Source organism: Thalassobacter sp. HA4-2, from assembly GCF_055693705.1.
Map to the genome: position 1 here is coordinate 2,201,053 of NZ_JBVFUK010000001.1, position 114,673 is coordinate 2,315,725.

Annotated in this window: 102 protein-coding genes, 10 pseudogenes and 1 riboswitch (2 of these 113 running past the window's edge); of the genes and pseudogenes, 49 read left to right on the forward strand and 63 right to left on the reverse strand. The window is 61.5% G+C overall.

From position 1 onward, the window contains the following. The 9 genes and pseudogenes from ACZ1G0_RS10970 to ACZ1G0_RS11010 form a co-directional block, all read left to right on the forward strand. Positions 1-126 carry the 3' end of a MerR family transcriptional regulator gene (locus ACZ1G0_RS10970; protein WP_472736973.1) on the forward strand. It extends 246 nt beyond the left edge of the window, so 126 of the gene's 372 nt are visible here — the last part of the coding sequence; its start codon lies beyond the left edge, outside the window; the stop codon is at positions 124-126. 195 nt (positions 127-321) lie between these two features. After that, a complete protein-coding gene (locus ACZ1G0_RS10975) occupies positions 322-726 on the forward strand; it encodes a MerR family transcriptional regulator (RefSeq protein WP_472736974.1) in 405 nt (134 codons plus the stop codon). Positions 727-743: 17 nt separating this feature from the next. Further along, positions 744-2,515, forward strand: a pseudogene (locus tag ACZ1G0_RS10980) (acyl-CoA dehydrogenase C-terminal domain-containing protein). Between the two features lies 1 nt (position 2,516). Then, positions 2,517-2,738: a hypothetical protein gene (locus ACZ1G0_RS10985; protein WP_472736975.1), complete on the forward strand. Its 222-nt coding sequence runs from the start codon at positions 2,517-2,519 to the stop codon at positions 2,736-2,738. Positions 2,739-2,925: 187 nt separating this feature from the next. Continuing rightward, positions 2,926-3,569: pseudogene (locus tag ACZ1G0_RS10990) on the forward strand (glutathione S-transferase family protein). A gap of 76 nt (positions 3,570-3,645) precedes the next feature. After that, positions 3,646-3,975, forward strand: coding sequence for a hypothetical protein (locus ACZ1G0_RS10995; RefSeq protein WP_472736976.1), 330 nt, complete (start codon positions 3,646-3,648; stop codon positions 3,973-3,975). Then, complete coding sequence (locus ACZ1G0_RS11000) at positions 3,972-5,183, forward strand: acetyl-CoA C-acetyltransferase (protein ID WP_472736977.1); 1,212 nt, start codon at positions 3,972-3,974, stop codon at positions 5,181-5,183. Before ACZ1G0_RS10995 ends, ACZ1G0_RS11000 begins: the two co-directional genes overlap by 4 nt. 12 nt (positions 5,184-5,195) lie before the next feature. Then, positions 5,196-7,394 (forward strand): 3-hydroxyacyl-CoA dehydrogenase NAD-binding domain-containing protein, encoded by a 2,199-nt coding sequence (locus tag ACZ1G0_RS11005; protein ID WP_472736978.1) that lies wholly within the window; start codon positions 5,196-5,198, stop codon positions 7,392-7,394. A 123-nt stretch (positions 7,395-7,517) separates the two neighbouring features. After that, on the forward strand, positions 7,518-7,880 hold the full coding sequence (locus tag ACZ1G0_RS11010; protein ID WP_472736979.1) for a hypothetical protein: 363 nt from the start codon (positions 7,518-7,520) through the stop codon (positions 7,878-7,880). Positions 7,881-7,888: 8 nt separating this feature from the next. Here ACZ1G0_RS11010 and ACZ1G0_RS11015 read toward each other — a convergent pair whose 3' ends face one another. Continuing rightward, the gene (locus ACZ1G0_RS11015) at positions 7,889-8,539 is read right to left on the reverse strand and encodes a sulfotransferase family protein (RefSeq protein ID WP_472736980.1); all 651 of its coding nucleotides are present in this window, start codon (positions 8,537-8,539) and stop codon (positions 7,889-7,891) included. Further along, positions 8,536-9,411 carry a DMT family transporter gene (locus tag ACZ1G0_RS11020; protein ID WP_472736981.1) on the reverse strand — a complete coding sequence of 292 codons (876 nt, stop codon included), beginning with the start codon at positions 9,409-9,411 and terminating at the stop codon, positions 8,536-8,538. The genes ACZ1G0_RS11015 and ACZ1G0_RS11020 overlap by 4 nt, the downstream gene beginning before the upstream one ends. Positions 9,412-9,496: 85 nt before the next feature. On the opposite strand from ACZ1G0_RS11020, the pseudogene ACZ1G0_RS11025 reads away from it, so the two are divergent. Both ACZ1G0_RS11025 and ACZ1G0_RS11030 read left to right on the forward strand, forming a co-directional pair. Next, a pseudogene (locus ACZ1G0_RS11025) lies at positions 9,497-11,115 on the forward strand (AMP-binding protein). A gap of 155 nt (positions 11,116-11,270) precedes the next feature. After that, positions 11,271-12,287, forward strand: a complete 1,017-nt coding sequence (locus ACZ1G0_RS11030) for a hypothetical protein (RefSeq protein ID WP_472736982.1) — start codon at positions 11,271-11,273, stop codon at positions 12,285-12,287. 5 nt (positions 12,288-12,292) lie between these two features. Here the strand turns inward: ACZ1G0_RS11030 and ACZ1G0_RS11035 are convergent, their stop codons facing one another. From ACZ1G0_RS11035 to ACZ1G0_RS11085, 11 genes and pseudogenes are all read right to left on the reverse strand, one after another. Next, a complete protein-coding gene (locus ACZ1G0_RS11035; protein WP_472736983.1) occupies positions 12,293-13,333 on the reverse strand; it encodes a hypothetical protein in 1,041 nt (346 codons plus the stop codon). A 67-nt stretch (positions 13,334-13,400) separates the two neighbouring features. Continuing rightward, entirely contained in the window at positions 13,401-14,033 is a 633-nt protein-coding gene (gene upp, locus ACZ1G0_RS11040; RefSeq protein ID WP_472736984.1) for a uracil phosphoribosyltransferase, read from the reverse strand. A gap of 3 nt (positions 14,034-14,036) precedes the next feature. Continuing rightward, entirely contained in the window at positions 14,037-15,014 is a 978-nt protein-coding gene (locus ACZ1G0_RS11045; protein ID WP_472736985.1) for an adenosine deaminase, read from the reverse strand. Then, positions 15,011-16,203 (reverse strand): annotated as a pseudogene (locus ACZ1G0_RS11050) (phosphopentomutase). Before ACZ1G0_RS11050 ends, ACZ1G0_RS11045 begins: the two are co-directional and overlap by 4 nt. Beyond that, the gene (locus ACZ1G0_RS11055; RefSeq protein WP_472736986.1) at positions 16,200-17,504 is read right to left on the reverse strand and encodes a thymidine phosphorylase; all 1,305 of its coding nucleotides are present in this window, start codon (positions 17,502-17,504) and stop codon (positions 16,200-16,202) included. The pseudogene ACZ1G0_RS11050 and the gene ACZ1G0_RS11055 overlap by 4 nt, the downstream one beginning before the upstream one ends. Positions 17,505-17,506: 2 nt before the next feature. Beyond that, positions 17,507-17,908, reverse strand: a complete 402-nt coding sequence (locus ACZ1G0_RS11060; RefSeq protein ID WP_472736987.1) for a cytidine deaminase — start codon at positions 17,906-17,908, stop codon at positions 17,507-17,509. 61 nt (positions 17,909-17,969) lie between these two features. Then, complete coding sequence (locus tag ACZ1G0_RS11065; RefSeq protein ID WP_472736988.1) at positions 17,970-19,274, reverse strand: sigma-54-dependent transcriptional regulator; 1,305 nt, start codon at positions 19,272-19,274, stop codon at positions 17,970-17,972. Further along, on the reverse strand, positions 19,271-20,797 hold the full coding sequence (locus ACZ1G0_RS11070; protein ID WP_472736989.1) for an ATP-binding response regulator: 1,527 nt from the start codon (positions 20,795-20,797) through the stop codon (positions 19,271-19,273). The genes ACZ1G0_RS11065 and ACZ1G0_RS11070 overlap by 4 nt, the downstream gene beginning before the upstream one ends. A 169-nt stretch (positions 20,798-20,966) precedes the next feature. After that, entirely contained in the window at positions 20,967-22,856 is a 1,890-nt protein-coding gene (prpE, locus tag ACZ1G0_RS11075; RefSeq protein ID WP_472736990.1) for a propionate-CoA ligase PrpE, read from the reverse strand. 92 nt (positions 22,857-22,948) lie between these two features. Next, the gene (trmB, locus tag ACZ1G0_RS11080) at positions 22,949-23,653 is read right to left on the reverse strand and encodes a tRNA (guanine(46)-N(7))-methyltransferase TrmB (RefSeq protein WP_472736991.1); all 705 of its coding nucleotides are present in this window, start codon (positions 23,651-23,653) and stop codon (positions 22,949-22,951) included. 37 nt (positions 23,654-23,690) lie between these two features. Then, positions 23,691-23,906, reverse strand: a complete 216-nt coding sequence (locus tag ACZ1G0_RS11085; protein ID WP_472736992.1) for a DUF6356 family protein — start codon at positions 23,904-23,906, stop codon at positions 23,691-23,693. A 108-nt stretch (positions 23,907-24,014) separates the two neighbouring features. Between ACZ1G0_RS11085 and ACZ1G0_RS11090 the strand changes: the two genes are divergently transcribed. Then, positions 24,015-24,476, forward strand: a complete 462-nt coding sequence (locus tag ACZ1G0_RS11090; RefSeq protein WP_472736993.1) for an Lrp/AsnC family transcriptional regulator — start codon at positions 24,015-24,017, stop codon at positions 24,474-24,476. Positions 24,477-24,622: 146 nt separating this feature from the next. On the opposite strand, the gene metK is transcribed toward ACZ1G0_RS11090, so the two are convergent. The 9 genes and pseudogenes from metK to miaB form a co-directional block, all read right to left on the reverse strand. After that, complete coding sequence (gene metK / locus ACZ1G0_RS11095; RefSeq protein ID WP_472736994.1) at positions 24,623-25,804, reverse strand: methionine adenosyltransferase; 1,182 nt, start codon at positions 25,802-25,804, stop codon at positions 24,623-24,625. A 5-nt stretch (positions 25,805-25,809) separates the two neighbouring features. After that, a riboswitch (SAM-SAH riboswitch) is annotated at positions 25,810-25,858 on the reverse strand. Between the two features lie 10 nt (positions 25,859-25,868). Continuing rightward, positions 25,869-26,756, reverse strand: coding sequence for an apolipoprotein N-acyltransferase (lnt, locus tag ACZ1G0_RS11100; protein WP_472737799.1), 888 nt, complete (start codon positions 26,754-26,756; stop codon positions 25,869-25,871). A gap of 142 nt (positions 26,757-26,898) precedes the next feature. Beyond that, a pseudogene (locus ACZ1G0_RS11105) lies at positions 26,899-27,339 on the reverse strand (apolipoprotein N-acyltransferase); the annotation flags it as partial. After that, positions 27,336-28,238 carry a hemolysin family protein gene (locus tag ACZ1G0_RS11110; protein ID WP_472736995.1) on the reverse strand — a complete coding sequence of 301 codons (903 nt, stop codon included), beginning with the start codon at positions 28,236-28,238 and terminating at the stop codon, positions 27,336-27,338. The gene ACZ1G0_RS11110 and the pseudogene ACZ1G0_RS11105, both read right to left, overlap by 4 nt. A gap of 13 nt (positions 28,239-28,251) precedes the next feature. Continuing rightward, positions 28,252-28,773 (reverse strand): rRNA maturation RNase YbeY, encoded by a 522-nt coding sequence (gene ybeY / locus ACZ1G0_RS11115; RefSeq protein WP_472736996.1) that lies wholly within the window; start codon positions 28,771-28,773, stop codon positions 28,252-28,254. Beyond that, the gene (locus ACZ1G0_RS11120) at positions 28,770-29,756 is read right to left on the reverse strand and encodes a PhoH family protein (RefSeq protein WP_472736997.1); all 987 of its coding nucleotides are present in this window, start codon (positions 29,754-29,756) and stop codon (positions 28,770-28,772) included. The genes ybeY and ACZ1G0_RS11120 overlap by 4 nt, the downstream gene beginning before the upstream one ends. Positions 29,757-29,875: 119 nt before the next feature. Continuing rightward, positions 29,876-30,184: a hypothetical protein gene (locus tag ACZ1G0_RS11125; RefSeq protein ID WP_472736998.1), complete on the reverse strand. Its 309-nt coding sequence runs from the start codon at positions 30,182-30,184 to the stop codon at positions 29,876-29,878. Between the two features lie 21 nt (positions 30,185-30,205). After that, positions 30,206-30,874: an OmpA family protein gene (locus ACZ1G0_RS11130; RefSeq protein WP_472736999.1), complete on the reverse strand. Its 669-nt coding sequence runs from the start codon at positions 30,872-30,874 to the stop codon at positions 30,206-30,208. 290 nt (positions 30,875-31,164) lie between these two features. Further along, positions 31,165-32,493: a tRNA (N6-isopentenyl adenosine(37)-C2)-methylthiotransferase MiaB gene (miaB, locus tag ACZ1G0_RS11135; protein WP_472737000.1), complete on the reverse strand. Its 1,329-nt coding sequence runs from the start codon at positions 32,491-32,493 to the stop codon at positions 31,165-31,167. Positions 32,494-32,613: 120 nt separating this feature from the next. Here miaB and ACZ1G0_RS11140 point away from each other — a divergent pair, with 120 nt between their 5' ends. After that, on the forward strand, positions 32,614-33,471 hold the full coding sequence (locus ACZ1G0_RS11140; protein ID WP_472737001.1) for a hypothetical protein: 858 nt from the start codon (positions 32,614-32,616) through the stop codon (positions 33,469-33,471). 205 nt (positions 33,472-33,676) lie between these two features. Here the strand turns inward: ACZ1G0_RS11140 and ACZ1G0_RS11145 are convergent, their stop codons facing one another. The 6 genes from ACZ1G0_RS11145 to ACZ1G0_RS11170 form a co-directional block, all read right to left on the reverse strand. Further along, positions 33,677-34,141, reverse strand: a complete 465-nt coding sequence (locus tag ACZ1G0_RS11145; RefSeq protein WP_472737002.1) for an Hsp20 family protein — start codon at positions 34,139-34,141, stop codon at positions 33,677-33,679. Positions 34,142-34,285: 144 nt separating this feature from the next. Then, complete coding sequence (locus ACZ1G0_RS11150; RefSeq protein ID WP_472737003.1) at positions 34,286-35,095, reverse strand: trypsin-like serine peptidase; 810 nt, start codon at positions 35,093-35,095, stop codon at positions 34,286-34,288. Positions 35,096-35,434: 339 nt separating this feature from the next. Continuing rightward, positions 35,435-36,796, reverse strand: a complete 1,362-nt coding sequence (gene glcF / locus ACZ1G0_RS11155; RefSeq protein ID WP_472737004.1) for a glycolate oxidase subunit GlcF — start codon at positions 36,794-36,796, stop codon at positions 35,435-35,437. Between the two features lie 3 nt (positions 36,797-36,799). Continuing rightward, positions 36,800-37,114, reverse strand: coding sequence for a hypothetical protein (locus tag ACZ1G0_RS11160; protein ID WP_472737005.1), 315 nt, complete (start codon positions 37,112-37,114; stop codon positions 36,800-36,802). After that, positions 37,114-38,205, reverse strand: coding sequence for an FAD-binding protein (locus ACZ1G0_RS11165; protein WP_472737006.1), 1,092 nt, complete (start codon positions 38,203-38,205; stop codon positions 37,114-37,116). Before ACZ1G0_RS11165 ends, ACZ1G0_RS11160 begins: the two co-directional genes overlap by 1 nt. 96 nt (positions 38,206-38,301) lie before the next feature. Continuing rightward, positions 38,302-39,735 (reverse strand): FAD-linked oxidase C-terminal domain-containing protein, encoded by a 1,434-nt coding sequence (locus ACZ1G0_RS11170; RefSeq protein WP_472737007.1) that lies wholly within the window; start codon positions 39,733-39,735, stop codon positions 38,302-38,304. 150 nt (positions 39,736-39,885) lie between these two features. On the opposite strand from ACZ1G0_RS11170, the gene ACZ1G0_RS11175 reads away from it, so the two are divergent. Continuing rightward, positions 39,886-40,533, forward strand: coding sequence for a DUF599 domain-containing protein (locus ACZ1G0_RS11175; protein ID WP_472737008.1), 648 nt, complete (start codon positions 39,886-39,888; stop codon positions 40,531-40,533). Positions 40,534-40,619: 86 nt separating this feature from the next. Here ACZ1G0_RS11175 and trpA read toward each other — a convergent pair whose 3' ends face one another. After that, on the reverse strand, positions 40,620-41,411 hold the full coding sequence (gene trpA / locus ACZ1G0_RS11180) for a tryptophan synthase subunit alpha (RefSeq protein ID WP_472737009.1): 792 nt from the start codon (positions 41,409-41,411) through the stop codon (positions 40,620-40,622). A gap of 127 nt (positions 41,412-41,538) precedes the next feature. On the opposite strand from trpA, the gene ychF reads away from it, so the two are divergent. The 3 genes from ychF (at position 41,539) to hisH (ending at position 43,948) form a co-directional block, all read left to right on the forward strand. Continuing rightward, entirely contained in the window at positions 41,539-42,636 is a 1,098-nt protein-coding gene (gene ychF, locus ACZ1G0_RS11185) for a redox-regulated ATPase YchF (protein WP_472737010.1), read from the forward strand. A gap of 88 nt (positions 42,637-42,724) precedes the next feature. Continuing rightward, the gene (gene hisB / locus ACZ1G0_RS11190; protein WP_472737011.1) at positions 42,725-43,312 is read left to right on the forward strand and encodes an imidazoleglycerol-phosphate dehydratase HisB; all 588 of its coding nucleotides are present in this window, start codon (positions 42,725-42,727) and stop codon (positions 43,310-43,312) included. After that, positions 43,313-43,948 carry an imidazole glycerol phosphate synthase subunit HisH gene (gene hisH, locus ACZ1G0_RS11195; RefSeq protein WP_472737012.1) on the forward strand — a complete coding sequence of 212 codons (636 nt, stop codon included), beginning with the start codon at positions 43,313-43,315 and terminating at the stop codon, positions 43,946-43,948. It abuts the gene before it with no gap. A gap of 1 nt (position 43,949) precedes the next feature. On the opposite strand, the gene ACZ1G0_RS11200 is transcribed toward hisH, so the two are convergent. After that, positions 43,950-44,342: a DUF2147 domain-containing protein gene (locus ACZ1G0_RS11200; RefSeq protein ID WP_472737013.1), complete on the reverse strand. Its 393-nt coding sequence runs from the start codon at positions 44,340-44,342 to the stop codon at positions 43,950-43,952. Positions 44,343-44,446: 104 nt separating this feature from the next. Next, a complete protein-coding gene (locus ACZ1G0_RS11205; protein ID WP_472737014.1) occupies positions 44,447-44,836 on the reverse strand; it encodes a DUF2147 domain-containing protein in 390 nt (129 codons plus the stop codon). 123 nt (positions 44,837-44,959) lie between these two features. Here ACZ1G0_RS11205 and hisA point away from each other — a divergent pair, with 123 nt between their 5' ends. Genes hisA through ACZ1G0_RS11220 form a run of 3 tightly spaced genes read left to right on the forward strand, consistent with a single transcriptional unit; the run spans position 44,960 to position 46,809 of the window. Further along, on the forward strand, positions 44,960-45,676 hold the full coding sequence (hisA, locus tag ACZ1G0_RS11210; protein ID WP_472737015.1) for a 1-(5-phosphoribosyl)-5-[(5-phosphoribosylamino)methylideneamino]imidazole-4-carboxamide isomerase: 717 nt from the start codon (positions 44,960-44,962) through the stop codon (positions 45,674-45,676). A 57-nt stretch (positions 45,677-45,733) separates the two neighbouring features. Further along, positions 45,734-46,495 (forward strand): imidazole glycerol phosphate synthase subunit HisF, encoded by a 762-nt coding sequence (gene hisF / locus ACZ1G0_RS11215; RefSeq protein WP_472737016.1) that lies wholly within the window; start codon positions 45,734-45,736, stop codon positions 46,493-46,495. Further along, positions 46,495-46,809 (forward strand): phosphoribosyl-ATP diphosphatase, encoded by a 315-nt coding sequence (locus tag ACZ1G0_RS11220; RefSeq protein ID WP_472737017.1) that lies wholly within the window; start codon positions 46,495-46,497, stop codon positions 46,807-46,809. Before hisF ends, ACZ1G0_RS11220 begins: the two co-directional genes overlap by 1 nt. Here ACZ1G0_RS11220 and ACZ1G0_RS11225 read toward each other — a convergent pair. Next, a complete protein-coding gene (locus ACZ1G0_RS11225) occupies positions 46,793-47,197 on the reverse strand; it encodes an EamA family transporter (RefSeq protein ID WP_472737018.1) in 405 nt (134 codons plus the stop codon). The two genes, ACZ1G0_RS11220 and ACZ1G0_RS11225, sit on opposite strands and share 17 nt — an antisense overlap. A 14-nt stretch (positions 47,198-47,211) precedes the next feature. Continuing rightward, positions 47,212-47,688, reverse strand: a complete 477-nt coding sequence (locus ACZ1G0_RS11230; RefSeq protein ID WP_472737019.1) for a hypothetical protein — start codon at positions 47,686-47,688, stop codon at positions 47,212-47,214. 247 nt (positions 47,689-47,935) lie between these two features. Between ACZ1G0_RS11230 and ACZ1G0_RS11235 the strand changes: the two genes are divergently transcribed. Beyond that, a complete protein-coding gene (locus ACZ1G0_RS11235) occupies positions 47,936-48,382 on the forward strand; it encodes a hypothetical protein (RefSeq protein ID WP_472737020.1) in 447 nt (148 codons plus the stop codon). Here ACZ1G0_RS11235 and ACZ1G0_RS11240 read toward each other — a convergent pair. Then, positions 48,379-49,650, reverse strand: coding sequence for an acetylornithine deacetylase/succinyl-diaminopimelate desuccinylase family protein (locus ACZ1G0_RS11240; RefSeq protein ID WP_472737021.1), 1,272 nt, complete (start codon positions 49,648-49,650; stop codon positions 48,379-48,381). The two genes, ACZ1G0_RS11235 and ACZ1G0_RS11240, sit on opposite strands and share 4 nt — an antisense overlap. Before the next feature lie 443 nt (positions 49,651-50,093). Between ACZ1G0_RS11240 and ACZ1G0_RS11245 the strand changes: the two genes are divergently transcribed. Next, positions 50,094-50,762 (forward strand): DUF1523 family protein, encoded by a 669-nt coding sequence (locus ACZ1G0_RS11245; protein ID WP_472737022.1) that lies wholly within the window; start codon positions 50,094-50,096, stop codon positions 50,760-50,762. An 18-nt stretch (positions 50,763-50,780) separates the two neighbouring features. Here ACZ1G0_RS11245 and ACZ1G0_RS11250 read toward each other — a convergent pair whose 3' ends face one another. Beyond that, complete coding sequence (locus ACZ1G0_RS11250; RefSeq protein WP_472737023.1) at positions 50,781-53,639, reverse strand: methyl-accepting chemotaxis protein; 2,859 nt, start codon at positions 53,637-53,639, stop codon at positions 50,781-50,783. A gap of 116 nt (positions 53,640-53,755) precedes the next feature. Between ACZ1G0_RS11250 and ACZ1G0_RS11255 the strand changes: the two genes are divergently transcribed. Together ACZ1G0_RS11255 and ACZ1G0_RS11260 are read left to right on the forward strand one after the other, a co-directional pair. After that, the gene (locus ACZ1G0_RS11255; RefSeq protein WP_472737024.1) at positions 53,756-54,859 is read left to right on the forward strand and encodes a THUMP domain-containing class I SAM-dependent RNA methyltransferase; all 1,104 of its coding nucleotides are present in this window, start codon (positions 53,756-53,758) and stop codon (positions 54,857-54,859) included. Positions 54,860-54,916: 57 nt separating this feature from the next. Next, positions 54,917-55,339, forward strand: coding sequence for a rhodanese-like domain-containing protein (locus ACZ1G0_RS11260; protein WP_472737025.1), 423 nt, complete (start codon positions 54,917-54,919; stop codon positions 55,337-55,339). On the opposite strand, the gene ACZ1G0_RS11265 is transcribed toward ACZ1G0_RS11260, so the two are convergent. The 4 genes from ACZ1G0_RS11265 to ACZ1G0_RS11280 are packed head-to-tail and all read right to left on the reverse strand — an operon-like array spanning position 55,340 to position 60,012. Then, a complete protein-coding gene (locus tag ACZ1G0_RS11265; protein WP_472737026.1) occupies positions 55,340-56,497 on the reverse strand; it encodes a CaiB/BaiF CoA transferase family protein in 1,158 nt (385 codons plus the stop codon). Then, on the reverse strand, positions 56,484-58,070 hold the full coding sequence (locus tag ACZ1G0_RS11270; protein ID WP_472737027.1) for a thiamine pyrophosphate-binding protein: 1,587 nt from the start codon (positions 58,068-58,070) through the stop codon (positions 56,484-56,486). The genes ACZ1G0_RS11265 and ACZ1G0_RS11270 overlap by 14 nt, the downstream gene beginning before the upstream one ends. Then, on the reverse strand, positions 58,070-59,035 hold the full coding sequence (locus tag ACZ1G0_RS11275; RefSeq protein WP_472737028.1) for an ABC transporter ATP-binding protein: 966 nt from the start codon (positions 59,033-59,035) through the stop codon (positions 58,070-58,072). The genes ACZ1G0_RS11270 and ACZ1G0_RS11275 overlap by 1 nt, the downstream gene beginning before the upstream one ends. Beyond that, positions 59,032-60,012: an ABC transporter ATP-binding protein gene (locus tag ACZ1G0_RS11280; RefSeq protein WP_472737029.1), complete on the reverse strand. Its 981-nt coding sequence runs from the start codon at positions 60,010-60,012 to the stop codon at positions 59,032-59,034. The genes ACZ1G0_RS11275 and ACZ1G0_RS11280 overlap by 4 nt, the downstream gene beginning before the upstream one ends. 193 nt (positions 60,013-60,205) lie before the next feature. On the opposite strand from ACZ1G0_RS11280, the gene ACZ1G0_RS11285 reads away from it, so the two are divergent. After that, positions 60,206-60,400: a hypothetical protein gene (locus tag ACZ1G0_RS11285; protein ID WP_472737030.1), complete on the forward strand. Its 195-nt coding sequence runs from the start codon at positions 60,206-60,208 to the stop codon at positions 60,398-60,400. Positions 60,401-60,407: 7 nt separating this feature from the next. On the opposite strand, the gene ACZ1G0_RS11290 is transcribed toward ACZ1G0_RS11285, so the two are convergent. The 5 genes and pseudogenes from ACZ1G0_RS11290 to ACZ1G0_RS11310 all read right to left on the reverse strand — a co-directional run bounded on the left by ACZ1G0_RS11290 (position 60,408) and on the right by ACZ1G0_RS11310 (position 66,199). Further along, on the reverse strand, positions 60,408-61,322 hold the full coding sequence (locus ACZ1G0_RS11290; protein WP_472737031.1) for an ABC transporter permease: 915 nt from the start codon (positions 61,320-61,322) through the stop codon (positions 60,408-60,410). A 1-nt stretch (position 61,323) separates the two neighbouring features. Continuing rightward, positions 61,324-62,304, reverse strand: coding sequence for an ABC transporter permease (locus ACZ1G0_RS11295; protein ID WP_472737032.1), 981 nt, complete (start codon positions 62,302-62,304; stop codon positions 61,324-61,326). A gap of 84 nt (positions 62,305-62,388) precedes the next feature. Next, positions 62,389-63,953, reverse strand: a pseudogene (locus tag ACZ1G0_RS11300) (ABC transporter substrate-binding protein). Between the two features lie 83 nt (positions 63,954-64,036). Continuing rightward, positions 64,037-64,549, reverse strand: a complete 513-nt coding sequence (locus ACZ1G0_RS11305; RefSeq protein ID WP_472737033.1) for a DUF4329 domain-containing protein — start codon at positions 64,547-64,549, stop codon at positions 64,037-64,039. Positions 64,550-64,615: 66 nt separating this feature from the next. Next, complete coding sequence (locus ACZ1G0_RS11310; protein ID WP_472737034.1) at positions 64,616-66,199, reverse strand: ABC transporter substrate-binding protein; 1,584 nt, start codon at positions 66,197-66,199, stop codon at positions 64,616-64,618. A 153-nt stretch (positions 66,200-66,352) separates the two neighbouring features. Between ACZ1G0_RS11310 and ACZ1G0_RS11315 the strand changes: the two genes are divergently transcribed. The 6 genes from ACZ1G0_RS11315 to ACZ1G0_RS11340 are packed head-to-tail and all read left to right on the forward strand — an operon-like array spanning position 66,353 to position 71,084. Further along, positions 66,353-66,592, forward strand: a complete 240-nt coding sequence (locus ACZ1G0_RS11315) for an Lrp/AsnC ligand binding domain-containing protein (RefSeq protein ID WP_472737035.1) — start codon at positions 66,353-66,355, stop codon at positions 66,590-66,592. A gap of 19 nt (positions 66,593-66,611) precedes the next feature. Continuing rightward, entirely contained in the window at positions 66,612-67,751 is a 1,140-nt protein-coding gene (locus tag ACZ1G0_RS11320; RefSeq protein WP_472737036.1) for an ABC transporter substrate-binding protein, read from the forward strand. 39 nt (positions 67,752-67,790) lie between these two features. After that, positions 67,791-68,708, forward strand: a complete 918-nt coding sequence (locus ACZ1G0_RS11325; protein WP_472737037.1) for a branched-chain amino acid ABC transporter permease — start codon at positions 67,791-67,793, stop codon at positions 68,706-68,708. Next, positions 68,705-69,670, forward strand: coding sequence for a branched-chain amino acid ABC transporter permease (locus tag ACZ1G0_RS11330; protein ID WP_472737038.1), 966 nt, complete (start codon positions 68,705-68,707; stop codon positions 69,668-69,670). Before ACZ1G0_RS11325 ends, ACZ1G0_RS11330 begins: the two co-directional genes overlap by 4 nt. Continuing rightward, a complete protein-coding gene (locus tag ACZ1G0_RS11335) occupies positions 69,667-70,401 on the forward strand; it encodes an ABC transporter ATP-binding protein (RefSeq protein WP_472737039.1) in 735 nt (244 codons plus the stop codon). Before ACZ1G0_RS11330 ends, ACZ1G0_RS11335 begins: the two co-directional genes overlap by 4 nt. Next, positions 70,398-71,084: an ABC transporter ATP-binding protein gene (locus tag ACZ1G0_RS11340; protein WP_472737040.1), complete on the forward strand. Its 687-nt coding sequence runs from the start codon at positions 70,398-70,400 to the stop codon at positions 71,082-71,084. Before ACZ1G0_RS11335 ends, ACZ1G0_RS11340 begins: the two co-directional genes overlap by 4 nt. Here the strand turns inward: ACZ1G0_RS11340 and ACZ1G0_RS11345 are convergent. Continuing rightward, positions 71,081-71,869 carry a FadR/GntR family transcriptional regulator gene (locus ACZ1G0_RS11345; RefSeq protein WP_472737041.1) on the reverse strand — a complete coding sequence of 263 codons (789 nt, stop codon included), beginning with the start codon at positions 71,867-71,869 and terminating at the stop codon, positions 71,081-71,083. The genes ACZ1G0_RS11340 and ACZ1G0_RS11345 overlap by 4 nt on opposite strands. A 144-nt stretch (positions 71,870-72,013) precedes the next feature. Here ACZ1G0_RS11345 and dld point away from each other — a divergent pair, with 144 nt between their 5' ends. Continuing rightward, on the forward strand, positions 72,014-73,744 hold the full coding sequence (gene dld, locus ACZ1G0_RS11350) for a D-lactate dehydrogenase (protein ID WP_472737042.1): 1,731 nt from the start codon (positions 72,014-72,016) through the stop codon (positions 73,742-73,744). Positions 73,745-73,885: 141 nt separating this feature from the next. Here dld and katG read toward each other — a convergent pair whose 3' ends face one another. Beyond that, positions 73,886-76,084, reverse strand: a complete 2,199-nt coding sequence (katG, locus tag ACZ1G0_RS11355) for a catalase/peroxidase HPI (RefSeq protein WP_472737800.1) — start codon at positions 76,082-76,084, stop codon at positions 73,886-73,888. A 107-nt stretch (positions 76,085-76,191) separates the two neighbouring features. Here katG and ACZ1G0_RS11360 point away from each other — a divergent pair, with 107 nt between their 5' ends. Beyond that, positions 76,192-77,091, forward strand: coding sequence for a LysR substrate-binding domain-containing protein (locus tag ACZ1G0_RS11360; RefSeq protein WP_472737043.1), 900 nt, complete (start codon positions 76,192-76,194; stop codon positions 77,089-77,091). Here ACZ1G0_RS11360 and ACZ1G0_RS11365 read toward each other — a convergent pair. The 7 genes from ACZ1G0_RS11365 to ACZ1G0_RS11395 all read right to left on the reverse strand — a co-directional run bounded on the left by ACZ1G0_RS11365 (position 77,088) and on the right by ACZ1G0_RS11395 (position 83,684). Then, positions 77,088-77,822 carry an SDR family NAD(P)-dependent oxidoreductase gene (locus ACZ1G0_RS11365; RefSeq protein WP_472737044.1) on the reverse strand — a complete coding sequence of 245 codons (735 nt, stop codon included), beginning with the start codon at positions 77,820-77,822 and terminating at the stop codon, positions 77,088-77,090. The two genes, ACZ1G0_RS11360 and ACZ1G0_RS11365, sit on opposite strands and share 4 nt — an antisense overlap. A 55-nt stretch (positions 77,823-77,877) precedes the next feature. Beyond that, positions 77,878-78,225: a hypothetical protein gene (locus tag ACZ1G0_RS11370; RefSeq protein WP_472737045.1), complete on the reverse strand. Its 348-nt coding sequence runs from the start codon at positions 78,223-78,225 to the stop codon at positions 77,878-77,880. Beyond that, the gene (locus ACZ1G0_RS11375; RefSeq protein ID WP_472737046.1) at positions 78,222-79,916 is read right to left on the reverse strand and encodes a secretin and TonB N-terminal domain-containing protein; all 1,695 of its coding nucleotides are present in this window, start codon (positions 79,914-79,916) and stop codon (positions 78,222-78,224) included. The genes ACZ1G0_RS11370 and ACZ1G0_RS11375 overlap by 4 nt, the downstream gene beginning before the upstream one ends. A 77-nt stretch (positions 79,917-79,993) precedes the next feature. Further along, positions 79,994-80,635 (reverse strand): hypothetical protein, encoded by a 642-nt coding sequence (locus ACZ1G0_RS11380; RefSeq protein ID WP_472737047.1) that lies wholly within the window; start codon positions 80,633-80,635, stop codon positions 79,994-79,996. 12 nt (positions 80,636-80,647) lie between these two features. Beyond that, positions 80,648-81,295, reverse strand: a complete 648-nt coding sequence (locus ACZ1G0_RS11385) for a hypothetical protein (protein WP_472737048.1) — start codon at positions 81,293-81,295, stop codon at positions 80,648-80,650. Positions 81,296-81,333: 38 nt separating this feature from the next. Continuing rightward, a complete protein-coding gene (locus ACZ1G0_RS11390; protein ID WP_472737049.1) occupies positions 81,334-82,824 on the reverse strand; it encodes a fimbrial biogenesis chaperone in 1,491 nt (496 codons plus the stop codon). Positions 82,825-83,072: 248 nt separating this feature from the next. Next, entirely contained in the window at positions 83,073-83,684 is a 612-nt protein-coding gene (locus ACZ1G0_RS11395; protein ID WP_472737050.1) for a hypothetical protein, read from the reverse strand. A 395-nt stretch (positions 83,685-84,079) separates the two neighbouring features. On the opposite strand from ACZ1G0_RS11395, the gene glgB reads away from it, so the two are divergent. The 5 genes and pseudogenes from glgB to ACZ1G0_RS11420 all read left to right on the forward strand — a co-directional run bounded on the left by glgB (position 84,080) and on the right by ACZ1G0_RS11420 (position 92,670). Beyond that, positions 84,080-86,266, forward strand: a complete 2,187-nt coding sequence (glgB, locus tag ACZ1G0_RS11400; RefSeq protein WP_472737051.1) for a 1,4-alpha-glucan branching protein GlgB — start codon at positions 84,080-84,082, stop codon at positions 86,264-86,266. A gap of 18 nt (positions 86,267-86,284) precedes the next feature. Next, positions 86,285-87,540: pseudogene (gene glgC / locus ACZ1G0_RS11405) on the forward strand (glucose-1-phosphate adenylyltransferase). Continuing rightward, positions 87,537-88,960: pseudogene (gene glgA, locus ACZ1G0_RS11410) on the forward strand (glycogen synthase GlgA). The pseudogenes glgC and glgA overlap by 4 nt, the downstream one beginning before the upstream one ends. Beyond that, positions 88,957-91,029 carry a glycogen debranching protein GlgX gene (glgX, locus tag ACZ1G0_RS11415; RefSeq protein WP_472737052.1) on the forward strand — a complete coding sequence of 691 codons (2,073 nt, stop codon included), beginning with the start codon at positions 88,957-88,959 and terminating at the stop codon, positions 91,027-91,029. Before glgA ends, glgX begins: the two are co-directional and overlap by 4 nt. A 9-nt stretch (positions 91,030-91,038) precedes the next feature. Next, positions 91,039-92,670 (forward strand): alpha-D-glucose phosphate-specific phosphoglucomutase, encoded by a 1,632-nt coding sequence (locus ACZ1G0_RS11420; RefSeq protein WP_472737053.1) that lies wholly within the window; start codon positions 91,039-91,041, stop codon positions 92,668-92,670. Here ACZ1G0_RS11420 and ACZ1G0_RS11425 read toward each other — a convergent pair. Next, positions 92,663-94,260 (reverse strand): annotated as a pseudogene (locus tag ACZ1G0_RS11425) (alpha-amylase family glycosyl hydrolase). The gene ACZ1G0_RS11420 and the pseudogene ACZ1G0_RS11425 sit on opposite strands and share 8 nt — an antisense overlap. A 162-nt stretch (positions 94,261-94,422) precedes the next feature. Between ACZ1G0_RS11425 and ACZ1G0_RS11430 the strand changes: the two are divergent. From ACZ1G0_RS11430 to ACZ1G0_RS11440, 3 genes are read left to right on the forward strand one after another with little or no spacing between them, the layout of a single operon-like run. Beyond that, on the forward strand, positions 94,423-95,607 hold the full coding sequence (locus ACZ1G0_RS11430; protein WP_472737054.1) for a hypothetical protein: 1,185 nt from the start codon (positions 94,423-94,425) through the stop codon (positions 95,605-95,607). Then, entirely contained in the window at positions 95,490-97,934 is a 2,445-nt protein-coding gene (locus ACZ1G0_RS11435) for a hypothetical protein (RefSeq protein ID WP_472737055.1), read from the forward strand. The genes ACZ1G0_RS11430 and ACZ1G0_RS11435 overlap by 118 nt, the downstream gene beginning before the upstream one ends. A 23-nt stretch (positions 97,935-97,957) precedes the next feature. After that, positions 97,958-98,524, forward strand: coding sequence for a hypothetical protein (locus ACZ1G0_RS11440; protein ID WP_472737056.1), 567 nt, complete (start codon positions 97,958-97,960; stop codon positions 98,522-98,524). Positions 98,525-98,537: 13 nt separating this feature from the next. Here ACZ1G0_RS11440 and ACZ1G0_RS11445 read toward each other — a convergent pair whose 3' ends face one another. From ACZ1G0_RS11445 to ACZ1G0_RS11460, 4 genes are read right to left on the reverse strand one after another with little or no spacing between them, the layout of a single operon-like run. Then, positions 98,538-99,140, reverse strand: coding sequence for a GNAT family N-acetyltransferase (locus tag ACZ1G0_RS11445; RefSeq protein WP_472737057.1), 603 nt, complete (start codon positions 99,138-99,140; stop codon positions 98,538-98,540). Continuing rightward, positions 99,137-100,603 carry an AMP-binding protein gene (locus ACZ1G0_RS11450; protein WP_472737058.1) on the reverse strand — a complete coding sequence of 489 codons (1,467 nt, stop codon included), beginning with the start codon at positions 100,601-100,603 and terminating at the stop codon, positions 99,137-99,139. Before ACZ1G0_RS11450 ends, ACZ1G0_RS11445 begins: the two co-directional genes overlap by 4 nt. 30 nt (positions 100,604-100,633) lie before the next feature. After that, positions 100,634-102,379, reverse strand: coding sequence for a GSCFA domain-containing protein (locus ACZ1G0_RS11455; protein ID WP_472737059.1), 1,746 nt, complete (start codon positions 102,377-102,379; stop codon positions 100,634-100,636). After that, complete coding sequence (locus ACZ1G0_RS11460; protein WP_472737060.1) at positions 102,372-102,608, reverse strand: acyl carrier protein; 237 nt, start codon at positions 102,606-102,608, stop codon at positions 102,372-102,374. Before ACZ1G0_RS11460 ends, ACZ1G0_RS11455 begins: the two co-directional genes overlap by 8 nt. Positions 102,609-102,865: 257 nt before the next feature. On the opposite strand from ACZ1G0_RS11460, the gene ACZ1G0_RS11465 reads away from it, so the two are divergent. Beyond that, the gene (locus ACZ1G0_RS11465) at positions 102,866-104,056 is read left to right on the forward strand and encodes a glycosyltransferase family 10 domain-containing protein (RefSeq protein WP_472737061.1); all 1,191 of its coding nucleotides are present in this window, start codon (positions 102,866-102,868) and stop codon (positions 104,054-104,056) included. Positions 104,057-104,112: 56 nt separating this feature from the next. Here the strand turns inward: ACZ1G0_RS11465 and ACZ1G0_RS11470 are convergent, their stop codons facing one another. Continuing rightward, complete coding sequence (locus ACZ1G0_RS11470) at positions 104,113-104,469, reverse strand: hypothetical protein (RefSeq protein ID WP_472737837.1); 357 nt, start codon at positions 104,467-104,469, stop codon at positions 104,113-104,115. Here ACZ1G0_RS11470 and ACZ1G0_RS11475 point away from each other — a divergent pair. Further along, positions 104,421-104,816 (forward strand): FkbM family methyltransferase, encoded by a 396-nt coding sequence (locus tag ACZ1G0_RS11475; protein WP_472737062.1) that lies wholly within the window; start codon positions 104,421-104,423, stop codon positions 104,814-104,816. The genes ACZ1G0_RS11470 and ACZ1G0_RS11475 overlap by 49 nt on opposite strands. Before the next feature lie 6 nt (positions 104,817-104,822). Here ACZ1G0_RS11475 and ACZ1G0_RS11480 read toward each other — a convergent pair whose 3' ends face one another. Beyond that, positions 104,823-105,935, reverse strand: coding sequence for a glycosyltransferase family 10 domain-containing protein (locus ACZ1G0_RS11480; RefSeq protein ID WP_472737063.1), 1,113 nt, complete (start codon positions 105,933-105,935; stop codon positions 104,823-104,825). Between the two features lie 120 nt (positions 105,936-106,055). Here ACZ1G0_RS11480 and ACZ1G0_RS11485 point away from each other — a divergent pair, with 120 nt between their 5' ends. The 3 genes from ACZ1G0_RS11485 to ACZ1G0_RS11495 all read left to right on the forward strand — a co-directional run bounded on the left by ACZ1G0_RS11485 (position 106,056) and on the right by ACZ1G0_RS11495 (position 109,841). Beyond that, positions 106,056-107,747 carry an ABC transporter ATP-binding protein gene (locus ACZ1G0_RS11485; RefSeq protein ID WP_472737064.1) on the forward strand — a complete coding sequence of 564 codons (1,692 nt, stop codon included), beginning with the start codon at positions 106,056-106,058 and terminating at the stop codon, positions 107,745-107,747. Further along, on the forward strand, positions 107,747-108,730 hold the full coding sequence (locus ACZ1G0_RS11490; RefSeq protein WP_472737065.1) for a glycosyltransferase family 2 protein: 984 nt from the start codon (positions 107,747-107,749) through the stop codon (positions 108,728-108,730). Before ACZ1G0_RS11485 ends, ACZ1G0_RS11490 begins: the two co-directional genes overlap by 1 nt. A gap of 85 nt (positions 108,731-108,815) precedes the next feature. Beyond that, complete coding sequence (locus ACZ1G0_RS11495) at positions 108,816-109,841, forward strand: glycosyltransferase family 2 protein (protein ID WP_472737066.1); 1,026 nt, start codon at positions 108,816-108,818, stop codon at positions 109,839-109,841. A 16-nt stretch (positions 109,842-109,857) separates the two neighbouring features. Here the strand turns inward: ACZ1G0_RS11495 and ACZ1G0_RS11500 are convergent, their stop codons facing one another. Further along, on the reverse strand, positions 109,858-110,421 hold the full coding sequence (locus ACZ1G0_RS11500) for a methyltransferase domain-containing protein (RefSeq protein ID WP_472737067.1): 564 nt from the start codon (positions 110,419-110,421) through the stop codon (positions 109,858-109,860). Between the two features lie 194 nt (positions 110,422-110,615). On the opposite strand from ACZ1G0_RS11500, the gene ACZ1G0_RS11505 reads away from it, so the two are divergent. Further along, positions 110,616-111,605, forward strand: coding sequence for an NAD-dependent epimerase/dehydratase family protein (locus ACZ1G0_RS11505; RefSeq protein ID WP_472737068.1), 990 nt, complete (start codon positions 110,616-110,618; stop codon positions 111,603-111,605). A gap of 4 nt (positions 111,606-111,609) precedes the next feature. Here the strand turns inward: ACZ1G0_RS11505 and ACZ1G0_RS11510 are convergent, their stop codons facing one another. Beyond that, on the reverse strand, positions 111,610-112,908 hold the full coding sequence (locus ACZ1G0_RS11510) for a nucleotide sugar dehydrogenase (RefSeq protein ID WP_472737069.1): 1,299 nt from the start codon (positions 112,906-112,908) through the stop codon (positions 111,610-111,612). 150 nt (positions 112,909-113,058) lie between these two features. Further along, positions 113,059-114,224, reverse strand: a pseudogene (locus ACZ1G0_RS11515) (IS3 family transposase). Positions 114,225-114,275: 51 nt separating this feature from the next. Here ACZ1G0_RS11515 and ACZ1G0_RS11520 point away from each other — a divergent pair. Then, on the forward strand, positions 114,276-114,599 hold the full coding sequence (locus tag ACZ1G0_RS11520; RefSeq protein WP_472737070.1) for a hypothetical protein: 324 nt from the start codon (positions 114,276-114,278) through the stop codon (positions 114,597-114,599). A gap of 33 nt (positions 114,600-114,632) precedes the next feature. Then, positions 114,633-114,673 carry the 5' end (the start) of a hypothetical protein gene (locus ACZ1G0_RS11525; RefSeq protein ID WP_472737071.1) on the forward strand. It continues 106 nt past the right edge of the window, so only the first 41 of its 147 coding nucleotides appear in the window; its start codon is at positions 114,633-114,635; its stop codon lies off the right edge, out of view.

Here is a 114,673-nt window from a genome sequence, read left to right on the forward strand (position 1 = left end):
CAGCGCTGGATCGAACTGGCGGACGCGCAACTGGCCGAGTTGCATGAGAAACGCCGCGAGATGGACGAGGCGATATCGGACCTGCAAACCCTGCGCGATCAGGTCGCCAGCGACATGCCAAGCTGACCGATTCACGGCCCCTCTCGCAATTGAAAGCGCTTTGACTGCATTCGGAAATTGCGCGCGCTCAAGTTTACGCGAACGATCCTTACGTCAACTTTGATCTGACGCCACGTCATACTTACGTTAACGTCAAGCACACTTGTAGGCTGTAGGAACGGCCTGCACCTGTTGCCCAGCAGCACAGTGAAGGTACGTGAAATGAGTGAGAGTAAAACCGACGTGATGACGATCCGCGAAATGTGTGATGCCTTTGACGTGACAGCGCGGACCTTGCGCTTTTACGAAGCAAAGGAATTGCTGTTTCCGATCCGCGAGGGACAGAAACGCCTGTTTACCAAACGCGATCGTGCCCGGCTGAAACTGATCCTGCGCGGCAAGCGGTTCGGATTTTCCCTCGAAGACATCCGCCAACTGTTGGACCTGTACGATCTGGGCGACGGCCAGTTTACCCAATTGGCCCGCACGGTCGATATCGGGCGCGAACGGTTGGACCGGATGATTGCACAACGCGACGAGCTGACCGAGGCCATCTCGGAGCTTGAGAGCCAACTGCGGTGGGGCGAAAAGATGATCGCCTCCCTGCACCAGAAAACTGCCAGCTGACCTGAACGGAGAGCGCAATGCCCACCTACACCGCCCCCACCAAAGACATGCAATTCGTCCTGCACGAGGTCCTGAACGCCTCGGAACAAAATATCCCCGGTTACGAGGAAATGGATCCGGATTTCACCTCTGCCGTGTTGGAAGAGGCCGGGAAGCTGGCCTCCGAGGTGCTGCACCCGCTGAACGCAGTGGGCGACCGGGATGGCTGCGTTCTGGAGAACGGTGTGGTGCGCACGCCAAAAGGGTTCAAAGAGGCGTTTGACCAGATGCGCGAGGGTGGCTGGACCGCCCTGGATTGCGACCCTGAATATGGCGGCCAAGGACTGCCTTACCTGATGAACACCGCCGTAGGTGAAATCATGTCGGCGTCGAACATGGCATTCAATATGTATCCTGGCCTGACCCACGGGGCCTATTCCGCGATCCACGCCCATGGCACCGACCAGCAGAAACAGACCTATCTGCCGAAGATGGTCACCTGCGACTGGACCGGCACCATGAACCTGACCGAACCGCACTGCGGCACCGATCTGGGACTGATGCGCACCAAGGCCGAGCCACAGGACGACGGCAGCTACCGGATCACCGGGCAAAAGATCTTCATCTCGGCTGGTGAACACGACATGTCCGACAACATCATCCACCTTGTGCTGGGCAAGATCGTCGGCGGCCCCGAGGGGATCAAGGGCGTGTCGCTGTTCATCGTGCCCAAGTTCCTTGTGAACGAAGACGGCAGCCTTGGCGCACGTAACGACCTGTCCGTGGGCAAGATCGAAGAGAAGATGGGCATCCACGGCAACTCCACTTGCGTGATGAACTATGACGGGGCCACCGGCTATCTGCTGGGCGAGGAACACAAGGGCATGCGCGCCATGTTCACCATGATGAACGAGGCGCGGATCGGTGTGGGCCTGCAAGGCTATGCCCAAGGCGAGATCGCCTACCAGAACGCGCTGGCCTATGCCATCGACCGGCTGCAGGGCCGCGACGTGACCGGCGTGAAAAACCTGATGGGCCTGCCGATCCCCTGATCGTGCACCCTGACATCCGCCGCAACCTGATGGACCAGAAATCCTTTGTCGAAGGGGCGCGCGCCTTTGCCTTCTGGGGGGCCAACCTGATCGACCGCGCCCACCGCAATAGCGACAAGGAGGCAGACGGCCTGATCTCGCTGATGACCCCGGTGATCAAGGGGTTCCTGACCGACAAGGGCTACGAGATGACCATCCAAGCCCAACAGGTCTATGGCGGACACGGCTATATCGAGGAATGGGGCATGTCCCAATTTGCCCGCGACGCCCGCATCGCCATGATCTACGAAGGGGCCAATGGCGTGCAGGCGTTGGACCTTGTGGGCCGCAAGCTGGCGCAAGACGGCGGCAAACATGTCATGGCCTTCTTCGAGATGATCAAGACCTTCTGCAAGGATCACGGCGACGCGGATATGGCCCTCTACATCGACCCGCTGAAGGCTGCGTCCAAGGATCTGCAAGCGGCGTCCATGTATTTCATGCAGAACGGGATGAAGAACCCCAATCACGCGCTGGCCGGGTCTTACGACTTCATGCACATGATGGGGCACGTCTGCCTCGGCTTGATGTGGGCCAAGATGGCGAAGGCGGCCCTTGTGGCGCTGGACAGCGGCACAACGGATGCGGAGTTCTACGAGACCAAGTTGAACACCGCCCGCTACTACGCCGCCCGTCACTTGCCCGCCACCGCCCTCCACCTGTCGCGCATCCAGTCGGGGGCGGACACGATCATGACCCCCAAGGCCGCCAACTTCTAGGATGGCCCCGCGTGTTCAACTGACCCGCCGCTTTCCTGCGGCCATGACCGACAAGGGCTACCGTCGGCTGCGCCGCTTTGCGGAAGAGGCGGGGTTGTCCGAAGGCGAGGCGTTAAGTTTCGTCTTCGAAAACCTCGACGGTCTGTTGAACGAAGACACCCTGCCCCACCGCCTGCGCGCCTTTCAGGGCTTGCTGGCGGCGGGTCGAAAGCACGAGGGTTAGGGGGCGTGCGGTGCAAGCGCACCCCAAGGCCAACCGGTAAGTGGGGTTACCGTCGCCCTTGGGGTGGCTTCTCCATGTGCGGTCCGGATGCTCCCACCCAGCCCACAACCCAAGATTGACCTGCCCGGGGTTAACGAATGGTAAACGAAACAGGGAAAACGCGCGATAAAAGCGCCACGAGGTCGAAATGTTGAAACTTTATTGCTTCGGTGAAAGCGGAAATGCCTACAAGGCCGCGCTGTCCTTGGAACTCTCAGGGCTGGAATGGCAGGCCGTGCCCGTGGACTTTTTCGGCGGCGAAACAAGGTCCGAGGCGTTCCGCGCGATCAATCCCATGGGCGAGGCCCCTGTGCTTGTGGACACGGACCACGACTACACCGTGACCCAGTCGGGCGCGATCCAGGACTATGTGGTGCATCTGTCCGGCAAGCTGGGCGGTGCCACCCCGAAGCGCGTCGAGAGGTCCTGCGTTGGATTCTCTGGGACAATCATAAGTTGTCCTCTCAAGCGGGTATGACGCGCTTTTTGATGAACTTCCTGCCCGAGGACAAACGCCCCGCAGAGGTCATCGCCTTCATGCAGGGCCGCCTGAAATCTGCCTATGCCACCCTGAACAACCATTTGGACGGACGTGATTGGATGGTGGGCGACAGCCTGACCATCGCGGACACCGCCTGTTGCGGCTACCTTTTCTACCCCGAACCTTTCGGCTTTGTCCGCACCGACTGGCCCCACATCGACGCATGGCTGACCCGGATCGAAGAGACCCCGGGCTGGCAACACCCCTATGACCTGATGCCAGCGCCGACGTTGGGTGGGGTTCAAGGCTGATGGCCAGAACCTGCGTGCATAGGAACCAAGGAAGGGCCATGGTTCAATTGGGCATGGCAGCAAAAAGGAGATGGCCATGTCACTAGGATACCTTCAAGAAAACGCCGCTCGTGCTCAGCACGCGTTGACCCTTGGGTATGACGCGTTGCCGGCGCGCCTTTGCGAAGCCCTGACACACTTCCCAAGTGCAATTCATAGCAGTGCATATGTCGGGTTGAGCGGGACCGATTTGGGGTTGGAAATCGACAGATTAAGACACCGCGTGACCCCTGAACCGGGTCAGAATTATGAAGACCTGATTGGGTCTATGCAGCTTTCGGATGCGGAACAAATTGCAACCGATCTCGACTGCATTGCCGAACGTGTCAGAGCGCTGAAAACTTCACAGAACGGAAACCAACCATGACCGACGCCTATATCTACGACGCCATCCGCACCCCGCGCGGTAAGGGCCGCAAGGACGGATCCTTGCACGAGGTCACCGCCGCGCGCCTGTCATCCGGCGTGCTGAACGCCCTGAAATCCCGCAATGGCCTCGAGGGCCACGCGGTAGAAGATGTGATCTGGGGCAACGCCACCCAAGTCATGGAACAGGGCGGCTGTCTGGCCCGCACGGCGGTGCTGGCCTCGGACCTTGATGAACGCATCCCGGGTCTGTCGATCAACCGTTTCTGTGCATCGGGCATGGAGTCCGTGAATCTGGCCGCTAACCAAGTGAAGGGCGGCGCAGGCCACGCCTACATCGCGGGGGGCGTCGAAATGATGTCCCGCGTGGCCATGGGCAGCGACGGGGCGGCCATCGCGGTCGACCCCTCCATCGCCATGGACCAGTATTTCGTCCCCCAAGGGATCAGCGCCGACATCATCGCCACGGAGTACGGCTTCAGCCGCGACGACGCCGATGCGCTGGCCGTCGAATCCCAACGTCGCGCGGCGGCCGCATGGGCCGACAACCGGTTCGACAAATCCATCGTGCCTGTGACGGACATCAACGGTCTGACCATTCTGGACCGCGACGAATACATCCGCCCCGGCACCGGCATGGACGACCTGGCCAAACTTAACCCCGCGTTCCAAGCCATGGGCGAGGTCATGCCCGGCTTCGACAAGGTCGCGCTGATGAAGTACCCGCACTTGGAACGGATCAACCACATCCACCACGCGGGCAACTCCAGCGGGATCGTGGACGGGTCTGCAGGCGTGTTGATCGGCTCCAAAGAGTTCGGTGAACAATTCGGCCTGACGCCCCGCGCCCGCATCAAGGCCACCGCCAAGATCGGTCTGGACCCCACCATCATGCTGACCGGCCCCGTGCCCGTGACCGAGCACATCCTGAAATCCAGCGGCATGGCCATCAGCGACATCGACCTGTTCGAGGTGAACGAGGCCTTTGCCTCGGTCGTGCTTCGGTTCCAGCAGGCCTTCGACGTGGACCCCGCATTGGTCAACGTCAACGGCGGCTCCATCGCTATGGGCCACCCCTTGGGGGCCACGGGGGCCATCATCATCGGCACACTGCTGGACGAGATGGAGCGCAGTGACCGCGAGACCGGCCTTGCCACCCTTTGCGTGGCCTCCGGCATGGGTGCCGCCACGATTCTTGAACGCGTATAACGGAGATTTCCAATGACTGACTTTACACTCTCCACCGACGCGGACGGCATCGCCACGATCACTTGGGACGTGCCAGGCAAATCGATGAACGTCCTCTCTCTTGAAGGCTGGGACGAGCTGGACGCCTGCATCGATCAGGTGCTGTCCGACGACACCATCAAGGGCGCTGTAATAACGTCCGGCAAACCGGGGTCCTTTGCAGGCGGCATGGACCTGAACGTCATCGCCAAGATGAAAGAGGCTGCGGGCGACGACCCCGCCCAAGGCCTGATGGACGGGCTGATGCGGTCCCACGGTATCCTGCGCAAGATCGAACGCGCGGGCCAGGATCCAAAGACGCTGAAGGGTGGCAAGCCCATCGCCTGTGCCCTGCCCGGCACGGCCCTTGGCATCGGGCTGGAAATCCCGCTGGCCTGTCACCGGACGTTCTGCGCCGACAATCCAAAGGCCAAGATTGGCCTGCCCGAAATCATGGTCGGCATCTTTCCGGGTATGGGCGGCACCACGCGGCTGGTGCGCAAGATGGGGGCCATGGCCGCATCGCCCTTCCTGTTGGAAGGCAAGCTGTCGGACCCCAAAAAGGCCAAGGCCGCAGGCCTGATCGACGAGGTGGTGGACGACCCGCTGGCCTCCGCCAAGGAATGGGTCAAGACCGCCACGGACGCCGACATCACCAAACCCTGGGACGCCAAGGGCTACAAGATGCCCGGCGGCGCGCCCTACCATCCGGCAGGCTTCATGACCTTTGTGGGCGCATCGGCCATGGTCAACGGCAAGACCCAAGGTGTCTATCCTGCGGCAAAGGCCCTGCTGTCGGCGGTCTACGAAGGGGCGCTGGTGCCCTTTGACACCGCCCTGCAGATCGAGGCGCGGTGGTTCACCAATGTGCTGCTGAACCCCAGCTCCGGCAACATGATCCGCAGCCTGTTCATCAACAAGGAAGCGCTGGAAAAAGGTGCCGTGCGTCCCGACGTGCCCGATCAATCCGTCAAGAAGGTCGGCGTTTTGGGCGCGGGCATGATGGGGGCTGGCATCGCGCTGGTGTCGGCCATGGCCGGCATCGAGGTCGTGCTGATCGACGCGGCTCAAGAGGCCGCAGACAAGGGCAAAGCCTACACCGAGGCCTATCTGGACAAGGGCATCGCGCGCAAGAAGATCGACGCCGCCAAGAAAGACAAGGTCCTGGGCGCCATCACCGCCACCACGGACTACGCGGCCCTTGCAGGCGTTGATCTGATCGTCGAGGCCGTGTTCGAGGACCCTGCCGTCAAGGCCGAAGTGACCCAAAAGGCCGAGGCCGCCGCGGGCCCGGACGCGATCTTTGCCACCAACACTTCGACCCTGCCTATCGGCGAGCTGGCCAAGGCATCGGGCAACGCGGAACAATTCATCGGCATCCACTTCTTCAGCCCGGTGGAAAAAATGATGCTGGTGGAGATCATTCGCGGCGCAGACACCGGCGACCGGGCCGTGGCCAAGGCGCTCGACTTCGTGCGCCAAATCCGCAAGACCCCCATCGTGGTGAACGACGCGCGGTTCTTCTACGCCAACCGCTGCATCATCCCCTACATCAACGAAGGCATCCGCATGGTGGCCGAGGGGGTGGAACCCGCGCTGGTGGAAAACGCAGCCAAGCTGCTGGGCATGCCCTTGGGGCCGCTGCAATTGGTGGACGAGACATCCATCGACCTGGGCGTAAAGATCGCCAAGGCCACCCGCGCCGCCATGGGTGACGCCTACCCCGATGGGGCGGTGGACGATGTGATCTTCTGGATGGCGGACGAGGGACGCTTGGGCCGCAAGTCGAACGCCGGCTTCTACGACTACGACGCCAAGGGCAAACGTGGGTTGCTGTGGTCCGGTCTGGCCGACAAGTTCCCAGTGGCCAAGGATCAGCCCGACCTGCACACGGTGCAAAACCGTCTGCTGTTCGCCCAAGTCCTAGAGGCCGTGCGCGCCCTGGAAGAAGGCGTCTTGATGGATATCCGCGAGGGTGACGTGGGCGCGATCCTGGGCTGGGGTTTTGCGCCGTGGTCCGGTGGCCCACTGTCGTGGCTGGACATGGTCGGCACCCCTTGGGCCGCCGAAACCTGCGAAGACTTGGCCGCCACATACGGCGATCGTTTCACCGTGCCCGCCCTGCTGCGCGAGATGGCGGACCGGAACCAGACCTTCTACGGTCGGTTCGGCAAAACACCCAAGGCGGCCTAGATCTAGTAGGCAGCCTATTGGTTAGCACCTTATCGGGGGTCGCAGTGTGTTGCCGCCCCTTTTCTTTGCGAATCAGCGGGTTATGGGCCTATCTTCGCTCACCTGTTGAAAAAGGCTGCCGCCATGAAGACCCTGATAACTGCCGCCGTTCTTGCGGCAATCGCCCTGCCTGTGCAGGCGCTCGATTTCACCCGCATCCAATCCGAACGCGCCTTTCGCGACTTTGTCGTGGGCTATGTCCTGGTGGATGAGTTTGGCGGCCGGGTGGAGCTTGGGCCCAACGGATCGCTCACCGGACAGCTGGACCGCAACACCCTGCGCGGCGGGTGGGTCTGGCGCGATGGGCAGCTGTGCCGCCGCCTGATCATTGGCCCTGTAGACCAAGGAACCGAGTGCCAAACCGTGTTCATCCGCGCCAACCAGCTGGTGATACAGCGCCCGAACTATGGGCAAAATCTGAACTACACGATCTACGCCAAACGGTAGGGTGGGATTTATCCCACCGCCCCGCCCGGGGATGCGTCGTCAAACCCATAACCAAACTGGGCGATGTCCTGCGCGCAGACCTCAGCCACACGCGCCCGGGTACGTTCGTCATAATACCCGCGCCAGTCCCGCAATCGGTCGCTGACGTTGGCGCGCACCAGTGGCAGGGCGAAACCAAGATGCGCCTCGACCGGGGCTATATCGGCAGCGTAGTGCTCCAACCGCACGAACACCGGGGCCTCTGCACCCGTCACATAGCTGGCATAGGGGTTCAGACGCAGCGCCCTTCCGATCAACGGGTCCATCACGAAATCCGGGAAAGACAGCGCCTTGGCGCGGCCCACCGCCGGGTGGTCAAACCCCTGTCCGCGCAGCCAATGGTAATAGCTGACCACGCGGTCCCACGGGTTGCGCACCAACGTAAACACCAACGCGCCCGGCGGCACCAAGGGGGCCACATCGGCCAAGGTGCTGTGCTTCCACAATCGTCCCGGCACCTCCAGCCCGCGTAGACGCCCCTTGCGCCGCTGCGCCTTGGGCGTGTCCCCGATCAGGATGTCATCCGCCTTGGCCCGCGCCTCCAGCGCCAATGCCATGGCCGTACCCCCGGTCTTTGGGATATGCACAAAGACAAAACCCCGGCCGCGCGAGATAATCATGCCCGACTGCGCAGGGCGATGATCGACCCCGCCGCCCCGATCAGCAGTAAACCGAAATAGCCCCACAGGCCCAGCACCTGCCCCCAGACCAGCCAGCCAAACAGAGCCGAGAAGGCAAGAACCGAATACTCAAACACGCTGGCATAGGAAGCCTCGGCCAGTTGATAGCCGCGCGTGAGCAACACCACCGCCACCAGCGACCCCGCCGCCTGCACAAAGGTCCAGAACCACACGTCCCACACAGGCCACACAAACCCGCGCGTCAGGAAATCGTCGCCGCCCCCCATGACGACCCCGCCCACCATCCCCCAAAGGGCCATGGCGGTGAACACCCCCAGCGACAACTCCAATGCGCCCTCGGACCCGCACCACTCCCGCGTGGCGATGGCCGCCACGGCATAGAACGCCCCGGCCAGCACGGGCGCGAAGACCAGCACCGACAGGTCGCTGGGATCCGGCGACAGCACCAGCAGGATGCCCACAAACCCCAGACCCACCGCAGCAATGCGCCACACCCCGATGGCCAAGCCAAAAAAAGCCACCGAAAAGATCAAAATCCAGATCGGTGCCGTGAAAAGCCCGGCTGCCACCTGCGCAACGGGCAAAAAGCCCAAGGCCCCAAAGTAAATGATCATCGCCGTGGACATGATCGCGGACCTTCCTGCCAGCCCGGACCAACTGACCACCGCCAGCCGCCGCCCAGACACCATCAAAAACACCGCCACCAGCCCCCAGATCATCGCGGTGCGCAACACGTGGAACGTCCACAAAGACGAGGTCTCGGCAATCACCTGCACGTATTGGTCGATATATCCGATCACGGCCATGGCCATCAGGATCACGCCCGCGCTGGCAAGGGGTCTGTTGTCCATCGTGTCTTTCCATTTCCGTCGGGGGGGATATAACGCGTTAACCCCTGCCATAATGTCGCAGCGGGCCGCAAGCAGGGAGAGTATCATGGGCTGGATGCAAGACGAGACGGGCTTGGACAAATGTGGCGCCAACCATGTGCCCCTGACGCCCCTGTCCCATCTGGCCCGCGCCGCCCAGGTCTGGCCCCACCGTGAGGCGTTGGTCTACGGCCCCACCCGCTTGACCTACGCAGACTACCACGACCGCGTGTCACAACTGGCCAGCGCCCTGACCGCCCGCGGCATCCGCCCCGGAGACGTGGTCGCCACCCTGTTGCCCAACATCCCCGCCATGGCCGAGGCGCACTTTGGCGTACCCGCCAGCGGCGCGGTGCTGAACACCATCAACACGCGGCTGGATGAGGGCACGGTAGCCTACATCTTCGACCACGGTGGTGCGAAAATCGTGCTGGTCGACAGTGCCCTGATCCCCTTGGCCGAGGCCGCCTGCGCCACGCTCGACACCGCGCCCCAAATCATCGAGGTGCCCGATGACCACGCAGGCCATCCGGCCACAGGTCGCCATCCGACCTATGAGGCTCTGCTGGCCTCTGGCGATGCGCAGGCCCCATGGCACATGCCAACAGACGAATGGGAGAGCCTTGCGCTCAACTATACCTCCGGCACCACGGGGCGCCCCAAGGGCGTGGTCTACCACCACCGGGGCGCGTACCTGATGACCATGGGCACCGTGATCTCATGGCGCATGACCCTGCACCCGAGATTCCTGACCATCGTGCCCCTGTTCCATTGCAACGGCTGGTGCCACACGTGGATGATGCCCTTACTGGGGGGTACAGTCTTTTGCTGCCGCGATATCACTGCCAAGGCAATCTATGACGCCATTGCCGACGAAGGCGTTACAAACTTCGGCGGGGCGCCCATCGTCCTGAACATGCTGGTCAACGCAACGGACGCCGACCGCAAACCCTTTGACCACACGGTTGAGGTGTTCACTGCAGGCGCACCCCCGCCGCTGCCACACTCGCGGCTATCGAGAAACTGGGCTTTCATGTCACCCAAGTCTACGGGCTGACCGAAACCTACGGCCATGTCACCGAATGTGTCTGGCAGGGCGATCAGTGGGACGACCTACCCCAATCCGAACGCGCCGCCATCAAGGCCCGCCAAGGGGTCGCCTTCCCGATGATGGAAGGGATCGCCGTGGCAGGCGAGGACGGCACGCCCGTGCCCCGTGACGCGACCACCCAAGGTGAGATCCTGATCCGGGGCAATTCGGTGATGAAAGGCTACTATAAAAACCCCGAAGCTACGGCCGAGGCCTTTGCCGGGGGCTGGTTCCATTCCGGTGACATCGCCGTGCAACACGCCGACGGCTATGTGCAGATCGCGGATCGGGCCAAGGACATCATCATCTCGGGCGGTGAGAACATCTCCAGCGTTGAGGTGGAGGGCGTGCTGATGCACCACCCCGCCGTGTCGCTCTGCGCCGTGGTGGCCAAGCCGGATGCCAAATGGGGCGAGGTGCCTGCAGCCTTTGTGGAGCTGAAAGAGGGGGCCGAGGTGACAGAGGCCGACCTGATCGCCTTCGCCCGCGAAACTCTGGCCGGGTTCAAGGCGCCCAAGTCCGTGACCTTCTGCGAATTGCCCAAAACCTCCACCGGTAAGATCCAGAAGTTCGAGCTGCGTCAACGCTTCAAATAATCGGCTCTCGCCCCCCGTTGCCGACGTTAACCTTAACGCGCCACCGCCTGGGTTTCATTGGGTCAAAAATACCCCACACTACCCTCTCCACCGCCACGCTTGTCCGGTGTTATGCGAAATGCTACTCTCAGGTTAACAACAAGAGGGCCCGGGCAGTGACGGCACTCAAAGGCATCGCAAAGATCGAAACCACGGGCCTTTGGCGCGCCGAAGAGGATGCGCAACGGATCGAGGCATTCGTCGCCATCGGTGACAATTCCATCGTTATCTCGGATATCACCGGACAGGCCCTGTCTCATTGGTCCCTGCCCGCCGTGCGCCGTTTGAACGGGACCGAAACGCCCGCGATTTTTGCGCCCGGGCGCACTGCGACGGAGCAGCTTGAAATCGACGATCCAACCATGATCGAAGCGTTGGATCAGATCCTTGACGCGGTCGAACGCGCGCGGCCCCATCCGGGTCGACTGCGTTGGGCGACCCTTGGTGTTGTCACGCTCACCATAGGTTTTCTTGGGGTTTTTTGGTTCCCCAATGCCTTGCGCGACCATACATTGCGGGTGATCCCGGACGCCAAGCGCACGCTGATCGGACGGTCCATGCTGGACGAGCTGACGCGGCTGACCGGGCCTGCGTGCCAGTCCTCCCGCTCTGCCCAGGTGCTTGACACCCTGACCAAGCGCATTCTGCCCAACACCGGCTCCGACCTCGTGGTGCTGCGCAATCCACCGCAGTTGGCCATGCATCTGCCGGGCAATGTGATCGTGTTGTCGGATGTCTTGGTCGAGGGGTTCGACACCCCCGAGGTTATAGCAGGTTATGCCCTGACCGAATTTCTGCGCGCGCAATTCAGCGATCCCCTGCGGGACTATCTGGACAGCGCTGGCTTTATCGAGACCTTTCGCCTGCTCACCACGGGCGAGGTCAACCAAACCACGCTGCGGCGGCATGTGGAACAGATGATCCTCGCGGAGCGCCCTGTTCTAAATCAAGAAATGCTTTTGGAATGGTTCGGACAAGTGCAGCTGAGTTCGGCCCCCTACGCATGGGCCGTGGACCCTATGGGCAGCAGCACCCTGACCTTGATCGAGGCTGACCCCTTTGCCAATCAAGCCAGCCCTCCCGTCCTGACAGACGCCGAATGGCTGACCCTGCAAAACATCTGTCAGGCCTAAGTGCCTTAGCGGACCAGCTGGAATGGTACCGTTGTCGTCCATAGCTGTTGGTTGCCCGCAACCCCATTGCGCGACAGCCCGCGCAGAGGATTGCCTCGGCCGTCCGTCCATGCCTGACGATAGCCCTGAGGAGCCACGGTCACACCGCTGGTGCGTGCGTCAAACCGCGTGGCGGTCCCATCAAAGGGTTGCTCTGCCTGTGGGCCGCACCGTCCATCGCCGCTGAGATAACGGTTGGACAGGGCGCTGGCCCCTTGGCAATTTGTGGCCGTTCCTGCACCGTGGTCCCCACGGCGCAACAGCCGTTGTGTCCGCGTCACCGGTTGAGCGGCTACGGGGCGGGCGTTCGGGTTCACAACCGTAACGACGCCGCCCGGTGTCCGGTCGACTACAGTGTTCGTGATCGTTCTGGTCTGCGAAGGGCCAATCGAAACGGTTGAGGTGCGGACACCCACCGGTTGGACCGCCCGTCCCGGGCGCCCGCCACAGCCATCGATGTAGCGCGCAGACAGGGCTGACGCGCCACAGCCAACCGTACCGCGCTGTCCGGAAAAGGTGGAAGGTTGCGTCTGGATAACAGGGGTCGGCACCACGGCCCGAGGTCGTACCGTCACGGGCGTCCGTGTCGCGCGGGGCACGATCACCGGGGCGGGCGCTACTGTCCGGCGCGGCGCGGCCGCCACTGGAGTTGTGCGGGCCGGTTGCACCACAGTCACCGGTCCAGCAGGGGTCGCCGTGCTGGGTGCAGAGGCGGCTGTGCGGGTGCCACTGCTGGCGCTGCCCACTCTGGTCGGGGCGTAGCCGCACAACAACTTGCGATCACGGCTGACCCGCGGCACCCAGTTTACGTTGCCGCCCACGCCTGCGCGTAGAAAAACACAACCGTTGCTGTCCACATATTGCCGCCCCGAGAACGAGGCCGGAGGGGTTTCGGCAGGTCTTGCGTTGTTTGCAAGGCTGCGCGATTGCGCCTCCACCGGAGCTGTCATGACAGCGCCCAACGCCAGCGCCGCTATTCCTGTCCATAGTGTCTGCCGAAATGCCATACGAGGTCCCCTTGCCATTACGGGCACCATAGCCCCTGCCACTGCGAGGCGTAAAGTCACAAACGGCTTATTTTGTACCGAACATGCGGTCACCCGCATCCCCTAGCCCGGGAACAATATATCCATGGTCGTTCAGCCGTTCGTCTACTGCAGCGGTGACAATAGGCACATCTGGATGGGCTTTTTGCATGGTCGCAATGCCCTCTGGTGAGGCGAGCAGACACAGAAACTGTAGGTTCGTCGCCCCCGCCTGTTTCAACAAGTCTATCGCCGCGACAGAGCTGTTGCCCGTGGCCAGCATCGGATCAACCGCGATCACTAGCCGATCCGACAGGTCTTGGGGCGCTTTGAAATAGTACTGCACGGGCTGTAAGGTCTCTTCGTCACGGTACAGGCCCACAAAGCCCACGCGCGCCGAGGGGATCAGTTCCAGCACCCCGTCCAGCAAGCCATTGCCCGCGCGCAGGATCGACACCAGCGCCAGCTTTTTGCCGGCAAGAACGGGCGCATCCATGGGTTGCATGGGCGTGTCGATCCGCTTGGTGGTTGTGGGCAGATCCCGAGTGATCTCGTAGGCGAGCAGTTGACTGATCTCGCGCAGCAATTGGCGAAACACCGCCGTCGAGGTGTTTACGTCCCGCATCAGGGTCAGCTTGTGCTGGACCAAGGGATGATTCACCACAGTCAAATGGTCGGTCATGGATTACCTTTCGATCTGCGCGATGAGGGCATCGCGGGTTGTCTGGTCGCAAAACGCGGCCCGGGCTGCGGTCAGGGTCACGGCGCGCAGCCCCTCCTGCCCCCAGCCGAAAGTGTGGTCAAGCGCTAGGTATTCGTCGGTCATGGTCGTGTGAAAGAAGGGCGGATCGTCCGTGGACACGGTCACCTTCACACCAGCGGCACGCAACCGTTCAATAGGGTGGCTGGCAAGGGCGGGATAGACACCCAGCACGACGTTAGACCCCGGGCAAACCTCCAGCACGATGTCGCGGGCGATCAGGTCCGCGATCAGGGCCGGGTCCTCTATGGCGCGCACCCCATGGCCGATCCGTTCCACGCCAAGGTCATGGACCGCATCGCGCACGGACTGCGGTCCGCCCCATTCCCCGGCGTGGGCCGTCAAGCGCAGCCCGGCCTCTCGCGCGCAGTCAAAGGACCATGCGAAGTCACGCGGAGCGCCCGCCGTCTCATCCCCCGCAATGCCAAATCCGGCAATGAAGTCCCCGGCCGTTTCCGCCGCGCAAAGGGCGGTCTCGCGGGCCTTTTCCGGGCCTAAGTGGCGGATACAGGTAACGATCCCACGCATCTCGATTCCGCTGTCCGCCTTGGCCTCGGTCGCGGCTTGGGCAATGGCGGCAAGGTATTCACGCCATGCCGGTACATCCCGCCCACCACAGAAATCGGGGCTGAGGAAGGCCTCGGTGTAGATCACCCCTTGGGCGGCGCTTTCCTCTAGAACTGCACGGGTCAGGCGGTAAAAATCTTGCGGCGTTTGCAGGACTTCTGTAGCGGCCTCGTATACCTTCAGGAACTGCCAGAAGTCCTTGAAGACATAGCCCCCCTGCGCATCAAAAATGCCCGACAGGTCCACGTATTTCTCGGCCGCCAGCCCCCGGATAAACGCGGGCGGGGCCGCGCCCTCAAGGTGCAAATGCAGCTCGACCTTGGGCATGTCGATCATAGAAAGCTCCTTCCCGGGCCCGTGCTGGGCACCCCGAGGTGTGCGGCGATGCTGGTGGCCACGTCCGCAAAGGCTACCGCGCCAATCTGGGCCCGGGTGCCATGGGCCAGCACCGGCACGCGTTCGCGCGTGTGGTCCTTGCCCCGCCACGTAGGATCATTGCCATGGTCGGCGGTCAGGATCAGAAGGTCGCCCGCGCCCAAGTGCGCGGTCACAGATGGCAGCGCCGCATCGAACCATTCCAGGTGCCGGGCATAGCCCGACACATCGCGGCGGTGGCCATAGGCGCTGTCAAATTCCACGAAGTTGGCAAAGGTGAGAGAGCCGTCAGGCGCATCGCGCGCGGCGTCCAAAAGGTGGCCCATCAGGGTCGCGTCGCTGCCCTTGGTGACACTGTCGATCCCGCGACTCGAGAAGATATCCCCAATCTTGCCTATGGCCTGCACGCGCCCCCCGCATCATGGACCCAATCGCATAAGGTGGGACCGGGCGGCATGATGGCAAAGTCCTTGCGGTTGGTGCTGCGGGTAAAGCTCTGCGCCTCGCACCCTACAAAGGGGCGTGCGATCACGCGACCCACTTTCATGGCGTGCAAGGTCGGCGCGAGATCGGCGCAGAGTTTTAGCAGTCGGTCTAGGCCGAACACCTCTTCATGGGCGGCGATCTGGAACACGCTGTCCACGGAGGTATAGCAGATCGGCCAGCCACTGCGCATATGCTCCGCGCCCAGCCGGTCGATGATCTCGGTGCCCGAGGCGTGGCAATTGCCCAGCACCCCGTTTGTCCCCGCGAGCGCCATGACCTGATCGAGGATATCCTGGGGAAATGAACTCTCCGGTTGCGTGAAATACGTCCAAGGCCACGGCACCGGCAGGCCCGCCAGCTCCCAATGGCCCGAGGGGGTGTCTTTGCCAACGGAGACCTCCGTCGCGCTGCCCCATGCGGCGTCCCGGGCCGGTGCGGGCAGGTCTGTCACAAGGCCGGAGGCTTGTGTGATGGCCGCCCCCATGCCCATCGCCGCCATGTGGGGCACGTGTAAGGGGCCGCTGCGCCCCTCCTCCGCCTGACCCGCCGCACAGGCCTGTGCGATATGGCCAAGGGTGTTTGCACCTGCGTCCCCGAAATCCGCGGCATCCGGTGCACCGCCACAGCCTGCGCTGTCCAAAACGATCAAAAAGGCGCGGGTCATGCGAGGCGGTCCTGTATCAAGGCGGGGGGCGTCACCGGGTTGGGCGAGAAGTCATAGGCGGCATAGACCGCCTCGGCGGCGCGGGTCGCCTCGTCCTCGTTGCGGGCATGGATATAAGCCAGCACCGTGTCCGTTGTCACAGACTGGCCCAGTTCGGCAAGACCGGTCAGGCCCACGCCCGGGTGGATCTTGTCACCAGCCGCGCGTCTGCCGCCGCCCAGATCGACCACAGCCTCGCCCAAGGCGCGGGTGTCGATCCGCGCCACGACACCGGGTTCCACAGGGCGCAGTTCCAGCATCACGGGGGCCGAGGGTAGACGGTCGCGCCAGCGTTCGGGAAAATCCGTCGGTCCACCCTGGGCCGCGACCATGCGGCCGAACACCTCTGCGGCGCGGCCATCGGACAGGGCGCCTGCAATCCGGTCCGCGCCATCCTCCGCATCGTCGGCCATGCCCCCCAAGGCCAGCGCCTCGCCGCCCAAGGCCGTCACAAGGGCATGTAACCGGGGGCCGGCCCCGTTGGTCAGCAGGCGCATGACCTCGATCACCTCGACCGCGTTGCCAGCGGCGGGCACGGCGGGTTGGGACATGTCGGTGATCAGCGCAGTGGTCATGCAGCCAGCCCCTTGGGCCGTCTCGACCAAGGCGGCGGCCAATCCACGCGCGGCCACCGGATCTTCCATAAACGCGCCGGAGCCTGTTTTGACGTCCAGCACCAAACCCTCCAACCCCTCGGCCAGTTTTTTGGACAGGATGGAGGCGACGATCAGGTCAAGGCTTTCCACCGTGCCGGTCACGTCACGCACAGCGTAAAGGCGCGCATCGGCCGGCGCGATTTGTGCGTTGGCGCCGACGATGGCGCAGCCGACCTCTAGGACTTGGCGTTGCAGGCGTTCGGTGGACATCTGGGTCGTCAGACCCGGGATCGCCTCCAACTTGTCCAGCGTCCCGCCCGTGTGGCCCAGCCCGCGGCCAGAGACCATGGGCACGAAGGCCCCGCAGGCCACAAGCGCCGGGGCAAGGGCCAGGCTGATCGGGTCGCCCACCCCGCCGGTGGAGTGTTTGTCCAGCACGGGCCCGGGTAGGTTCCAGTCCAGTGTTGCGCCGCTTTCGGTCATCGCGCGGGTCAGGTGTACCCTGCCCTTTGGCCCCATCCCGCGCGCGCAGACGCCCATGGCAAAGGCCCCCGCTTGGGCGTCGGACACTGTGCCATCGGCCAGTGCATTGGCGAACCAAAAGACCTCCGCCTCGTAAAGCGGTTCATCCTGGCGCAGTTTTGAAAGGATGTGCGCGGCGTCCATGATCAATCCATGTGGGCCGCGCCGAAGGCGCCGGGTAACAGCTCGGCTATGGTCATGGTGCGCTCCGCCCCTTCCAACGTGGCCAGCGTCACAGTTACGTCAGGCTTGGCAAATTCGGCCAGCTTTTGGCGACATCCGCCACAGGGCGGCACCGGATCCGGAGAGCCCGCCACGACGTAGACCTCCGCAATCCCGCGCGCACCGGCGGCGCACATGGCCGCGATCGCGCCAGCCTCGGCACAGGTGCCCTCGGGGTAGGCCGCGTTTTCGACGTTGCAGCCGACGTAGACATCGCCCGATGTCGTGCGGATCGCGGCACCTACGTGGAACCCCGAATAGGGCGCGTGGGCGTTTTCGCGAACCCCAAGGGCCGCCGCGCGCAGGGATTGTTCAGACTTGGACATCGCATCACCCCGTTTATTACGATGTCAGTGTGACCCCGCCCCGATCCAAGCGCAAGGGGCGCTAGTCTTCGTCCTCGCGGGCCCAAGCCTCGCGCTTGCGATAGAGTGTCGAGGGGGACACCCCAAGGATCGCCGCCGCCCGCGGGATAGAGCCGCCGTGATCTTGGATGGCCTGTTCAATGAAGGCCCGCTCGGCCTGGGCCAGTGACAGACCAATAAAGGGAACGGTCGGCATTGAAACCGCCACGCCCCGGGCAATCGCATGGGGCAGCATATCGGGGGTGATCAAGGGACCTTTGTGCATCAAGACCACGGACCGGATCACATTCAACAACTGCCGCACATTGCCAGGCCAGTCGTAGGTGCGGAAAATCTCGGCCACCTCTGGGGACAGGCCCGAAATCCGTCCCTCCGTGCGCGTGTCGAATTCACGCAAGGCAGCGTTGGCCAGCGTGATCACGTCCTCGCCCCGGTCACGCAAGGGCGGGATGTGGATCGGCACGACAAACAATTGGTGCAACAGTGCGTTGTTGATCTGCCCACTGCGGGCCCGGGCCAACGGGTCATCGGCGCAAAGTGCCAAGAGGCGAGGGGCATCGACGCGCCCAAGGTCGTCACGGATCAGGCCCAGCAGACGGTCCTGGGCAGAGGCCCCAATCGCAGTCGAGATATCAAGGGCCAGCGTTCCACCGCGCGCGTCACAATACGCCTCTGTGATCATTTGCACCTGATGCTGGCTGGCCGCCCCGCTCGACCGGACCAGCTTGAACGGACCCTGTGCGCGCCCGGACAACCCATGCACCGCTTTCGCGAAGGCAAGCTTTCCCGTGCCCTCGGGCCCGATCAGCGTGATGGGGGCGGGGCTGTCTGCCACCGCGCGGATCTGGCGCGACACCTCTTGGATGGTGGGGCTGGTGCCAATGATACCTGGCAGGGACGGAATGGAGCCAGGGTCGGATGCCTTGGCCGGCCCGCTGGCGGGCAACACGACCTGCCACCCTGTCGCCTTGGCCTCAACGGCGCGGTCGATCGCTGTGATAAACTGATCATCGCTAAAAGGTTTGGGCAAGAACTCGAACGCGCCTTGACGCATGCTTTCGACCGCCGCTGGAATGGACCCGTGGGCCGTGATCACCACAAATCGGCAATCGGGGGATTGGGCCAGGCAGTCGCGCATCATATCCAATCCGTCACGGTCAGGCAGGACCAGATCAAGGGCCACCACTTTGGGCTGGGCATCAGTAAAGGCCTGCAACCCCTGGGCCGCATTGGCCGCCCGTAGAACCGAGTGACCGGAGGCCCGCAAGATCTTTTCATAATAGGTGCTCAGGGTGGCGTTGTCCTCGACCAATAGAACCGTGCTCATGATGTGACTTTCGTATTCTTGGCGTCAAAGGCCATCAGGTCTGACCGCAGCCGGGCAAGGACCTTGATCAACTGGTGGCCCGTTTCTCCCATATCGCGCTGTTCGCGCGCCAGCGTATTCAAATGACGCGACAGCGCCACACACTGACCTGCCCCGACCGCAGCGCCCAGCGAAATCAGAACATGGGTGTGTGCGCGGACCTCTGACGCAACATTGGCCACTAACCCAGCCTCTAGCCCCTCGGCCACATTTTTCAGATCGGCAAGCAAACGGCGCATCAACTCCAACGCCTGCTCTGGCCCCGCCACCTGTAGGAGTGTGACCAGCGTATCCCGATCGAAAGATCTGCTTTGACCCTGCGCCTGCACTGCATGCTCGGCCCCGCCCTTGACCGAGACGACGTAGTGTAGAACCGCGTGCCCAAAACTTTCGATAGAGACGAGAGGTTTGGCCAAGATCCCGTCGGCCCCGGCGCTATAGATTGCATCGCGGTTGTCGCGAAGGATGTAGGCGGTCATTGCAACCAGCGCCATACGCGGGGCCAGTTTGCGCGTTTGCCGGTCCCGTTCTGTGCGCAACACGTCCAGCCCGCCCAGACGTGGCATTTCGATATCAATCAAAGCCAGATCAAACGTCTCGCGGGCCAGCCAGTTCAGCGCCTCCACCCCGTCGGTGGCAATTTCACACTCTGCCCCCATGGTGGCCAGCATCTGACTGACCAGCAACTGGTTGGTGTCATTGTCATCCGCCACCAGCACACGGTAGGCTGACAAATCCGGCAATAGCCGCGTGTCCATTTCCGCCGCCCGCCACTTGGTGGCCGGGATCGACAAAACACACAGAGCCCCACCATCGGTATGGTTCGACACCTGTAGGGCTCCGCCCAGCTGGTCCGCATACTTCTTGGAGATATGCAGCCCAAGACCGCTGCCCGCGTGATCTGCACCCTCGGGGCGTTTGCCCGGTACAAATATACTGGCCAAAGCCGCCTCACTAAACCCGGGGCCGGTATCATACACCGAAAAAACCAGCGCGTGATCCGGGTCCATGACGACACGCACGGCGACAGACCCGTCGCCCGCATATTTCACGGCATTGCTGATCAGATTGGACAAAACACGTTCCAAGGCGAGGCGGTCCAATTGCACAACTTCGGGCAGATCCGGACCTTGGTGAAACGCAAAAGACACCCCCGCCCGACGTGCACGGATGCCCCAGCGTTTCTTTTTGTCCTCAAGCATACGCAACAAGTGCAGGTTACCTGCCATGGGAGGCGGGGTTGCGTCGCCCGACACCAGCAACAGCGCATCTTCCACAAGGCGTGCCAACACCTCGGAAGCCTCTTGCACACCGCCCAATTGGTCACGCAGCTGGGGGTCGAGGTCCTGCATCTCGATCAAACGCAGCCCACCAATCACGTCTGACACGGCAGAGCGGATGTCGTGAGACAGCATTGCGACTTCTTGATCAACGGACACTGATGCAGATGCGGTGCGGTCCATACCGGATAATTCGCCCTTCACGGACCTCCCTTCGCGCGCCGCAGGTTTTGGCAGCACTCGACCTTAGATTGTAGCTCCCCACACATCAGTAACCCAAGCGCGAACCGTTTTCAAATAACATTGCTCAAAAGTGTTACACGCACGGTGTAAACAATATCAGACACACGATATGCGCATCCCGCCAAAGCCCTTAGGCTTTGGCATATCCAATGGTTTCAAGGGCGGCTTTGATCTCGTCCAAAATCGCGGGGTCATCAATCGTCGCAGGCATTTTGAAAGGCGTGCCGTCTGCGATATTGACCATGGTGCCACGCAGAATTTTGCCCGAACGGGTCTTGGGCAGACGGTCCACCACACAGGCCAGTTTGAAGGCTGCGACGGGTCCAATCTTATCGCGCACCATCTTTACACACTCTGCAACGACCTCGCTATGGTCGCGATCACTGCCACCGTTCAGGCACAGGAAGCCGACCGGCAATTGCCCTTTCAACGTGTCCGTCACACCGATCACGGCACATTCAGCGACATCAGGATGGGCGGCCAGCACCTCTTCCATGCCGCCGGTGGACAGGCGGTGCCCCGCGACGTTGATCACGTCATCCGTGCGGGCCATGATGTAAAGGTACCCATCCGCATCCACCATGCCCGCGTCGCCGGTTTCGTAGTAGCCGGGGAAGGTGTTGAGGTAGCTTTTCCTGAACCGCTCTTCGGCGTTCCAAAGCCCGGGCAATGTGCCCGGCGGCAAGGGCAGTTTAATCGCAATCGCGCCCAATGTGTCTGGGCCGACGGGGTGGCCCGCATCATCCAGAATTTGCACGTCAAAGCCCGGCATCGGCACCGCAGGCGAGCCCAGTTTTACGGGCAGCGCCTCTAGCCCCATGGGGTTTGCCGCAATCGCATAGCCGGTTTCCGTCTGCCACCAGTGATCAATCACCGGGACGCCCAGCTGATTTTGCGCCCATTCGATGGTGTCGGGGTCCGCACGTTCACCGGCCAGAAAGACGTTCTTGAGACAAGACAGATCATACTTCTTGACGAAGTCGCCTTTGGGATCCTCGCGTTTCACAGCCCGGAAAGCGGTGGGCGCGGTGAAGAACGCCTTTACGTTATGTTCGGAAATCACGCGCCAGAAGGTGCCTGCATCGGGGGTGCCCACAGGCTTGCCCTCGAACACGATGGTGGTGTTGCCGGTGATCAGCGGCGCATAGCAGATGTAGCTGTGGCCCACGACCCAGCCCACATCCGAGGCGGCCCAGAACACATCGCCCGGATCCACATCATAGATGTTCTTCATGGTCCAGTTCAGGGCCACAAGGTGCCCCGCCGTGGGCCGCAGAACGCCCTTGGGCTGACCGGTGGTGCCGCTGGTGTACAGAATATAGGCCGGGTCACCGCCGCCCACGGGCACACAATCCGCAGGCTCCACGCCCGCTTGGAACCCGTGCCAGTCCACGTCCCGCGGGCCCAGCTTGGCCACTTCCTGTTCGCGCTGGAAGATCACGCAGAAATCAGGCTTGTGAGTGGCCAATTCAATCGCCCCGTCCAGCAGAGGTTTGTAGTGGACCACGCGACCCGGTTCCAACCCGCAGGACGCCGCGATGATCGCCTTGGGGGTTGCGTCGTCAATCCGCACCGCCAGTTCGTTCGCGGCAAAGCCGCCGAACACGACCGAGTGTACGGCCCCCAAACGCGCGCAGGCCAGCATGGCCTCTAGCGCTTCTGGCACCATGGGCATGTAGATGATGACCCGGTCCCCCTTGCCCACACCCTGCGCGCGCAAAGCCCCCGCAAGGCTTGCCACACGGTCGCGCAATTCGGAATAGGTCAGCTTGTGCACGGTGCCCGTGATCGGGCTGTCGTGGATGATTGCGACCTGATCGCCGCGCCCCCGTTCAACGTGCCGGTCTACCGCATTGTAACAGGTGTTGACCGTGGCATCGGTGTACCACTCATAAAGCGGCGCGTTGCTTTCATCCAAGGCACGGGTCGGCGGAGTGATCCAATCAATCGCCTGCGCGGCCTCCATCCAGAATGCCTCTGGGTTGTCTTGCCAAGACTTGTAGGTCGCTGCGTATGACATGGGCCGTTCCTCCGATATTCCCTTGGGCACATCTACCCAAAGTTACGGAGCAGTGACAATGCCACGTCGTGCGGCGGATTGCGCTAACGGCCCTAAGTCTTGCGGAAGGTCAGATAGTGCGGTGTCCGCCCCTCACGTAGGGCCTTTTGCTCATAACGGGTCGAGGTCCAGTCATCCCACGCCACACGCCAGTCCTCTGGGCCCTCGGCCAGCCATTCAAAACCGTGCCCCGGCACCTGCTCCAGGGTCTGGCGCACATAATCAGGGATATCGGTGGCAACCCGAAATATCGCTCCGGGTTTCAGAACACGCGCCAAGGGTTCCAGATGCTCGGGCGTGACAAAGCGGCGGCGATGGTGACGCGCCTTGGGCCAAGGGTCTGGATACAGCAGGAACGCGCGGTCGATGCTAGCCGAAGGCAGCACATCAAACATGTCCCGTGCATCCCCGGGATAGACCCGCAGGTTATCCACGTTGGCGCGCCGGATCTTCCCCAGCAACATCGCAACACCGTTGATGTACGGCTCGCACCCAATGATGCCGACATCGGGGTTCAGCCCGGCTTGGTGGATCATATGCTCCCCACCGCCAAAGCCGATTTCCAACCATACAGGCCGCCCACCAAACAGCGCGCCAAAGTCCAAGGGCACACGGTCCGGGTTCACATCCCAATCCACAGCCCCCGGAGACAGCGCCGCAAGATCCTCGTCAACGTAACGCTCTTGGCTCGCCTTGAGATGCTTGCCCTTGCGGCGTCCATAAAAATTGCGGTGCGGGCGTTCGGATGTCTCGGTCATGGGCGCGGCATGCCGTGCAGACCCGCCACCGTCAACCCTATTCCGCCAGCACTGCGCCCCGCCGGTGGGTCTTTTCATACAGACGCGCAACGATCTGACTGGCTGTTTTCTCGCACAAAAAAGGGAACACGGCGTGGATCAACGCCGCTCCTGCAGCGACCGCCAGCCAAAAGGCGAACCGCAAGGCAAAGCCTGTGTGTTCAATGTAGGTTTCATCAACAGAGGCGGGGTGTTCGGTGAAAAGACGTAGCATGGGCATCTCCTGTTGCTTAGCAGCAGACTACCCACACTCAAGACAGACTTTATCCCAAAGACTCCAAATAGCTTGCAAAATTTAGAATGTTATCCCAGTAAACTCTATATGCACGAGACTTTTGACATCTCAGATCGCCGTATCTTGATAGAACTGCAACGCGACTGCGCGCAGTCCTTGGACACTTTATCAGAAAAGGTGACCCTCTCCCGCAATGCCACTTGGCGCAGGATCAAACGGCTGGAGGATATGGGCATCATTCGCGCACGGGTGGCGGTGCTCGATGCAGACAAAATCGGCCTGCCCCTAACGGTTCTGATGGCCGTGCGCACCCGACACCATGATGCGGACTGGGCGGATCGGTTCCAACGCGCCTTGCGATTGTTTCCGGAGATTACGGCTGCATGGCGCACATCGGGTGACGTTGACTACATGCTGCAGGCCCGCGTCGCCGACGTACGCGCCTATGACGACCTGTACAAACGCCTGATCGCAAAGATCGACCTAGAGGACGTCTCTGCTTCTTTCGTCATGGAAGATCTGAAATCCACCACGGCCCTGCCTCTGTAAAACAGATCCCGGCTTCATTGGGTCCCAAATACCCAAGACCAACGGACGACACAGGCACCCGCTCGGCAAAAAGGGCGACCCACTGGCCGCCGTTCCTACAAAACATGTCGTGCGGCGCAGCCGCTCCGTTTGGTCAAACACCCAAATCAGACGGCAGCCTTGAGGGCCTCGACAAGATCGGTTTTTTCCCAGCTGAAACCGCCATCGGCCTCGGGCGCGCGGCCAAAGTGGCCATAAGCCGCCGTGCGTTGAAAGATGGGCTTGTTCATCTGCAGGTGATTGCGGATGCCCGTGGGCGTCAGGTCCATGGCCTGCGCGACTGCCGCCTCGATAGCCGTCTCATGCACTTGGCCAGTCCCGTGGGTGTCGGCATAGATCGACAGGGGCTTGGCCACACCGATCGCATAGGACAGCTGGATCGTGCACCGGGTCGCCAGACCCGCGGCCACCACGTTCTTCGCCAGATAGCGCGCGGCATAAGCGGCAGAGCGGTCCACCTTGGTCGGATCCTTGCCCGAGAAGGCGCCACCGCCATGGGGAGCCGCGCCACCGTAGGTGTCCACGATGATCTTGCGGCCCGTCAGACCGGCGTCCCCGTCAGGACCACCGATGACGAATTTGCCCGTGGGGTTCACCCACCATTTGGTGTCCCCGGTGACCCACCCCTCGGGTAGGACCTCCAGGATGTAGGGTTCCACCACCGCGCGCACGTCTTCGCTGGTCATGCTTTCGTCCAGGTGCTGCGTGGACAACACGATGGACGACACGCCCACAGGCTTGCCATCGCGGTATTCCACCGTCAGCTGCGACTTGGCATCCGGGCCGAGGCTTGGCTCTGTGCCGTCTTTGCGGACCTCGGCCAGACGGCGCAGGATCGCGTGGGAATACTGGATGGGGGCGGGCATCAGCTCGGGCGTTTCATCTACGGCATAGCCGAACATGATCCCTTGGTCGCCAGCCCCTTCGTCGCCGCGCTCGCCGGTCACGCCTTGGGCGATATGGGCGGATTGCTCGTGCAACAGGTTGGTGATCTCGCAAGTGGCGTAGTGGAATTTGTCCTGCTCGTACCCGATGTCCTTGATGCAGGCGCGCGCGATGTCTTCGATCTTGCCCATATACTCGTGCAGTTTGTCCTGATCTGTCAGGCCGACCTCGCCGCCGATCACCACGCGGTTTGTGGTGGCAAAGGTTTCGGCGGCCACACGGGCCAGCGGATCTTCTGCCAGAAACGCGTCAAGGACCGCGTCTGAAATGCGGTCGCACACCTTGTCGGGGTGCCCCTCGGACACGGACTCGGAGGTGAATTGGTAGTTGTTGCGGGCTGTCATGAAAGCGCTCCATTCAAGTTATACCGCCACGCCAGGAAGCCGTTGTGGCAGTTCTGCGACGGCGTTACGCCTGCCGTCCCCGAGGTGCAACCCCTCTGGCCCCACTGCGCAGGTTTACAGCCAATAGCAGCCCCAAAAGCACAAAAAGCAGCGGCACGTCACCGGTTTTGGCATAAACTGTCGCAGGCAACGCAGGCGGCAGCGCCCCGTCCAGATGCCCGGCTTCTCCAAGAGGCAGCGCCGACAGAATCGTGCCGCGTGCGTCTATGATGGCGGACACCCCGGTGTTGGCCGCGCGTACAATGGGCAGGCCTTGTTCCGCGGCGCGCAGACGGGTCAGGTTCAGGTGCTGATACGGCCCCTGCCCCGTGCCGAACCACGCATCATTGGTCAGGTGTACGATCACACGCGGACGCGGAGCGCTGGCGGCATATCGGGGAAAGATCATCTCATAACAGATCAGGGGCAGAACCGATCCGACCCCTCGCACCTCCATCGCTGTCGGTGGCGGCCCCGGGCGGAAGCCGGCGATCAACCGGTTGGCGAAGGCCGCGATGCCGAAGGGTTTAAGGTAACGCTCCAGGGGCAGGTATTCACCAAAGGGCACGAGGTGGTGCTTGTCATAGGTTGCGGCAATCTCACCCTCGGGTGTCAGCAGCGCGGCCGAATTGCGGGGGTATCCATCCGCGCCCCAGCGGTTCGCCCCGACCAGCACGGGTGCATCCGTTGCCTGCGCAATCACGGCGCGGCTGGCCTCCGACCGGTCCAGAAGTTCTGGCAGGGACGTTTCGGGCCAGACGATCAGATCCGCCCCCTCTGCGCCGGTGGCCAGAACAGCGCGTCGAAAGAAGATCGGGATTTGATCCGCGCGCCACTTCAGGTGTTGTGGCGCGTTGGGTTGCACCAACCGGATCACGGGCGCATCCGGCCCGGCCAAAGGGGCCGCGGGCAAGGCCAGCGCCCCCCCAAGCCACCGCCATAGGGGCCAGTAGCGCCGCACCTTGCCACCGCATGCGCGCCAACCGAGCAAGGCCCGCCGCCGCCAGCAAAACCACCAGCGTCAACCCATGGGGCCCGATGACGGAGGCTGCGGGCAACGCGCTTGTGTCAATCAGGATGTGCCCGGGATGCGCCCAGGGAAAGCCTGACAGGATCGTAGCGCGCAGATACTCCGCCCCCGTCAAGGCCAGCGCCATGGCAACCGGGTCGCGCGACACAACACCGGCCAAGCCCCAGAACAACGCCATGCCCCCAGCCATGGCCAGCAACGCAAAGGGCGCCATCCAGCCTGTGACCGCAGCGTCGACAAGAAAAGGTTCCGTGATCCAGAACAGGGCCAGCGCAAAGTGCGCCATGCCCCACAGCCATGCCCGCCCGAACCGCCCGCGCCATGTGGCGGCGCGGGGCACGTAAAACAGTCCGACCGCAAAGCCCACCAAAGCCACGGGCCACAGGGACCACGGCGCTTGGCCCAAGGCCGCTGCCAGCCCGCCGGCCACGAGGGCCGCTGGCGCGGCCCAGCGGGAAAGGGTCACTCCGCCGCCTTGGTCTGGGCAGAGGGCAGACGCACGCGCATCCGTTTGATCCGGCGCGGGTCGGCGTCGGTGACTTCGATCTCAACCCCACTGGGGTGAGAGACCACTTCGCCGCGCAAGGGCACGCGGCCCGTCATCACGAAGAGCAGACCGCCCAAGGTGTCCACTTCCTCGTCCTGATCCTCTGGCATCAGGGGCACGCCCAGCTCTGCCTCGAACTCGTCCAGCGGCGTGCGCGACAGGGCGATGTAGCAGCCCGGCGCCTCTTGCCGCCAGAACTTGCCTTCTTCTTGGTCGTGTTCGTCCTCGATCTCGCCCACAACCTGTTCCAAAAGATCCTCGATGGTCAGCAGACCGTCCACACCGCCGTATTCGTCGATCACCAGCGCCATGTGCCGCCGTTCCGTCTGCATCTTTTGCAGCAGCACACCGATGGGCATGGAGGGCGGGCAATAGATGACCGGGCGCACCATGGAGGCGAGAGCAAACTCCGCCCCCTCTCCGTTGAAACCGAACCGCAGTGCAAGGTCCTTCAGGTGCACCATACCCAAGGGCGTATCCAAATTATCCTCGTAGACAGGCAGCCGCGTCAGCCCGCTTTGGCGAAAGATCGACACCAATTCGTCCAGCGATACATCCGCAGGAACGGCGATGATCTCGGCCCGGGGGATGGCTACATCGTCCACCCGCAAGCTGCGCAACGCCAAAAGGCCCGCCACTGTTGCGGCCGGTTGCGTCTGGTTGGTCTTATTGGAAATCTCGGGCACGTCGTCCCGTTTGGCCCCGAACACGCGGCTGAAAAAGCCGGGTCTGGCCCCGATATGCGCAGGCTCCCCCTGGCTGGCGTCTGAATGCGCGCTAGGCGCGGCGGTAGACGACGGGTCGGTCTTGTCTGACATGGCTCCTTACCAGTTAGTCCGGCCCAAGAATGGCACCGTTTTCCAGATATGGGTCGGGAACCCCCATCTTGGCAAGGATTTCCACCTCGAATCCTTCCATAAGACGCGCATCTGGGTCCGTTTCGTGATCAAAACCCAACAGGTGCAACATACCATGCACCAAAAGGTGGCGCACATGGGCGTCAAAGGGCTTGCCCTGCGCCGTAGCCTCGGCGCTGCATACGCCGTGGGTGATGGCGATGTCGCCCAGTTCCATATCCCATGGGTCTGGGTCCATGGGCAGGTTGGGCATGGCACCGGGTACATCCGGCGCGCGTTCTTCGGACGGCCAGGACAGGACATTGGTTGGCGTGGGCTTGCCCCGAAACTCGGCGTTGAGCATGGCGATTTGGGCGTCGTCGCAGGCCAGAACGCTGACCTCGAAGTCCGCTGTCAGGCCCAAATGCGCCAACACCCCGGCCAGCGCCTGCTCGGCCCAGCCTTGCAGGGCGGCCGCGTCCCACCCCGCCCCGTCTACGCGCAGATCAACGCTCACTGCTCGGGGGTGTCCTTGTCGTAGGCCTCGATGATCTTGGCGACCAAATGGTGGCGGACCACGTCCTTGGCGGTGAAGTAGTTAAAGCTAATGCCCTTGATCCCCTCGAGGATGCGTTCGGCATCGCGCAGACCACTAGTGACGCCGCGCGGCAGATCCACCTGTGACCGGTCCCCCGTGATCGCCATGCGCGACCCCTGCCCCAACCGGGTCAGGAACATCTTCATCTGCATTGTGGTCGCGTTCTGGGCCTCGTCCAGCACCACAAAGGCGTTGGACAGCGTGCGCCCGCGCATGAACGCCAAGGGAGCGATTTCGATGCGCTTTTCCTCCAGCAGTTTTTGCAACTGTTTGGCGGGCAGAAAGTCGTTCAACGCATCGTAAAGCGGCTGCATGTAGGGATCGACCTTGTCCTTCATGTCCCCAGGCAGAAAGCCCAAACGCTCCCCGGCTTCCACGGCGGGGCGGGACAGGATGATCTTGTCGACCTCGCCGCCGATGAACTTGTTCACCGCAGCCGCCACCGCGATATAGGTCTTGCCGGTGCCTGCGGGGCCGATCCCGAAGGTCAGCTCGTTTTCCAGCAGCGCCCGGGTGTAGGCCTTTTGCGCGTCCGTCCGGGGTTCGACGGTTTTCTTGCGGGTGCGGATTTCCAGCCCCCCGGCGTTGAACATCTCGATCTGGTCCCCGTCCCGGGTGCCGGTATCCTTGGGCGCGCCCATGCGGATGGCGGCGTCGATATCCGCCGCCTCTACGGTTTTGCCAGTTTCCAAACGCGTGTACATATCGGTCAGGACGCGCACGGCTTCCTCCGTCGCCTCGCCGGTGACCAGCACCTGATTGCCCCGGCGCACAATCTGCACGCCAAGGTGAGACTCGATCTGGGTGAGGTGGCTGTCAAAAGGGCCGCACAGGTCAATCAGCAGCCTGTTGTCCGGAAAGTCCAGAGTGTGGTCCAAAGCGGGGGCAAGGGTCAGGTCCAAGGGGGCTCCTTTCGCGGACAAGGGTCTGTCTGGCACGATAGCGCCAAAGAGTTCAAAGGCAAAAAAACCGCGGTGGAAGAACCACCGCGGCCAGATTTCTGCCTTTATCAAGCGACACCTTAGATCGGGTCGTTAATGTCAGTGGTGCCTTTGAACGGCCCTGTTGCATATTCTGGCGGCGCGGTGCCGGAGCACACGGGCTTGCCATGGGGATCAAGACGTTGGGACAAGTAGCCCTCGATGCCGTCGTCAATGATCCAGTGATCGCAGCCCCGGGGGTCAACCCAGATACCAGCCACCATGCCCGACAGGCTGTCTGCCCCGATGGGACCGTAGTCCCGGGTCAGATCGCCGTTGTTCTGTTCCCCGGTACAGGCCGCAAGCGCGCCCACTGTACCAAGGGCAAGGATGAGTTTTGTTAGTTTCATGTCGCGTGTCCCCCAAGACCCTTAGCGGAAGCAGTATACTTCGATACGTTTGTTGGCCCATGCCCAGTCGCCGTGACCCTTCGGTGTCGGCTTGCGCCCACCGTGACCCTCGGCCTTGATGACCCGTGCCCCCGCTTGCGCGGCGACTGCGGCCACAACGCGGGCTTGGTTCGTGGTCAGCACGATGTTGTTGCGGTCCTGCCCGGTGACGTGGGTGTGGGCGTGGATGGCCACGGCGGAATAGTTACGCGCCGCCTGCTGAAAGTAGGACAGAAGCGCTTGATGCCCCTTCGCTGTCAGTTTGTGGCTGTGACCGCTGGTGAATGTGCCCATGACGGGAATGGCAGGGCAGGACGTCTGGCGGTTGCAGACTGGTTTGCCGTCCGGTGTCACGTGGGGGGTCATAAAACCCTCGTAGCCGTCGTCCATCACCCAGTGTTCACACCCGTCGGGGTCAGTCCAGATGGTCGGTGTATACCGCTCCGCAATTACGGTGCGTGTGTTGCCATTGGCCTGACGGCCCTGAAGCCACGTGCGCTGGCCGTTGGCATCATAACCGAACGTCCAATATTGGCCATTCCGGTCTTGACCAACATCGCCAATGTTTTGCGCAACGCCCGCGCTGACGGAAAGGCCAAGCGCGGTAAGCGCCACGGCGGCCAATTTGAGTGCTGAATTACGGGTAAACACGTTTACGTCCCTCTACCTTAGCCCTGATACGTCCAAAGACCCTGCCCCGGCCCATGGCTTTCTCTAAGTGTATCAAATGCTGGACAATTGTGAAGCGCTATATGCCATATCTGTCCCCTGATGCGAGACTTGGCCCATGCACTTACATGAAGGACTGCATCTAGGGTCCTGAATACACGCGTCTTTGGTCCGCACCGCCACGCCTAGCATCATCGTAAACATATGGCGGGTTCAAGCAAAAAGGCCCCAAAATATGGGACCTTCCAAGATTCGCAAAGGTTAACAGAGGGCTAGATAAGCACACCACGCAAGGAGTTCGCCGCCGCCGCCTCGATCCGCACACGCGCCACTTGACCCAACAAGGCCTCTGGCGCCTCAACGTGGCAGGCTTGCAGGTGTTCGGTCTTGCCCACCAATTGTCCGGGCAGACGGCCCGCCTTCTCAAACAGCACTTTCGTCTCGCGCCCCACCATCGCCTGTTGCGCGGCCTGCTGTTGCTGCCCCAAAAGCGCCTGCAAGCGCTGCAGCCGATCGCTGGCCACGGCGTCGCTGACCGCTTCTTTCTCGGCCGCCGGGGTGCCCGGGCGGCTGGAGTATTTGAAAGAATAGGCCTGCCCGTAGCCAACGCGGCGGACCAGCGCCATTGTGTCTTCGAAGTCCGCCTCTGTCTCGCCGGGGAAACCGACGATGAAATCACCCGACAACAACAGGTCCGGCTTGGCGGCGCGCAGACGGTCGATGATTTCAATGTATTCGGCCGCCGTGTGCTTGCGGTTCATGGCCTTCAAGATGCGGTCCGACCCGGCCTGCACAGGCAGGTGCAGATAGGGCATCAACTTGGCGCAGGTGCCATGGGCCTCGATCAGGTCGTCGGTCATTTCGTTGGGGTGGCTGGTTGTAAACCGGATCCGTTCCAACCCGTCGATGTCATTGAGGGCCCAGATCAGACGCGCAAGGGACCATTCCCCGCCCTCCCCTTCCCCGTGGTAGGCATTGACGTTCTGGCCCAGCAAGGTGATTTCGCGCACGCCCCGGTCCACCAAGGCCTGCGCCTCGCCCAGGATGCGGGCGACCGGGCGGCTGACCTCGGCCCCGCGGGTATAGGGCACCACGCAAAAGGCGCAGAACTTGTCGCAGCCCTCTTGCACGGTCAGAAAGGCCGTTGGGCGCCCTAGGGGCCGGCGGTTTTTTGGCAGATGCTCGAACTTGTCTTCCTCGGGGAAATCCGTGTCCAGCGCGGTCTCACCCGCCGCGACCTTGTCCATCATGGCGGGCAGACGGTGATAGGTTTGCGGCCCCACGACCAGATCCACCATAGGCTGGCGGCGCATGATCTCTTCGCCCTCGGCCTGTGCCACACATCCCGCGACCCCGATCTTCAGGTCCGGCTTGGCCTCGCGCAGGGGACGAAAGCGGCCCAGCTCGGAATAGACTTTCTCGGCGGCCTTCTCGCGGATGTGGCAGGTGTTCAGCAGGATCATATCCGCATCATCGGGGCTGTCGGTCTGGGTATAGCCCTTGGTGCCCATGGCCTCGGCCATACGCTCGCTGTCGTAGACGTTCATCTGACAGCCATAAGTTTTGATGTACAGCTTCTTGGGTGTGGGATCGGATGACATGGCACAACTCCGGAGGGTTTCGCGTCTCCTATCCCAAGGATGCGCCCCGTTCAACCAAAGGGCTTGCAGCGCGCGGCAACTGCCCGCACCATAGGCGAAAAGAACCACCCGAGGCTGACCATGCACTTCGCAACCCCCGACGCATTGCGCAAAGACGGCGGACAGGTCCTGAAAAAGGGTCCCGTGCTTATGATCCTTTGCGACGATGGGGTGGAGCTGACCAGTACGATCCAGCACCATCTGGACGCAGGCTTCGCATCCCTCGTCATCGCCCTGCCCCCGGGGGTCGAGAGCCCCGCCGCCCAAGATCCGCGCATCCACACCCTACAGATGCCCGCCAAATCCGCCGCCTTCACCACCACCGCCGTGAACGCCCTGATCGCGGCCGTGCCCCCGGGTGCATGGATGGGCTACGTCTACAATGCCGAATACCTGTTCACCCCCTTTGCTGAAACCCGCACCGTGGGCGAGGCCTTGCACTTTTGCACCGAAGAACGGCGCGACGCGGTGCTCACCTACGTCATCGACCTCTACTCGGCTCACCTGCACGGCAACGGGGTCGATCTGGAATGGGCCAATCTGGATCGCACAGGCTACTACGCGCTGGACCGCTGGGCCGAAGGCGGCGCGCTGGACCGCCAACAGGATTTCTACGGCGGCCTGCGCTGGCGCTTCGAGGAACACGTGCCGTGGGAAAAGCGGCGAATCGACCGGATCAGCCTGTTTCGCGCCGTAGAGGGCGTACAGCTGCGCGACGACCACACACTGAACATCGAAGAGATGAACACCTACGCCTGTCCGTGGCACAATTCTCTGACCGCCGCAGTCTGCTCGTTCCGCGCGGCCAAGGCGCTGGCCACCAACCCGGGCTCCCGCAGCCAGATCGAGACGTTCCACTGGCACAATTCCGTCCCGTTTGAGTGGAAAGCGCAACAGCTGCTGGATCTGGGCCTGATGGAACCCGGCCAGTGGTTCTAGCGCATCCGCGCACCCTTGCCCCGCCGCCACATCTTCATTGGGTTTCAAATACCCAATCCCGCCCGCGCCACACCGCGCTGCACCCGACCACCACACGCGCCCTTACAAACAGCAAGGGCGGGATGCGCCAGCATCCCGCCCCCCGGCGACCCCGTCAGGGGGCGCAACACCTTAAACGGGCGACCCCGTCAGGGGGCGCAAGGCCTCAGACCTCGACGGTCTTGCCTTCAATCGCTGCAGGGCCGCCACGGGCGATCTCGATGCGGCGGGGCTTCAGGGCCTCGGGCACCTCGCGGACAAGGTCCACGTGTAGCAGCCCATCCACGACCCGTGCACCGGTCACATGTACGTGGTCGGCCAGCTGAAAGGTCTTCTCGAAAGACCGGGTGGCGATGCCGCGATGCAGGTAATGCACGGTCTCGTCGGTCTTTTCCTTGGCCGCCGCGATCACGAGCGCGTTCTGGCGCACCTCTACGGACAGCTCGTCCTCGGTGAAACCTGCCACGGCGAGCGTGATCCGGTAGGCATCCTCATCGGTCTTTTCGATGTTGTAGGGCGGGTAGCTGGACCCTTGGCCACTTTCAGTGGTCAGAACACGGTCCACAAGGTCTGCCATCCGGTCAAAACCGACGGTGGCACGGTACAGGGGGGTCAAATCATAAGTGCGCATGGGTATCCTCCATCTAGAGCGACACGAGTGACGGGGCCCCGTCTGGGCACCCCGAAAACGAATGGTGCCCGGGCCCGCTTCTTGCGGCACCCGGACACCTCCCCAGATGGGCAGCGCCCAAACCTGTTTCAAGTCCCGTGTCTGTTACTCGGCGGCAAGGAACCGCGCACCACCGGCCCGGATCTGCCCCGCCCCCGCGGCAGAGGCGACAGGCCCCGCAGGCGTCGCGCGGAACGCCTCGACCAGTACTTCCAGTTCGTCCTCCAGCACCGCTGCCAGTGCGACAGGGCGGTTCTGCCATTCGGCCTTGGCCGACACCACGGACACGATCCGACGCTCGTTGCCATAGGTGGCAAAGATCGGGGCACCACTTGCGCCGAAGTCCACTTCGCACGACAGGACCATGACATCGTCGTCCCGGGTCAGCACGCTGCATTCAGGCTGCAGGGACGGCGCTTCTTCGCGGTCCTTGGCATAGGACACGACCTGGACCGACTGCCCTGTCTCGATCCGCAACTGGGTGCGGTAGGGCACGATGGAGGGGTTGCGGATCGGCTGGATCAACTCCAGCAGGGCCAGATCATTGCCGACCCGCTGCAACTCGTTGTGCCCGTCAAAACTGTAGCCCGGGTGCAGGACAACACGGCGGATGCCCCGGTAAGCCTCGGCCCGGCCATTGCGCAAGCCTGCCTGGAATTCGACATCTTCCATGGGGATCGGCTCCCCGTTGTGCTTGTAGAACAGGCAATGGGCGGCGGTCAGAATGACGTCCGGCGTCACAAGGGCGGCGGTGCAGAACCCGCTTTCGCCCAGGTTCAAGCGACCCACTGCCTCGAACCCGCGCAGATCGTCGGCGGTCTGGATGCTGTGCAAGGCTTCATCTGCGGCGGCCATCCCCCCGAGAGAGGTCGTGGCAAGCATCACTGCCCCGGCTATGAATTTCTTTAGGCCCATGAGGTGCCTCCTGACTTGATGCCTTCTTTATGGGCACGGAGTCAGGCAAGAACGGGGCCGGTTATCCCCCAGCTTCGGGCACTTTCGGGGCCATTTCTGGCAAATTGTTTCCAAATTGCGGCGCGTGGGGCGGAGTCCCTGCCGAATCTGTCCATATCGCCACATCCGCGCCTTGAATCCCCTGATCGGCGGAAACGACTGTCCCCATGGGGACACCTTTGTCGCCCGGGCGCGGGCGCGGCGATTCCCCAAGGCAAACCGGTCGAAAGGACCCGCAACGCAAAAGGGCGCGCAGTGATGCACGCCCTTTGGGTGATTGTCGGGAACGTATCGCCCGGATTAACGCAGGATCGGCACGGTCCCCATACCGGGCGGGGCCACGCGGGCGGCACTTGCCGCACCAGTCACATCACCCATGGCTGCCGGCTTGGGCCCGCCCGTGGCCCAATCCAACAGCTCCACCGTATGCACGATGGGCACATCCGTGCCCGACCCGATCTGCATCATGCAGCCGATGTTGCCCGCTGCGATCACATCCGGTTGCACCGCCTCAAGGGTTTCAACCTTGCGCGCCTTCAACTGGCCGCTGATCTCGGGCTGCATCAGGTTATAAGTACCCGCAGACCCGCAACACAGGTGACTGTCCTTGGGTTCGGCCACCCGGAACCCGGCCCGGCGCAACAGGTCCTTGGGGAAGGTCTTGATCTGCTGGCCGTGCTGCAGGGAACAGGCCGCATGATACGCCACGGTCATGGCGGGGGCGTCGCCGGTGACATGGGCATCCTGCAACAGGTCAATAAGCACCTCGCTCACATCCTTGGCGATGGCACTGACGGCGGCCGCCTCGGATGCCAAATCCTCGTTGCGGAACATGTGGCCGTAATCCTTCACGGTCGTGCCGCAGCCGCTGGTGTTGATCACGATCGCATCAAGACCCTCGCCCTGCATCTCGCGGTGCCATGCGCGGATGTTCTTGGCCGCGGTGCCATGGGACTCGGCGGTCTTGCCCATGTGGTGGGTCAGGGCACCGCAGCACCCCTGCCCCTCGGCCACCACCACCTCGCAGCCCAGCCGGGTCAGCAGGCGAATGGTGGCGTCATTGATGTCAGTGTTCAGCGCACGCTGGGCACAGCCGGTCATCAGGGCCACGCGCTTGCGCTTGGGGGCTGCGGGCAGAAAGGTCTGGGGATCGTCGTTGCGGCTGACCGGCGGGATTACCTTGGGCGCCATCTCCAGCATCGCCCGTAAGCGCGGATCGGGCATGAAGCGCGCAAAGGGCCGCCCCATCTTGGCGCCCAGCAACGCCACCCGGAACCGCATGGGATAGGGCAAAATCCGCGCCAGCACCCACCGCAGGGCGCGGTCGGACCAAGGGCGGTTGTAATTGTCCTCGATGTATTCCCGCGCGTGATCGACCAAGTGCATGTAGTGCACACCGCTGGGGCAGGTCGTCATGCAGGCCAGACAGGACAGGCAGCGGTCGATGTGCTTGACGGTCTTCGCATCCGGCACGCGCTCGTTCTCCAGCATGTCCTTGATCAGATAGATCCGCCCCCGGGGGCTGTCCAATTCGTCGCCCAGCACCTGATACGTGGGACAGGTCGCCGTGCAGAACCCGCAGTGCACGCAGGTGCGCAGGATCTCGTTGGCGCGGGCGGTGCCCAGATCGGCCAGTTGTGCGTCGGTAAATGTCGTCTGCATGTGTTACGTGCCTCCCAGCATCATCGCCAGCAATCCCATTCCTGCCCCCACGGCGGCCACCATGGCCACCGCCATGCGCGACCACACGCTGGACTGAGAGCGCAGCCACAGCCAAAGGGCCAAAGTCGTGCCGCCCGCCGCCGCGCCAAAGACAAGGGGCACGGCGAAGACGCCCAGATCGCCAAAGGCGGGGGTCAGAAAGACCGTGGCCCACAGGCCCGCCGCTGCCGCCGCGGCCAACGTCCAGACCCGAAAGACCCAGCCCATCAGCGCGCCGGCCAACCCGGGCAAAATTCCGAATGCCAGTGTCAGTCCCATCAGGCCGGCACCGGCTGGGCACGGAACAGCCCCTTGGGGTCAAACTGCGCCCGGATCCCTGCGGACAGACGCGCGACACCGGGGGCATCCGGCTGCAAAGATCCAAGGGCCGCCCGGGTGGCATCATCCGCACGCACCAGCGTTGCGTGCCCCTTGGGCGGCAGCTTTGCGCGCACATCGGTGCCGCGTGGCACCTGCGCCCAGATCAGGCCCCCGCCCCAGTCCATTATCACCTGAGCACCGGGCAGCACGGCCACCACGTCCGGCCCCACCGAGGGCTGCACGCTGATCCGCCACAGATCACCCTCGCCCCCGTCGAAGGCCCGCGCGTCGCGGATACACTCCCACAGGGTGGCACTGTCGGCCCCTATCAGCACCTCTGGCGCGCCTGCAGCAGCCAGCGCCTTTGAAAGCGCCTCTACACGGTAGGCCACGGAACTCTCGAACCCCTCCAACCGCAGGCAGACCCCGCGCGCGGGGTCCCATGCGGCGCCAGTGACCTCGAACGGGGTGCAAAGGGCGGCGGACATGATCTGCACCGCACGGCCCGCGTCATCGGCCCCAAACACCAGCGTCGCTTGCGCCGCGATCCCGGGCAGAACCTTGAAGCTGACCTCGGTCATCACACCCAGCGACCCGCGCGACCCGGCCATCAGTTTGACCAGATCGTAGCCGGTGACGTTCTTCATCACGCGCCCACCGTTCTTGATCACATCTCCACGCCCGTCCACGAAGCGCACGCCGATCAGACTGTCCCGACAGGCCCCGGCTTGCATCCGGCGTGGACCACTGGCGTTCTCGGCCACAACCCCGCCGATGGTAGAGCCTGGGCCAAAACGCGGCGGCTCGAAGGGCAAGCGCTGGTTTTCCGCCGCCAAGGCCGCTTCGACCTCCATCAACGGCGTTCCCGCCTTGGCTACAATCGTCAGCGCGCCTGGTTCATAAAGCGTGACACCGGACAGGCCCGCAGTCGACAGCACGTCGCCACGCAAAGGGTCCAGCCCCCGCGTCCCTCCGCCCCGAACGGTCAGCGGCCCCGCCGCGTTGCGCACGATTTCGGCCACTTGGTCTTCGGTCTGGGGTTCAAACATGACGCCCCTCCTCATTGTTCCACAAATACCCTCGGTGGGGGTCTGGGGGGAGGCAGAGCCTCCCCCAGCGGATCGGGGCCAGGCCCCGAAACCCCTCTATCCCGCACGCCGCCCTTCGGTCACGGACAGCGGAAAGACCTTGGCCGGATTCAGCAGCCACTTGGGATCAAACACATCCTTGATCCGCAACTGCGCCTCCATGTCCGCATCCGTGAACTGGTGGCCCATCAGGTCCCGCTTTTCGATGCCCACGCCATGCTCACCGGTCAGGCAACCCCCGACCTCCACACACAGCTTCAGGATCTCCGCGCCCATGGCCTCGCACAGCTCCAGATCGCCGTCCTTGTTCGCATCGAACAGGATCAGAGGGTGCATGTTGCCATCACCCGCATGAAACACATTGCCCACGCGCAGGCCGTATTCCTCGGACAGCTCGCCAATCCGGCGCAGCACGAAGGGCAGCTCTGACACCGGTATCGTGCCGTCCAGACACATATAATCGGACAACTGCCCGATGGCCCCAAAGGCAGACTTGCGGCCCAGCCAGATGGCGGCGGCCTCGGCGGCGGTCTTGGCTTCGCGCAGTTCGACCGGATCGTGACGCCGGGCGATGTCGAGGATCACGCCCAACTGCTCGTCGATCTCGGCGTCGGAGCCTTCGACCTCGATGATCAGCAGGGCATGGCAGTCGGGGTAGCCCGCCTTGGCGAATTTCTCGGTGGTCTCGATACACAGGCGGTCCATGAATTCAATGGCCACAGGCAGGACACCGGCCTTGATGATGTCGGCCACGCACGCCCCCGCCACCTCGTTGCTGTCGAAACCGATCAGCACCGGGCGCGCGCCTTCGGGCTTGGGCAGGATGCGCAGGGTGGCTTCGGTCACGACACCCAGCTGCCCCTCGGATCCGCAGATCACGCCCAGCAGGTCCAGATCCCCTGCGTCCAGATGAGCGCCGCCGACCTCGATCACCTCGCCTTCCATGGTCACCATGGTGACACCCAGCAGGTTGTTCGTGGTCACACCGTATTTCAGGCAATGCGCCCCGCCGGAGTTCATGCCCACGTTCCCCGCAATCGCACAGGCCAGTTGCGACGACGGGTCGGGGGCGTAGAAAAAGCCGTCTGCCTCTACGGCACCGGTGACGCTCAGGTTGGTGCGGCCCGATTGCACGCGGATGAAACGGTCGGCGTAGTTCACCTCCAACACGTCATTCATCCGCGCGACCCCAAGGATCACGCAATCGGCGGTGGGCAGCGCGCCACCGGCCAGCGATGTGCCCGATCCACGCGGCACCACGGGCACCTCCATCGCGTGGCAGACCCGCAGGACATGAGCCACTTCCTCGGTGCTGGCGGGCAGCACGGCGCACAGGGGCGGACAGCGATAAGCGGTCAGAGCGTCACATTCATAGGCGCGCGTCTCCGCCTCGTCCTCGATCACGGCATCGGCGGGCAGACCTTCGCGCAGACGCGCCACCAGTTGCGCCTTGCGGCCAAGAACGAATTCATCGGGGGTGGGCATTTCCATCGGCAGGTCCTCCCAAACGGGCCAAGTGCAATTGGTAAGGAAATTATACCAATTTGCCGGGTTGGCAAGATGTTTCTGGGACAGATATGACGCAACCATGATGACCCCCTCGAAAGACTGGCCCTTTTGCCCCCCTTGGACGTGATTGCGGTGGCAGTTTTCTTTGTAGCGTGGATTGCCACGGGCTGGGTGATCGAACATCCGCCCAAGCGCCGCCCCTCGGTCACGCACCTGATGGACGACTACCGCCGGGAATGGATGCACCAGATGTTGACCCGGCAACCGCGCATCTTTGACGCGACGATCCTGACGACCTTGCGTCAGGGCACGACCTTCTTTGCGTCGGGCTGCATGATCGCCATTGGCGGGGTGCTGGCGGTGCTGGGCAACATTGATCAGGTGGCGGCCATCGCACAGGACGTCAGCGCGGCCGCCATCCCGACGCTGGTGTTGCAGGTCAAGCTGCTGGCCATCGCGATCCCGCTGGCCCACGGGTTTCTGAAGTTCGTCTGGTGCAACCGCCTGTTCGGATATTGCGCCGTGGTCATGGCCGCTGTGCCCAACACACCCGACGACCCCATCGCCGTGCGCCGCGCCGCCCAAGCGGCCGAGCTGAACATCCGCGCGGCCGTGAATTTCAACCGAGGGCTGCGGGCCATCTACTTTGCGCTGGCGATGCTGGCATGGCTCTTGGGCGCCTATGCCCTGATCGCGGCCACGGTGTTGTGCACGTTCATCCTGATCAGCCGAGACTTCGCATCCCACTCCCGCGAGGCGATTTTGGACCGAGAGCCTTAGGTTGTCTGGCACACGTCATTGGCGCGAGTCTGTGGGTCCAAAAGGTGTCTGTCAGGTGACACCAGGCTTGGGGCTGAAAATACGCTTCAGGCCCGATGCGCGCCGTCCGCCAGATCGGCCACATAGGCCAGCACGTCGGCGGTGCTGTCGCCGCGGGCAATCCGCTCCACGATGGCTGACCCGACGACGCAGCCATCGGCCACCCCGGCGATGGATTGGGACGCCTCGGGCGTCTTGATGCCAAAGCCCACAATGACGGGCAAATCGGTCTGCGCCTTGATGCGCGCCACCTCAGGCGCGACATCTGCCGCGCTGGCGGATCCGGCCCCGGTGATACCCGTGATCGACACATAATAGACAAAGCCACTGGTGTTTTGCAGCACCTTGGGCAAGCGTTTGTCGTCGGTGGTGGGGGTCGCCAGACGGATGAAGTTGATGCCCGCCTTTTGCGCCGGCAGACACAGCTCTGCGTCTTCTTCGGGGGGCAGGTCCACGACGATCAAACCGTCCACGCCCGCCTCGACCGCGACTTTAAGAAAGGCCTCGACCCCCATGGAATATATCGGATTGTAGTACCCCATGATGACCACGGGGGTGGTGTCATCCACGGCCCGCAGCTCGCGCACGATGTCGAGGGTGCGGTCCAGGGTCATGCCTTGTTCCAGCGCCCGCTGACCGGCCAGTTGAATGGTGGGCCCGTCCGCCATGGGGTCGGTGAAAGGCAGCCCCAACTCGATGATATCCACGCCCGCACCGGGCAGGCCCAGCACCACATCGCGCGCGGTGTCGTAGTCGGGGTCCCCGGCCATCACGTAGGACACAAAGGCCTTTTTGCCCTCGGCCCGCAGGCTTGCGAATTTGGCGTCAATGCGAGTCATGGCCCTCTCCCGGTCGTGTTTGGGGCAGGTAGAACGGGTTTGGCGCAGGTTTCAAGCGTGAACGCACAGTTGCAACGGCGCGACATGCGCCCTAGAAGGCCGAAACGCCGAATTTATGGGGGTCGTCATGGGCTTTAAGATGGGCATCGTCGGGTTGCCAAACGTGGGCAAATCCACGCTTTTCAACGCACTCACCAAGACCGCAGCGGCCCAGGCCGCCAACTTTCCGTTCTGCACCATTGAACCCAACGTGGGCGATGTGGCGGTGCCCGACCCGCGCTTGAACACCCTTGCGGATCTGGCCAAATCCAAACAGACGATCCCGACGCGTATGTCCTTTGTGGACATTGCGGGGCTGGTCAAAGGCGCGTCCAAGGGCGAAGGTTTGGGCAACCAGTTCCTCGCCAACATCCGCGAAACCGACGCCATTGCCCATGTTCTGCGCTGTTTCGAAGACGGCGATGTGACCCATGTCGAGGGTCGCGTGGACCCCGTCGAGGACGCGGAGGTGATCGAGACGGAACTGATGCTGGCCGATCTGGAAAGCATTGAAAAGAGGCTGCAAAACATCGTCCGCAAAGTGCGCGGCGGCGATAAGGAAGCGGTAGATCAGGAACGCCTGCTGCGCATGGCCCAAGCTGCGCTTGAGGATGGCAAACCCGCCCGTACCGTCGAGGTGGCCGAAGATGATGCCAAAGCGTGGCAGATGCTGCAATTGCTGACCTCTAAACCCATCCTTTACGTTTGCAACGTAGAAGAAGCGTCAGCGGCCACCGGAAACGCGTTTTCCGAAAAAGTGGCCGAGATGGCGGCGGCGCAAGGAGCGGCACATGTTGTGATTTCCGCCGCGATTGAGGAAGAGATCAGTCAACTGGACGAAGACGAGGCGCAGATGTTCCTCGATGAGATGAACTTGGAAGAGGCTGGTTTGGACCGTTTGATCCGCGCAGGCTACGCCTTGCTGGACCTCAAGACCTATTTCACGGTGGGCCCCAAAGAGGCACGCGCCTGGACGATCCGTGACGGCTACACTGCCCCCAAAGCGGCGGGTGTTATTCATGGTGATTTTGAAAAGGGTTTCATCCGCGCAGAGACCATTGCATATGACGATTTCGTCGCCGCCGGGTCCGAGGCCGCTGCGAAAGAGGCGGGCAAGATGCGGGCAGAGGGTAAGGCATATGTCGTGAAAGACGGCGACGTGATGCACTTTCTGTTCAACACGTAATGCCCTTGAACGGACAAAGGCCGGGGCAGCAGTGCCCTAGCCCTTTGATCCGTGGCGGCCTATAACGCCCCAAACGCAGGAGGCTACGATGCGCAGCGCAACCATCACCCGCACCACCGCCGAGACCGATATCACCGTGGACATCAACCTCGACGGAACCGGCATCTACGACAATCAGACCGGCGTGGGCTTCTTTGACCACATGCTGGATCAGCTGTCGCGCCACGCCCTGATCGACATGACCGTGCGCGCCAAGGGCGACCTGCACATCGACGACCACCACACCGTAGAGGACGTGGGCATCGCCCTCGGCCAAGCCCTGACCGCCGCCATGGGCGACAAGACGGGCATCGTGCGCTACGGATCCTGCCTGTTGCCCATGGACGATGCGCTGGTGCGCGCGGCCCTTGATCTGTCTGCGCGGCCATTCCTTGTGTGGAATGTGGACCTGCCCACGGCCAAGATCGGCACCTTTGATACCGAGTTGGTGCGGGAATTCTTTCAGGCCCTCGCAACCCATGGCGGCATCACATTGCACGTGGATCAAATCCACGGCTTCAACAGCCACCACATCGCCGAGGCCGCGTTCAAGGCTGTCGCCCGCGCCCTGCGCGACGCGCTGGAAACCGATCCGCGCAAGGCGGACGCGATCCCGTCCACCAAGGGCGCACTGTAGATGACCACCGTTCTGATCGACTACGACAGCGGCAACCTACATTCGGCGGAAAAGGCGTTTCAGCGCATGGCGACGGAGGTTGCCTCCGGCGCTGTCATCGTGACCTCCGACCCCGACGCAGTGGTACGGGCCGACCGGGTGGTCCTGCCCGGTGACGGTGCTTTTCCTGCGTGCCGCCGGGGGCTGCAAGGGTTCGACGGGCTGGAAGAGGCGCTGATTGAAACGGTGGGCCGCGGCACGCCCTTCATGGGGATTTGTGTCGGGATGCAGATGCTGGCGACGTGGGGGCGCGAATACGAGGACGTCGCGGGCTTCAACTGGACGCCCGGAGAAGTCGTCCCGATCACGCCCAATGACCCGGCGCTAAAGGTCCCGCATATGGGCTGGAATGACTTGATCGTAACCGGGGCACACCCGGTTCTGGACGGCGTCAGGACCGGCGATCACGCGTATTTCGTACACTCTTTCCACATGCAGGTCACCGATCCGGCGCACCGCTTGGCGCATGTGGACTATGGCGGCGACGTCACAGCGATCGTGGGGGCGGACAACGTGATCGGCACGCAGTTCCACCCGGAAAAGAGCCAATCCGCGGGCCTGCGCCTGATCGCTAACTTCCTGCAGTGGGCGCCCTAGCCTATTCCACCCGCGTCCAGGTGGCATCGGCCGAAAACGGCCCGACCCGCCCCTGAACGTAAAGCGCATCGCCATCCACGCGCATCTGGCCATTGTCAGTGGTGAAGTTCAGCAGGGGCACCCAAGTGGTACCGTCGGCATAAACGCCGCCACCTTGGGGTTTGAAATCCCAAAACAGACGTTTGCCAAGCGACGCGGTTTGGACCGGATTACCTTGCGGGTCGAACACGCGCTTAACCGTTCCGCAGACCGCTGCGCCGCAGGGTGTGATTTCGATGTGAGACACGAGCTCCTTGCGGTCGGGCTGGGTCTGCCATGTCCCAAACACTGCCTCGGCGGAAACAGGGCCAGCGGCCAAGGCGATTACAGCCGCCCAATGGTATACTTTGCGCATAGCGTACCTCCTACTCCTGCGTAGGAAGATAGGCGCAAAGTCACAAAAGGCAGGTCACGAGCCTGTGAAACCACAGGCTCGCATCAAATTCGGCAAAGATTTGCCTAGTTGATCTTGGTCCAAGTCCCGCCATCGCGACAAATGCCCAGCACGCAGCCGGACACCTTGAGGGTATTGCCGGACAACATCAGCTTCGAGTTGTAGGTTTTGTCGCGATCGGGCGAATAGACCTTGCCCCGATACTCGCCGCCCCCTTTGGCTTCGGTCGCGGAAATGATCTGGCGGCCGATGTTCTCGGTCTGCAAGGGCGCGCCAGAACTGTCGAAGGACCGCACCAAAGTGCCACAAATCTGGCTGCCACACGGGGCCACCTGAATATGGCCGTAGTTGCCGTTGTCATCCTTGGCGGTTTGCCACATGCCCATCAACGGCTCTGCCGATGCTGTGCTTGCGAGTGCGATACTGGCCGCTGCGGCCCAGATCAGGTGTTTCATCTTGTATCCTCCCATGATGCAAACAGCTTGCCGCAGGGGACACACGTGGGGCAAGCGTGACGTACCGGCACTTGCCCTGCGCCCGCCCTTAGGCCAAAAGACGCCAAATAGACGGAGCGTGCCATGATCCTTTATCCCGCCATCGACCTCAAAGACGGCCAGGCCGTGCGCCTGCTGCACGGCGAGATGGACAGTGCGACCGTGTTCAACGACAGCCCCGCCGCTCAGGCCCGCGCGTTCCAGGATGCGGGGTCCAAATGGCTGCACCTTGTGGATCTGAACGGCGCCTTCGCAGGCACGCCTGTCAACGGCGCGGCCGTCGAGGCGATCCTGGCCGCCACAGATATCCCCGCACAATTGGGCGGCGGTATCCGCGACATGGCCACCATCGAGATGTGGATCGAAAAGGGTATCCAACGGGTGATCCTCGGCACGGTCGCAGTGGAAAATCCCGCCCTCGTGCGCGAGGCCGCCGCCGCCTTCCCCGGCCATGTCGCCGTGGGCATCGATGCCCGCGAGGGGCGCGTGGCCACCAAGGGCTGGGCCGAAGAGACGGACGTGATGGTCACCGACCTCGCCAAGTCTTTCGAGGATGCGGGGGTGGCCGCCATCATCTACACCGACATCAACCGCGATGGGGCGATGCAGGGCCCGAATGTCGAGGCGACCGCCGATCTGGCCCGCGCAACCTCCATCCCCGTGATTGCCTCGGGCGGCGTGTCCTCCATGGCTGATCTTACGGCCCTGCGCGACACCGGCGTGATTGCGGGTGCGATTTCAGGCCGTGCCCTTTATGATGGGGCCATTGAACTTGCTGCCGCGCTCAAGGCGCTCGCCTAACCCCTTGTCTTTTTTGCCACACCTCACCACACCCGGTCTCACAGGCGCTGCCCTCTCATGTTGAAAACCCGCATTATCCCCTGCCTCGACGTGGCCGAAGGGCGCACGGTCAAAGGCGTTAACTTTGTGGATCTGATCGATGCAGGCGACCCGGTGGAACAGGCCCGCGCGTATGATCTGGCGGGGGCGGACGAGCTGTGTTTTCTGGACATCAAGGCCACACATGAAAACCGGGGCACCATGTACGACTTGGCCACCCGCACGGCCGAGCAGTGCTTTATGCCCCTGACCATCGGCGGCGGCGTGCGCACGGTGGACGACGTACGCAACCTGCTGCTGGCCGGGGCGGACAAGGTGTCGTTCAACTCCGCTGCCGTGGCCGACCCCGATTGCATCGCCCGTGCGGCCGATAAATTTGGCAGCCAATGCATCGTCTGCGCCATTGACGCCAAAACCGTGGCCCAAGGCAAGTGGGAGATTTTCACCCATGGGGGCCGCAAGGCGACGGGCATAGACGCCGTGGAATTTGCCAAGACGATCACCGCCAAGGGGGCGGGCGAAATCCTGCTGACCTCCATGGACCGGGACGGCACGCGCGCAGGCTTCAACCTGCCCATGACACGCGCCATCAGTGACGCGGTTTCGGTGCCGGTGATCGCATCGGGCGGGGTTGGCACGCTGGACCACCTTGTCGAGGGCGTGACCGAGGGCGGTGCCAGCGCGGTGTTGGCCGCGTCGATCTTCCACTTTGGCGACTACACCATCCGAGAGGCCAAGGAACACATGGCCGCCGCCGGCATCCCCATGAGGTTGACCTGATGCACACGCTCGACCGTCTCGCCAAGACCATTGCCGCGCGCGCAGGGGCCGATCCTGACAGCAGCTGGACCGCCAAACTGCTGGCCAAAGGCCCCGAAAAATGCGCCGAAAAGTTTGGGGAAGAGGCCGTGGAGGCCATCATCGAGGCCGTCAAAAACGACCCCGACAAACTGACATCCGAGGCGGCGGATGTGATCTTTCACCTTCTGGTGATGCTGCAATCGCGCGGCGTGACCCTGGAATCGGTCTGTGCAGAATTGGACCGACGCGACGGCACATCTGGCATCGCGGAAAAAGCTAGCCGACCCAAATAAGCGCCAGAACGCTGACGCAGATCAGGGCGATCCCTGCGTATTCCCGGCGGCTGGTCCGCTCGCCAAAGACGAAGTAACTGATCAGCATCGAAAAAATCAGTTCTACCTGCCCCACCGCATTCACGTAGGCCGCCGTTTGCAAGGTATAGGCCGTGAACCACGCCATGGACCCGGCCATGGAAAACACCGCCACCAACACCGTCAGTCGCCAGTTTACAAAGACGGCGACCAGCTGGTCACGTTCGCGCCACCCCATGTAGGCGACGAGGACAGCCGTCTGGAACGCCGTAGCATAAGCCAAAGTCACGCTGGCCCGCACAAAGGGGTCTCCGCTGCCCACCAGTAGGCTTGCGCCGCGATAGGCAGGTCCAGAGATGGAAAAGATCACCCCAGAGGCAAGCCCTAACAGGGTCGCGCGACTGACGAAATCCCGCCACGACACCTGCGCTGTGGTTCCTGAAAGGGCCATGACCCCGACGAACCCCACGACGATCGCCGCAATGCCAAGGGGGGCACCACATCGCCCAAGATCAACCAACCCGACAAAACAGTCAGCATTACTTCGGTCTTCTTGAAGGTCATGCCGACCGCGAAGTTCCGGTGGGAAAACAAGATCACCATCACCACCGTGCCTGCAATCTGGCTAAGCCCACCGGCCATAACATACCAGCCAAATCCGGGGCCAAGGTTCGGCCAGCCGCCCCCCGTGGACTGACCGTAGGCCCAGGCCGCGATGCCGACCACGGGGGCCGCATAGACAAACCGCGCCAAGGTCGCGGCGGCCGTGGACAGCCCAGCCTGCTTGACCTGCTTTTGCAGCATGAAGCGCAAGGCCTGCACTGCGGCGGCAATGACCGCCGCGATGATCCAAAGTTCCATGACCCCTCCTGTCATGACGGGGGATGATGGGCAATGACACGTCCGCGCCCGTGATGCCATGATTCCTCAAACGCCGCGGCATTGCGGCAGTGCTCATGCGCGGACTGTGTACCCAGCAGGAACAAAAGCCATCCGACAGATGGGTTTGGTCAGATTTGCACGCGCAATCCCGGTAAACTTCACCATAATCAGGCCCAAATCTGGGCATAAAAAAGGCAAGACCGCCATAATTATCCGGCCCTGCCACATGACATTTGATGCGTTCTTTCAGTCTTTTGACCAGTTTTTACGGCGCAGTGATGGCGCTGTATCTACGGATTGGGTGGTCATGACCGGCGGGCTTGTGGGTTTGGCCATGATCTTGATGGGCGCTGTCACCACCGAGATTGAGGCGCTAACAGAAGACACCGCCGGCCAGATGCACAAAGTGGTCATGTCCACACGCTTTGACGCGGCCGTTTGTCCATCGGGGTGGGAGTTTGATCACGCGCGCAATACGAACTCCAGTCCCGAGCACATACGCAATTGGTACGCCCAAGAGGACCAGACGACCGATGACGCCGAAGTCGTCGAAATCCTCACCGACTACGCAAACCACCCCCGAGACTTTCGCAATCGAACGGCCATGCGGCTGGCACACCTGCAAATTCTGATGTGCATCGCCGAAGATCGCCGCCTGACGATCCCTAGTTAACCCAACAATTTGGCAAGGGTCAGGGCCATGACGGTGGCGCTGTCTTCCATATCCTGGATACCGACCCATTCATCCGGTTGGTGTGCCAGATCGAGGATACCAGGGCCGTAAGCAATGCAGTTTTTAAGGCGACCGATACGATCAATGTGCTTTTGATCATAGGTGCCGGGCGAGACGACGAATTGCGCTTGTGTGTCCAGCACTTCGGCAATCGCTGCCTGCACAGTTGTCACGACAGGTGCGTCGCGATCCGTCATGGTTGGTGTCACGGACCATAGTTCCTTGATGTCATACTCAAATTCAGGACGGCGAGCCTTGACCCGTTCTAGAACAGCCACGATTTCTGCGCGCACCTCATCCACATTTTCTTCGATCAGAAACCTGCGGTCCAAGGTGATCTTGCAGCGATCAGGCACGCAAGCCGCCGGAAATCCTGTGTAGTCGACATCCTGCACAGGTTCGCCGCCGTGGATCGAATTGATGTTGAGTGTCGACTGCCGGGCCCCTTCTGGCACCACCGGCATGTCCGTCCGCTTGCCCGCCAGCAGCGGGAACAGCGTCGCCTCCATCTCCTCTAACACCGCGCCCATGTGACGCACGGCGCAATCGCCCAAGAACGGCATGGAACCATGGGCAATCCGTCCCTTCGTCTCCACCTCGGCCCACCAAACACCACGATGCCCCAGACAGATACGGTCCTTGTTCAAGGGTTCGGGAATGATGACGTGCTGGACGCGGTCGGGATCAAAGTACCCCTGTTCCGCAAGGAAAGCCACACCGCCAAATCCACCGGTTTCCTCGTCGGCCGTGGCGCTGATTTCGATGGCACCGCGAAACGTCGGGTGGCATGCGACAAAGGCCTCAGCCGCGATAACGGAGGCTGCAAGTCCGCCCTTCATGTCACATGCCCCACGCCCATAGACGCGGCCGTCCTTCACGTCGCCACCGAACGGATCAACGGTCCACCCCTCGCCCACGGCGACCACGTCGTGATGACTGTTGAAATGCACACAATCGCCAGCGCGCACCCCCTCCAGTCGGCACACCACATTCCATCGCGGATAGAGCGCACTGTCAGCCGGGGCTCCCTCGGCACGCACCATCTCTACGTGCCACCCTTGGTCACCCATCCGCGCGCCAAGGTAGTCACAGATCTCGCGGTAGTTGCGGCCGGGCGGATTCAATGTTGGGATGCGGATCAAGTCCTGTGTCAACCGGATCAGATCATCCCGTCGCGCGGCAACAGCAGCTTTTAAATTGTCCGTCAATCGGCTTCGCCTCTGTTTCAATCATTGCCTTGGCAACATGATCCGAGAAAAGTGCCGGCACGACAACGGAAATCGGCGGGGTTTGGATGCCCGTAGCCTTTTCATTGCGAGCTGACCGTGGCGGGCTATCTTAAATGATAATGAGGTCATCTTAGCAAAGGTATGATCATGATCGCGCTGCTTCGTCTTATACTTGTGTCAGCCGTGGTACTTACGGTCGTCTACGTGTGTCTTTGGTTTTTTCAGCGCAGCGGTGAACGCAGCCGGCTTGAGGACAAGTGGGAGGCAGACCGCCCCCCTTGCCCAAGGATTCTTTCGTCGAAAATGGTCTGCGCGATTACGAAAAAAGCCTGCGCAAGCGTCTTTTGTGGGGTGTATATGTTGTGCCCTTGGGTGCGATCGTGACAGTCATGTACCTGATCAATTTCGCGTAAAGGTGCATCATGTCTTGGATTAAATGGGGTTTTCTTGGCGTGATCGGGCTGCTGGTCTTTGCCGTTTTGCACTACACGCTGCCGCAGCGTGACATTGTGCGGATTGTAAATACGGAAGTTCAACGGGTGGATTTCGGATCTGGGTCCATTTTTTGGGCCGGTGCAGACGCCGGTCAAGCAACCGATACGGTCAATCGTGATGTACGTTTCATCGAGGCGTTTCGCCCCAATGGCCGCGCCATTGTTTACCGAAATGAAGACACTGGATGGTCGTGGCCGCCCTATTTCAAACTGGACAGCTCAAACTTGCAGGCCGAGGCACGCGACTTGGTGTCTACTGCGTCGGACCCGACTTGGGTCATCGTGCGCCACTACGGTTGGCGCAACGAACTGTTTTCCATCTTTCCAAACGCGATTTCGGTCGAGGCCACGACATCCCCAGATGTACGTTTGATCCCTTGGTTCAATATTGTGTTTCTCACAATTCTGCTGGCCATCGTGTGGGCCATCACGGTGCGCTTGGCACGATTCCGGCGCAGACGCATTGACCCTGTGGTTGAGGATATCGGCGAGACCTTTGATGCCATTGAAGACAGGGCATCAGATGCGCGTCACTCAGCAACGAGTTGGATGTTACGCGTCACGCGCCGCGTTGGGAAAGTGTTTGGGCGGCGCTGAGCAACTCTAAACGTTGCATCAGGCTGCGCGCTTTTGAGTCATTTCCACCCCGTCAAATGCGCGCAGATATTGCATGGTGCGCGTCGCCTCTTGGTCGAGAGTTTGTGATAGAACCAAGGTTTCATTCACCTTTTCAAGATTGGCGGTCGCCTTTTCTGCGACGGTTTCCGACTGATCCTTGACCTGTGCAATCGTACGCGTTTGCGCTTGGCTTGCTTTGAACAGGCGTTCGACTGCCTTGGTGCTGCGGGTCATAGAGGTGTGGATCTCGTCCATGGATCCACAAGCGCTTTCGACCAAGGCCGCGCCTTCGCTGACGGCAGCGCGTACGGTTTCGGTTTTTTCACGCACCCGTGCCGCAGCCTCCGCAGTGGCCGTGGCGAGACTGCGCACTTCTTGGGCGACGACTTTAAAACCTTCATTTCCGCCCGATGATCCCTCATTGACCGCACGCACAGCCTCCACGGAGGCGTTGAGGCTTAGCATGGTTGTCTGGGTGGCAATACTCTCAATCAAGCCAATGGCCCTGGAGATATCATCGGTAGCAGCCTCGATCGCGGCCATTTGCACGCGCGCATTTTCAGCGCGCATTTTGCCTTCGTCAGCTTTCAAGGACGCGGCACTGCAGCTTCCGTTTGCTTCCTCGGCGTCCAAAGCCGATTCCTGCGCCTGACTGGCAAGAGCAATGAGCATCTGGTTTGATTGCTCCAGCGCAGCGACTTGGGATTGAGACCCATCGGCAATGGCCGCATTTCTGTTAGATATCTCGCCTCCAACCTCGGACACGCTGCCTGCTGTCGAGACAACATTTCGGATCAAGCTTGCAATCCCATGGGTCATGTCATTCACGGCCGCGCTTATCTGGGCAAACCTGCCTTTATGATCAGCGCTCATTTCCGCATCCAACTTGCCCGCACCAATATCTACAAGGGTGTTGTGCAGATCGCTCAAGCCTTCGTCAGAGATTTTGCACAGCCGATTGATCTTCTCACCAAGGGCGCGGAAGAAACCCTCTTTGTCCCTTAGGTCTATAGCTTGCCCAAAATCCCCTTCTGCAGCAGCCGAAACCGTTGCCCCAAGGTCTTCAGCAACCCGACCAAGCGCCGCCAGAGCATTGTTCATGGATAACTGAATATCCGCCAAAGTTCCTTGGTACTGCCCATCTATGGTCTGGGTCAGATCACCACGAGCAACAGCCCGCAGCGATTTACCAATGTCGTTAAGTGCGCCTTCGGCAGAGTCGCACAAGCCATTCACCCCCTTGCACAGTTCCAACAAGAACCCGGCCTTACCATCCGTTTCCAAACGTTGACCGAAGTCCCCGTCAGCGCAAGCCTGCATGACAGCCGCGATTTCCGCTTCGACGGCCATGCGCTTACTTTTGTCCCGTTGATATTTCTCTTCCTCGGCCAATCGTTCTGCAGCAATGTTATCTATAATCTTGTTAAAAATCTCACTGGTTTCAAAGGCTTCATCGCCCACCTCCATCTGTACCTTTTGCAAACCGTGTTGAGGATTCATCGCCACCTCGGCCATTACCTTTTGCAAGATGCCAGTTCCCATAGGCGCATCATGTTCGTGCTGGTTCAGACCTTCTAGCTCATGCAACTCAGGCACCCTCAGGCCTGATCCGTCACCGTCCGGTGACAGCCGAAGCACGTAGTCGATTGCCTTTAGACCAACCCAAGCAACACCAAACGCCCAGGCAAAGATTGACGCGGCACCCAAACATTGCACCAGCGCCTGGGACACGCGGTCACCGGCCAGCAAGCTTTCGGCGGGTGCCAAGAACGCGATCGCGATTGTACCGTAGGCACCCGCAAAGCCGTGGACCGGGATCGCGCCGAGCGGATCGTCTAACTTGCAAACGTCTTCTAGAAACCACGTGCCGGCATGAACGATGACCGCCGCCCCCATCCCCAGAACAAAGGCTGACCGCGCATCAAGGACATCCGCGCTGGCCGTCACGGCCACCAAGCCCCCGAGGATGCCGTTTATACAGGCATCGGGTCGAAAAACCCCGTGCGCAACGCGGCCAATGATCATCAACAGTGTCCCCCCAGCGGCGCCCGCCACGACTGTGTTGACTATCACGGACGCAAAGACAGAGGTTCCCGCTAAAACAGAGCCACCGTTGAAGCCGATCCAACCGATCCACAGGATCACGGCACCGGTTGTCGCCAAAACAGGCGAATGGCCATGAAGGCGATTGGCCGTGCCATCCGCATTGAATTTGCCCATGCGCGGTCCGATTATGATGATCGCAGCCAAAGCGACCCAGGCCCCCACGCCGTGTACGACCGTACTGCCCGCAAAATCCATGAACCCCATCGCGGCAAGCCATGGTGTATCATCCCCGCTCAACAAGCCGCCCCACACCCAGTGCCCGGCAATGGGGTAGATACACATTGCGATCAGCACGGTACAGGCCAGATACCCATTGATCTGCATGCGTTCAGCCACTGCGCCCGATACGACTGTGGCCGCCGTCCCGCAAAACATCAGCTGAAAGATAAAGAATGTCATGCTCCAGTCCCCGGCGGACCCGAAGAACAACAGCGAATTGTCCCAACCGAACCAACCGCCCTGTGATGCTCCAAACATCAATGCATACCCAACCGTACCGAACAGCATGGTGGACAGGACAAAATCCATCAGGTTCTTTTGTGCCACGTTGACGGAGTTTTTAGACCTGACTTGTCCCGCCTCCAGCAACAAAAACCCTGCCTGCATGAAAAAAACCAAGGCGGCAGCAGTCACTGTCCATACGTGATCCAAATCGCTCTGCATCGCAAAGGCCTCTGGCTTTGCAACTGCAATTTGTGGATGCAATATCAGTATGATAGCACTGATACCGGCAGTAAATAGTCGGGACATGACCACTCCTTTGATACGTCTCAATCCCGTTCAAACCGCAAAATCCTTAAGAACCCCCCAAAGAAACACTTTTATCTATGGTCGCCATGGCCAATCATTTCGGGCAAAGGGCCAGCATGACTGATCTATTGGATATCTATCTTGTGGTCCCCCCGGGACTGGAACCGCCCTTAGCGGATGAGGCGCGCGCCTTGGGTTTGGCGGGCGTCATCGCCAGTGCTGGTGGCCTTGCGTGCAAGGGCACGTGGCAGGATGTCTGGCGCGCCAACCTATCCTTGCGCGGTGCGACCCGTGTGCTGGTGCGTCTTGGTGCGTTTCGGGCGATGCATCTTGCCCAGCTGGACAAACGGGCCCGCAAATTTCCGTGGGCCGACACGCTGCGCGCTGACGTGCCCATCAAGGTCGAGGTGACCTGCCGCAAATCGCGCATTTACCACGCCGGTGCCGCAACCCAGCGGATCGAACGCGCGCTGACCGAAGGCTTCGGCGCGACCGTCACACAAGACGCCGCGATGACCCTGAAAGTCCGGATCGAAGACGACCTGTGTACCCTGTCCATCGACACCTCCGGCGCGCCGCTGCACAAACGCGGCGCGAAGGAGTTCGTGGGCAAGGCCCCCTTGCGCGAAACCATGGCCGCCATGATTCTGCGCGATTGCGGCTATCGCGGTCAGATGCCCGTGGTGGACCCCATGTGCGGGTCGGGCACCTTTGTGATCGAGGCCGCCGAGATTGCCGCCGGGCTGCAACCGGGGCGCAACCGGGCCTTTGCCTTTGAACAGCTGGCCAGTTTCGATGCCGCGCGCTTTGCAGCGCTACGCACCGGGGTGATGGACACCCCCTTACGGTTCTACGGATCGGATCGGGACCAAGGGGCCATCAACGGGGCCGCGGCCAATGCCGCACGCGCGGATGTTGGCCACCTGTGCCAGTTCACGCGCGCGCCCATTGCCGACCTGACACCGCCAAAGGGGCCACCCGGCATCGTCATGCTGAACCCGCCCTATGGTGCGCGCATCGGCAATCGCAAACCCCTTTTCGGCCTGTATGCGGGGGCGGGTGCGGTGCTGCGTGAGCGGTTTCGCGGCTGGCGCGTGGGCATGATCACCAGCGATGGCGGCCTTGCGCGGGCGATGGAGCTGCCGTTTCTGCCCCTTGGCGCCCCCATCGCTCACGGAGGATTGAAGGTGCATTTGTACAAAACAGACCCATTGCCATAGCGGTTGGGCTGACGTGATCCGATTTTGACCTACCTTGGTTCCAACACAGGAGGTCCCATGAAACTGTCCCGACGTCACATCCTCGTAAGCCTCGCCGCGATGACCCTACCCCGTGCCGCCTATGCCAACAGCACGGATCTGTCTGTGCAGCAGGCCTACGCCCGCATGCAGCAGGGCACTCTGACCCTGATCGACGTGCGAGAGCCTGGGGAATGGCGGTCCAGCGGGGTTGCGGTGGACGCTATACTGATCGCCCTGCGAGACCCCAATTTCACCGAAAAGTTGATGGAGGCTGTGGGCGGTGATCGGGACAGACCCGTCGCCCTGATTTGTGCCGCAGGCGGGCGGTCCACGCGTCTGCGCCTGTCCATGTGGCGCGCCGGTTTTTCGGAGGTCTATGACGTGCCCGAGGGCATGCTCGGGTCCCGCGCGGGACCGGGTTGGATCAGGTCCGGCCTGCCCACGGTGTCTTACGAATAATCAATCGTCCCAAGGATCGTCTGGCGCGTCCCCTGTTGGAAAAGCCGGGGGCGCATGACGGTAAGTCACTGGGGTGACAGAGAATTTAAGCGGGTTTCCGATGGTCCGCAGGCGTGCGCTCCCGCCCTCTTGCTCCACGATCATGCCCCGGGCGATGGCCTGATCGGTGGCAAAGACCTGATCCAGCCTGTGCACCGGGCCAACGGGCACTTTAACCGCCTCCAACGCTGCAATCAGATCCGCAGCGGGCCAGCGCTTCAGCGTCGGTTCAAGAATGTTCTCCAACGCCTCTCGGTGCGCCACACGGGCGGGATTGGTCGCAAACCGCGGGTCTTGGGACAGCGCAGGTAGGCCAAGCGCCCCCATGGCACGGGCAAACTGCCCGTCGTTTCCAACGGCCAAAATCACATGACCATCGGCACAGGGATAGACCGAGTAAGGCACGATGTTGGGGTGCGCATTGCCGCGCCGGGTGGGGACCTCGCCCGTGTTCAGATAGGCGGTGCCCTGATTGATCAACCACGCCATTTGCGTATCCACAAGGGCAAGGTCGATTTGCTGTCCCTGCCCCGTTGCCTCCGCATGGCGCAGGGCAGCGAGGATACCCGTGGCTGCATAGAGACCACAAACCACGTCCGCGACGGCTACGCCAACCTTGGAGGGGGCTGCGTCCGCTTCACCCGTCAGAGACATGATCCCGCCATAGCCTTGCGCCATCAGGTCATACCCGGGCTTGGACCGGTTCGGCCCCGTTTGCCCAAACCCCGAGATGGAGCAGTAGACCAACGCCGGGTTCAAGGCAGCCAGTGCCGCGTAGTCCAAACCGTATTTCGCAAGGCCCCCGGGTTTGAAATTCTCGACCACAATATCGGCTTCGCCGGCGAGATTGCGCAGAAACGCCTGCCCTTCGGGGTCGCTGATATCCACTGCGATGGCGCGTTTGTTGCGGTTGGCTGCCAGGAAATATGTCGATATATCAGTGCCTTCGACGAAAGGCGGGCCCCAGCTGCGGGTGTCGTCGCCCGCCGTCGCGGGGTTCTCGACCTTCAAGACCGTGGCCCCCAGATCGCCAAGCAGTTGGGTCGCCGTGGGCCCTGCCAGGATCCGTGACAGGTCCAACACGCGCACCCCAGTCAGCGGACCCTTAGATACGTCCATCATAGGCCCCTGCCTCGATATGTACCGCGATCACCGTAAAGGTGTTTGATTTCAGAGCCTTGCCAATCGCATCCGCCATTTCGGTGCGCGAGTTGACGTCGATCCCCTGCCCCCCGAAGGCCCGCCCAATGGCCGCATAGTCGTGCCGTCCAAAGGCGACACCGGCCTTGGGCAATTGCATTGTGCGTTGCTTCTTGTCGATCAAGGCTAGCTCTCCATCCACGAAAACCACGAAAATCACGGGTAGATTCAAGTCCGCCGCAGTGGCTAAGTCCCCCGGAGACATAAGAAATCCGCCGTCCCCCATGAAGGCCACCACCGGCACATGTGGGGCTGCGATCTTGGCCCCGATGGCCAGTGGCAAGGCGCAGCCCATGGTGCACAGCCCCGTGGATTGCAGCATCTGGCGCGGGCCGTCACAGGTCCATTTCTGGCTGATCAAGATCCGGTGTGCGCCGGAATCCACCGTGATAACAGTGCCTTGGCGCAAGGCGGCGCGCGCCTCTTCCATGGCCGCACCTGGCCCCCAATCGCCCCCGGCAAAGGCCGCCGCCAGCGCCTGCTTGGCCCCGGCCACCCGGTCGCCCCAGCCACTGGCCACAGGGTCAACCCCGTCAAAACCAGCCAAGGTCCCGGTGATCGAACCCACCACGGACTCGTGCACATAATGCATCCAATGGCGGTTGGACTCGTGCACGATCTCGAGCAGGTGGGTCTTTTCAAGGTCCCAAGGGTGCTGCCAGCCCGGGCGCATCTCGATCGGATCATACCCCGCCGCGATGATCATATCCGCGTCGCGCACCAGCGGCAGCAGATGGGCATCGGCCAAAGGCGACAACCCGGCGCCGCCCAGACACAGGGGGTGATCTTCGGGGATGATCCCCTTGGCCTTGTAGGTGGTGACAAAGGGCATCTGGTGCCGCTCCACGAAAGTGCGCAGGGCATCGCCCGCCCCTTCGCGCACGGCGTCCAGACCGATGATCATCAGGGGACGTTCCGCGCGGGCCAGCACGGCACGCGCATGGGTCATGTCGCCCGACACGGGCGCATCGGCAGGCCTGGTCCGTCCGCTGTCGGTGGCGGGGGCCTTGGCGACCGCGATGGGCACGTCAATGTGGACCGGCCCCGCGCGTCCCTCCAGCGCGATGGAGAGGGCCTTGTCCGCAATCACATCCGCCGCCCCTGCGGACAGGGTAAAGGTCGCCTTGGTGATCGGCCCCAACACCGCGCGCTGGTCCAGCACTTGATGGGTGTAGGTCTGGGCGTCATCGGCGTCGATGCAGCCCGACAGCACGATCAGGGGCACGCGGTCTTGGTCGGCATTGGCCACGACGTTGACGGCGTTCATCAACCCCGGTCCAACGGTCGCCACAAGGATCGCGGGCGCGCCGTCCATGTGGTGCGCCCCTTCAGCCATGAAGCCTGCGGCGGTTTCGTGTTTGGCCAGGATGAATTCGATCCCCGCCCCTTCCAGCGCGTCGATCAGGGTCAGCACCTCGCCCCCCGGCATGCCAAAGGCCCGCCTACAGCCCGCCGCGTACAGCCTGCGGGCCAGAACGTCGGCGGCGCGCATCACTCTGCCAGATGGCAGGCCACCCGTGCCCCGCGCACGGACCGGATCTTGGGTCGCTCTGCGCTGCACCGATCCGTGGCGATGGGGCAACGCGGATGAAAGGCGCAGCCCTTGGGCGGGTTGATCGGGTCCGGTATTTCGCCCTGTGGCGGTTCCACCTCGCGCCCGAAATTGTCCATGGTGGGGGCAGCGGCCAGCAGCATCTGGGTATAGGGATGCTTGGGGTCCGCGAACAGTTCGCCCGGGGCGGCCTCTTCGACCAGACGCCCCAGATACAGCACGCCGATGCGGTCGGCCATGTGTTGCACCACGGTCAGGTCATGGCTGATGAACAGATAGGTCAGGCCCAGATCGTCCTTCAGGTCGCTCATCAGGTTCAGGACCTGCGCCTGCACCGACACATCCAAGGCAGAGGTCGGTTCGTCACATACGATCAACTTGGGCTCGGACGCCAAGGCCCGGGCGATACCGATCCGCTGGCGCTGGCCGCCGGAAAACTCGTGCGGGAACTTATCGCCGTCCGCCGCCGACAGGCCCACCTTTTCCAACAGCGCCTCGGCCAGTCCCGCCGCCTTGCCGCCCCGCGCGGTGACGGGTTCCGCGATGATGTCGCGGACCTTCCAGCGGGGGTTGAGACTGGCGTAGGGGTCTTGAAAGATCATCTGGATATCGGAGCGAACCTTGTCCACCTTGGCGGCGTCCTGTTCTTCGAACAGGTTGATCCCGTCGATTTCCACCGCCCCTTCCGAAGGTTTGAGCAGCCCCACCAGCATCTTGCCGATGGTGGATTTGCCGGACCCGGACTCCCCCACCAGCGCGTAGATGGTCTTTTCCTCGATCTCGAAATCCACGTCAGATACGGCCGTCAGGAACTGTTTGGGGCGGCGTTCCAGCACCCGGTTCAGCCAGGGTTTGGACACGTCGAACACGCGCGTCAGATCGCGGATGGTGACAAGTGCGGTCATGCCGCGCCCTCCTGCTTCATGGGGTGCCAGCAGGCCGCGCGCCCGCCGGTGTCCTGGATGCGCGGGGTGGTGCCGGTACGGCACTGGCCGTCTGCCTTGGGACAGCGCGGGTTGAAGGCGCAGCCCTCGGGCAAGGCCCCAAGGCGCGGCATGGAGCCGGGGATCTGGTGCAGCCGGTCCTTGCCCGCGCTGGCGAGCGGGGTCGAGCCCATCAGGCCAAAGGTATAGGGGTGCTGCGGGGTCTGGATTACGTCGCGCACGGGGCCGATTTCGGCCAGTCGGCCCGCGTACATCACGGCGACGCGGTCGGCCGCCTCGGCAATGACGCCCATGTCGTGGGTGATCAGCATCACAGCAGTGCCCTTGTCCCGGCACAGGCGTTTCAGCAGGGCGATGATCTGTGCCTGCACCGACACATCCAGCGCGGTGGTGGGTTCGTCCGCGATGATCAGCTTGGGTTCGGCGCACAAGGCAAGGGCGATGACGACCCGCTGGCGCATACCGCCGGAAAACTCATGGGGGTAGCTGTCGATGCGTTGGGCCGCGCCGGGGATGCCAACCTCGTCCAGGGCTGCGATGGCGCGTTGGCGCGCCTCGGCCTCGGTGATGTCCAGGTGGGCCAGCATGGTTTCGGTCAGCTGGTCCCCGATCCGCAGCAGAGGATTGAGCGAGGTCAGCGGGTCTTGGAACACCATGCCGATGTCCTTGCCGCGCAGGCGGCGCATGTCCTCACCCTCCAGGCCATCGATGCGGGTGTCGCCCAGCCAGATCTCGCCGGATTTGACATGGGCGGGGCGGGTCAACAGGCCGATGACGGCGTTGCCGGCCATGGATTTGCCCGCGCCGGATTCGCCCACGATGCCCACGATTTCACCGGCATGAATGTCGTAGGTCACGCCGTCGACGGGCCGCAGGATACCGTGGCGCGTGGGGATTTCGACGACCAGATCGCGCAAAGAGAGGACAGGATCAGGCATTTCGGCCCTCCGAGTGTGCTGAAATTTTAGGCAACGGCGATGGATGAAAAGGCAAAGCGTCAGTTATGTTGACCTTATTGCCGCAGCGCAGCAAAATGCGATCTGCATCATGACGGCGCAGTCCTAGTCTGGGATCAGCGCTGCGATGGGGGGCGTGGCGTGCTTTGAAACGCACCACTCAGGAGACCTTCCCATGTGCCTATCTGCCGAAGCCATTGCCCTGTTCCTCAACATCATTGCCCTTGACGGGGTCGAGATGACCCCGGGCCGCATCGTGATCCCCGCAGACCTGCAAGACACCCATTGGGTACTGACCCACGAGGATGAGTGGTGCACCATGGCCCCCCAACTGGACCGGATCGCGCGCTTTGCTGCTTTGAAAGACTGACGCGGCATCAGCGCAACCTCGGGTTCAGGGCATCGCGCAGCCAGTCGCCCAACAGGTTGACCGACAAGGCCAGCGTCAGCAGCGTGGCGGCAGGGAACAGGATGATCCACCACTCGCCCGAAAACAGGAAGCCTTGGCCGATGCGGATCAGGGTGCCCAAACTGGGCTGGGTGGGGGGCGCGCCGACGCCCAGGAACGACAGGGTCGCCTCGGCGATGATGGCAAGCGCCAGCGAAATCGTTGCAATGACCAGCACCGGCGACAGCACATTGGGCAGGATGTGGCGCAGCATGATCGCCCCGGGCTTGCGCCCGATCAGGCGGGCGGCTTGCACGTATTCCTTGTTCTTCTCCACCAGCGTGGCCCCCCGCACCACCCGCGCGAACTGGACCCAGTCCGACAGGCCGATGGCGATGATCAGCACCCAGATGGCCACTTGGTCGCGGTGTTCGGGCGGGGTGATCCCCTTGGCGATGCCAAAGATCAGCATGGCCACAAGGATCGCCGGGAACGTCAGCTGCACGTCGGCCACGCGCATGATGATCGTCTCGACCCAGCCGCCCACATAGGCCGCGATCAGGCCCAGCGTGACGCCCAAGACCAGTGCGAACATCACCGCCGCGAAGCCCACGAACAGGGATATGCGCATCCCGTACAGGATCGTCGAAAACACGTCGCGGCCTTGGTCGTCAGTGCCCAGCCAGAACACCTCACCCGTGAAAGCATTCGGTGTCATCGGCGCGGAGAAGCCGTTCATCAGGTTCAGGCTGGCCGGATCAAAGGGATCGTGCGGCGCGATCAGCGGCGCAAAGATCGCCGACAGCACCAGCACCAGCGTCACCGCCAGCGAGACGATGGCCACGGGCGACGTGCGGAATTTATAGGCCAGATCACTGTCCCAGGCCTTTGCGAAACGGGTCATGTCAGTGCCCTCCCCCACGGTCCACGCGCAGGCGGGGATCAATTGCAAAATAGAGCAGATCGACGATCAGGTTGATCATCACGAACATCACGGAAATCAACATCAGGTAGGCGGCCATGACGGGGATGTCCACGAACTGCACCGCGTTGATGAACAACAGGCCCACACCGGGCCACTGGAACACCGTCTCGGTGATGATGGCAAAGGCGATGATGGAGCCGACCTGCAGGCCAGTGATCGTGATCACGGGCACCATGGTGTTTTTCAAGGCGTGGCGAAAGTGCACAGCCCGGTCGCGCAGGCCCCGTGCGCGGGCAAAGCGGATGTAGTCCTGGCGCAGAACCTCCAGCATTTCGGAGCGGACCAAGCGCATGATCAGGGTCAACTGGTACAGACCCAAGGTGATGGCGGGCAATATCAACGCCTTCAGGCCGCTGGCGGTCAGGAACCCGGTGGTCCAGCCGCCCAGATCCACCACCTCTCCGCGCCCGAAACTGGGCAACCAGCCCAGCGTGACCGAGAAGAGGTAGATCAGCAGGATCCCGATCAAAAACGTCGGCAGAGAGACCCCCAACAAGGAAATGGTCATAATCGCATTGGCCGCGAACCCGTCACGCCGGATGGCCGTGAACACGCCCAACCCGATGCCAAAGATGATCGCCATGGCCCCGGACACCGCCGCCAGTTCCAGCGTGGCCGGCGCTCGTTCCGCGATGATCTCGGCCACGGGGCGGCCTTGGCGATAGGAAATACCGAAATTGCCCTGCGCCGCGTTTTCAAGGAACCGATAGTATTGCACGACAAACGGCTGATCCAAGCCCAGCTGTTCGCGCAGACGGTCGATATCCTCTTGGGTGCGTTCCTGACCCAGCATGTTGTCGATGGGGTCGCCCACGAAGGTGAACATGGAAAACGCGACCAGACCCACGGCCAGAAGCACAAGGATCGACTGCGCAATGCGCCTGATAATGTATGCGAGCATGTGCCCCCCTGCTGTCGCCCGAACGTGACAAGGGCGGCGCGCAAGGTCAATGCCCCGCGCGCCGCCCTCTTTGGACTTTGACGCTTAGTTAACTGTTACCCACCGCAGGATAAAGAAGTTATCTGGCCGTTGGGTCAGATCCACATTGGCCCGCGCCCCCCACACCAGCGGTTGCACATACAGGGGCACATAGGCGTGGGCGTCCTGATAGATGGCCGTGGTTTCATCGATCATGGCCTGACGCTTGGTGTCGTCAATCTCGGACTGGATCATGGGCAACAGTTCGTCCACGCGGGCGTCCGAGAAGCCGCCGAAGTTCCATGAGCCCAGCTTTTTTCCGCATTGGGCGTGGTCACCAGGAATCGGACGGGGTGTTCGTGGTCAAACGTGCCGGGGGACCAGCCCAGCAGGTACATGTCAAAGTTGTCGGCGCGCAGTTCGGGCCAGTAGTTCGACACGGGCATGGCGTCCAACTGCGCGGTCATCCCCACTTGGGCCAACATACCAACGGCGGCTTGACACACAGCCTCGTCGTTCAGGTAGCGGTTGTTGGGGCATTTCATCCCGAACGAAAACCCATCTGCATAGCCTGCCTCGGCCAACAGGGCACGCGCGCCGTCTGGATCGAACGCGGGGCGGTCCGCATTGGCGTCCGAGAAGCCGCGCATGGCGGGGCTGACCAGCTGGCTGGCGGCCTCGGCGTTCCCGCGCATGATGGTTTGCAGGATCGCGTCCACGTTGATGGATTTGGCGACCGCCTCGCGGACGCGTGCGTCTTGGAACGGGTTGGGTGCGCCGACGGTGTCGCCGTATTTCAGCGTATCATGGTCATGGCCAAAACCAAACATGATCACCCGCGCCTCGATCCCTTGGATGACCTTGACGTCATCGCGGCCCGACAGGCGGGCGGCGTCCTGGATCGGCACGGGGTTGATCATGTCCACATCCCCCGACAACAGCGCGGCGACTGCGGTGGCAGAGTTCTGGATCGGCGTGAAGGTGGCGCGAGTGATGTTGTGTTCCACCTCACCCCACCAGCCCGCGTGGGGTTCCAGTGTGGTGGTCAGGCCCGGCTGCCGTTCCGTCACCCGGAAGGCGCCGGTGCCGTTGGTGTTCAGGGTCGCGTAATTGCCCGCCTCTTTGTCGGGCAGGGTCGCGTTGTTCGCCTCGGCCCAATCCTTGTCCATGATCATCCAGTTGGCGATGCTGTCGGGGAACAGGGGGTTGGGGGCGTTTGTCATGATATCGACTGTGAAGTCGTCCACCACGATCACCTCGGACACAGGCGCGAACCAGGACCGGGTGTCGGACGCCTCGTCACTGGCGCGTTGATAGCTGAACAGCACATCCTCGGCGGTGAAGGCCGCCCCGTCCTGGAAGGTCACGCCCTGACGCAAGTTAAAGCGCCAGCCCTCGCCCGCGCCGATGGGGGCCCAGCTGGTGGCAAGGGCGGGTTCCACGGACATATCCTTGCCGCGCCGCACAAGCCCTTCGTATACGTTGTTGAGAAAGCCCAGCACGGGGGCCGAATTCACGGCGTGGGGGTCCATGGTCTGCGGGTCGGTGGTGCCCGCCCAAGTGAACTCTTCGGCCACAGCGCCTTGCGCCAACAGCAGCACCAGCGCCGTGGCGCTTGTTAGATGTTTCATGATGATCCCCCGTTTGGATTGGTGTTTTCTATCAGCTTGATCGTGACGATAGCCTTGCCCTGCGTCACTTCAACTCCGCGTGATCAATAGTCGAAAAATCGTTCCAGTTGATCAACCGTAAATCTGTCCGGGATCGGGCCCATGAAACCGGGTTCGAAATCCGGGTCCTGGGGCAGGCAGCCGAGGCCGCAGATCATCCGTGCAACACCGGCCTGTCCGTCGATGAACCACAGCCGCCCACCGGGGGTACTGATCCAACCATCCACCCCTTCGGCCATATCGGCGTACATGTCGTCGGGGCTGGGCACCTCGCTGTCGGCGTCGGGGTGAAAGGCCCCGTGGGTGTGGTAGCTGGCGATGACGGTGACGTCGCGCCGGGCAAACGGCTGGCAGCTGTCAGCGCGGCCCCGGCGGATGCGACTGGCCAGCAGGCGGCCGTTTTCATCCACACCAATGGTGCCGCAGTGTTCACGGTTGGTTTCAAAGGACGGGGCCTGCGCCCGGGCCAGCAGGTCCTTGGCAAAGGCCACCTCGGCGGCGGATTGGGCGGCGGCGGGTCCCGCTAGCAGGGTCAGTACGATCAAAACGGCGCGCATGTCTTTCCCCCTTAACGCAAAAGGGCCGCCCCGGGTGGGACGGCCCTGTCCTGGCCAGGGCCAGGATCAGTTCATGGTGAAGAACTTGAACTTCGGGTCATCCTCGGGCGACACTTCGGTGCCGACGCTGGTGGACATGCCCCAGTTCAGAACCTGGTGGTGGATGGGCAGGTACAGCTGTTCATCCTGCACGACACGCCAGATCTTGGCGATATCGGCATTGCGCGCCTCAAGGTCCGTGTTGGAGGCCAGCGATTTGATCATCGTGTCCAACTCGTCATTGTCGTAGCCGGTGTTGTTCCAGGTTCCGATGCTGTCTTCACGCCCGTGCACGAGGAAGTTGAAGATATACTCGGAATCGTAGGTCGGCACGCCCCAGCCCAACATGTAGAAGTCGGTCTGCGCCGTGGTGATCAGCGGGAAGTGCTGCGCCTTGGGCTTGGCGTCCAGGTTCACGGTGATGCCGATCTGCGCCAACATGCCCACGGCGGCCTGACAGATCGCCTCGTCGTTGACGTAGCGGTCGTTGGGGCAATCCAGACGGATCGAGAACCCGTCCGCATAGCCTGCCTCGGCCATCAGCGCCTTTGCGGCCTCGACATCGGTCATGGCTTCGGCGTCCATCTCGGCGGTCCAGCCGTTGACGAAGGGCGGTGCAATCATGCCCGCGGGGGCGGATTGGCCGCGCATCACGACCTGTTTGATCGCATCGCGGTTGATCGCCATGTTCATCGCCTTGCGCACACGCACATCCGCCAACGGGTTGGCCCCGTCCACGTCGTCCGCCTCGATATCGGCAGCGCCAGAGTTCAGACCGAAGAAGATCACCCGGTTTTGCGGTGCGGTTTTCACCACCAGACCATCGGTGTTGCCCACGCGGGTCAGGTCTTGGACGGGTACGTCCTGGATAAAGTCGACCTCACCGGACAACAGGGCGGCCACGCGGGTGGCTGCGTTCTGGATGGGGGTGTAGATAATTTCCGTCACCTCCATCGGGAACTGGTCCATGCCCCAGTAATCGGCGTTCTGGGTCAGAACCGTGCGCACGTCAGGTTCACGCGACACAAGGCGGAAGGCACCGGTGCCGTTTGCGTTGGTGGTGGCAAAGGTCGTCTCGCCGCCATCGGTGTCCTGCACCTTTACCGTGTTGTTCGCCTCGGTCCATGTTTTGTCCATCATGAACAGGTTGGTCAGGTTCGAGGGCAGAATCGGGTTCGCCCCATCGGTGACGATCTCGACCGTGTGGTCGTCCACGGCGCGGACCTCGACGATGGAGTTGATCAGCTCTTTCATGTTGGAATCGTCGGACTGGGCCCGTTCGAAGCTGAACACCACATCCTCGGCAGTGAAGGCGGACCCATCGTGGAAGGTCACGCCCTGGCGCAGGTTGAACACCCAGACGCTGGGATCATCGGCCTTGGGGGCCCAATCGGTGGCCAGCGCAGGCTGGAACGCGCCGGAATGATCGCGGATGATCAGCGGCTCGTAGATCTGGTGGGCCAGGGTGTGGGTCGGGCCTTCGTTCTGGGCGTGAGGGTCCAGTGTCAGGCTGTCGCCCGCGCGTGCCCACCGCAAGGTCTCGGCATTGGCGGCACCTGCCACCATGGATGTCAGCAATGTGGCCGACAAAAGGGTCGTCGTCAGTTTCATCTGTAGTCTCCCTGAATTTGTGGATGCATCTTTGAAGCGGGAATTGGAAAACGCAAGGGGGCCTGTCGCGGAAACCGACATGCAAAGCCGGTTGCCTTTCCCCGAAACCTAGGCCAGCCTTCGCGCAAGGCACTTCGCCTGTGGGAGGAGCATTTGATGAATTGTGTGTTCGTAAGCATTCGCTGTCGGCCCGGCACGGGATACGCGGTGGCCGATGCCATTGCCCTGCGCGAAATCCATTCAGAGCTGTATTCCACCAGCGGCGAGTATGACCTGCTGCTAAAGATGTACATCCCGGCAGAGGATGACATCGGCAAATACATCAACGAGAATCTGCTCGATATCGACGGGATCGAGCGCACGCTGACAACGCTGACATTCAAGGCGTTCTAGGGGACAACGGGGAATCACCATGACATTGAAATCCATTCTGACGGGCGCTGTCTGCGCCGCTGCACTGGCCGCAGGCGCCACAACCGCCACAGCCGACGTGAAGGTCGGCATGATCACCACCCTTTCGGGCGGGGGCGCGGGCCTTGGCATCGACGTGCGCGACGGGTTCATGCTGGCCGTGGCGCAATCGGGCCGCGACGACATCGAGGTTGTGATCGAGGATGACCAGCGCAAGCCCGACGTGGCCGTGCAACTGGCCGACAAGATGGTGCAATCGGAACAGGTCGACGTTCTGACCGGCATCATCTTTTCCAACCTTGCCATGGCCGTCATCCCCAGCGTGACCGCGCAGGGCAAGTTCTATCTGTCCCCCAACGCGGGCCCTTCGGCCCTGGCCGGGCGCAACTGTCACCCCAATTATTTCAACGTGGCCTGGCAAAACGACAACCTGCACGAGGCTGCGGGCGCATATGCCAACACCGCAGGGCTGACAAATTCCTTCATCATGGCCCCCAACTATCCGGCGGGCCAGGACGCGCTGGCAGGCTACAAGCGGATGTATGAGGGCGATCTGGCGGGCGAGGTCTTTACCCAGCTGGGCCAGACCGACTACGCCGCCGAGATCGCGCAAATCCGCGCCTCCGGTGCGGATTCAGTGTTCTTCTTCCTGCCCGGCGGCATGGGCATTTCGTTCATGAAGCAATATGCGGCCTCCGGCGTGGATATCCCGCTGGTCGGTCCCGCCTTCAGCTTTGACCAGGGTATCCTGCAAGCGGTGGGCGATGCGGCCCTTGGCGTGGTGAACACCAGCCAGTGGAGCAAGGACATCGACAACCCCACGAACGCGGCCTTTGTCGAGACCTTCCAGGCGGAATACGGGCGCCTGCCCTCGCTTTACGCAAGCCAGGGGTTTGACACGGCGAACCTGCTGATCTCGGCCATGGATCAAGTGGGGGATGCAGATGCCTTCCGCGCGGCCCTGAAGGCGGCCGATTTTGACAGCACGCGCGGGGATTTCCGGTTCGGCAACAACCACCACCCGATCCAGGACATCTACGTGCGCGAGGTGATCCAGGAAGGTGACGTGTTCACCAACCGCATCATCGGCACGGCCCTGACCGACCACGGCGACGCCTACGCCGCCGATTGCAACATGTAGCCCCTGGGGCCGGGGCAACCCGGCCCTATGTCGCCCCCCATGACACTGGTTCTTTTGATCGAGCAGGTCCTGAATGGCCTGCAATTCGGCGTGATGCTGTTTCTGACAGCAGCGGGCCTGACGCTGATTTTTGGCGTCATGGGCCTGATCAATCTGGCCCATGGGTCGCTGTATATGATCGGGGCCTTCGCGGCGGCGGCGGTGGCGGGGTGGACCGGGTCCTTCGTGCTGGCGCTGGTGGCGGCCCTGATGGCGGCGGCCATGGCGGGGGCGATCGTGGAAAAGGTCGTGATCCGGCGGCTGTACGACAAGGACCACCTGGACCAGGTCCTTGCCACCTTCGCCCTGATCCTGATCTTCAGCGAGGGCACGCGGTGGGTGTTCGGGTCGTTTCCCTTGTTCCTCGACGTGCCCGACGCCCTGTCCGGCCCGGTGTCCCTGGGCGGTATCCAGTACCCCGCCTACCGTCTTGCGCTGATTGCCGCCGGTCTGGCCGTGGCCGTGGGCCTTGGCCTGCTGATCACCCGCACCCGCCTTGGCATCCAGATCCGCGCCGGTGAAAACGACCGCGAAATGATTGCCGCCCTCGGCGTGGACATCAGCCGGCTTTATACGCTGGTTTTTGCCTTGGGCGCGGGGCTGGCGGGGCTGGCGGGTGCACTGGTCGGCGCGATCCAGTCCGTGCAGGTCGGCATGGGAGAACCTGTGTTGATCCTCGCCTTCGTCGTGATCGTCATCGGCGGCATCGGGTCGATCAAGGGCGCGCTGGTGGGGTCGATCCTTGTGGGGTTGACCGATACGCTGGGCGGCATCTTTCTGCCGCAACTCTTTGCCCTGTTCACGGACGCAAGTGCCGCCGCCTCGGCCGGGTCAGCGCTGGCCTCCATGCTGATCTATATCCTGATGGCCGCCGTCCTGATCTGGCGGCCCACCGGCCTGTTCGGAGCACGCCCATGACCGAACGCTGGATCAACATCACCCTGATCGCTGTCCTGATCATCGGCCCCGTGGTGGCCCATATCGCGTCAGAGCCGTTCTTAATCACCCTGGCCACCCGCGCTGTGATCTTTGCGCTGGCCGCAGTGGGGCTGAACATCGCCCTGGGCTGGGGCGGCCTCGTGTCCCTGGGCCACGGGGTCTATTTCGGGATCGGCGGCTATGCCATGGGGATCCTCGCCTACCACGCGCAGACCTTTACGCCCCTTATGGGCACCGAGGGCACCAAGTTCATGCCGATCATCTGGCTGGTGGCGGTGGCCATTTCGGCCCTTGTGGCGCTGGTCATTGGCCTGCTGTCCCTGCGCACGGGCGGGGTCTATTTCATCATGATCACGCTCGCCTTTGGGCAGATGTTCTATTACTTCGCCATTTCATGGCCGGCCTACGGGGGCGAGGACGGGTTGTCGATCTGGGTGCGCAACGACTTTCCGGGGCTCAACACGCTGGTGCCCCTGCAGTTCTACGGCCTGTGCCTTGCGATCCTGCTGGCGGTCCTGTGGGTCAACGCACGCCTGATCCGCTCGCCCTTCGGGCTTGCCCTGAACGCCGCGCGCCAATCGCCCGCGCGGGCACAGACCGTGGGCCTGTCCCCCTTCCGGTTGCGCCTGATCGCCCTTGTGATCTCGGGCGCGATTACGGGGCTGGCGGGGGCGTTGTTCGCGGACCTGAACCGGTTTGTGGCCCCCACCATGTTCAGCTGGCAAATCAGCGGTGAGTTCATCGTGTTCTGCATCATCGGCGGCGTTGCGCGCCTGTTCGGCCCTGTGGTCGGGGCGATGCTGTTCGTGGCGCTGGAACACCTGCTGGGGGGCTTTAGCGACTATTGGCAAATCGCCCTTGGGCTGCTGCTGCTTGCAATCGTGTTGTTCAGCCGCGGCGGCCTGATCGGCCTGTTGTCCCGGCCGGAGCGTTCGCAATGACCGTGCTGCAAACCAAGGGCATCACCAAACGCTTCGGGGCGCTGCTGGCCAGCGACGCGATCAGCCTTGACCTGCGGGCCGGCGAGATCCACGCGGTGATCGGCCCCAATGGTGCGGGCAAGACCACGCTGATCGCACAGATCTGCGGCGGGCTGACACCGGACGCCGGCAGCGTTCATCTGGATGGGGCCGATATCACCGCCCTGCCCCCACCTGCCCGCGCACGCGCCGGGCTGGGCCGTACGTTCCAGATCACCTCCCTCGCCATGGAGGATACGGTGCTGCAAAACGCCGTCCTGGGGGCGATGGGCACGCCGTGGTCTTTCTGGCGGCCTGCCCTGTCGGACCGCAGGGCAGTCGAGGCGGCAGAGGCGGCCCTTTCCCGCGTGGGCCTGCAAGACGCCCGCGCCACCCGCGTGGCCGACCTGTCCCACGGCCAGCGCCGTCAGCTAGAGGTCGCCGTGGCCCTGACCCTTACGCCTACGGCCTTTGTCATGGATGAACCCATGGCGGGATTGGGGGCGGAAGGATCCAAGCATCTGACGACCCTGCTGGATGGCCTGCGGGCCGAGGCGCCAATCCTGCTGGTAGAACACGACATGGACGCGGTGTTTGCCCTGGCCGACCGGATCAGCGTGCTGGTCTATGGCCGGGTGATTGCCACGGGCACGCCCGACCAGATCCGCGCCGATAGGGACGTGCGCGCCGCCTATCTGGGGGATGCGCCATGACCCTGCTGGATGTCCAAGGGTTAGCGGCCGCTTACGGCCCGGCCCAGGCCCTGTTCGACGTGTCCCTTTCCGTGGCCGAGGGCGAGGTCGTGGCCCTGATGGGCCGCAACGGGATGGGCAAGACGACCACCGTGCGCTGCATCACGCGCATGATGGCGGCCCAAGGAACGCTGACCTTTGCGGGCCGGGACCTGCACGCCCTGCCCTCGCACAAGGCCGCACAGCTGGGCATCGGTCTGGTGCCCGAGGGGCGACGCCCCTTCCGCGACCTGACCGTGACCGAGAACCTGATCGCCGCCGCCCGCCCCGGCCCTTGGGACCAGCGCGCGGTGGAGGGGCTGTTTCCCCGCCTTGCCGAACGGCGCGCGCAACGGGCCGGCAGCCTGTCGGGCGGAGAGCAGCAGATGCTGGCCATTGCCCGCGCCCTGATGACCAACCCCCGCCTGCTGGTTCTGGACGAAGCGACCGAGGGCCTTGCCCCCCTGGTGCGCGCGGAAATCTGGGACGCCATCGCGCGGCTGAAATCCGACACCGGCATGGCGATCCTTCTGATCGACAAATCGCTGGCGGAAATGGCGCGGGTCGTGGACCGGGGCGTGATCCTAGAGCGGGGACGGTCTGTCTGGTCCGGGGATGTGGCCGCTCTGACGCCCGAGGTGACAGGCCGCTACATCGGGATCTAGCGCCCTTTCAAGGCATCGGCCATCTCGCGCTTTTGGGCAATTTTCAGGCGCTGCGCCCGTTCCTGCCCCGCGCGAAAGCTGGCCGCGACGAAATCCATATGCGCGGTCGCCGCCTGCCCGGCGGCCTCGGCCTGCCCCGCCAAAACCGCATGGGCAATGGCGCGGTGCTGGTCCATCAGGGCGGCCCCGCTGCCGTCAAGGGTGCGCAGGTAGTCGCGGTTGTAGAACACCCCGCGCCGGGTCAGGTCATAGCAGGACGCCATCATGTGGATCAGCATGGCGTTGTGGCTGGCGCGCACAAGTGCGGTGTGAAAGACGGTGTCCGCCTCCATCGAGGCGGCTTGATCGCCCGAAGCCTCCGCATCCTCCAACGCGGTCAGGGCCCGCTGGATCGCCGTGTGATCCGCAGGCGTGGCGCGGGTGGCGGCAAGGCGGGCGGCAAAGGCCTCCTGCTCCCGCCGGTATTCGAGGTAGTCGTTGAACGCACGACCCTGCCGCGCATACAGCGCGATCAGCGCAGGCGACATGGCTTGGCCCGACAGTTGCGCGATGAAGGTGCCCTCGCCGTGGCGGACGGTAACCAACCCGCCTTCCTCAAGGGCCTTCAGGGCATCACGCACCTTGGGCCGCGACACGCCCAGACGGTCGGACAGGTCCCGTTCCGACGGCATGCGCGTGCCTTCCTCCAGAATGCCCTGCACAATCATGTCCTCGATCTGGCGCACCACCAGATCGGCGACGGGTTCCGGGGACACGGGATCAAAAAGGGCATCTGTCTGGGTCATGGCGGGCCTTTGCGCAGGGGGCCGCGGGCTGCGACCTATCGGAGCATTTGATCTGGCTCGATTGCATCCTTTGCCCAAGGTGGTAGGTAAAGCAAGACCCAAGTGGTAAACAAACTTGACCACGCCAGCCAACCATATTCGCAGATGGACCCCGCCATGGACCCGACCGCCAACGACGCCCTGATCGCCACACTCACCCAGGCGGTGGGCGCGCGCCACATCCTGACCTCGGCGCGGGATACGGAGCGGTTCCGCAAGGGGTTCCGATCCGGCGAAGGGGACGCGATTGCCGTCTGCGTGCCCGGATCCCTTGTAGAAATGTGGCGCGTGTTGCAGGCCTGTGTGGCCGCCGACAAGATCGTGATCATGCAGGCGGCCAACACCGGCCTGACCGAAGGGTCCACCCCCAAGGGCACCTATGACCGGGACGTGGTGATCATCTCGACCAAGCGGATGAACCAGATCCACTTGTTGGACGAGGGACGCCAGATCATCAGCCATCCCGGCGGCACCCTGTTTCAGCTGGAAAAGGCCCTGGCCCCCTTGGGCCGCCAGCCCCATTCCGTGATCGGCTCCTCCTGCATCGGGGCCAGCGTCATGGGCGGGGTCTGCAACAACTCTGGCGGGTCCTTGGTCCAGCGCGGGCCGTCCTTTACCGAATTGTCCCTTTATGCGCAGGTGTCCCCACGGGGACAGTTGGAGATGGTAAACCATCTGGGCATCAACCTTGGCACGGACCCCGAGGATATGCTGGCCCGTCTGGACAAGGGCGACTTCACCGCCGCTGACGTGGACCACAACGCAGGCCGCGCCAGCGATGACGGCTACAGCGCGCGGGTGTCGGACGTGGACGCCGACAGCCCCGCCCGGTTCAACGCCGACGCCCGCACCCTGCACGAGGCGTCTGGATGTGCGGGCAAGCTGGCGGTCTTTGCCGTACGCCTGGACACCTTCCCCATCGAGACCGGCGAAAAGGTCTACTACATCGGCACCAACACCCCCGCCGACCTGACCACCCTGCGCCGGCGCATGTTGACCGAACTGCCCGGACTGCCCGTGTCCGGTGAATACCTGCACCGCGACTGCTATGACATCAGCCGGGACTACGGCAAGGACACCCTGATGATGATCGACTGGCTGGGCACCGACAAGCTGCCCCTGATCTTCGCCATGAAGGGCTGGCTGGACGCGCGGTTGAACAAGCTGCCCCTGCTGCCGCACAACATGGTGGACCGGGTGATGCAGGGCATTACGCGCCTGCTGCCCAATGCCCTGCCCAAACGGATGACCGCCTACCGCAAGTCGTTCGAACATCACCTGATCCTCAAGGTCTCGGGACAATGTGCTCCGGGGACCGAGGCGATCCTGAACGACACTGTGGGGCCGGACGGCTGGTTTCTGTGTGACGCGCGCGAGGCCAAGCTGGCGGGCCTGCACCGCTTTGCCGCCGCAGGGGCCGCCGTGCGCTATCAGGCGGTGAACCCCGGCACGGTCGAGGATATCCTGGCTCTCGACATCGCCCTGAAACGCAACGACCGCGACTGGCTGGAGGTGTTGCCGCCCGAAATCGATGACAAACTGGTGGCCAAGATGTACTATGGCCACTTCTTCTGCCACGTGTTCCACCAAGACTACATCGTGAAAAAGGGCGTGGACGCAAAGGCGCTGAAGGCCCAGATGCTGGCGCTGCTGGATCAGCGCGGCGCAGAGTATCCGGCGGAACACAACGTCGGCCACCTCTATGCGGCCAAGCCCGCGCTCAAGGCCCACTACGAGGCGCTGGACCCCACCAACAGCTTCAACCCCGGGATCGGCAAGACCAGCCGAGACAAGCACTATGGTTGCGGGTGCGGCACCAAACACGCTGCAGAATAGGCGACAACAGGCACACCGGCCCGCCCCCTCATTGTTCCAAAAATACCCTCGGGGGCGCGCGGCACGCGCGGGGGCAGCGCCCCCAAACAAAAAAACGGCGTCCCCATGGGGACGCCGTTTTCAATCTCGATGCGCGCGGCCTTAGGCGCCCGTCAGATCAAACCGATCGAGGTTCATCACCTTGGTCCACGCGGCGACGAAGTCGCGCACCATCCGGTCCGCACCATCATCGCTGGCGTAAACCTCGGCCATGGCGCGCAGCTGGCTGTTGGACCCAAAGACCAGATCAACGGCGGTGCCCATCCACTTGACCTCGCCGGTACCCCGGTCGCGGCCTTCGTAGAAGTGATCGCATTTGTCCGACTTGGCCCATTGGGTCGAGATATCCGTGACCACGGTGAAGAAGTCGTTGGACAGGACCCCGGGACGATCCGTGAAGATGCCCAGCTTGCCGTCGGTGGTCGCACCAAGGGCACGCATCCCGCCGATCAGCACGGCCATTTCAGACACTGTCAGGGTCAGCAGGTTTGCCTTGTCCACCAACAACTCCGCGGGCGGCAGGGTCGCGCCGTCGCCATAGTAGTTGCGGAACCCGTCCGCCTTGGGCTCCAACACGTCAAAGCTGGCGTGGTCGGTCATCTCGTCCGTGGCATCCGTACGACCGGGGGCGAAGGGCACGGTGATATCCGCGCCGCCGTCCCGGGCCGCCTTTTCCACAGCCGCTGTCCCAGCCAGAACGATCAAGTCCGCCAGCGAGATCTTGGCCCCGCCTTTCGCGTTGAAGTCGGCCTGGATGCCTTCCAGCGTGCCAAGGACCGCCGCCAGCAGATCAGGCTCGTTCGCTTCCCAGTCCTTCTGGGGTGCCAGACGCACGCGGGCCCCATTGGCCCCGCCGCGCATGTCCGTGCCCCGGTACGTCGAGGCGGAGGCCCATGCAACCTTGACCAGTTCCGCGACCGAGTGACCGGAAGCCAGGATTGTCGCCTTCAGGTCCGCCACATCGGCGTCGGACACCAGCGCGTGATCCACGGCAGGCACCGGGTCTTGCCACAGCTGCGGCTCGGCCGGGACCTCTTTGCCCAGGCCACGGACGTAAGGCCCCATGTCCCGGTGGGTCAGTTTGAACCACGCGCGCGCAAAGGCATCGGCGAATTGGTCCGGGTTTTCGTGGAACCGGCGGCTGATTTTTTCATAGGCCGGGTCCATGCGCAGGGCCATGTCGGCGGTGGTCATCATGATCGTGACCTTATCGCCAGAGCCATCCACCTGGGGCGCGTGATCGTCGGCCTTCAGGTCCTTGGGGTGCCACTGGTTTGCGCCCGCGGGGGATTTGTCGAGCTCCCACTCATAGCCGAACAGCATATCGAAATAGCTGTTGTCCCAAGTGGTCGGCGTGGGTGTCCACGGCCCTTCCACGCCCGAGGTGATGGTGTGCACGCCCTTGCCGGATTCAAAGGTATTTTTCCAGCCCAGCCCCATGTCCTCGACCGGCGCGCCCTCAGGCTCGCGCCCCACAAACTGATCGGGGTTGGCGGCACCGTGGGCCTTGCCAAAGGTGTGACCGCCCGCGACCAGTGCCACGGTTTCTTCGTCGTTCATGGCCATGCGGGCAAAGGTGTCACGGATATCGTAAGCGGAGGCTAACGGATCGGGGTTGCCGTTCGGCCCCTCGGGGTTCACGTAGATCAGACCCATCTGGACGGCGCCCAGATCGCCTGCCAGCTCCCGCTCGCCGGAGTAGCGCTCGTCGCCGAGCCACTCGGTCTCGGGCCCCCAGTAGATGTCCTGATCAGGTTCAAAAACGTCCGGGCGACCGCCCGCAAAGCCAAAGGTCTCCAAGCCCATGGATTCCAGCGCGCAGTTGCCGGTCAGGACCATCAGGTCCGCCCAGCTGATCGCAGCGCCGTATTTCTTCTTGATGGGCCACAGCAGCATGCGGGCCTTCTCAAGGTTGCCGTTGTCGGGCCAAGAGTTCAGGGGTGCAAACCGCAAGGTCCCCGCACCGGCACCGCCACGGCCATCCCCAACCCGGTACGTCCCGGCGGAGTGCCACGCCATGCGGATGAAGAACGGACCGTAGTGGCCGTAATCCGCAGGCCACCATTCCTGACTGTCGACCATCAGCGCCTTGATGTCGGCCTTCACCGCATCCAGATCCAGCGTCTTGAACGCCTCGCGATAATCAAAATCCTCGCCCATGGGGTTGGGGTTCGCCAGGACCTTGAGGTTCAGCTGGTTGGGCCACCAGTGCTGGTTGGCCGCCGCACCCGTTGCCTTGTGCCGCTGCGCGCCGCCGAAAACCGGGCATTTGCCGGTGGTGTCCATGGGGTTACCGTCCATCATTGGGGTCTCTCCGTGTTGTGTATTAGAATCGTTCCAGCAATGGATATCAGCCCACCATCATTAGAAAAAGTTTCTTTTTCTGATAATCGTGATAAGCACCCCTTATGAATAATCTATCCCTGCGCCAGTTGACCTATTTCAATGCCCTCGCCCGCCAAAGCCACATGGGCCGCGCGGCAGAAATGTGTTCTGTGTCGCAACCGGCGCTGTCCATGCAGATCAAAGAGCTTGAGACGACCTTGGGTGCGGCTCTGTTTGAACGGGGGCCAAGGGGCGTGACCCTGACCCCCTTTGGCACGGCGGCACTTGAACGGGCCCAGGCGATCCTGCGCGGGGTGGACGATCTGGCGGATCTGGCGCGCACGGCCTCGGCCCCCCTGTCGGGCACCCTGCGACTGGGCATCATCCCGACGATTGCGCCCTACATGCTGCCCCGCCTCGTGGGACACCTGACGGCGCGGTATCCCCAGATGGATCTGCAGGTGCGCGAAAGCCTGACCCCCCGCCTGTTGCCGGAGTTGCGCAGCGGCGCGATTGATCTGGCCTTGCTGGCCCTGCCCGTGTCTGAACCGGCGTTCACCGAAGTGCCCCTGTTCGACGAGGCCTTCGTGCTGGTCCGTCCCGACACGGACGCGGACAAACCCGTGCCCAGCCCCGAGGCCCTGCGCACCATGCGCCTGCTGTTGCTGGAGGAAGGGCATTGTTTCCGCGACCAAGCCCTGTCGTTTTGCCAGACCGGCAGCGCCCTGCCCCGCGACGCCCTGGAGGGAAGCGCCCTGACCACGCTGGTGCAGATGGTAGGTGCGGGCCTGGGCGTGACGCTGATCCCGGAGATGGCCGTGGGTGTCGAGGCCGCGTCCGCCCCCGTGTCCGTCGCCCGCTTTGCCGACCCCCAGCCCAAGCGCACCATCGGTTTGGTGTGGCGCAAGACCTCGCCGCTGGCGGATCAATACGGCGAAGTGGCCAAGGTCATCGCCGCCCTTGCACCCCCTTCCGCGGCCTAGTAGGTCGCGCGCCCCCCGGACAGGTCGAACACGCCCCCTGTGGTAAAGCTGTTCTCGGGCGCACACAGCCACGCGATCATCGCTGCCGCCTCGTCCAGTTCCAAAAACCGCCCGCGCGGAATTTTCGATAGCATGTAGTCGATGTGCTCTTGCGCCATCTGGTCGAAGATGCGCGTGCGGGCAGCGGCGGGGGTGACGCAGTTCACGGCGATATCTTGGCCCGCAAGCTCCTTGCCCAAGGATTTCGTCAGCCCGATCACCCCGGCCTTGGAGGCGGAGTAGGCAGAGGCATTCGGGTTGCCCTCTTTGCCCGCCACAGACGCGATGTTGACAATGCGGCCATAATCCTGCGCCTGCATGGCTGGCACCACGGCACGGTTGACGTGGAAGGTGCCCAGCAGGTTGACTTCGGTGATCTTGCGGAACTCGGCCACGTCGTAGTCGGCGACGGGCGCGTTGGACCCGGCAATCCCGGCGGAGTTCACGCAGATGTCGATGCGACCCAATTGGGTCAGGGTGGCCTGTGCGGCGGCCTCGACACTGTTCCAGTCGCTGACGTCCACGGGGGCCGCGATCCCGCCCAGCTTGGCCGCCTCGGATTGGGCCAACCCCTCGTCCATGTCCCACAGGGCAACCCTGGCCCCCTGCCCTGCCAAGCGATGGGCGACGGCCAGCCCGATGCCCTGCGCCCCGCCCGTGATCACTGCCACCTGTCCGTTCAAATCAGCCATATCAACCCTCCCGTTGCCGGGAACAGTTTGCCCATGGCCATGGCGGTTGCAAGCCCTAGAGATCGTGCAGGAAGGTGCCCCCATCACGGCTGGAGACGTAGAGCTTACCCTCCTGCACGGTCATGATTGCCATGACGAATTTGTCGTCGTTGATCTGTGCACCCCCGGCGGTGCCGATGGCATTGCGCACGTCAGGGCCGAAGTCGAGGACTTGCTGCCCGGTGAACCCCGCCTTCAGCATGGCCTTGGCCAGATGGCTGGCGCTGATGGCGTAAGGCTCTCCGACAGAGACGGCGGAGACGTCGGCGGACAGGCGGGTGACATTGCGGTCCCCTTGGGCACAGCCCGTCAGGATCAGTGTGGCGGTGGCCAAAATGGCAAAGGGTCGAGCGGTCCGGATCATTGCACCGATACTCCCATCTGGGTCAGGGCCGCGCGCAACTCGGCGCGGTATTGGTCTGCGTTCACGCGGCTGACTTGCGTCTTGGGCTGGGCGCGCCGGTCCAACCGGTTGCCGTTGGCATCCACATGGGTGGCGGTGACAAAGATCGCCACTTGGCGCGCGTTGTGGCGCAGGCTGTCCGTGCGGAAGGCCTTGCCCAGAAACGGCAACCCTTCGGATCCCGGGGTGCCGCTGGTGCCGGTCTGAGTGCGGCTGTCCACCAGACCCGCCACCGCAGCCGTACCGCCCGATTGCAGCTGCACGGTGCTTTTGGCGGTGCGGCGGCTGACCACGGGCAGGCCTTGGGCGCCGCGCGAAATCACGTCGCTGACCTCTAGGTTCATATCAAGGGTCATCACGCCGTTGACGCCCACCTGCGGAGTGATGGACAGGATCGTTCCGGTTTCAATCTGCTCCAACTGCCCGCGCACGATGCCATCATTCTCGGAGGTGATTTGCAGGTATTCCTCGGTCGTGACCTTGATCTCGGCCGGGATACCGTCCTGCGCCATGACCTTGGGGCTGGCCACGATGGTGGCCTCGTCGTTCTGGGACAGCAGGTTCAGGGTCAGGTTCAGCGCATTGGTAAAGGTCCGCGTCTGCAGGTAGCCGACGCTGATGTCGTATTGGAACCCGGCGGCGCTGGATTGATTCAGACCCGCCGATAGGGTTGGCGTCTGCAAGGCCCCGCCAAAGTTCAACACGTCCGAGCGGTCCATGACCACAATCCGCGCCTCCAGCATGATATGGGCGCGGGGCACATCAACGGTGCGCACGTTCGCCATGATACGGGCGGCGATGTGTTCGGGGGCACTGACGGAAATCGAGTTCGAGGTGGCGTCGGCGCGCACATAATCGCCCACGCTGGCGGGCAACAGGTTCAACATGCTTTCGGCTGTGACGTGGTTCAGCTTGACGATGCGCGTGCGGAACACATCCGGGGCATCCACGGACAGGGCGGGGCCGGGGCGGTCCATCTCGCGCAGCTGTCCCAGGATCACGGTGGCCGCCCGCCCGGGGGCGGTGACGGCCAGAATGTTGCGCCCCGGATCGACCCGGGTGAACACCTGCAGGTTTTCGGGCAACAGCCCACGGGCCTGTTCGGCGCGGATATGGCGTAGGGTCACAAACTGCGTCGCGCCGTTGCCTTGGTCGATCTGTTCCAGATCCGCCAAAATGCGTTCCAGAATTTCACGCGGAGCCGTCACGGCCAACCGGGTGCTGGCCCCAGTTTCAAAGCGGACGTATTGTTGCAAGGGGCCGGGCAGCAAGGAGCGCGCCGCCTCGGGCGAGACATGGTTCAGCTTGACCACTCGCGTCTCGGATACCGATGTCAAAAGGTCCGAGGAGGCATCGGCACTATAGACCAGATAATAATCCGCCGTGCGCTGCACCCGAAACTCCGTCCCGGCCAGCAGCAGGTCCAGCGCCCGTTCCACAGTTGAATTCTCGATCGTGACAGACACCACGCCCTGAACTGTGGGGTCCGCGATGATGTTGACGCCTGCCTGTGCGGCGACGTCTTCAATGGCTTGGCGCAAATCCGATTGGAAGAAGACGTTTTCCACAACGCCTTCCTCCTGCGCCGCAGAGATGCTGGCACACAGGATTGCACCACACGCAACAAGGGCGCGCAATACGTTCATTTTCATCAAGCAACCTGCTTTCTGACTTACCGCTCATTTTTTGTCGTGCGCCTGTTTTCGGCGCTTATTGGTCAAGTGTAGCGCTATCTGGCCACAATTGAAAGAGATATGGAGGCCGTGTAGGTGCCGGGGGCTGCGAAGACCTCTTGCGCCGTTGCTTCGAACACGGGCAGGACGTGGATACGGCCCAATTGCGCCCCTCGCCGCAGGTTCGCCTGCGCGCGCCAGTCCTGCCGGGTGCGTGCAAACTCGAATAGGGTCAACGCGCCCGGCTCTGGCAAGGTGAGCGGTGCGAAGCCTTCGCGTCCCAGTCGGGCGTCGATCATCTCAATCCGCAGGTCGTAGTACACAGGTGGCGCGCGGTCACCGTCAGGCCCGCTGTAGTCAAACACGCCGAATGTGCGCCGGTTTATGCGCTGGCGGCGATCCGGGCGGACGCGGATCTCTGCGCGGGCGGTGCCGGTGACCAGAAAGTCAATCGTGCTCGGCTGCGACACGCACAGGCCAAGGACGCCCACACACTCGGCGCGCAACTCAAGTTCAATGTCTAGGTCTTGCCCCGGCAAAAGTTGCACTGCGAGATCCCGGCTTGCCTGCGCGATGGCGCTGTTTTGCACCACAAATGCTGTGTCCTGCGCCGTTGCGGGCATTTGCGTCAGGCACAAGGCCATGGACGCCAGTACGCAGTACGGCAAGGCGAGAGAGCGGAAACGGTCACGCGACACGGCCGCGCCCGATCAACCTTGTGGTGTCACGGTCAGCTGAAGTCGCGCCGTGTAAAGCCCCGGCGCTGCAATCCGCAAATCGTTCAAACTGGTGCCACCGTCAAAAATCGGGTTCACGTAGACGCGCACAACACGGGCGTTGGTGGCCAGATTGGGGCTTTTGTTCCATGTCTCGAACCGCTTCTCCGATTTGGTGAAGTTGCCCAGATTGATAAGACGATCCTCGACAGCGATATCACTGTCTTTCAAACTGTCGGAATTGTCGGCTTGCCGTACGCGCAAGCGATAGTCGTAGTAAACCGGAGGGATGTCACCTGTCGCGTCCCCTTCGTAGTCAAACTTGCCCAGATCACGGACGTTCACGCGGACGCGCTGATCTGCGATGGGGCGCAACGACACATCCACCCGCGCGTTGCCGACCAGCAAGACGTCAATGGTGCCACCGCTGTTCACGCAAATGCCCGTGGGGCTGTCACACTCTCCGCCGACCTCCATCAAGATCTCGGTCGATGCGCCATCGGGAAAACTGACAGCCGCCATGCGCGGCACCGTCAAAGTGACACTGAGCGGCGCGCTCAACTCGCCGGCACCGGATGCGGTGGATCCGACGCCAGCCAATAGGGCAAGCAAGAGGGTCAGTTTCTTAAATGTCTTCGTCATAAGCGGTTCCAAATGGCTGTGCTTGCGATGCAAAGGCATCACTGATCCTCGATCGAGACCAGTTGTTTGACGCCATCCTCGGAGGTGACAATGGCAACATTAAGGTCTTTGGTGGCTCTTTTGTCGTCGGAATAGTCGAAAGAAACCCTTAACAGATAAACGCTGTCTTCAAATTGCGCCAAATCCATGACCCCGGCATAATCCCAAACAGACAGCGGCAGCATCAATTCCCCGCCCCCCGTGATTTCTATGTCCCAGCTTTGTCGGCCATCGGTGCTCAGGAGTTGCGCGCTTGGTGTCAGGGTCGTGTGGCCGTTGCCCGCGTTCACGGTGCGGGCGCGGACCGCATACTGCGCCCCGGTGCCCACCTGCGCAAAACTGAAGCCTTCTATCAGCACATCCGCTGACCCGCTTTGCCCGTCCCGTTCAACGATGATTGGAGCGCGCGTGGTGCCCGCCGTTTGCCCGTCGGGATAGGCGGCGTCCACGATCAGTTCGGCATAATAGGCGGGATGGTCCGGCGCATCCTCGGGCAGACCTGCCACCAGACGCACATTGCGCGAGGAATTGGGCCGCAGAGTGATGGATTTCGGTGTCATCTCGACCCAGTTGGCGGCGGACAGGTCGGTGCCCATCAGGTCGCCCATGGCCACGTTTTCAAGGCCCGGGGGCACGGTTGGATACAACGACACCGCAACCGCGACGTCACCGGGGTTGGTCAGTTTGACCGCCTGCGCGCGGGACGCCCCGGGGCGCATACCGGTGACCTCGATCTGTGCAGGTTCAACGAGGATGGACGTATCGTACGCGATGGAGTCCAGTTCGGAATCGCCTTCAAACGCGATTTCTTCGCTCAGCCGGGGCAATTGGCGACCGTCCACGGAGAGGTTGCCGGTCAGACGATAGGTGCCCGAGGGCAAGCTGCGCCCCAGATCCCCGCGCAAAGTCAGCGCACTGCCGGGGATGATCCCGCGACTGTCCACATCCGTGGTGGTGACAAGTCGCCAGCCCGTGCTTTCCTGACGTTCCACCCGGACATTCCCTTGCAGACGAGAGTAGGTCTCGCCCGTGTTGGTGACCTGCAACCCTGCGAACGCACGACGGGCCCCTTGGGTGCCGGGGACCTCGACAAGGAACATATCCAAACCCGCAAGACTGATGTCCTGCCGTGCGGGGCGGCCATCAATGGTCAGGATGATCGGCACCAGAAACTGGAACCGCAGGCGCACGGCGTCGCTTTCCTCGCCTTGGGTTTGCGAGGTGATCAACAGGGCCGACAGACTGGTCCCCCGCGCAGAACGCGGCACCGTTCCCGTCAGGATCAGGGGCGCGGACTGCCGTGGACCGACAAGGATCGTCTGGTCCACATCTTCGAACCACGCACGATTGGATTGGTGCTGATCGGGGTCAAAGCGGTCGTCCGTATCCTCGAACAGCCAACTGCCATCGCGGGCCTGCAACAGCTCGACGTGGCGCACGGTCATTTCGAAGGTGTCCGTCGTGTTGGCGTTGTTCAGGGTGAAGGGCACATCAATCGTGCGCCCCCCGGGACATCGGCCTCGATCCGGACAGGCGATACTGAAAACCCTTGGGCGGAGACACTCCAAGCCATAAAGACGAGCAAAAAACCAGCCGTCAGCACGGTCCATAAACCGCCCCATGCCCCACGATCGAAAACCCGCATCACTTGCCCCTTGATCCGTTAAATTTTCTTTATTCGTTAACGAAAAAGGGGGAACCGGTCCAGCTCCCCCTTGGTCGTGTCACCGTGATACGATCAGCTTTGGCTGACGGTCACGACGATTTGCGCCGTGTATTCGCCGGCAGGTGCGATGGTGGCAGCGCCGCTTTCATCGCCCTCTAGGGTCTTGGCACCGCTCCAATCGGTGGGGTCGAAGGTCGCGCCGACACCGTAGGCGCGCAGACCGCGCGATTGCTTGGCCAAGGTCACGTGACCCTCTTTTGCATCCCACTTTGTCAGGCCCTTCTCAGGCGCGCTCAGATCGGAGTCCAGAAAGACCGTGCCACCCATGTAGATGCCCTTGTCTTCCTTCTCTTGCTCGCCGTTGTTGATGTATTTCACCATCTGAACGCCGTCTTCCTTTTCCCAGCGGTTTTCCTTGGCTGGCTTGAGGTTGATGTCGTAACCGGTGTTTGCTGCAACGATAAACTTGGCGCGGTCTTCGGTGCCTTTTTGCGACAGCTCAGTGCCTGCGCCATCGGCGGTGTAGGCGGCCATCTCTACGTCCCGGTCCGTCACGAACAGCAGGATAATGGGGGCAACGGTCAGTTTGACGGTCAGGTTCTGGTTCTTGCTTGCGGCTGTTGCAGCGCCTGGCAGGGCCATGGCTGCGGTCAATGCAGCGGCGGTAAAATACTTCGTGTTCATATTAAGCCTCATCTTTCATGTTCTACGCTAAGGGCGTTTCGCTTGACCCTTTCTGGGGTGACGCCTTTATTGCGAGGCAAGCGGGCTAAATTGCTGTCAATCTGGGGTGAATTCATGGTTAATTCAGGCAAAACCGTGGCCGGCTGACCGCCTTGTTTCGACCATGGCGACAAAGCATCCGCTCGTTCACCATTTTGCCGGGATTAAGGTTAATCAAGCGGACTTGGGGGCCTTCGTGACATGCATCGTTCAGTGTTGGCTGACGGCAACGGACGCAGGATTCGCAGGCCCAGCACCTTGACCCTCCAGCAAGATCGTGCTGTTACCGCTAACATTGCCTTAATATTCAGCGTTGTCGTTGAAGAAGTGCCAGAGGGTGTGAAATGTCTAAAGCCATGACAACCAGCGACTTGCCTGATTTCCTATCTGATGGCGATTGCGTGGCTTTGAACGCAGGGACGCATCCGTCTCCTTTCGATGTGCTGGGCCCTCACAAATCCAAAAACCGCAGATGGGTCGTCTCATTACAGCCGGGTGCGGTCAACGTTGTGGCCACGGTTGCGGGCAAACAGACCCCCCTGAACAGAGTCCAAGGGGATGTATTTGCGGCCAAGGTCCCGGGCAACGCCTACACATTAACCATGACCTATCCCGACGGGGCCACGTTCACGACGCCCGATCCTTATGCCTTTGGCCCCGTGATTGGCGCGTTTGACCAACACCTGATTGGCGAAGGCACCCACCGCACCCTGTGGCACGTCCTTGGCGCGCATCCCACCAAGATCGGCAAGACAAGCGGCGTGCATTTTGCCGTCTGGGCCCCCAATGCCCGGCGGGTCAGCGTGATCGGTGATTTCAACATCTGGGATGGCCGCCGCCACCCCATGCGCCGGGTCGGCGTCACCGGCGTGTGGGAGGTTTTTGTGCCCGGCCTTGGCGACGGTGATCTGTACAAATACGAAGTGCTGGGCGCAGATGGCAGCCTTGGCCAGAAAGCCGACCCCTTCGGCTTCGGCTCTCAACATCCGCCCGAAAAGGCCAGCGTGGTGCGCGACATCGCGGGCTACCGCTGGCGTGACGCGGATTGGATGACGCAACGCGCGGCTCGGTCGGATCGGTCGGCGCCTATATCCATCTACGAAGTCCACCTTGGGTCTTGGCGCCGCCGTTACGACGATGGGGGCCGCCCCCTGTCCTATATGGAACTGGCCCGCGATCTGGTCGGCTATGCCAAGCACATGGGCTTTACCCATATCGAGCTGTTGCCGATTTCCGAATTCCCATTCGACGGGTCATGGGGCTATCAACCCGTGGGCCTCTACGCCCCCACTATCCGCCACGGCCTGCCCGATGAATTCCGCGCGCTGGTCGACGCCGCCCATGATGCGAATATCGGGGTCCTGCTGGACTGGGTGCCGGGGCACTTTCCGACAGATGCCCACGGGCTGGCCCGCTTTGACGGCACGCACCTGTACGAACACGCCGACCCGCGCGAGGGGTTTCATCAAGACTGGAACACCTTGATCCCCAACTATGGCAGGACCGAGGTCAAGAACTACTACACCGCCAACGCGCTGTACTGGATGCAGGAATATCACCTCGACGGGCTGCGCGTGGATGCGGTGGCGTCGATGCTCTACCGCGATTATTCGCGCAACGCGGGCGAATGGGTGCCCAACCACGAGGGCGGGCGCGAGAATTTCGAGGCCATCGCCTTTTTGCAGGACATGAACACCGTGGTCTATGGCGCGGACGCGTCGGTCATGACCGTGGCCGAGGAAAGCACGTCCTTTCCGGGCGTGTCCCAGCCTGTGCACGCAGGCGGCCTCGGCTTTGGTTACAAGTGGAACATGGGGTGGATGAACGACACCCTGCGGTACATGGAAAAGGACCCGATCTACCGCCAGTATGACCACCACCTGATGACCTTCCCCATTGACTGGGCGTTTACGGAAAACTTCATCCTGCCGATCAGCCACGACGAAGTGGTCCACGGCAAGGGATCCATGCTGGAAAAGATGCCCGGCACACAGTGGGAGAAGTTCGCAAACCTGCGCGCCTACTACGGGTTCATGTGGACGCAGCCGGGCAAAAAGCTGTTGTTCATGGGGTGCGAGTTCGCCCAAGGCCACGAATGGCACCATGACGCCGAACTGGATTGGCACGCCGCCGAACAACCCGCCCACAAGGGCGTGCAAACGCTAGTGCGGGACTTGAACGCAATGTACCGCGATACGCCCGCCCTGCACGTGAATGACTGCGTGGCCGATGGCTTTCGCTGGATCGCCAATGATCCCGCCCAGTCTACGATGGCCTATGCACGTTACGGAAATGATGGCGATATGCCCGTGGTGGTGATCGCCAACTTCACACCCGTCCTGCGCGAGGGGTTCCGGGTCGGCGTGCCCGTCCCCGGCCAGTGGGACGAGATCTTGAACACCGACGCGCAGGTCTACGGCGGCGGAAATCGTGGCAACCTGGGCGGGGTTGTTTCGCAAGACATAAGCGCCGATGGTTTCGAACACTCGATCACCGTAACCCTGCCGCCCCTGGCGGTCGTGGTCCTGCGGTTGGGCGTGTAATTCAGGGGGAGGGAAGACATGAAGACGAAACGACTGACGCAACGATCCATGGTGTTTGTGCTGGCGGGGGGCCGGGGCAGCCGATTGAAAGAGCTGACCGATCGTCGGGTGAAACCCGCCGTGCCCTTCGGGGGCAAGGCTCGGATTATCGACTTTGCCCTGTCCAATGCCATGAATTCCGGCATTCGGAAAATGGCCATTGCCACCCAATACAAAGCCCACAGCCTGATCCGTCACGTGCAGCGTGGCTGGAACTTCTTTCAGCCGGAACGGAACGAGTTTCTGGACGTCCTGCCCGCGTCTCAACGGGGCGGCACCGAAAGCTGGTATTCCGGCACCGCCGACGCCGTGACCCAGAACATCGACATCGTGGACAGCTACGGCGTGGACTACGTGGTGATCCTTGCAGGCGATCACATCTATAAAATGGACTACGAAATCATGCTGCGCCAGCACGTGGAATCCGGCGCGGACGTGACGGTTGGCTGCCTGACCGTCCCGCGCCAAGAGGCCTCGGCCTTCGGTGTCATGGACACGGACAAAGACGGGCGCATCACCAGTTTTCTGGAAAAGCCCGCCGATCCCCCCGGCATGCCGGGGGATCCCAACAAGGCGCTGGCGTCCATGGGGATCTACGTGTTCGACTGGAAATTCCTGCGCGCCCTGTTGCTTGATGATGCGGGCAACGACGCCTCCAGCCATGATTTTGGCAACGACCTGATCCCGGGCATCGTCAAGGGGGGCAAGGCCATGGCCCACCGGTTCGACGAAAGCTGCGTCCGCAACGAAGGCGCGCCTGCCTATTGGAAGGACGTGGGCACTGTCGATGCGTTCTGGCAGGCCCACATTGACCTGACGAGTTTCACGCCCGAGCTGGACCTGTGGGACCGGGACTGGCCGATCTGGACCTACAACGCCTCTGTCCCACCGGCCAAGTTCATCCACGATGAACAAACCCGGCGCGGCATGGCGATATCCTCCATGGTCTCGGGGGGTGCATTATCTCGGGCACCGAGGTGCGCAATTCGTGTCTGTTCACCAATGTGCACACCAACTCCTACGCCGTGCTGGAAAACGCCGTGGTGCTGCCGAATGTGGTGGTGCACCGATCTGCACGCTTGCGCCAGGTGGTGGTGGACAGCGGTGTCGTAATCCCCGAGGGCCTGATCGTGGGCGAGGACCCCAGCGAGGACGCAAAGTGGTTCCGGGTCACGGACCGTGGCACAACGCTGATCACGCAACAGATGCTCGACAAACGCGCCGCCGCCCTATGACCCGTATCCTGTTCGTTGTGTCCGAATGCGCCCCCTTGGTGAAAACCGGGGGCTGGCGGATGTGGCCGGCGCACTGCCCGGCGCCCTTGCCCCCTTGGGCTGTGACGTGCGGGTGCTGCTGCCCGGGTATCCAACTGTCATGGACAAAGTGCAGGACGGCCAAGTGGTCGCCACCCATGATCTTTTCGGCGGGTCTGCGGTGGTCCGGGCCGTGACGCACGCAGGGCTGGACCTTCTGATCCTTGACGCACAGCACCTGTTTGCCCGCGACGGCGGTCCCTACGGCGATCGGGCCGGGCAGGATTGGCCTGACAATCCCGAACGCTTTGCCGCCCTGTCCAAGGCCGCCGCCCTGATCGCACGACAAGGGGTGGACGGTTGGACACCGGACATTGTGCACGGCCACGATTGGCAGGCGGGCCTGACACCGGAATACATGCGCACCCTCGCGCCCGAAGTGCCCTTTGTCTTCACCATCCACAACATCGCCTTTCACGGCAATGCGGGCGCGGACAGGATCGGCGCATTGGACCTCGATCCCGGTCGCTTTCACGCGGATCACTTTGAATTCTATGGCCAGATCTCTGCCCTGAAGGCGGGGCTGATGGGGGCTGACAAGATCACCACCGTGTCCCAAACCTATGCCGCAGAGCTACTGACGCCAGAGTTCGGCATCGGCATGGACGGTGTGCTGCGCCACCGGGCCGCCGACTTGACCGGCATCGTCAACGGGATCGACGAGGACGTGTGGAACCCGGCCACCGATCCCGCCATCATGCCCTACACGCGCCCCGCCGGCAAGAAGGCGAACAAGGCCGCCCTGCGCGCTGAATTTGACCTGCCCGAGGCGGACGGCCCCCTGTGCGTTCTGGTGTCCCGTCTGACCGAACAAAAGGGCATAGACCTGCTGCTGGACGCCTTGCCTGCGCTGCTGGCACAGGGCGGGCAGCTAGCCCTGCTGGGGTCCGGCGATCCACAGTTGGAAATCGCTCTGTCCCGCGCCGCCGAAGACCCGAACGTATCGGTGAAGATCGGCTATGACGAGGGGCTGTCCCACCGCATGATGGCGGGCGGTGACGTGGCCCTTGTGCCGTCGCGGTTTGAACCATGCGGGCTGACGCAGCTTTATGCCCTGCGCTACGGCACCATCCCCTTGGTCACAATGACCGGCGGGCTGGCGGATACGGTGATCAACGCTTCGCCCGCTGCGCTGGCAGCCAAGGTGGCCACGGGCGTGCAAGTCTTCCCGATCAACGCAGGCGCATTGTCCAACGCCTTCACACGTTTGGGCGGGCTTTGGCGCGACACCAAGACGTGGGGCCAGATGCAGCGCAACGCCATGAAGCAGCCCGTGGGCTGGGCCACAAGCGCCGCCGATTACGCCGCATTGTACCACGAGCTGACAAAGGACCGCGCGTGACCCCACAGATCCTACCCGGGCGTCCGGCCCCCCTCGGGGCCACGGTTCAAGAGGACGGTGTGAACTTCGCCGTCTTTTCCCAACATGCCACCCGCGTGATGGTGTGTCTGTTTGACGACGCGGGCGTGGAACAACAAGTCATCCCCCTGCCCGAACGCGAAGGCCACATATGGCATGGATTTCTTCCCGGGCTGAAGCCGGGCCAGCAGTACGGCTTCCGCATGGACGGCCCCTATGACCCCGCCCGCGGGCACAGGTTCAACCCGTTCAAACTGCTGATGGACCCTTACGCCAAACGCCTGACCGGCCACCCGGTGTGGAACGATGCGCTGTTCGGCTACAAGGTCGGCCACGCGGATGCGGATCTGAGCTTCGACAAGACTGACAGTGCGCCCTTCATGCCGCGCAGCGTGGTGGTCGACCCCAGCTTTGACTGGGACAACACCCCCCGCCCCCGGCATAAGATGCAGGACACCCTAATCTACGAGGCCCACGTCAAAGGTCTGACCGCAGGTCGCCGCGACATCGCGGATGCCGGCACGTTTCGGGCCATGGCCTCGGACCCTATACTGGAGCATCTGACCGGGCTGGGCGTCACAAGCATCGAACTACTGCCCGTCCAAGCCTTCCTGAACGAGAAATTCCTGCTGGATAAGGGGCTGACGAACTACTGGGGCTACATGACCCACGGGTTCTTTGCCCCCGACCCGCGCTACCTGACCACCGGCGACATCGCGGAATTCCAGCACATGGTAAAACGGTTCCATGGTGCGGGCATCGAGGTGCTGTTGGATGTTGTCTACAACCACACCGCCGAAGGGTCCGAACTGGGCCCGACCCTGATGTTCCGGGGCCTTGATAACGCAAGCTACTACAGGCTGGCCGATGATCCGCGCTATTACATCGACGATTCCGGCTGCGGCAATACGCTGGATTTTGAAAACCCGGCGGTGATCCGGCTGGTGATGGACAGCCTGCGCTATTGGGTCGAGGTCATGCACGTGGATGGGTTCCGGTTTGATCTGTGCTCGACCCTTGGGCGCACCCGCGCTGGATTCGACCGCAACGGTCCGTTCTTTCGCGCCATCGGCCAGGACCCGGTCCTCAGCCAGATCAAACTGATCGCGGAGCCTTGGGACATCGGCCCGGGCGGCTACCAACTGGGCGCATACCCTGCCCCCTTTGCCGAATGGAACGACAAGTACCGCGACGACGTTCGCGGGTTCTGGAAGGGGGACACCGGCCTTGGGGATGTGGCCGAACGGCTGGTCGGCTCTGCCCCTTACTTCGACCACGACGGGCGGGCGGCGACATCGTCGCTAAACTTTCTGACCGCCCACGACGGGTTCACGCTGCAGGACACGGTCAGCTACAATCACAAACACAATGCCGCAAACGGCGAAGACAATCGGGACGGCCACGACAACAACCATTCCGACAACATGGGCGTCGAGGGGCCGACCGAGGACGCGCGGATACTCGCCGCCCGGGACCGGCGCAAACGCAACCTGCTGGCCACGCTGCTGCTGTCCCAAGGCACGCCGATGATCCTGGCAGGGGACGAGTTTGGCAACTCCCAAGGTGGCAACAACAACGCCTATTGTCAGGACAACGAGATCGGTTGGGTCAACTGGCCCGATGCCCACGACCGCTTTCTCACCTTTTGCCAGCAGGCCATCGCCTTTCGCCGGATGCACCCGCTGCTGCGACAGCGCCGGTTTCTGCATTCGCGCGCGCGCCTGATTGATGGAGAGCCTGACCTGTTCTGGCGCCGCGCCGATGGGGCGCCCATGCAAGACAGCGATTGGGCCAATCCCGATCAAGACTGCATCGTGGTCGAGATGCGCATGGCCTCGGGCACGCCGGAATACGTGCGCCGCGAAGGGGCGCTGTTGATCGTGCTGAATCGGGGCGCTGCCGTGAAACTCACGCCTCCGACCTTGCCCGACGGGCACACTTGGGTGCGCCGCTTTGACACCAGCCAGCCTGATCCGATCCATGTCACACCGGGGATGGAGGTCGCGGCAGAGGCCGTCGTCGTCTTCTCTCACGAACTCACGCAAGCTTAGGGGGATACCATGCCCACACAAACCGTACGCACCCACCCGATCGACGGACAAAAGCCCGGCACCAGCGGCTTGCGCAAAAAGACCCACGTGTTCAAGCGGCCCCACTTTCTGGAAAACTATGTGCAAGCGATCTTTGACGGGATCGACGGCGTTGCAGGCAAGACCCTTATCGTGGGGGGCGACGGGCGGTATTACAACGACCGCGCGATCCAGGTTATCCTGCGCATGGCGGCGGCCAATGGGGCGGCGCTGTGCATCGTCGGTCAGGGCGGCATCCTGTCCACGCCTGCCGCATCCCACCTGATCCGCAAACGTGCGGCGGACGGTGGGTTGATCCTGTCGGCCAGCCATAATCCCGGCGGGCCGAACGCCGACTTTGGCCTGAAGTACAATGGCCCCAACGGGGGCCCCGCGACGGAAACGGTGACGGACAAGATTTTCGCCCGCACGCTGACCATTGACAGCTATAAGATCGAGGCCGCCGAGGATGTGGATCTGGACACCCTTGGCACCCAGACCCTTGCCGGTATGCGGGTCGAGATTGTGAACCCTGTCACCGACTACGCAGCCCTGATGGAAACCCTATTCGATTTCGACAAGATCGCCGCCCTGTTCGCAGGCGGGTTCACCATGCGGTTCGACGCGATGCATGCGGTCACCGGTCCCTATGCGCGCGCCATCCTTGAGGATCGTTTGGGCGCGGCCCCGGGCACAGTGATGAATGGCACGCCCAGTCCCGACTTCGGTGGCGGCCATCCGGACCCGAACCCCACGTGGGCCAAGGACCTGATGGACATCATGTACAGTGCCGATGCGCCGGATTTCGGCGCCGCCTCTGACGGGGACGGCGACCGGAACATGATCGTAGGTCGGCACGCCTATGTGACCCCGTCCGACAGCCTTGCGGTCTTGACTGCCCATGCCCACCTTGCGCCCGGATATGCACGCGGATTGGCCGGGGTTGCGCGGTCCATGCCGACATCTCAGGCCGCCGACCGCGTGGCAGAGGCGCTTGGCATCAGCTGCTACGAAACCCCCACGGGCTGGAAGTTCTTTGGCAACCTGCTGGACGCAGGCAAAGCCACCCTGTGCGGCGAGGAAAGTGCTGGCACCGGGTCCGACCACGTGCGGGAAAAAGACGGGCTATGGGCCGTGCTGCTGTGGCTGAACATCTTGGCGGAAACCGGCAAATCCGTCGCTGACCTGATGGCGGACTTCTGGGCGACCTACGGGCGCTGTTACTATTCTCGCCACGACTACGAGGCTGTGGACAGCACCGCCGCCGCCGCCATGATGGACGGGTTACGCGGGCAATTGGACGCGCTGGCAGGCTCAACCCACAACGGGCTGACCGTGCGACAGGCCGATGAATTCGCCTACGACGATCCCGTGGACGGGTCACATTCGGCGGCGCAAGGCATCCGCATCCTGTTCGAAGACGGCGCACGCGCAGTATTCCGCCTGTCCGGCACAGGCACCGAAGGGGCCACCGTCCGCCTGTACCTAGAAGCGCTTGAGACGCGCCCAGACCATTTGGACCAAGCCCCCGCCGACGCACTGGCAGCGGTGTGTCAGGCGGCCATGGGCATTTCTGCCCTGTCCACCCACACGGGCCGGGACACGCCGGACGTTGTTACGTGACGTCCAGCGCAACCTTACCGGTCAAATAGGCCCAACCATTTCCCGTAAGTGACAGCTTACTATCTGACAGGGTCGCGTGATGGCTGACGCGGATTTCCGTGGCCGGCGCGTTCAGCGTGAAAGCATCCTTGGACAGGTTGAACACGCAGGTGTGCCCGTCCCCGCGGGTAAAGACCAGTAGCGGCTCTGGCAATTCGAGGAACTCCGTCGCGCCGGTGGCAAGGTCCGCACTGGCTTTGCGATAAGCGATCATGTCCTTGTAAAAGGCCAAGATCCCATCTGGGGCCTGCGCATCCACGGCATTCGCCGCTTGGGGCGCTTTTACGGGCAACCACGGTTTGACGGTCGAGAAACCGGCATTGGGCGCATCCGCCTCCCACACCATGGGGGTACGGCAGCCATCTCGGCCCTTAACGGCAGGCCAGAACCGGATCGCAGGGGGATCGGTCAACTCCTCGAAGGTCATCTCCGTTTCCAGCTGCCCCAGCTCTTCGCCCTGATAGATGCCAATGGTACCCTCGAAGGCCATCAGCATCGCACAGCCCAGGCGCGCCATGGCGTCGTGGCTGACCGCATGGCCGTTCCACCGGCTAACGTGGCGGGGCACATCGTGGTTGCTGAACGACCAATAAGGGTGACCATCGGGCGCGCCCCGCTGGAACCCTTGGATACAGTTCTGGAAATGGGCTGCGTTGAAATCAGGACCCAACATGGCAAAGCTGTAGGCCATGTGCAGACGATCGCGGCCTTCGGTGTATTCCCCCATGATCTCGATGGACCGGCGGCCCATCTCGCCCACCTCGCCCACCATCATGATGTCGTCATACTGGTCCGTCAGGGCGCGCAGGCGTTCGATGAAGCCCAGGTTCTCGGGCCGGGTCTTGTTGTAGATGTTGCGCTGCATCCCGTACAGGTCGGTCGCCATGACCTGCGGCGCCACCTGTGCCGGCGGGTTGGAGCGCAGCTGTTGGTCATGGAAATAGTAGTTCACTGTGTCCAGACGGAACCCATCCAGGCCCCGATCTAGCCAGAATTTGCAGGTGTCCAGGATCGCGTCCACGACATCTGGGTTGTGGAAGTTGAGGTCGGGCTGGCTGGCCAGAAAGTTGTGCAGATAGTATTGGCCGCGGCCAGGATCGAACTCCCACGCGGGGCCACCGAAATGACTGTGCCAATTCGTCGGGGGGATCCATCGGGCAACGGGTCGGCCCAGACATACCAATCGGCCTTATCGTTGGTCCGGTCCCGGCGCGACGCCTTGAACCAATCGTGCTGGTCGGAGGTGTGGGACAACACTTGGTCCACAATCACCTTCAGGCCCAGCCCGTGGGCCGCCGAGATCAGCGCGTCAAAGTCATCCATGTCCCCAAACAGCGGATCCACGGCCAGATAATCCGACACGTCGTAACCCATGTCCGCCTGCGGGCTGGCAAAGATGGGGGACAGCCAGATGCAATCGGCCCCCAGATTCGCGATATGGGGCAGACGGCGCGTGATCCCGGCCAAATCGCCAACCCCGTCACCGTTGTCGTCCTGATAGGACCGGGGATACACCTGATACACGATTGCGCTGCGCCACCATTCGGCCATGGGACATCCCCCTGTGTGATCTAAATTTCAATCCGATTGGCGCAGTTTAGCGCTAACGACAAGCGCAAACGGCACGATCCGCATCCGATTGCAGGTTTTCCTTCCCCAACGTCAAATCGACCGCTAGCGTGGTCGTATTAGTTTTAAGTTTTGGATGACGCCATGCCCCCGAAATCAGAGGTCGACCCAAAGGTCGTCGCAGCAGAACTTCAGGAAACCCTAAGAACAGCGCGTAAAAAAGATCTGAACTTTGCGCTGCTCATGACAAAGGACGGCATGGTCTTAGAGGCCCATCCAAACAAGGCATCTGGCGTGATGCGTCGTCAAGCAAAGGCAAAGGGCGGCGGGCCAAAGGGTGTCGAAGGTGTGATGACCGTCAGTGGCAAGATCATCAACCTCAGGGCCGCAGATGATGATTTCCCAAAGACCTTGCCCAAGGTTGCCAAGAAATGGCTCAAGACACTCGGGATCGCGATGAAGGTGGTCATCACCCTGCCCGGTGGCGAGGTTGTAGACGACGGCGAAGACGACGACGCGACAACAGACACCTTTGTCAAAGACGCAGAAACGCCCCCCGCCGTCCCCGACGGCCCGGCCCCTGCCGACGTCGATGACGTTTTGGCCGAACGGCGTGCGTTGCTGTCGGCCAAGATAAAGGCGCTGGTGGCACGGGCAATACCCCTGAAAACAAAACAACCGCAGGCTGCGGCGAAACTGATCGAAGGGTTAAAAACGGCAACAGCACAACTAAGCAAAGGCAAACTGGACGCCACAGCGACACTTTTGGAACGGATCGAAAGCGGTCTGGCGAAAGTTGAGGCGATCCCTGACGCCCCTGCACCCGCCCTGCCACCCGAGACGGCGGAAGCGCCCCTGCCCCCCACGCCACCAGAGCTTCGGGCGCAATTGGAAAAATCCGGGCAGCGCGGACAAACCTGGCCCCGCAGTATGACGATCTGCAAAAGCGCGGCTTGCCCTCGGCCAAGAAACAAGCGGCCAAGCTGGATGCAGCGTTCGAGCGGGCGATGGACACGCAAGCAGTTCAGGACGCGGTCAAAGTCATCAAAGCGCTGCAGACTTTCGTCGTGGCACAGCTCAAGGAAATTCCGGCCCCCACCCTTTGGGAAAAGACAGGCACAGGCAACACCGCCCCTTCCCCAGAGGAACTGGCACAGGCCAAGTCGATCGCCAGCAAATTTCCAGGCGCCGCAGCCGCTGCCGAAAGCGCCATGTCCAGCTTTGGCAAGGTCGTTGGCGACGTGGAGGCGACGCCAGAACTGTTGGCTCAATCCAAAGGTGAGGTGCAGACGGCCCAACGCCAGAAAGTCGTCCTTGCGGCCAAGCTGAAACGTCTTGAAGCCGCGCCAGATAGTGAAGCCAAGACCGCTCAGTTGGCCATGCTCACGACCGATATGGCCACCTTGACCGATCGTTTAGACAAGGCAATGGCCTTTGACAAAGCCCTGCGCGGTAAAAAGGCGCTTGGCGATGCCTTGACCTTTGGCCCGCTGTCCAAGGACTCTGCCAAAGGACTGTCCGACGAGGCTGCGAAATCCTTGATCGAAGGTTTTGCGCGCAACCCAGAACTGACCACCGCTACAGTGGGCATGATCCGCAAGGCCAAATACCCCGAGGTGATGGCCAAGGGGTTGTCCAACGTGTTGGACAAACAGGAGGCTGGATTTGCGTCAGACAGTGGACGCAAGCTTACGGCGGGGTCCGCGACATCTGAGGCTTATGCCAAACAATTGGTCGAGGCTTCGGGCCATGTGGGGGACGGATATTTTGACCGTCTGGATGACTATCTCGCCTCTGGTCGTCAGTTCGTTGCCGACCCCTTCGGCGGCCTGACCGCAGCCAATCCGACGCAGCGCGCGCAATTGCGGTCGACCAAAATCGCCAGCGCGTTGCTGGATAGTGAAGGCAACATTGACCTGACCTCAGATTCGGCCAAGGGCGCGGTGGGGGACATGCTGTTCAACCCATCCGTACTGATAAACCAAACTCCGGCCATGACCGAGCATGCGCTCGAAACCATTGCCTTTTTCAACGACCCCAAAACAGGTCCAAAGGCACAGGCAGTTTTGGACGATATGCCCGATGCGCCCCTTGGCGCTGGCCTCGGACTTGTCCGCCGATCTTTGGGCAAGGGCGAGACGGATCCCGTAACCAAACGCGATGCACAAGCGGCAGTCGTGGCCTCCATGCTGAAACCGCTGGATCAAGGCCCCGTAGGGTCGTGTTTTTCAACGGCGCCGGCCCGGCGCCTGCGCGAGACGCAGCCTGTGGATGCCATGGCGTCCTATGCCCAAATCGCCGGCAAGGGCACTTATAAACCGCCCTTCGGCCCTGAGGTGGCTGCGATCACTCTGCTGCCTGCGGACGAAGACCCGATCATGCGCAGCCTTGAATACTCACTGGCAACATCAACCGCCCGAAAGGCCGGGTCTTCTCGCGCAACGACCTTTGCACGAAAATCACTGGCAGGCACTACGGCCATGGCGGCCCAACTGCGCGAGATCCAAAAGGAAGATGACAAAGCAACCGGTGGCCTGAAAGGCTTTGCCGCCAAGGTCAAACACAAGTGGAACAGCAAAAAGCTGCCCGAGAAACTGATCAAGGCCATGACCGAAGCGTTCAGCTTTACCTATGATCCGACCTCCACGATCACGGATTCAAACGATGGCAGTTCAAGCACAGGTCGTTACATCCTGACGCACAAAGCGTCCGGCCAAGAGGTGCGAAGCAAAGCGGACTTTTCGGCGGCGGCGGCGAAGGTCGGCATTGCATTCATGGGGTTCGAAGCTGGATCTGATGCAGCCAAGGCCGTCACAACCTATACCGCCACGGATGCCTTTGTGAGTATGTTTGAAACAGCGGGTTACACACCTTGGGCCCTTTCGTCCGGAGGCCAAACCACCGCTGCAACGCAAACGATGTTCGGGGACGACATGAAACAAAAGGAATTTGTTGCCAAAGGCGGAGCCACCTCTGATGTCCATGACCGGGCCGAGGAGATTTTAACATCCATGGTCAGCGGCTTTGGCGATACAGATGCCGAAATGGTCACGATCCGAACAGTGGGCATGCACGGCTTTAACGCCACACCAAACGATCCTTCTCTGGACGTGTTGAAAGGCGACACACCGCAAGAGGTCGCGCAGAATGTCAAAACCGAACTGGTGGACAAAGGGACTGCACTGAAGGCCAAAGTGATGACACTGGATCAGACTGTGGCCATCTACGACCGTAGCTTTGACCGCATCAAAGGCAGTCTTGGCGGCGACGCCGGGTATCTGGCGACCGTGACCGCAGCCATTGATGCACATCGCCCGACTGCGGGCCTGACCACAGACGACCTTGCCAAGGCGGTGGCCGCAGCGAATAAGCAGGCGGTGGCTGCGCTACCCTATCCAGACAAACCAACTGCCGAAGCTGAATTCACCAAGTTTGGGACACGCGCGGCCGAAAACCTTGCACGGGACGAGCTTGGCGCGCCCGAGTTCGTAATCGCCGATACCAACTGGGGATCGTCCGAAAGCCACACCTATTTTGTAATGGCTCCAGACCTTCGCACCGGTGAGCCTACTTTGTACCAAAAGACCATTCCGCCGGGTGACTTGCGCCCTGCAACCGACGACTGGTCCCGGGCCGAGTGGGCCTCGATTGAATAACGCTCAAAGGAGCTCGTATGTGCATGACCGATAGTATCCCCCTGATTGAACTAGGCCTGACAGACAGCCTCGAACGCATTGTGATCCTCGACGACAGTGACGAGGTGCAAAGCGTCTCGGCCCTTGTGTCCGCTGTTCCGGGCCTGCTGAACGCCGAATGCGCGGCGCAGTTGGCAGTCGCAGTGAACCATTTGACCGTCGGTGATGGGTTCGAAGTGATATTGGACCCTGCCGCCTACCGCGCCGCCTACGAGGCGCAATTGGCAACCGAGGACCCGATGCAACCGTGGTCCGAGGGCGTCATGCGTCTTGTGGATTTTGGACGTCCCGATTTCGACCAGATTGCCGCGCCCCATTGGACCGGCACATCCGTGATTTTTCATGCACGCGATGGTTTCACCGGTCTGCCCTACCGGGTGGAGGCCGCCCTATCCCCCAATGTCCGGCCTCTCTCCGAGGACGACTACGCCGCGCTGCCTTTGACGCCAATTACGATGGGGACGGCAAATTCTGCCCCCGTGGAAATGTCGGACGAGGCCAAAGCCTTTCTCGAAATGATGGCGAATGATATCGAAGAACCTGGCAACTGAGAGCAGCGAGATGTTAGGCGATGGTCGGTCTGCCCTCCAGCCTCCAAAGCTGCTTGCGCACTGACGTCTCGCTCAGATTTTCAAAAGATAATGCGGTGTAGAACTTCTGAGCGGCAACGTTGTTTTTGTCCACGTGCAAATGAATAGTGTCGGGGCCAATACGATTTTGAAATGCTGCAAAAAGTTGCCGGCCAATCCCCTGTCCCCGTTGAGCGTCATCTACTGCGACCCGGGAGACATACGTCCCGGTCGCGCCGTCATTTACAGCCGCTACGCCGTAATCCTCGGCCTCTAGACGTTGTTTCAAGACCTGCCGGCCCGTGCGATCTAAACGCCGCAGACTTGCCAGCATGCTGTTGCGCTGCCTGACCTCCAGTTCGGCCACCGGGAAGTGACAAATAATCCCTACCGCCCTGTCATCGATCATACAGACAAACGGATTGGAGCACTCGGTCGATGGATTTACGACCTCTTCTTCAATCAAATCGTCCAAAGACGCGCGATCTATGGGAAGCAACGAGTAAAAATCGAAAGACTGCACAATCAATTCAACGATGTCCGGCAGATACGAACGCCCCAAACGCAGTTCTGAAAAGTGTTGAAACGCTATGGTCATTCGCTTTTCGACGCCATCAAAGCCGTATAGAGTTTCAGTGTCGCTTTGCTGTCCAATTTATCATTGGCACTTCTTGGAATGCGATCAACTTCGATGATGCGCTTCGGGATTGCATGCTTCTCGATATATGTCTGAAGGGCAAGCTTGAGCTTGCGCTCTTCCAGCGGCATCCCCTCGACCCGCTCCACCACTGCGGCCAGATAATCATCATATTTGAATGCGACGGCGACCTTCCATCCGGTGGCTCTGATGGCTGCGGCCACCTCGCCCAATTCAACGCGATACCCTCTGATTTTTACCTGAAAATCAATGCGTTCCTTGAAAAAATATTCACCGTCTATGCGTTGGACCCAGTCCCCGCTTCTGTATGCAGGACGCCCTTCGTGTTCGGTAAAGACGGCCGCAGTCTTATCTGGATCATTCCAATACCCAACGGCGACCTGCGGCCCAACGATCAACGCCTCGCCCTCATTTTCGGAGGGTCCATCTACCAGATGGATTTCCATATCCTCAACCGGATCACCAAAAGCCACACAGTTGCCGCAGTATTGCAAATAATTGTCATGACGCAGGGTTCGGCATGTCATTGTGATCGTCGTTTCCGTGGGTCCGTAGGAATTCTGAAATACGATCTTGGGATTCGCGGCGAACACAGCATCAAGATGTTCCTTGAACAAGGGTTCACCCGCCGTTGTAATCAAACGAATGGAGGCGAATGTCTCGGCATTCAACTGATTGCCACGTTCCATCTGACTTAGGACACTAGGAACAGACCCCCATACCGTGATCTTGTTCTTTCCCACAAAATCACCCGGCCGCATTGTATCCGCTGTGGTGACAAGTGGGTAAAGCGCGCCACCAAAGCAAAAGGCGGCACATATGTCTGTCAACGACATGTCAAACGCAAGATTTGGCTGCTGCGAGATGCGATCCTGCGGCGTGATCTCGAAACACTCTTGCCAATTGACGAAACTGGTCATTGCACGCCGTGGGATGATAACACCTTTGGGCGTGCCCGTTGAGCCGGACGTAAAGATGATATGCGAATAGTCGTGACGCGATCCCGGGCCATCCATCGTTTTGGAAAGGTCGACATCCTCAGGACAAATCAAAACAGCATCTGGATAGGCTGCCCCGAGTTCGCCCAGTGCTTCACGCTCTGCCACAATGGTATCTGGCTTTAGCTGAGAGACGATGCCCTGCAATTTACCGATTGGAGATGAGGTATTCAGCGGTGCGTAATATGCCCCAGCCATGCCTGCCCCCAGAAACGCGGCATAGGTCATGTGTTGCTTGGGCAGCGCAATCGCAATCCGCTCCGCCTTATGTTCGGAAAACAGATGGGAAAATGCGCGTGCAGCGCGCTCCAAGTCCCGGTACAGCCAAGTTTCATCTTCGGTTACAATTGCATCTTCCGCCGCAAACTTGCTTGCCACAGAAATAAACCGATCAATTGGATCCATCGTACGCACCTATCTACTGGGCATTAAGAATCAAGCACTGGCCTCAAGGGCCTGAGCACGGGCATTCTCCATAAAAGCTATGAAATTGTCATATCCCGGGATTTCTGTGATTTTATCAGACAGGCTCAATACGCTTTCGATCTTGGCTATGTCTTTTTCTGCCCGCGCAAATCGCGCAAACCGGACTTTCCATATCTTTTCAAGATCGTCATCCACCTTGATAGCTTCCATCAGGTAGTCAAACATCTTACGGCCACCACTTAAATAAAGCGTCTTATCCAAGTACCGTAGCACCGCCGTTTTCGCCCGGGGGTCGCAATTACGTGCGAACAGTTCATCGCTGCGTTCAATCACTTCATCAAAACGGCGCGCCCGAAACAGGGCCGAAATCTCTTCGACGTATGGGCGATCTGGCCCACCTGTTTTGGCCTTGCCCGTCTTTTGAAAGGCCTCAAGCTTTTCCAGCGACGACACGACCGTTTCGTCCGTGCTATTCCAAGCCTTTACAGTGCTGATCAACACGCCCAAGTCGTGCTCCGATCCGTAGGTCTGCATCGGTACACGGGCAGCGTTTATGAACTTTGCCTGATCCTCTGCCGGAATATCACCGACCCGTTGCATCACCCAATCACAGGCCTTTTGCCCCCTGAATGCTCCGTTCAGGGCCTGTAGGAACACCAAGTCAAACGCCACCGACAAAGTTGCGCCTGCGGCAATGCCATCCTCACAGACTTTAATGGCACCTTCAAAATCTTCATCAATACAAAGCGCCTCAGCATGGGCTATGGCGTTCAATGCCTCGTAGCCGCTGGAGGCGCCTTGATATTTATGAAGCATTTCAGCGGTCAAGCGATTGCTCATACAGGGCAGTGTATGATTATAAGAAAAATCAGAAAAACCGAATTTACGATCACTCAGATCGGCAAATTCCATGCCTGGCAGATATTCAACGTTATCATACTCGGTAGAAACACGCTCGGCCGCGACGCGCTGACAAGCCCGCGCATAGGTTTGCTCAATAAGGCTGTCGTCGGTTGTAAAGACCGTCGGCTGGAACACTGGCGAGGCAGTAATGAAAATGATGGGTGATACGGCCGTATTCTTATTGATCACGTCAACAGTGCGATGAAGGCTTTCTTCACAGGCTTCCAGATTGAAGCGATGCAACTCAAACCGATCTGGATAAATCTCGACCATGCGTTTGGTTGGCATACTGTTGAGGTATAGCTTCGTTTCGGCGTCATACCAAAGCTCGATCCCGCCGGTTGTTACAATAACAACGTCAGAATGTTTGACCTTCTGATAGGTGGCGTTGAAAATCGCCCTATGACGACGCGCCTCCTCCTTCGCGTGGGCAAAAGAGAAGTTAATTTGCATATCCGCCCACTCGTCATCCACGACGACGAACGCATCGTCCGAGTTCTGACAATCGGGGTCGATGGCCCATGTAATTTCGTTCGTAGCCACATCTTGGTGGTAGACATTGTACCGGTTGTACTGCTGTAACACAGAACCGGGTAGGCTCAGGTCGCTGGGCGTGGAATTGATCTGACAGCCTGCAATACTGAGCGCACGCTCAATCTGACGGCCATAACAGTTGCCCGCAACAAAAAAACCAGGGTTCTCGACAAATTGGTTTTGGGGCCTGATGACGGGCTTTGCGTAAGGGAAAAGGCGGGCCTTTCCCTTATTTCGGCCCGGAAAATTACGCAGCTTATTGGTCGAGAAATTCGAAGTAACTTGATCATACGAGAGGCGCTGGAAAGACTTAGCCACCGTTCGCCTCCAGATACTTCATGATGCGCGAAACGGAATCGAAATTCTCGACAGTGACCGCCGATGGCTCGATCCTCATTTTGGTTGCGTCTTCAATGAAGGCCAGCATGGAGGTCATGGTGAAGCTGTCGATGTAGCCATCCGTGAACAACAGGGTGTCGTCGTTAAATTCATCTGTGCTCAGACCTGCATCTTCACAGATAAACGCGATCAATTCTTCTTTTTTCATGGTGCTCGACTGCTCCGGCATGTTTGGTTTTGGGCTAAGGCTAGGGCATTGCTGGACAGTGAGCAACACTGTGATACGGTTTATGGTTCATCGCGCAACACTGTCGATACTGCTTTGCGGCTTGCGCTCGCATTGCGCCCCGGCTTGACATCCGCCTTTGCTTCACCCGCCAAAACCGGTAGCCGTTACGCGATACGCATGGAAATAGGGATCAGGTTTGACAGGCTTGGCAGCCAGCATAGGGGCGTGAGGGCACAATGACATTCGATTTCAGTCGCTTGTCGCCAGACCGCGTGCGCCGGGGCATACGCGCGCGATGGGATCAAAAGCTGGCAGAGCTGGGTTCAGCCCGCGATTGGGTGCGCCATCAGGTCGGGCTGCCTGATGCTGCGTGCCAATGCCAACGCGGTCCCCTAGCAAGCCCGCAGGACGCAAAATCAGCGGACATCGTGGTGCGCTGCTACGACAATTGGAAGGACTACTTTGACAGCGGCCTGCGCAATGCCACCCCCGGCGGTCGCTGCGTTTGGGACGGCGTTGCCTTTACCCGGGACCCGGCGGTGCCCGCCGACTGGCATGTGTTTTTCAATTCGATGGACTTTCATCAACCGTTCGTCCGCTTTAAGGGCGCACCCCGTCGCACGATTTTTGCCGTCGCTGAACCGCCCACACCGATCCACATGCCATGGCATCGAGCCCAGGGAACAGACACCATTGTGCTGACCTGTGACCCCGACGCCGTAGAACGCTTTGCAGATCAGCCGCGTCGCTATGTGCCCGTGCCGTCCACCATCAGATCTTGGTCTGTAGACAGACCTTATGATGACCTGAAGGCCACGACGATCCAGCCCAAGGACAAGCCCAAACATCTTTCTTGGATTTGTTCGGACGAGGCAATCTTGAGCGGTCACCGCTACCGCCTCGCCTTTTTGCAGGCACTGAAGGCGCGGGTGCCCTTTGATCACTATGGGCGCGGGTTCCGTGAGATTGCGGACAAGTGGCCCGCTCTGGCCCCCTACCGCTATTCCATCGCCTTCGAAAACTACCGCGGGCCCCTGCTGATGACGGAGAAACTGATGGATTGCTTTGTGGCTGAAACGATGCCGATCTACTACGGCAGCCCGAATGTCACCGACTACTTTCCACGCGAAAGCATGGTGATCATTGATCCCGAGGACCCAGATGTCTTTCGCATCATCGCCGATGTAGCAGCATCGGACCTTTGGCTGCGCAACCGAGAGGCCGTGCTAGAGGCCAAGCGCATCACGTTGGGCGAAATGAACATGTTCGCACGATTGGCGCGCTTCATCCGCAGCGAACACGAAGCGGTGCGCGACGAACCGCGTCGCTGGATGCGCGTTGAACAAATCGCGCTCAATTATTCCGCAGACCTTTGGACCGGACCGCCCGATGAAGAATTCGCTTTGCATAGAAGAGCTTCGCCATGATCAGCCTCGTGGGCGGCGGTTTGCGCAAACTCGCGCGGGACTTGGGCCTGCAATCGTCAAAGACAAGACGCAAGATCGCTGATGATCTGGCAGAATACGACGGGATGCTTGACCTGCTTTTGTCCGCAGCAGGCCTCCCGGCCGAAGCATCCCAAGCGCAGTTGAAACAAGACATTGCCGCTCTGGTCTGCACTGGATTCAAACGTGACGGGTTCTTTGTTGATATCGGCGCAGCGGACCCAGTCCAATCCAGCAATACCGTTATGCTTGAAAGGGTCTTTGGCTGGAACGGCATCTGCGCAGAGGCCAACACCTATTTTCATGATGCCCTGCGCGCCCACCGCAATTGTGTTGTGGACGGACGATGTGTCTGGACAAGTTCGGGCGATACAAAATCCTTTCACTTCACCCAAGCGCGCACCCTATCCACCCTGTCGGATTTCGTGAATTGCGATCACCACGCACAGGCTCGGGAACAGGCCCGGGTTGGATCGGTAGAAACGGTGTCTCTGAACGACTTGCTGCAATCGCACAACGCGCCCCCCATGTGGATTTTCTCTCCATGGACACCGAGGGCAGCGAGTTGGCGATCCTCGAAGCCTTCGATTTCACGACCACGACCTTTGGCTTTATCTGCATTGAGCACAATTATGCACCAAACCGCGAGGCGATCCACGACTTGCTGGCCCGTCACGGGTACATGCGAATTTGGACGCGGCAGAGCGCATGGGACGATTGGTATGTGCCCGCTCGCCCATAGCCGACATCAACCGTAGTGCAGCACCACCTGTCTGATGGTCATCCAACGCTTGGGGTCTGGCTGGGTGGTCTCGTGTTCGCGTCGGATAAAGCGCGCAATCCGCTTGAAGGCGTTCATCTCGTCCAACACGATGCGCTTGGCCTCCAACACTGCGTCCCGGTTCCTTAGCCATCGGTCCGAAGCAACAACATCTGCAATAATGCGGAAAACATCTGGGTCCTCAGGATCAATAATGACCATGCTTTCGGCTGGAAAATAATCTGTCACAGCGGGGCTGCCGTGATAGATCGGCATGGTCTCGGCCACAAAACAATCCATCAGCTTTTCCGACATCACCAAAGGCGCGCGATAGTTTTCATAGGCGAGGCTATAGCGGTAGGGTGCCAGCGCGGGCCACTTGTCATAAATCTCTTGGAAGCCCCGACCATAGAGATCGAAGTCGACATGACCCTTCAGCTCGTTCAAGAACTGCATCCGCGCTCGATGCCCCGCGATCTGGGTCTGGGAACTGGTGATCCACGACAGGGCTTTTGTCTTTTCCGCCGGTGGGATCGTGTTGTCCTTCAGCGTGCGGTAACTGCGGTCCACGGACCACGAACGCACCAGCAAGGGTACCCTTTCAAATCGGCGCGGCAGGCCGGCATAGGGCGCGTCCTCGTGATCGCAGGTCAACACGATCGTGCCCTCCCCTTGGCCCAGATGCCAAGGCCGATGCACAGGTGATGCGGGCTCTCCCAAGGCGAACAAGGTGCGGTTGGGACGCCCCCTGAACCGTACCATCTTCTGGTGCCAGTCGATGGAGTTAAGAATGACGTGCCAATCCGCCGCTGGCTTACGCCCACGGACAAAGGCCACACCGTCAAAAATGCAGTCGCCATTCTCGGACGCGTTGGCCATGTCCCGGCGCACGTATGCATACCAGTTGTCGTACACCCGTACGACGATGTCGGCCTGCGCTGCACGCGCCGGGTCCGCCAAGGGGCCCCGTTCGCAAGTACAATCCAGCGTACGCAGGCCGATCTCGCGGACCAGCCGGTTGTAAACTCGCGCAGGCAGTCTGGACGCCTGTGAAAGGAACGTCGTATTTGCCCGATCCCGCAAAGGCCCATTCATCGCCATGTCTCCGCATGCTGGCTGACGGCTATTCGTAACATGGGGTAGACGGAATTGCTAACTTTCGCGATACGTTTGGAATGGTTTTCCGAAACTCTGTTCCGCACGACGCCCTGGCCGATTTGCATGACTAATCTACGGATTATTCTTGGCGGGCTTTCTCCGCGTGCCCGCGCACATCTTGTGGTCGTTCTGGCCTTGGGCGGGCTGACAGCAGCACTTGAAGTGGTGACGATTGGCGCGATCATGCCGTTGATCGCTTTGGCGGCAGCAGGGCAAATCACACGAACGACTGTGCCTTTTGACCTGCCGTGGATAGATGACGTGTCCTCCGCCTTTGTCACTGTCATCGGCGTACTTTTGATCACAGGCGCGTTCAGGGTTGCGCGACTGATCCTGACGCAATCCCTTCTGGCCAATATCAGTGCCGAGCTGCGAGGACGCCTGTTCAACGTCGCACTGCATACATCGTACCGGGAGCTTTTGGGCCAAAACAGCGCGGACCTTTTGGTTGGGGTCTCGCGGGCGGAAACATTTGTTTGGAATGTCCTGCAGCCACTTTTGCAGACTTTCACCAATCTTGCAGTGTCACTTGCCATCGGCGGCTTTCTGGTATGGCTGGCGCCCACTCTGACCATTTTGGCGGTGGGGGTGGTCTGTGTTCTTTACGCCGGCCTCACATGGGGTGTCGGCCCCATCCTAAGCCGCAATTCACAACAGATGGACACCGCGACAGTCACACTGACCCAGACTCTGCAAGAGGCTTCGGGCGGCATGCGGGACATTATCCTGCAACGACTGCAAGCCAGCGTCCTTCGTCGCTTTCAGTCGGCGGACCTGCAGCGGCTGACCTACCAGCGCCAAACGGCTGTCTTGACCGCGATGCCACCGCTGCTGATTGACACGGCACGGATCATGGCAGTGGCCGCAATTACTGTCTATCAGGTGGGACAGGTCGGGGGACTTATGGCAGGGCTGCCCGTTTTGGGCGCTCTGGCCCTTGGGATCCAACGTCTCTTGCCTGCGGTCAACGGTGCCTATGCCGGTATCCTTGCCGTCAAAGGCAACACCTTTGTCATAAGCGCCGTTGCCCGCGGGCTCGAGGCAGACCGAACCCGATACGCACGCGGGCGCGACGCCGCTCCGCTAACTCTTGCGCGCGATATCACCTTTGACCGCGTCAGCTTTGCCTACCCCCAAGGGGGCGCAACGCTGAGTAACGTCAGCTTTACACTCCCGAAAGGCGCGCACTTGGGGATTGAAGGGGCAACGGGCAGCGGGAAGAGCACCCTGTTGGACCTATGCGCCGGGTTGCTGATGCCCGACACAGGTCATATCCGGATTGATGGGTTAGAGTTGACCCCTGCACTTACCCCCAGTTGGCAAGCGGCATTGGCCTATGTGCCCCAGACCATCCACCTCAACGACGCATCTGTCGCCCGCAACATCGTCTTGGACGGGCCGTTGGATATGGCGCGCCTTACACAGGTCGCGCAGGCGGCGTGTCTTTTGGACGTGATCGAAAACCTGCCAAAAGGGTGGGACACCGAAGTTGGAGAGCGCGGGGTGCGCCTGTCCGGCGGGCAGCGTCAAAGGATCGGTATCGCACGCGCGCTGTACCTACAGCCACAGGTGTTGATATTGGACGAGGCGACCAGTGCTCTAGACCCCGACACAGAAAATCAAGTGATGGCCGCAATTGCGAACCTACAAGCACGCCCGACCATTGTCTCCGTCGCGCACCGGCCCAGCACGCTGGCCCATTGCACCCTGCGCTTGCGTCTGACGGAAGGCCGCGCAACACAGGTGCCCCTTTGATGAGGCAACCAAGTCCGAAGATCGTTAAAGGCCGCGTGTCGGTCATTGTGCCGACTTTCAACCGTGCAGCCTTGATTGGCCAGACACTAGCCTCGATCAACGATCTGGATTGGCCTGATGTGGAGGTGATCGTAGTAGATGACGGGTCCACCGACGACACACAAGCGATTGTGGAGGGTTTGCGCGCGGACGGTTACCGCTGGCCTTTGGAATACATCTGGCAGGCCAACGCGGGCCCAGCGACCGCGCGCAACACCGGTCGCGCGGTCGCACGCGGTGAATACCTATATCATCTTGATTCCGACGATCTGGTAGCCCCGCAGGCCTTTGACGCGATGATCGCCGCAATCGAAAGGTCGGGGGCCGCCTATGCCATTGGGATCGTCGAGAATACGGATCTGGATGGAGTGCGACTGACCGACCGCCCTTTCAGCCCCCATAAAGTCGTACCCGATGATATATTGGCATCTTCGTGGTACACCCACGCGGCCCTATACAGGTGGGATGTGTTAGATCGCGCCGGCGGATACTCCGAGGCCTTGCGCACCGGCGAGGATACGGAGCTACACTGGCGTATCATGGCCACATCAGGCTGGCCTGCGATGTACGAGGGGTTGATCGGGGCGCGGCGTGTGCATGACATGGGCCATCTGGGTGTCGAAAGTGCTACGTGTTCGGACGAGATCAACACCATGCTCGCGGTTTATGAGCCTTACTTTTCAGCCTGCCCAGTTGCGTTTTGCACCCTCATCAACGCCTTTCGGGTGCTGCGCTTTGGCACGGAATGTGGGCTGATGGGCGATGTAAAAACCAAGGCACGCTGCACCGCATTACTGAAACGCATGGGTCAGGTGCGCGGGGCAATACGCCTGCTGCCCGTATTCCTTTTGCCGAGGTCAGTGCTCTACTATCGTATCGTGCAACGCCTATGGCGGGTTATACGCGATATTACACAAAGGCCTGCGCCACATCAAAACGTATGACCGGCCCAATTGTAAGTAACTGAAAGCCCCCCGTGCAGCGGTCGCGTTGACATCCGCACCTTACGTCGGTGATGGTCCACGCAACGTGAATATATCAACCAACACCATAGCTGACGCAGCGGCGCCTCCAACGGTCACCGATCCGCTTATCTCTGTCATAATTACGACCTTTGACAGAAAGGATCTGGTCCAACAGGCGATCCAGTCCATCGTGGATCAGACATGGTCCAACATCGAGATCGTCGTGGTCGATGACGGGTCCACCGATGGCACCGTCGACGTCTTGCGGACCGTATCTACGCAATCGGATCGGCATGCCCGGGATATGAGCGTCGTGTATCAACCCAACGCAGGCCCCGCATCAGCGCGCAATCATGGTGTGTCGCTGGCCCATGGCGCATTTGTTTTCTTCCTCGATTCCGATGATACCATGGACCCCAATGCACTTGAGGATATGGTATGCGCCATGATTGCGGCGGACGTGCCGCTGGCACTCGCGCCCATCCGTTCTGTCAATCTTGACGGGACACCTGTCGAAGATTTCGGGACTGGCACACCGTTTTTTTCCAAGGCCCCGTTCAAAGCGCGCTGGTTCACCCACTCTGCCCTGTATCGCCGGTCCCTGATTGATCGGGCCGGACCCTATTGCGAGACATTGCGCATCGGCGAGGACAGCGAGTACCACCGCCGCATTGTCCTTTTGATCGATAAACCGATTCAATTGACCCATACCGTTGGTTCACGGCGGCACCACGACTTTGGTCACTTGTCCGAAGAGCGAAGCCCGCAGATCTGCGCATTTGTCGACACGCTTTTGGTGCACGAGGCATGGATCATCGCAAACGGCTTCGATCCCATCCGGTACAGTTTACGCAACTACCTCACCTTTTTGACCATCGGAACACGCCGGGCAGCACAAGGGGAGTTTCGCGACAGGGACCAACTGGTGGCTTTGGTCCGACGTCGTTTTCATGCCTTCCATCCTGTCGCGTTGCTGTACCGGGTGCACTTTGCGACCGCCTCTGTTGCCTACTATCGCAGCGCGGTCCGATTGATTGACGCCCTACGCTACCTCAGACATCAAGGAACAGCAAAACTGCGGCGACACTGACTTGGCAGTGCTGGACCTACTTCACGGCTTCCATATTCAGACTCATGAGCAGGCCATTCTCTTTGTCCATATGGGGCCAGTAGGCTTGGGAGTAATCGTCCACATGGGCATGTTCGGTCCTGCGCCAATCCCAAAGCCGAACGTCGGAAAAGCCGATGTCGCGCAGGCTGGCGTCTAAGGTCACTTGGTCAAACACGGTGTTGTGGTAATCCAAGGCGTCGCGCTGCCCGCCAACCAAGGCCCCCCAATGAGGCGCCATGCCTTTGTCCACATTCTGCGTCATCTGGTAGACCTGAACAGTCTTGGCGAAATCTGGGACCGACACACGCAAAACCCCGCCTGGCCGCAAAACCCGAAACCATTCGGCAAGGACGGACATATACACATGCCGCCCGAAATGTTCCAACACATGGCTGGCGTAGATCAGATCAACGGAGTTGTCGGCAAAGCCATCCAGCGCTTCGACCGCTGACACATGATCCACGTGTTCAAAGGGGCGCGCATCCACGTGGACAAAACCTTCGATATAGCGCGGCCCACAGCCCAGATGCAGCTTTAGCGCGCTTGTGTCTTTACCCACGTTATGGACCCTCATCCTACGCCGTTCGCGACGACCAAGTCTTGTCGCAGACAGTGGCCTGTTTGGGGCATCAGGCCAAGCGGGTAAAAAGTCGCCACGCCATTTGGACTGACGCCTTGTACCCAGTCGCAGTGGCCGTCAAGGTGGAGTCTCATGATTTAGCATCGCTTGACCGCAGCACAGAGGGATCAGATTTGAAAACAGCGCTTGTTTTGGGTGCCGCCGGGTTTATCGGCCATCACCTGACCAAAGACTTGAAGCAGCGCGGCTATTGGGTCCGCGGCGTGGACATTGTCGCACCAGAATTTGAGGCCAGTGCTGCGGACGATTTTGTTCTTGGAGATCTGCGCGACGCTCAAGTCATCCGGGATGCCGCAGATCGCCACTTCGACGAGGTTTACCAATTGGCCGCCGATATGGGGGGCGCAGCGTATATCTTCACCGGCGACAATGACGCCGCAGTGATGTCAAACTCTGCGCAGATCAACCTGAACGTCGCCACGCAATTCACGGCGAAATCGGTGGGGCGACTGTTCTTCGCCTCCTCTGCCTGCGTCTATCCAATCCATACGCAATCCGACCCAGACAATCCCAATTGCGAGGAAAGCGCAGCTTATCCGGCAAACCCAGACAGTGACTATGGATGGGAAAAGCTATTCAGCGAGCGGTTGTTTCAGGCGCACGCCCGCAACAACGGGCTAAACGTGGCCATCGGTCGATATCACAACATCTTCGGCCCCCTCAGCACGTGGGACGGGGGACGGGAAAAGGCGCCCTCTGCCATCTGTCGCAAAGTGGCCGAGGCGCCCGAGGGGGGCACGATCGAGATCTGGGGTGACGGGACACAGACCCGGTCCTTCCTGTTCATTGACGAATGTCTGGAGGGTACCCGCCGACTTGTCCAATCGGACTGGGGTGAACCTGTCAACATAGGGTCCGAAGAGATGATTGCCCTGCAGGATATGGCCAAACTGGTGATTGATATATCCGGCAAAAACCTTTCGATCCGCAACATCGACGGACCGGTGGGCGTGATGGGACGCAATTCAGACAACCGGTTGATCCGGCAAATGTTGGGCTGGGAACCGACCGCTGCCCTACGAACGGGGCTGGAAAGTACCTATGGTTGGGTGGATCAACAGGTCAAAGCACGTACGCCCAAGTTCACCAAAGCCGCAAGCTAGACCCCTACCTCGGCCCTTGCCCAAACCGTATCATGGGGGCCACACAGGGGCCCGGCGGCGCACGACCGTCCACCATGACAACGCTGTGGTTGCTGGTCAGCCGCGTGGCCCAGTCTGTCGGCAGATCACTTGCGTGGACGGGGATGACCCAGGCACTGTTGGCCAAGGCAACCTCCAGCCCTTCGGTCACGACGACATCCGGGGCCAATGCGCCAAGGTCCATATGCGCGGCATAGGCATCGAAAGCCGTCACGGCACACCCAGCCTTGGAAAGAGTATTGCACAGGTCAATCGCCGCAGAGGCAACGGTATGCGGACTGCCCGCCTTATAGCCCAGCCCCAACACCGCGCAGCGGCCCCCTTGCCCTACCAGATCTGCCAACTGGCGGGTATGTTCCACATTCAAACCTGCTACAGCTTGAGGAAACGCGCCCGACAGCCCCACGTCCGTCAGAGCAGCCGCAAGCGCATCGGTATCCCGCGGCAAACACGGCCCCCCATAGCCCATACCATGTCGCAGAAAGGCGGATCCGATCCGGTGATCCGCCCCAAGCGCGCCAAGAATATCTGACGCATCAGCCCCTTGCATGCGGTGGGCCAAGGCTCCGATCAGATTGGCAAAACTGATCTTGGTGGTCAGAAAGTTGTTGAGTGCCAGCTTGGCGATCTCGACGCTTTGCGCGCTCATGCGATGGATAGGCGTGCCCCGGGGCAGAATGGCGCGATAGAAAGCCTCCAGCTGATCGGCACCGCGCGTGTCCACCTGACCTACAAAGGCAAAATCTGGCTCCATAAAACCTGCGATCACGTCCCCCAAGGCAATCAGCGCCGGAGCGTAGCACAGGCTGACCCCGTCACCACAGGCCGTGCCCATCGCACGCTCCAAGGTGGGGCGGATCGTGGTCTCAATGGACCCAGGCGATACCGTACTGACCAGAACAAGGGTTGACGCGTTGTCGCTTGCGGCCAAGACCGGACCCAAGTCTTGGCATGCGGCCTCAACATAGGCAGTGGAAAACCCACCGCCGGACGCGGAGGGTGTCGGCACGATCAAGAATACAAGCGCCGCGTCTCGCACAGCGGCACCCACTGTGGGCTTGATTTGCAGATTGGCATGTCCGTGCGCCAGCGCCTCAGCCAAACCAGCCTCGGCCTCAAGCTCCAGAGCGCCCCATTCCCCGGCCGCAAGTGCTGCACTGCGAGTGTGGTCTGCATCGTACCCTCTGACCCTGTAGCCCCGCGCAGCGAGGGCCGCTGCGAAGGGTAGTCCGACCTTACCAAGACCGACGACCGCTATATCCACCTGCATCCCCTCGCCCCGCTTTCCTATGTTCAGAGCCTTACCTTCTACGGGTCATCAGATAAATGCACTATGTCTCTCGCTAGGGCGTAGGCCGACTTGGTGATCCTTCTCTTGGACCTGTCACATTTTTGTGCCGCCCCACGTGCTCGTTTAGGCCACCGTCCGTTCAAAAGCGACGGGGCTTGTCCAACCCAATGCTGAGTGTCGGTGGCGTGGATTGTAGAAGCCGTTGATGTATTCAAAGATCGCCATCTCAGCCTTGCGTCGCGTTTCCCAAGGATGTCGCCAAATCAGTTCTGCTTTGATGGTTTTGAAGAATGTCTCGACAGCCGCATTGTCGTAGCAATTACCTTTGTCAGACATAGATCCTTTGAATCCATGTTGGCGCAGGAGCTTTTGGTCGTCGTCTAAACACTATTGCGCCCCACGATCCGTGTGATGAATGCAGCCCTTGGGCGGCTGCCGGAACGCGATGGCACTCTTCAACGCTCGGAATGCAAGGTCTCGTTTCACACGATTGCTCACCGCGCAGCCGATCACACGCTTTGGATGAAAGTCCAGGATAACTGCCAGATAAAGCCAACCCTCGCGTGTCCAGACATAGCTGATGTCACCCGACCATTTCTGGTTTGGTGCATCCGCCACGAAGTCACCATCCACCAGATTGGGCGCGATGTTGAACTTGTGATCGCTTTACCCTCTCGACAGATTGCTTCGCGATCACCTACCGGACAATGGTTTTCACCTTATGTTTACGGGATCTAACGCTGATATGCCGTTCTGGCGCATCAGGCGACCAACACTACGATGGCCACCATCCAATCCGATCTCTTTCAGCTCTTACGTCTAGCGTGGTCGACCATAGCTGCCCAAGCTCAGACGGGATTGTTCTTTGATATGGGCTAGCGTGATCAAATCAGACCGCTGTCTGCGGCTGCCTGCACGGCTGCGGAACGCACGCAAACCACGTGAACTGACGCCAACAACCTCACACAACTGATTGGCTGGAAAACTGAACCTGTGTTCTTCGACAAACCTAAATCTCATGGCCTTAGGCCCGCAAAGAACTGGGTGGCCTTCTTTAGGATTTTCTCCTCCTTGAGAAGTTTGATCTCGCGTCGAAGTCGGTCATTCTCTTTCGCGAGCTCTATATCTTTTTTCGACACTCCGTCCGTATCTCGAGGCGCGGGAGTCCATTTGTTCAGCGTCGACATGCCGACACCCAGATCGTCAGCCACCTGCTTGCGCGTAAGCCCGCTTGTCAGCGCGATACGCACAGCATCCGCGCGGAATTCTTCCCTCCGTTCCAGTCCCATGGTTCGTCTCCTTTGTTGCGGTAAAGGCTATCCAAAGGAGCGGCACAAAGCGTGACAGGTCCACTTACATTATTGCCCCCGCACGACAGCGCGCTCTCTCCGCATGCTCTTTCAGTCCCTTGCCCTCTTCTTCGTCGGATCGCCCTTTGGCACCGCGACAGAGTCGCGGAAATCAAGCCGGAACCGGATGCAGACTTCGGTTTCGATGATATCGAAACGGAAGACCCGCCGGGCCAGACTTCGGCCGAACGCTTGGAGGCCTTGGCGCTGCCCTTGGAACACCGGATCAATGCGCTCTATTCCGCCACGCCCGCGGCCTCGCTGATGTCGCTTGCGGAAATCGCCCAGGCTTTGTCCGAAGTGCACGACCCTTAGGCCGAAGAAACGGAGACGTTTCGGAATGGGCGTATGCTGCAGCCACCGATCCGGATTATGTCGGTTGCCGCACG

Coding starts and splice junctions, on each gene's coding strand:
- ACZ1G0_RS10975 (WP_472736974.1), top strand. CDS start 322: ATGAGTGAGAGTAAAACCGACGTGATGACGATCCGCGAAATGTGTGAT.
- ACZ1G0_RS10985 (WP_472736975.1), top strand. CDS start 2,517: ATGGCCCCGCGTGTTCAACTGACCCGCCGCTTTCCTGCGGCCATGACC.
- ACZ1G0_RS10995 (WP_472736976.1), top strand. CDS start 3,646: ATGTCACTAGGATACCTTCAAGAAAACGCCGCTCGTGCTCAGCACGCG.
- ACZ1G0_RS11000 (WP_472736977.1), top strand. CDS start 3,972: ATGACCGACGCCTATATCTACGACGCCATCCGCACCCCGCGCGGTAAG.
- ACZ1G0_RS11005 (WP_472736978.1), top strand. CDS start 5,196: ATGACTGACTTTACACTCTCCACCGACGCGGACGGCATCGCCACGATC.
- ACZ1G0_RS11010 (WP_472736979.1), top strand. CDS start 7,518: ATGAAGACCCTGATAACTGCCGCCGTTCTTGCGGCAATCGCCCTGCCT.
- ACZ1G0_RS11015 (WP_472736980.1), bottom strand. CDS start 8,539: ATGATTATCTCGCGCGGCCGGGGTTTTGTCTTTGTGCATATCCCAAAG.
- ACZ1G0_RS11020 (WP_472736981.1), bottom strand. CDS start 9,411: ATGGACAACAGACCCCTTGCCAGCGCGGGCGTGATCCTGATGGCCATG.
- ACZ1G0_RS11035 (WP_472736983.1), bottom strand. CDS start 13,333: ATGGCATTTCGGCAGACACTATGGACAGGAATAGCGGCGCTGGCGTTG.
- upp (WP_472736984.1), bottom strand. CDS start 14,033: ATGACCGACCATTTGACTGTGGTGAATCATCCCTTGGTCCAGCACAAG.
- ACZ1G0_RS11045 (WP_472736985.1), bottom strand. CDS start 15,014: ATGATCGACATGCCCAAGGTCGAGCTGCATTTGCACCTTGAGGGCGCG.
- ACZ1G0_RS11055 (WP_472736986.1), bottom strand. CDS start 17,504: ATGGACGCCGCGCACATCCTTTCAAAACTGCGCCAGGATGAACCGCTT.
- ACZ1G0_RS11060 (WP_472736987.1), bottom strand. CDS start 17,908: ATGTCCAAGTCTGAACAATCCCTGCGCGCGGCGGCCCTTGGGGTTCGC.
- ACZ1G0_RS11065 (WP_472736988.1), bottom strand. CDS start 19,274: ATGAGCACGGTTCTATTGGTCGAGGACAACGCCACCCTGAGCACCTAT.
- prpE (WP_472736990.1), bottom strand. CDS start 22,856: ATGTCATACGCAGCGACCTACAAGTCTTGGCAAGACAACCCAGAGGCA.
- trmB (WP_472736991.1), bottom strand. CDS start 23,653: ATGACCGAGACATCCGAACGCCCGCACCGCAATTTTTATGGACGCCGC.
- ACZ1G0_RS11085 (WP_472736992.1), bottom strand. CDS start 23,906: ATGCTACGTCTTTTCACCGAACACCCCGCCTCTGTTGATGAAACCTAC.
- ACZ1G0_RS11090 (WP_472736993.1), top strand. CDS start 24,015: ATGCACGAGACTTTTGACATCTCAGATCGCCGTATCTTGATAGAACTG.
- metK (WP_472736994.1), bottom strand. CDS start 25,804: ATGACAGCCCGCAACAACTACCAATTCACCTCCGAGTCCGTGTCCGAG.
- ACZ1G0_RS11110 (WP_472736995.1), bottom strand. CDS start 28,238: ATGTCAGACAAGACCGACCCGTCGTCTACCGCCGCGCCTAGCGCGCAT.
- ACZ1G0_RS11125 (WP_472736998.1), bottom strand. CDS start 30,184: ATGAAACTAACAAAACTCATCCTTGCCCTTGGTACAGTGGGCGCGCTT.
- miaB (WP_472737000.1), bottom strand. CDS start 32,493: ATGTCATCCGATCCCACACCCAAGAAGCTGTACATCAAAACTTATGGC.
- ACZ1G0_RS11140 (WP_472737001.1), top strand. CDS start 32,614: ATGCACTTCGCAACCCCCGACGCATTGCGCAAAGACGGCGGACAGGTC.
- ACZ1G0_RS11145 (WP_472737002.1), bottom strand. CDS start 34,141: ATGCGCACTTATGATTTGACCCCCCTGTACCGTGCCACCGTCGGTTTT.
- ACZ1G0_RS11150 (WP_472737003.1), bottom strand. CDS start 35,095: ATGGGCCTAAAGAAATTCATAGCCGGGGCAGTGATGCTTGCCACGACC.
- glcF (WP_472737004.1), bottom strand. CDS start 36,796: ATGCAGACGACATTTACCGACGCACAACTGGCCGATCTGGGCACCGCC.
- ACZ1G0_RS11160 (WP_472737005.1), bottom strand. CDS start 37,114: ATGGGACTGACACTGGCATTCGGAATTTTGCCCGGGTTGGCCGGCGCG.
- ACZ1G0_RS11165 (WP_472737006.1), bottom strand. CDS start 38,205: ATGTTTGAACCCCAGACCGAAGACCAAGTGGCCGAAATCGTGCGCAAC.
- ACZ1G0_RS11170 (WP_472737007.1), bottom strand. CDS start 39,735: ATGGAAATGCCCACCCCCGATGAATTCGTTCTTGGCCGCAAGGCGCAA.
- trpA (WP_472737009.1), bottom strand. CDS start 41,411: ATGACTCGCATTGACGCCAAATTCGCAAGCCTGCGGGCCGAGGGCAAA.
- ychF (WP_472737010.1), top strand. CDS start 41,539: ATGGGCTTTAAGATGGGCATCGTCGGGTTGCCAAACGTGGGCAAATCC.
- hisB (WP_472737011.1), top strand. CDS start 42,725: ATGCGCAGCGCAACCATCACCCGCACCACCGCCGAGACCGATATCACC.
- hisH (WP_472737012.1), top strand. CDS start 43,313: ATGACCACCGTTCTGATCGACTACGACAGCGGCAACCTACATTCGGCG.
- ACZ1G0_RS11200 (WP_472737013.1), bottom strand. CDS start 44,342: ATGCGCAAAGTATACCATTGGGCGGCTGTAATCGCCTTGGCCGCTGGC.
- ACZ1G0_RS11205 (WP_472737014.1), bottom strand. CDS start 44,836: ATGAAACACCTGATCTGGGCCGCAGCGGCCAGTATCGCACTCGCAAGC.
- hisA (WP_472737015.1), top strand. CDS start 44,960: ATGATCCTTTATCCCGCCATCGACCTCAAAGACGGCCAGGCCGTGCGC.
- hisF (WP_472737016.1), top strand. CDS start 45,734: ATGTTGAAAACCCGCATTATCCCCTGCCTCGACGTGGCCGAAGGGCGC.
- ACZ1G0_RS11220 (WP_472737017.1), top strand. CDS start 46,495: ATGCACACGCTCGACCGTCTCGCCAAGACCATTGCCGCGCGCGCAGGG.
- ACZ1G0_RS11230 (WP_472737019.1), bottom strand. CDS start 47,688: ATGGAACTTTGGATCATCGCGGCGGTCATTGCCGCCGCAGTGCAGGCC.
- ACZ1G0_RS11235 (WP_472737020.1), top strand. CDS start 47,936: ATGACATTTGATGCGTTCTTTCAGTCTTTTGACCAGTTTTTACGGCGC.
- ACZ1G0_RS11245 (WP_472737022.1), top strand. CDS start 50,094: ATGTCTTGGATTAAATGGGGTTTTCTTGGCGTGATCGGGCTGCTGGTC.
- ACZ1G0_RS11250 (WP_472737023.1), bottom strand. CDS start 53,639: ATGTCCCGACTATTTACTGCCGGTATCAGTGCTATCATACTGATATTG.
- ACZ1G0_RS11255 (WP_472737024.1), top strand. CDS start 53,756: ATGACTGATCTATTGGATATCTATCTTGTGGTCCCCCCGGGACTGGAA.
- ACZ1G0_RS11260 (WP_472737025.1), top strand. CDS start 54,917: ATGAAACTGTCCCGACGTCACATCCTCGTAAGCCTCGCCGCGATGACC.
- ACZ1G0_RS11265 (WP_472737026.1), bottom strand. CDS start 56,497: ATGGACGTATCTAAGGGTCCGCTGACTGGGGTGCGCGTGTTGGACCTG.
- ACZ1G0_RS11270 (WP_472737027.1), bottom strand. CDS start 58,070: ATGCGCGCCGCCGACGTTCTGGCCCGCAGGCTGTACGCGGCGGGCTGT.
- ACZ1G0_RS11275 (WP_472737028.1), bottom strand. CDS start 59,035: ATGACCGCACTTGTCACCATCCGCGATCTGACGCGCGTGTTCGACGTG.
- ACZ1G0_RS11280 (WP_472737029.1), bottom strand. CDS start 60,012: ATGCCTGATCCTGTCCTCTCTTTGCGCGATCTGGTCGTCGAAATCCCC.
- ACZ1G0_RS11285 (WP_472737030.1), top strand. CDS start 60,206: ATGTGCCTATCTGCCGAAGCCATTGCCCTGTTCCTCAACATCATTGCC.
- ACZ1G0_RS11290 (WP_472737031.1), bottom strand. CDS start 61,322: ATGACCCGTTTCGCAAAGGCCTGGGACAGTGATCTGGCCTATAAATTC.
- ACZ1G0_RS11295 (WP_472737032.1), bottom strand. CDS start 62,304: ATGCTCGCATACATTATCAGGCGCATTGCGCAGTCGATCCTTGTGCTT.
- ACZ1G0_RS11305 (WP_472737033.1), bottom strand. CDS start 64,549: ATGCGCGCCGTTTTGATCGTACTGACCCTGCTAGCGGGACCCGCCGCC.
- ACZ1G0_RS11310 (WP_472737034.1), bottom strand. CDS start 66,199: ATGAAACTGACGACGACCCTTTTGTCGGCCACATTGCTGACATCCATG.
- ACZ1G0_RS11320 (WP_472737036.1), top strand. CDS start 66,612: ATGACATTGAAATCCATTCTGACGGGCGCTGTCTGCGCCGCTGCACTG.
- ACZ1G0_RS11325 (WP_472737037.1), top strand. CDS start 67,791: ATGACACTGGTTCTTTTGATCGAGCAGGTCCTGAATGGCCTGCAATTC.
- ACZ1G0_RS11330 (WP_472737038.1), top strand. CDS start 68,705: ATGACCGAACGCTGGATCAACATCACCCTGATCGCTGTCCTGATCATC.
- ACZ1G0_RS11335 (WP_472737039.1), top strand. CDS start 69,667: ATGACCGTGCTGCAAACCAAGGGCATCACCAAACGCTTCGGGGCGCTG.
- ACZ1G0_RS11340 (WP_472737040.1), top strand. CDS start 70,398: ATGACCCTGCTGGATGTCCAAGGGTTAGCGGCCGCTTACGGCCCGGCC.
- ACZ1G0_RS11345 (WP_472737041.1), bottom strand. CDS start 71,869: ATGACCCAGACAGATGCCCTTTTTGATCCCGTGTCCCCGGAACCCGTC.
- dld (WP_472737042.1), top strand. CDS start 72,014: ATGGACCCCGCCATGGACCCGACCGCCAACGACGCCCTGATCGCCACA.
- katG (WP_472737800.1), bottom strand. CDS start 76,084: ATGGACGGTAACCCCATGGACACCACCGGCAAATGCCCGGTTTTCGGC.
- ACZ1G0_RS11360 (WP_472737043.1), top strand. CDS start 76,192: ATGAATAATCTATCCCTGCGCCAGTTGACCTATTTCAATGCCCTCGCC.
- ACZ1G0_RS11365 (WP_472737044.1), bottom strand. CDS start 77,822: ATGGCTGATTTGAACGGACAGGTGGCAGTGATCACGGGCGGGGCGCAG.
- ACZ1G0_RS11370 (WP_472737045.1), bottom strand. CDS start 78,225: ATGATCCGGACCGCTCGACCCTTTGCCATTTTGGCCACCGCCACACTG.
- ACZ1G0_RS11375 (WP_472737046.1), bottom strand. CDS start 79,916: ATGAAAATGAACGTATTGCGCGCCCTTGTTGCGTGTGGTGCAATCCTG.
- ACZ1G0_RS11385 (WP_472737048.1), bottom strand. CDS start 81,295: ATGACGAAGACATTTAAGAAACTGACCCTCTTGCTTGCCCTATTGGCT.
- ACZ1G0_RS11395 (WP_472737050.1), bottom strand. CDS start 83,684: ATGAACACGAAGTATTTTACCGCCGCTGCATTGACCGCAGCCATGGCC.
- glgB (WP_472737051.1), top strand. CDS start 84,080: ATGACAACCAGCGACTTGCCTGATTTCCTATCTGATGGCGATTGCGTG.
- ACZ1G0_RS11420 (WP_472737053.1), top strand. CDS start 91,039: ATGCCCACACAAACCGTACGCACCCACCCGATCGACGGACAAAAGCCC.
- ACZ1G0_RS11430 (WP_472737054.1), top strand. CDS start 94,423: ATGCCCCCGAAATCAGAGGTCGACCCAAAGGTCGTCGCAGCAGAACTT.
- ACZ1G0_RS11435 (WP_472737055.1), top strand. CDS start 95,490: ATGTCCAGCTTTGGCAAGGTCGTTGGCGACGTGGAGGCGACGCCAGAA.
- ACZ1G0_RS11440 (WP_472737056.1), top strand. CDS start 97,958: ATGACCGATAGTATCCCCCTGATTGAACTAGGCCTGACAGACAGCCTC.
- ACZ1G0_RS11445 (WP_472737057.1), bottom strand. CDS start 99,140: ATGACCATAGCGTTTCAACACTTTTCAGAACTGCGTTTGGGGCGTTCG.
- ACZ1G0_RS11450 (WP_472737058.1), bottom strand. CDS start 100,603: ATGGATCCAATTGATCGGTTTATTTCTGTGGCAAGCAAGTTTGCGGCG.
- ACZ1G0_RS11460 (WP_472737060.1), bottom strand. CDS start 102,608: ATGAAAAAAGAAGAATTGATCGCGTTTATCTGTGAAGATGCAGGTCTG.
- ACZ1G0_RS11465 (WP_472737061.1), top strand. CDS start 102,866: ATGACATTCGATTTCAGTCGCTTGTCGCCAGACCGCGTGCGCCGGGGC.
- ACZ1G0_RS11475 (WP_472737062.1), top strand. CDS start 104,421: ATGTGTCTGGACAAGTTCGGGCGATACAAAATCCTTTCACTTCACCCA.
- ACZ1G0_RS11480 (WP_472737063.1), bottom strand. CDS start 105,935: ATGGCGATGAATGGGCCTTTGCGGGATCGGGCAAATACGACGTTCCTT.
- ACZ1G0_RS11485 (WP_472737064.1), top strand. CDS start 106,056: ATGACTAATCTACGGATTATTCTTGGCGGGCTTTCTCCGCGTGCCCGC.
- ACZ1G0_RS11490 (WP_472737065.1), top strand. CDS start 107,747: ATGAGGCAACCAAGTCCGAAGATCGTTAAAGGCCGCGTGTCGGTCATT.